Source organism: Starkeya nomas (assembly GCF_902703545.1).
Taxonomy (GTDB): Bacteria; Pseudomonadota; Alphaproteobacteria; order Rhizobiales; family Xanthobacteraceae; genus Ancylobacter; species Ancylobacter moscoviensis.
Map to the genome: position 1 here is coordinate 865134 of NZ_CACSAS010000001.1, position 113028 is coordinate 978161.

General features: G+C 68.4%; 95 protein-coding genes (2 of these 95 running past the window's edge). 67 read left to right on the forward strand and 28 right to left on the reverse strand.

All coding sequences use genetic code 11. From position 1 onward, the window contains the following. On the reverse strand, positions 1–273 hold the beginning of the coding sequence (locus STARVERO_RS04185) for an ABC-F family ATP-binding cassette domain-containing protein (RefSeq protein ID WP_159598007.1). The gene continues 1599 nt to the left of window position 1, outside the view; the window shows 273 of its 1872 coding nt (coding positions 1–273); its start codon is at positions 271–273; its stop codon lies beyond the left edge, outside the window. 81 nt (positions 274–354) lie between these two features. Further along, a complete protein-coding gene (locus tag STARVERO_RS04190) occupies positions 355–888 on the reverse strand; it encodes a DinB family protein (RefSeq protein WP_159598008.1) in 534 nt (177 codons plus the stop codon). Positions 889–1140: 252 nt separating this feature from the next. On the opposite strand from STARVERO_RS04190, the gene STARVERO_RS04195 reads away from it, so the two are divergent. Then, complete coding sequence (locus STARVERO_RS04195; protein WP_144342971.1) at positions 1141–1833, forward strand: aquaporin; 693 nt, start codon at positions 1141–1143, stop codon at positions 1831–1833. A gap of 397 nt (positions 1834–2230) precedes the next feature. Here STARVERO_RS04195 and STARVERO_RS04200 read toward each other — a convergent pair whose 3' ends face one another. Together STARVERO_RS04200 and STARVERO_RS04205 are read right to left on the reverse strand one after the other, a co-directional pair. Continuing rightward, on the reverse strand, positions 2231–2449 hold the full coding sequence (locus STARVERO_RS04200) for a hypothetical protein (protein ID WP_144342970.1): 219 nt from the start codon (positions 2447–2449) through the stop codon (positions 2231–2233). 257 nt (positions 2450–2706) lie between these two features. After that, positions 2707–2910 carry a hypothetical protein gene (locus tag STARVERO_RS04205; protein ID WP_144342969.1) on the reverse strand — a complete coding sequence of 68 codons (204 nt, stop codon included), beginning with the start codon at positions 2908–2910 and terminating at the stop codon, positions 2707–2709. Between the two features lie 219 nt (positions 2911–3129). On the opposite strand from STARVERO_RS04205, the gene ndk reads away from it, so the two are divergent. The 4 genes from ndk to STARVERO_RS04225 all read left to right on the forward strand — a co-directional run bounded on the left by ndk (position 3130) and on the right by STARVERO_RS04225 (position 7701). Next, complete coding sequence (gene ndk, locus STARVERO_RS04210) at positions 3130–3552, forward strand: nucleoside-diphosphate kinase (protein ID WP_144342968.1); 423 nt, start codon at positions 3130–3132, stop codon at positions 3550–3552. Between the two features lie 360 nt (positions 3553–3912). Then, entirely contained in the window at positions 3913–4614 is a 702-nt protein-coding gene (locus STARVERO_RS04215) for a TerC family protein (protein ID WP_144342967.1), read from the forward strand. A 171-nt stretch (positions 4615–4785) separates the two neighbouring features. Next, positions 4786–5535, forward strand: coding sequence for a TerC family protein (locus STARVERO_RS04220; RefSeq protein WP_159598009.1), 750 nt, complete (start codon positions 4786–4788; stop codon positions 5533–5535). 66 nt (positions 5536–5601) lie between these two features. Next, entirely contained in the window at positions 5602–7701 is a 2100-nt protein-coding gene (locus tag STARVERO_RS04225; protein ID WP_159598010.1) for a molybdopterin-containing oxidoreductase family protein, read from the forward strand. 9 nt (positions 7702–7710) lie between these two features. Here the strand turns inward: STARVERO_RS04225 and purN are convergent, their stop codons facing one another. The 3 genes from purN to STARVERO_RS04240 all read right to left on the reverse strand — a co-directional run bounded on the left by purN (position 7711) and on the right by STARVERO_RS04240 (position 10681). Next, positions 7711–8364 carry a phosphoribosylglycinamide formyltransferase gene (gene purN / locus STARVERO_RS04230; protein WP_159598011.1) on the reverse strand — a complete coding sequence of 218 codons (654 nt, stop codon included), beginning with the start codon at positions 8362–8364 and terminating at the stop codon, positions 7711–7713. 8 nt (positions 8365–8372) lie between these two features. Beyond that, positions 8373–9452 carry a phosphoribosylformylglycinamidine cyclo-ligase gene (gene purM, locus STARVERO_RS04235; protein ID WP_159598012.1) on the reverse strand — a complete coding sequence of 360 codons (1080 nt, stop codon included), beginning with the start codon at positions 9450–9452 and terminating at the stop codon, positions 8373–8375. A gap of 83 nt (positions 9453–9535) precedes the next feature. Further along, complete coding sequence (locus STARVERO_RS04240) at positions 9536–10681, reverse strand: benzoate/H(+) symporter BenE family transporter (RefSeq protein ID WP_159598013.1); 1146 nt, start codon at positions 10679–10681, stop codon at positions 9536–9538. A 256-nt stretch (positions 10682–10937) separates the two neighbouring features. Here STARVERO_RS04240 and STARVERO_RS04245 point away from each other — a divergent pair, with 256 nt between their 5' ends. Genes STARVERO_RS04245 through STARVERO_RS04260 form a run of 4 tightly spaced genes read left to right on the forward strand, consistent with a single transcriptional unit; the run spans position 10938 to position 16647 of the window. Continuing rightward, entirely contained in the window at positions 10938–12056 is a 1119-nt protein-coding gene (locus STARVERO_RS04245) for an AI-2E family transporter (protein WP_144342961.1), read from the forward strand. A gap of 3 nt (positions 12057–12059) precedes the next feature. Then, positions 12060–12806, forward strand: coding sequence for a P-loop NTPase family protein (locus STARVERO_RS04250; protein ID WP_244616567.1), 747 nt, complete (start codon positions 12060–12062; stop codon positions 12804–12806). Between the two features lie 18 nt (positions 12807–12824). Continuing rightward, on the forward strand, positions 12825–15125 hold the full coding sequence (locus STARVERO_RS04255) for an RNA degradosome polyphosphate kinase (protein ID WP_244616569.1): 2301 nt from the start codon (positions 12825–12827) through the stop codon (positions 15123–15125). A 4-nt stretch (positions 15126–15129) separates the two neighbouring features. After that, positions 15130–16647, forward strand: coding sequence for a Ppx/GppA phosphatase family protein (locus tag STARVERO_RS04260; RefSeq protein WP_144342960.1), 1518 nt, complete (start codon positions 15130–15132; stop codon positions 16645–16647). 45 nt (positions 16648–16692) lie between these two features. Here STARVERO_RS04260 and rnd read toward each other — a convergent pair whose 3' ends face one another. Then, positions 16693–17850: a ribonuclease D gene (rnd, locus tag STARVERO_RS04265; protein ID WP_159598014.1), complete on the reverse strand. Its 1158-nt coding sequence runs from the start codon at positions 17848–17850 to the stop codon at positions 16693–16695. Positions 17851–18004: 154 nt separating this feature from the next. On the opposite strand from rnd, the gene STARVERO_RS04270 reads away from it, so the two are divergent. Together STARVERO_RS04270 and aspS are read left to right on the forward strand one after the other, a co-directional pair. Further along, positions 18005–18472, forward strand: coding sequence for a DUF992 domain-containing protein (locus STARVERO_RS04270; RefSeq protein WP_159598015.1), 468 nt, complete (start codon positions 18005–18007; stop codon positions 18470–18472). Positions 18473–18619: 147 nt separating this feature from the next. Continuing rightward, complete coding sequence (aspS, locus tag STARVERO_RS04275; protein ID WP_159598016.1) at positions 18620–20392, forward strand: aspartate--tRNA ligase; 1773 nt, start codon at positions 18620–18622, stop codon at positions 20390–20392. Positions 20393–20486: 94 nt separating this feature from the next. Here the strand turns inward: aspS and STARVERO_RS04280 are convergent, their stop codons facing one another. Next, the gene (locus STARVERO_RS04280) at positions 20487–22481 is read right to left on the reverse strand and encodes a hypothetical protein (protein ID WP_159598017.1); all 1995 of its coding nucleotides are present in this window, start codon (positions 22479–22481) and stop codon (positions 20487–20489) included. Positions 22482–22644: 163 nt separating this feature from the next. Between STARVERO_RS04280 and STARVERO_RS04285 the strand changes: the two genes are divergently transcribed. The 4 genes from STARVERO_RS04285 (at position 22645) to STARVERO_RS04300 (ending at position 26330) form a co-directional block, all read left to right on the forward strand. After that, the gene (locus tag STARVERO_RS04285) at positions 22645–24924 is read left to right on the forward strand and encodes an NADP-dependent malic enzyme (protein ID WP_159598018.1); all 2280 of its coding nucleotides are present in this window, start codon (positions 22645–22647) and stop codon (positions 24922–24924) included. A gap of 107 nt (positions 24925–25031) precedes the next feature. Then, positions 25032–25349 (forward strand): glycine zipper domain-containing protein, encoded by a 318-nt coding sequence (locus STARVERO_RS04290; RefSeq protein WP_144342954.1) that lies wholly within the window; start codon positions 25032–25034, stop codon positions 25347–25349. A gap of 262 nt (positions 25350–25611) precedes the next feature. After that, the gene (locus STARVERO_RS04295; protein WP_144342953.1) at positions 25612–25824 is read left to right on the forward strand and encodes a cold-shock protein; all 213 of its coding nucleotides are present in this window, start codon (positions 25612–25614) and stop codon (positions 25822–25824) included. 290 nt (positions 25825–26114) lie between these two features. After that, positions 26115–26330, forward strand: coding sequence for a cold-shock protein (locus STARVERO_RS04300; RefSeq protein WP_013165949.1), 216 nt, complete (start codon positions 26115–26117; stop codon positions 26328–26330). A gap of 127 nt (positions 26331–26457) precedes the next feature. Here STARVERO_RS04300 and STARVERO_RS04305 read toward each other — a convergent pair whose 3' ends face one another. Beyond that, the gene (locus tag STARVERO_RS04305; protein WP_159598019.1) at positions 26458–26868 is read right to left on the reverse strand and encodes a GFA family protein; all 411 of its coding nucleotides are present in this window, start codon (positions 26866–26868) and stop codon (positions 26458–26460) included. Between the two features lie 115 nt (positions 26869–26983). Continuing rightward, positions 26984–30700: a vitamin B12-dependent ribonucleotide reductase gene (locus tag STARVERO_RS04310; RefSeq protein ID WP_159598020.1), complete on the reverse strand. Its 3717-nt coding sequence runs from the start codon at positions 30698–30700 to the stop codon at positions 26984–26986. Positions 30701–31263: 563 nt separating this feature from the next. On the opposite strand from STARVERO_RS04310, the gene STARVERO_RS04315 reads away from it, so the two are divergent. The 3 genes from STARVERO_RS04315 to STARVERO_RS23810 all read left to right on the forward strand — a co-directional run bounded on the left by STARVERO_RS04315 (position 31264) and on the right by STARVERO_RS23810 (position 33763). After that, on the forward strand, positions 31264–32454 hold the full coding sequence (locus STARVERO_RS04315) for an MFS transporter (protein WP_159598021.1): 1191 nt from the start codon (positions 31264–31266) through the stop codon (positions 32452–32454). Between the two features lie 71 nt (positions 32455–32525). Continuing rightward, on the forward strand, positions 32526–32981 hold the full coding sequence (locus STARVERO_RS04320) for an NADH:ubiquinone oxidoreductase subunit NDUFA12 (RefSeq protein ID WP_144342949.1): 456 nt from the start codon (positions 32526–32528) through the stop codon (positions 32979–32981). Between the two features lie 131 nt (positions 32982–33112). Continuing rightward, a complete protein-coding gene (locus STARVERO_RS23810; RefSeq protein WP_144342948.1) occupies positions 33113–33763 on the forward strand; it encodes a DUF2155 domain-containing protein in 651 nt (216 codons plus the stop codon). Here STARVERO_RS23810 and aat read toward each other — a convergent pair. From aat to STARVERO_RS04355, 6 genes are all read right to left on the reverse strand, one after another. Further along, positions 33694–34374: a leucyl/phenylalanyl-tRNA--protein transferase gene (aat, locus tag STARVERO_RS04330; protein ID WP_159598022.1), complete on the reverse strand. Its 681-nt coding sequence runs from the start codon at positions 34372–34374 to the stop codon at positions 33694–33696. The genes STARVERO_RS23810 and aat overlap by 70 nt on opposite strands. A 54-nt stretch (positions 34375–34428) precedes the next feature. Continuing rightward, positions 34429–35781: an acetyl-CoA carboxylase biotin carboxylase subunit gene (gene accC, locus STARVERO_RS04335; RefSeq protein ID WP_159598023.1), complete on the reverse strand. Its 1353-nt coding sequence runs from the start codon at positions 35779–35781 to the stop codon at positions 34429–34431. 10 nt (positions 35782–35791) lie between these two features. Then, the gene (accB, locus tag STARVERO_RS04340; RefSeq protein ID WP_418655053.1) at positions 35792–36274 is read right to left on the reverse strand and encodes an acetyl-CoA carboxylase biotin carboxyl carrier protein; all 483 of its coding nucleotides are present in this window, start codon (positions 36272–36274) and stop codon (positions 35792–35794) included. 33 nt (positions 36275–36307) lie between these two features. Beyond that, positions 36308–36745, reverse strand: coding sequence for a type II 3-dehydroquinate dehydratase (aroQ, locus tag STARVERO_RS04345; RefSeq protein WP_159598024.1), 438 nt, complete (start codon positions 36743–36745; stop codon positions 36308–36310). A 163-nt stretch (positions 36746–36908) separates the two neighbouring features. Continuing rightward, entirely contained in the window at positions 36909–37694 is a 786-nt protein-coding gene (locus STARVERO_RS04350; RefSeq protein WP_159598025.1) for a DsbA family protein, read from the reverse strand. 68 nt (positions 37695–37762) lie between these two features. After that, positions 37763–39154: a M48 family metalloprotease gene (locus STARVERO_RS04355; protein WP_422802121.1), complete on the reverse strand. Its 1392-nt coding sequence runs from the start codon at positions 39152–39154 to the stop codon at positions 37763–37765. Between the two features lie 216 nt (positions 39155–39370). Here STARVERO_RS04355 and STARVERO_RS04360 point away from each other — a divergent pair, with 216 nt between their 5' ends. Beyond that, positions 39371–40573, forward strand: coding sequence for a pyridoxal phosphate-dependent aminotransferase (locus STARVERO_RS04360; protein WP_200837660.1), 1203 nt, complete (start codon positions 39371–39373; stop codon positions 40571–40573). A gap of 79 nt (positions 40574–40652) precedes the next feature. Here STARVERO_RS04360 and STARVERO_RS04365 read toward each other — a convergent pair whose 3' ends face one another. Next, the gene (locus tag STARVERO_RS04365; protein WP_159598027.1) at positions 40653–43373 is read right to left on the reverse strand and encodes an Rne/Rng family ribonuclease; all 2721 of its coding nucleotides are present in this window, start codon (positions 43371–43373) and stop codon (positions 40653–40655) included. Between the two features lie 773 nt (positions 43374–44146). Between STARVERO_RS04365 and STARVERO_RS04370 the strand changes: the two genes are divergently transcribed. Both STARVERO_RS04370 and STARVERO_RS04375 read left to right on the forward strand, forming a co-directional pair. After that, positions 44147–45454, forward strand: coding sequence for an N-acetylmuramoyl-L-alanine amidase (locus STARVERO_RS04370; protein ID WP_144342940.1), 1308 nt, complete (start codon positions 44147–44149; stop codon positions 45452–45454). 92 nt (positions 45455–45546) lie between these two features. Continuing rightward, positions 45547–47985 (forward strand): penicillin-binding protein 1A, encoded by a 2439-nt coding sequence (locus STARVERO_RS04375; RefSeq protein WP_159598028.1) that lies wholly within the window; start codon positions 45547–45549, stop codon positions 47983–47985. Positions 47986–48009: 24 nt separating this feature from the next. Here STARVERO_RS04375 and STARVERO_RS04380 read toward each other — a convergent pair whose 3' ends face one another. Further along, positions 48010–48627 carry a glutathione S-transferase gene (locus tag STARVERO_RS04380; protein WP_159598029.1) on the reverse strand — a complete coding sequence of 206 codons (618 nt, stop codon included), beginning with the start codon at positions 48625–48627 and terminating at the stop codon, positions 48010–48012. A gap of 90 nt (positions 48628–48717) precedes the next feature. On the opposite strand from STARVERO_RS04380, the gene STARVERO_RS04385 reads away from it, so the two are divergent. Both STARVERO_RS04385 and prfB read left to right on the forward strand, forming a co-directional pair. Next, complete coding sequence (locus STARVERO_RS04385) at positions 48718–49227, forward strand: Lrp/AsnC family transcriptional regulator (protein WP_159598030.1); 510 nt, start codon at positions 48718–48720, stop codon at positions 49225–49227. An 87-nt stretch (positions 49228–49314) separates the two neighbouring features. Next, a complete protein-coding gene (prfB, locus tag STARVERO_RS04390; RefSeq protein ID WP_144342936.1) occupies positions 49315–50445 on the forward strand; it encodes a peptide chain release factor 2 in 1131 nt (376 codons plus the stop codon). 27 nt (positions 50446–50472) lie between these two features. On the opposite strand, the gene bcp is transcribed toward prfB, so the two are convergent. Next, complete coding sequence (bcp, locus tag STARVERO_RS04395; protein WP_144342935.1) at positions 50473–50940, reverse strand: thioredoxin-dependent thiol peroxidase; 468 nt, start codon at positions 50938–50940, stop codon at positions 50473–50475. Positions 50941–51156: 216 nt separating this feature from the next. On the opposite strand from bcp, the gene STARVERO_RS04400 reads away from it, so the two are divergent. Continuing rightward, positions 51157–54675, forward strand: a complete 3519-nt coding sequence (locus STARVERO_RS04400; RefSeq protein WP_244616571.1) for a DUF3971 domain-containing protein — start codon at positions 51157–51159, stop codon at positions 54673–54675. A gap of 193 nt (positions 54676–54868) precedes the next feature. On the opposite strand, the gene tyrS is transcribed toward STARVERO_RS04400, so the two are convergent. Continuing rightward, entirely contained in the window at positions 54869–56140 is a 1272-nt protein-coding gene (gene tyrS, locus STARVERO_RS04405; protein WP_159598032.1) for a tyrosine--tRNA ligase, read from the reverse strand. A 99-nt stretch (positions 56141–56239) separates the two neighbouring features. On the opposite strand from tyrS, the gene STARVERO_RS04410 reads away from it, so the two are divergent. Together STARVERO_RS04410 and STARVERO_RS04415 are read left to right on the forward strand one after the other, a co-directional pair. Next, positions 56240–57397 (forward strand): anhydro-N-acetylmuramic acid kinase, encoded by a 1158-nt coding sequence (locus STARVERO_RS04410; protein ID WP_159598033.1) that lies wholly within the window; start codon positions 56240–56242, stop codon positions 57395–57397. A gap of 187 nt (positions 57398–57584) precedes the next feature. Further along, the gene (locus tag STARVERO_RS04415) at positions 57585–57953 is read left to right on the forward strand and encodes a hypothetical protein (protein WP_144342931.1); all 369 of its coding nucleotides are present in this window, start codon (positions 57585–57587) and stop codon (positions 57951–57953) included. A 91-nt stretch (positions 57954–58044) separates the two neighbouring features. Here STARVERO_RS04415 and STARVERO_RS04420 read toward each other — a convergent pair whose 3' ends face one another. Then, positions 58045–58710, reverse strand: a complete 666-nt coding sequence (locus tag STARVERO_RS04420; RefSeq protein WP_144342930.1) for an alpha/beta hydrolase — start codon at positions 58708–58710, stop codon at positions 58045–58047. Between the two features lie 339 nt (positions 58711–59049). On the opposite strand from STARVERO_RS04420, the gene STARVERO_RS04425 reads away from it, so the two are divergent. The 9 genes from STARVERO_RS04425 to STARVERO_RS04465 all read left to right on the forward strand — a co-directional run bounded on the left by STARVERO_RS04425 (position 59050) and on the right by STARVERO_RS04465 (position 67201). After that, on the forward strand, positions 59050–60219 hold the full coding sequence (locus tag STARVERO_RS04425; RefSeq protein ID WP_159598034.1) for a cysteine desulfurase family protein: 1170 nt from the start codon (positions 59050–59052) through the stop codon (positions 60217–60219). A gap of 121 nt (positions 60220–60340) precedes the next feature. Continuing rightward, positions 60341–61816: a Fe-S cluster assembly protein SufB gene (sufB, locus tag STARVERO_RS04430; RefSeq protein ID WP_159598035.1), complete on the forward strand. Its 1476-nt coding sequence runs from the start codon at positions 60341–60343 to the stop codon at positions 61814–61816. A 135-nt stretch (positions 61817–61951) separates the two neighbouring features. Then, positions 61952–62710 carry a Fe-S cluster assembly ATPase SufC gene (sufC, locus tag STARVERO_RS04435; protein ID WP_186291939.1) on the forward strand — a complete coding sequence of 253 codons (759 nt, stop codon included), beginning with the start codon at positions 61952–61954 and terminating at the stop codon, positions 62708–62710. Positions 62711–62720: 10 nt separating this feature from the next. Next, positions 62721–64034, forward strand: coding sequence for a Fe-S cluster assembly protein SufD (sufD, locus tag STARVERO_RS04440; protein ID WP_159598036.1), 1314 nt, complete (start codon positions 62721–62723; stop codon positions 64032–64034). Positions 64035–64177: 143 nt separating this feature from the next. Beyond that, positions 64178–65425 (forward strand): cysteine desulfurase, encoded by a 1248-nt coding sequence (locus tag STARVERO_RS04445; protein WP_159598037.1) that lies wholly within the window; start codon positions 64178–64180, stop codon positions 65423–65425. Then, the gene (locus tag STARVERO_RS04450) at positions 65422–65796 is read left to right on the forward strand and encodes an SUF system Fe-S cluster assembly protein (protein ID WP_159598038.1); all 375 of its coding nucleotides are present in this window, start codon (positions 65422–65424) and stop codon (positions 65794–65796) included. Before STARVERO_RS04445 ends, STARVERO_RS04450 begins: the two co-directional genes overlap by 4 nt. Before the next feature lie 7 nt (positions 65797–65803). After that, positions 65804–66244, forward strand: coding sequence for a VOC family protein (locus tag STARVERO_RS04455; protein ID WP_159598039.1), 441 nt, complete (start codon positions 65804–65806; stop codon positions 66242–66244). 186 nt (positions 66245–66430) lie between these two features. After that, entirely contained in the window at positions 66431–66817 is a 387-nt protein-coding gene (gene sufA, locus STARVERO_RS04460; RefSeq protein ID WP_200837662.1) for a Fe-S cluster assembly scaffold SufA, read from the forward strand. Positions 66818–66835: 18 nt separating this feature from the next. Continuing rightward, on the forward strand, positions 66836–67201 hold the full coding sequence (locus tag STARVERO_RS04465) for a TfoX/Sxy family protein (RefSeq protein ID WP_159598040.1): 366 nt from the start codon (positions 66836–66838) through the stop codon (positions 67199–67201). A 180-nt stretch (positions 67202–67381) separates the two neighbouring features. Here the strand turns inward: STARVERO_RS04465 and STARVERO_RS04470 are convergent, their stop codons facing one another. Continuing rightward, positions 67382–68929, reverse strand: coding sequence for a DEAD/DEAH box helicase (locus tag STARVERO_RS04470; protein ID WP_159598041.1), 1548 nt, complete (start codon positions 68927–68929; stop codon positions 67382–67384). 218 nt (positions 68930–69147) lie between these two features. On the opposite strand from STARVERO_RS04470, the gene greA reads away from it, so the two are divergent. The 3 genes from greA to STARVERO_RS04485 all read left to right on the forward strand — a co-directional run bounded on the left by greA (position 69148) and on the right by STARVERO_RS04485 (position 72111). Further along, entirely contained in the window at positions 69148–69624 is a 477-nt protein-coding gene (greA, locus tag STARVERO_RS04475) for a transcription elongation factor GreA (RefSeq protein ID WP_159598042.1), read from the forward strand. Between the two features lie 6 nt (positions 69625–69630). Further along, positions 69631–70263 (forward strand): LysE family translocator, encoded by a 633-nt coding sequence (locus STARVERO_RS04480; protein WP_159598043.1) that lies wholly within the window; start codon positions 69631–69633, stop codon positions 70261–70263. Positions 70264–70332: 69 nt separating this feature from the next. Then, complete coding sequence (locus tag STARVERO_RS04485; protein ID WP_159598044.1) at positions 70333–72111, forward strand: glycosyltransferase family 2 protein; 1779 nt, start codon at positions 70333–70335, stop codon at positions 72109–72111. Positions 72112–72135: 24 nt separating this feature from the next. Here the strand turns inward: STARVERO_RS04485 and parE are convergent, their stop codons facing one another. Beyond that, positions 72136–74181 carry a DNA topoisomerase IV subunit B gene (parE, locus tag STARVERO_RS04490; protein ID WP_159598045.1) on the reverse strand — a complete coding sequence of 682 codons (2046 nt, stop codon included), beginning with the start codon at positions 74179–74181 and terminating at the stop codon, positions 72136–72138. 234 nt (positions 74182–74415) lie between these two features. Here parE and argC point away from each other — a divergent pair, with 234 nt between their 5' ends. Next, on the forward strand, positions 74416–75471 hold the full coding sequence (gene argC / locus STARVERO_RS04495) for an N-acetyl-gamma-glutamyl-phosphate reductase (protein WP_144342916.1): 1056 nt from the start codon (positions 74416–74418) through the stop codon (positions 75469–75471). Positions 75472–75489: 18 nt separating this feature from the next. Here the strand turns inward: argC and STARVERO_RS23325 are convergent, their stop codons facing one another. Continuing rightward, complete coding sequence (locus STARVERO_RS23325; protein ID WP_200837664.1) at positions 75490–76293, reverse strand: lysozyme inhibitor LprI family protein; 804 nt, start codon at positions 76291–76293, stop codon at positions 75490–75492. Then, positions 76290–78017, reverse strand: coding sequence for a class I poly(R)-hydroxyalkanoic acid synthase (phaC, locus tag STARVERO_RS04505; RefSeq protein WP_159601582.1), 1728 nt, complete (start codon positions 78015–78017; stop codon positions 76290–76292). The genes STARVERO_RS23325 and phaC overlap by 4 nt, the downstream gene beginning before the upstream one ends. Before the next feature lie 376 nt (positions 78018–78393). Between phaC and STARVERO_RS04510 the strand changes: the two genes are divergently transcribed. From STARVERO_RS04510 to STARVERO_RS04535, 6 genes are all read left to right on the forward strand, one after another. After that, positions 78394–79041 (forward strand): hypothetical protein, encoded by a 648-nt coding sequence (locus STARVERO_RS04510; protein ID WP_159598046.1) that lies wholly within the window; start codon positions 78394–78396, stop codon positions 79039–79041. A 147-nt stretch (positions 79042–79188) separates the two neighbouring features. After that, on the forward strand, positions 79189–79554 hold the full coding sequence (locus STARVERO_RS04515) for a hypothetical protein (protein ID WP_159598047.1): 366 nt from the start codon (positions 79189–79191) through the stop codon (positions 79552–79554). A 131-nt stretch (positions 79555–79685) separates the two neighbouring features. Beyond that, positions 79686–80903: an LL-diaminopimelate aminotransferase gene (locus tag STARVERO_RS04520; protein ID WP_159598048.1), complete on the forward strand. Its 1218-nt coding sequence runs from the start codon at positions 79686–79688 to the stop codon at positions 80901–80903. A gap of 57 nt (positions 80904–80960) precedes the next feature. Beyond that, on the forward strand, positions 80961–82280 hold the full coding sequence (locus STARVERO_RS04525; RefSeq protein WP_159598049.1) for a homoserine dehydrogenase: 1320 nt from the start codon (positions 80961–80963) through the stop codon (positions 82278–82280). Between the two features lie 13 nt (positions 82281–82293). Next, entirely contained in the window at positions 82294–83289 is a 996-nt protein-coding gene (gene glpX, locus STARVERO_RS04530; RefSeq protein ID WP_159598050.1) for a class II fructose-bisphosphatase, read from the forward strand. Positions 83290–83512: 223 nt separating this feature from the next. Then, positions 83513–83854 carry a hypothetical protein gene (locus tag STARVERO_RS04535; protein ID WP_159598051.1) on the forward strand — a complete coding sequence of 114 codons (342 nt, stop codon included), beginning with the start codon at positions 83513–83515 and terminating at the stop codon, positions 83852–83854. 250 nt (positions 83855–84104) lie between these two features. Here STARVERO_RS04535 and STARVERO_RS04540 read toward each other — a convergent pair whose 3' ends face one another. Further along, positions 84105–84809 (reverse strand): alpha/beta hydrolase, encoded by a 705-nt coding sequence (locus STARVERO_RS04540; protein WP_144342909.1) that lies wholly within the window; start codon positions 84807–84809, stop codon positions 84105–84107. A 205-nt stretch (positions 84810–85014) separates the two neighbouring features. Here STARVERO_RS04540 and STARVERO_RS04545 point away from each other — a divergent pair, with 205 nt between their 5' ends. Beyond that, positions 85015–85878, forward strand: a complete 864-nt coding sequence (locus STARVERO_RS04545; RefSeq protein ID WP_159598052.1) for a DMT family transporter — start codon at positions 85015–85017, stop codon at positions 85876–85878. Between the two features lie 188 nt (positions 85879–86066). On the opposite strand, the gene STARVERO_RS04550 is transcribed toward STARVERO_RS04545, so the two are convergent. Then, positions 86067–87437, reverse strand: coding sequence for an esterase-like activity of phytase family protein (locus tag STARVERO_RS04550; RefSeq protein WP_159598053.1), 1371 nt, complete (start codon positions 87435–87437; stop codon positions 86067–86069). A 209-nt stretch (positions 87438–87646) separates the two neighbouring features. Here STARVERO_RS04550 and recJ point away from each other — a divergent pair, with 209 nt between their 5' ends. The 21 genes from recJ to STARVERO_RS04655 all read left to right on the forward strand — a co-directional run. Further along, on the forward strand, positions 87647–89467 hold the full coding sequence (gene recJ, locus STARVERO_RS04555; RefSeq protein ID WP_159598054.1) for a single-stranded-DNA-specific exonuclease RecJ: 1821 nt from the start codon (positions 87647–87649) through the stop codon (positions 89465–89467). A gap of 176 nt (positions 89468–89643) precedes the next feature. Further along, positions 89644–90945, forward strand: coding sequence for a BaiN/RdsA family NAD(P)/FAD-dependent oxidoreductase (locus STARVERO_RS04560; RefSeq protein ID WP_244616575.1), 1302 nt, complete (start codon positions 89644–89646; stop codon positions 90943–90945). 310 nt (positions 90946–91255) lie between these two features. Then, positions 91256–91543 carry a hypothetical protein gene (locus STARVERO_RS04565; RefSeq protein WP_159598055.1) on the forward strand — a complete coding sequence of 96 codons (288 nt, stop codon included), beginning with the start codon at positions 91256–91258 and terminating at the stop codon, positions 91541–91543. 175 nt (positions 91544–91718) lie between these two features. Continuing rightward, positions 91719–93008: an imelysin family protein gene (locus STARVERO_RS04570; RefSeq protein ID WP_159598056.1), complete on the forward strand. Its 1290-nt coding sequence runs from the start codon at positions 91719–91721 to the stop codon at positions 93006–93008. 4 nt (positions 93009–93012) lie between these two features. Continuing rightward, positions 93013–94476 (forward strand): multicopper oxidase family protein, encoded by a 1464-nt coding sequence (locus tag STARVERO_RS04575; RefSeq protein ID WP_244616576.1) that lies wholly within the window; start codon positions 93013–93015, stop codon positions 94474–94476. Next, positions 94476–95747 carry a di-heme oxidoredictase family protein gene (locus STARVERO_RS04580; protein WP_159598057.1) on the forward strand — a complete coding sequence of 424 codons (1272 nt, stop codon included), beginning with the start codon at positions 94476–94478 and terminating at the stop codon, positions 95745–95747. Before STARVERO_RS04575 ends, STARVERO_RS04580 begins: the two co-directional genes overlap by 1 nt. 13 nt (positions 95748–95760) lie before the next feature. After that, positions 95761–96885 (forward strand): imelysin family protein, encoded by a 1125-nt coding sequence (locus STARVERO_RS04585; RefSeq protein ID WP_144342902.1) that lies wholly within the window; start codon positions 95761–95763, stop codon positions 96883–96885. A 12-nt stretch (positions 96886–96897) separates the two neighbouring features. After that, positions 96898–98007: a DUF1513 domain-containing protein gene (locus STARVERO_RS04590; protein ID WP_159598058.1), complete on the forward strand. Its 1110-nt coding sequence runs from the start codon at positions 96898–96900 to the stop codon at positions 98005–98007. A gap of 88 nt (positions 98008–98095) precedes the next feature. Continuing rightward, a complete protein-coding gene (locus tag STARVERO_RS04595; protein WP_159598059.1) occupies positions 98096–99283 on the forward strand; it encodes an aminotransferase in 1188 nt (395 codons plus the stop codon). A gap of 195 nt (positions 99284–99478) precedes the next feature. Continuing rightward, positions 99479–100789, forward strand: a complete 1311-nt coding sequence (gene urtA / locus STARVERO_RS04600; RefSeq protein WP_159598060.1) for an urea ABC transporter substrate-binding protein — start codon at positions 99479–99481, stop codon at positions 100787–100789. Positions 100790–100966: 177 nt separating this feature from the next. Beyond that, positions 100967–102550 carry an urea ABC transporter permease subunit UrtB gene (gene urtB, locus STARVERO_RS04605; RefSeq protein WP_422802123.1) on the forward strand — a complete coding sequence of 528 codons (1584 nt, stop codon included), beginning with the start codon at positions 100967–100969 and terminating at the stop codon, positions 102548–102550. After that, positions 102547–103704: an urea ABC transporter permease subunit UrtC gene (gene urtC / locus STARVERO_RS04610; RefSeq protein WP_159598062.1), complete on the forward strand. Its 1158-nt coding sequence runs from the start codon at positions 102547–102549 to the stop codon at positions 103702–103704. Before urtB ends, urtC begins: the two co-directional genes overlap by 4 nt. A gap of 10 nt (positions 103705–103714) precedes the next feature. Continuing rightward, on the forward strand, positions 103715–104530 hold the full coding sequence (gene urtD, locus STARVERO_RS04615) for an urea ABC transporter ATP-binding protein UrtD (protein ID WP_244616578.1): 816 nt from the start codon (positions 103715–103717) through the stop codon (positions 104528–104530). 4 nt (positions 104531–104534) lie between these two features. Further along, positions 104535–105230: an urea ABC transporter ATP-binding subunit UrtE gene (gene urtE, locus STARVERO_RS04620; RefSeq protein WP_159598063.1), complete on the forward strand. Its 696-nt coding sequence runs from the start codon at positions 104535–104537 to the stop codon at positions 105228–105230. Further along, on the forward strand, positions 105205–106074 hold the full coding sequence (locus tag STARVERO_RS04625) for an urease accessory protein UreD (RefSeq protein WP_159598064.1): 870 nt from the start codon (positions 105205–105207) through the stop codon (positions 106072–106074). The genes urtE and STARVERO_RS04625 overlap by 26 nt, the downstream gene beginning before the upstream one ends. Positions 106075–106114: 40 nt before the next feature. Next, a complete protein-coding gene (locus STARVERO_RS04630; RefSeq protein WP_144342894.1) occupies positions 106115–106738 on the forward strand; it encodes an urease subunit gamma in 624 nt (207 codons plus the stop codon). 67 nt (positions 106739–106805) lie between these two features. Further along, positions 106806–108518, forward strand: a complete 1713-nt coding sequence (gene ureC / locus STARVERO_RS04635) for an urease subunit alpha (protein WP_159598065.1) — start codon at positions 106806–106808, stop codon at positions 108516–108518. 54 nt (positions 108519–108572) lie between these two features. Continuing rightward, the gene (locus STARVERO_RS04640; RefSeq protein WP_159598066.1) at positions 108573–109358 is read left to right on the forward strand and encodes an urease accessory protein UreE; all 786 of its coding nucleotides are present in this window, start codon (positions 108573–108575) and stop codon (positions 109356–109358) included. Positions 109359–109366: 8 nt separating this feature from the next. Continuing rightward, positions 109367–110074 carry an urease accessory protein UreF gene (locus tag STARVERO_RS04645; RefSeq protein WP_159598067.1) on the forward strand — a complete coding sequence of 236 codons (708 nt, stop codon included), beginning with the start codon at positions 109367–109369 and terminating at the stop codon, positions 110072–110074. Positions 110075–110106: 32 nt separating this feature from the next. Continuing rightward, a complete protein-coding gene (gene ureG / locus STARVERO_RS04650; RefSeq protein WP_144342890.1) occupies positions 110107–110751 on the forward strand; it encodes an urease accessory protein UreG in 645 nt (214 codons plus the stop codon). A 150-nt stretch (positions 110752–110901) separates the two neighbouring features. Then, positions 110902–113028, forward strand: the 5' portion of a protein-coding gene (locus STARVERO_RS04655; protein ID WP_159598068.1) for a putative bifunctional diguanylate cyclase/phosphodiesterase. Its footprint extends 162 nt past the window's final position; only the first 2127 of its 2289 coding nucleotides appear in the window; it begins with the start codon at positions 110902–110904; its stop codon lies beyond the right edge, outside the window.

Here is a 113028-nt window from a genome sequence, read left to right on the forward strand (position 1 = left end):
GCGCTCGGTGTCGGCGGCAAGCACGACGTCGATCAGCTTCTCCGGCCCGGCGGGGGCCTCCTGCGCCACCTGACCGATGCGCGCGCCGGCGGGAATGCGGATGTCGCCGGTCTCCAGCGCGATGTCGCCGGTGATGGCGCGGAACAGCGTCGTCTTGCCGGTGCCGTTGCGGCCGACGAGGCCCACGCGCCCGCCCTCGGGCAGGATGGCGGAGGCATGGTCGATCAGCAGTCGCCCGGCGACGCGCAGCGAGATGTCTTCGAATACGATCATGGAGCGTCTTGTGCCGTGCAGTCACCCGCCCGGCAAGAGCGATGGCGGGGCTCGAGGCGCCTGGCGGAGCCTTTGCGACGCCTAGCCCGGCCGCGCGAGGCCGCTCTCGCGCTGGAAGGCGATGAGATCGAGCGACGGCGCGCCCTCATTGCCGAGAAAACCGCTGACGAGGCAATGCAGCTGGCCCCGGTGGTGGGTCTGGTGATTGAAAAAATGGTCGAGCACGGAGGCGAGCGGCTGGACGAAGCGGGCACCCGCCACATTCGCGTAATACAGCTCCGCCGCGAGGGTGGCGGCGTCGAGGCCGTCCATATGGGCGGATATGCGTGCATCCTCGGCGGTCCGTGCCTCGGCAAGCTCCGGCAATGTCCGGAACAGGATGGTATCGAGGCGCGCCGGCTCGTCGCCCGTGCCGGTGATCCGCCGCATCCACAACCGGTCGCCCACAAGCAGATGGTTCAGCGTGCCGTGCACCGAACCGAAGAAGGCGCCGCGATCGGCCCGGTACTGGCCGTCGTCGAGCCGGCCAACCGCCGCGTAAAGGCGCCGGTTGGCCCAGGCGTTGTAGGCGGCGAGATCGCGGTAGCGGCGGACGAAGAGCTGGTCGGGCGTCATGGCTGGGCTCGCGGGGACAGGGATCCGGTGCCGCTGGGCGGCGCTGCACACTGATTGGGCCATGCTGCCCGGGCGGGATGTCGTTGGCCAATTCCCTCTCGTGATGGCCGCCATCACACGCGCATGTGAATGGTAGGCCGATCCGTGCCCCTCAAGGGCTTGACCCGAATCGCCGTGAGGCATCTCCTCGCCGGAGGTACGTACCTATGGGGCGTATCCCAATTCGGGCGTCATTGAACAAGGAATAGGCGCATGAAGAAATATGTCGCTGAATTCATCGGCACCGCCGTTCTGGTGCTTTTCGGGTGCGGTTCGGTCGTCGTGACCGGCTTCGCCGAGGCCTCGCCGGTCTGGTTCCTGGCGGTCGCCTTCGCCTTCGGTCTGTCGGTAACGGCGATGGCCTATGGCATCGGGCCGATCTCGGGCTGCCACATCAACCCCGCCGTCAGCGTCGGCGTGTGGGCGGCCGGACGTCTCTCCTTCGCTGACCTCATCGGCTACATCATCTTCCAGGTGCTCGGCGGCATCGCCGGCGCGGCGCTGCTCTACCTCATCATGTCCGGCAAGATCGGCGGCTTCGATATCGCAACCGCGGGCCTCGGCCAGAATGGCTGGGGTGAGGGCTATGGCCGCAATTTCGGCCTCTCGACTGCGATCCTTGCCGAGCTGATCGGCACCTTCGTGTTCCTTGTCGTGATCCTCGGCGCGACCAGCAAGGCCGGCACCACCCCGGTCGCGGGCCTCGCCATCGGCCTGACGCTGGTGCTGATCCACATCGTGTTCATTCCGGCCACCGGCGTGTCGGTCAACCCGGCCCGCAGCATCGGCCCGGCGCTGTTCGTCGGCGGCAAGGCGCTGGAGCAGCTCTGGCTGTTCGTCGTGATTCCGCCGATCGGCGCGCTGATCGCCGGCCTGCTGTTCAAGGCCAAGCTGCTCGAAGACTGAGTTCGGCATCGAAGGCACCGGGCGGCGGAGGATGCTTCGTCGCCCGGTTCTTTTCCGGCATCCGGACGGGTGCCCAGAAACGGCGACGGTCCGGACCGGACCGTGCTTGCGGCGACAAAATAAACCCCGGCCCTGCGAGGACAGGACCGGGGCTTTTTTTCGAGCGCGTGCCGGGTCGGCGGGAACGGCCTGCGTCGAGCGATCTTCCGTTGCCGGAACGCGCTTATCCTGCACGCGCCAGTGCAACGGCGGCTGAACGCGCCGTTGGCCGATGTTCATCTTCCGGCGGGCGGATAAAAGTTGCCCCGGCTCCCTGGGGGAGGAGCCGGGGCGCTAAGGGCTCGCGTGGGGCTTGGGGGAGTGGGGATGCCGCGAGCCAAGTCTCGAAAAGCCAGCGTCAGTAGCAGACCGCGCGTTCGACCTGGACCATGCGGCCCGCATCGCTCAGCCAGCGGCCCTGGGTCACGCAGTCGCCGGCGACTTCCTCAGTCGGAATCTCCACCGTCGCGACCGGTACCTGACGCTTGAAATATCCAGTGGCGGATGCCGCGCCGATGAACAGGGCGGTGAAGCCCATGGCTGCAGCAACGGCGCTTATGACAATGGTCTTGAACATGCCCGCACCTCATCCACCACCCGGTGGACGGGGCCACCGGCGTTCTAACCTGTCATTACTTCTCTCTCAACTTCGGAAGGAGACGCGGAGGCCGCCACATACTCGCCAGCGTCGCGATTATTTCTCGCGCGTCTGGCGGAACGAAACAATACGCGTTCGTTCATACGTGTTTGCCTCAATCCAATCCGTTAACGTCCCCTTAACGTGCGTGCTCGCGGTAAAGTTCCAAGGGGCGTTCATGAAGTCGTGATCGACTTTTATTCGGCGAATACGCAGCGGCGTTCCCTGATCATGCGCGGCGCGCCGTCCGTGAAGGTGGCGCGGCGTTCCATGAAGCAGGTCTTGTAGCCCGCCGGCTCTTCGGCGCTGGTCGTCGCGTCGGCGGGCGGCAGGAAGGAAAGCGTGAGCAGGCCAACCACGATGGCGGCCGCGCTCAAGGCAATGATCAGGCACTTCTTCATCTTCGTCATCCCTGCGGGCGGTCGGCCGCCTCGTGTCGACGAACAGATGGCGCGTTGCGCGACGCTCCGCAACCTAGCCCTTTCGACGTCGCACGATTCCACCGGACAGCTGTCCAAACGCTGTCGAGAACGCCGCGTTCCCTCATCTTGTCCGGATCGGGAGGCGCCGCTATAAGCCGCTGCGAACCAACGTCCCCCACAGTCCCAGGGAATGAGACCATGGCGCTCGAGCGCACTTTTTCGATCATCAAGCCCGACGCCACCCGGCGTAACCTCACGGGCGCCATCAACGCCTATATCGAGAAGGCGGGCCTGCGCATCGTCGCGCAGAAGCGCATGCTTCTGACCCGCGCCCAGGCCGAGACCTTCTACGCGGTGCACAAGGAGCGCCCCTTCTTCGGCGAGCTCGTGGACTTCATGATCTCCGAGCCGATCGTCGTGCAGGTGCTGGAAGGCGAGAACGCCGTCGCCAAGTACCGCGACGTGATGGGCGCCACCAACCCGGCCAACGCCGCCGAAGGCACCATCCGCAAGGATTTCGCCCTTTCGGTCGGCGAGAACTCGGCCCATGGCTCCGACAGCCTGGACAACGCCAAGATCGAGATCGCCCAGTTCTTCGCGGGCAACGAGATCGTCGGCTGATCGCCACAGTTCTCGCGGCTTCCTCCGCTAAGGTCACGCCCCGTCGGTACATGCCGGCGGGGCGTTGTCGTTTTGCGCAGCAGCGTAGAACTGCGCGCCCGCAGCACGATCCGGCCAGGAAATTTCGGTATTCGGGCTTGGCCACCCCATGAATTATTATGTATGTTGCTGTCATGGCGCTGCGGGGGTCCGGCCACGGAGAAGTGGCCCGCAGCGGGGATGCCGTTATGGCGCGCCAAGAGCGCCCGGGAGTGGGCCCGCCGGAGCCACCTCCTCTTGCCTCACCGTAGCACGGCGCGCCAACGCCGAACGAACCATATTCTTGTCCCGTCCACGCGGACGGGCGGTGAGGGAACGACAATGAGCTATCTTGAGCCGCTTTTCTGGCTGGCACTGCTGAAAATCATCTGGATCAACGTGCTGTTGTCCGGCGACAACGCCGTGGTCATCGCCATGGCCTGCCGTTCGCTGCCCGACCGGCTGCGGCGCACCGGCATGATCCTCGGCGCGGGCGTCGCCGTCGGCATGCGTGTCGTCTTCACCGCCATCATCGCGGTGCTGCTCGGCCTGCCCTGGCTGCGCATCGTGGGTTCGCTGGCGCTGATGTACATCGCCGTCGATCTGGTGCTGCCGGAAGAAGCCGAGGATGGCGGCGTCGCGGCTCATGACAGCCTGTGGCGCGCGGTCGGCACCATCGCCGTGGCGGATCTGGTGATGAGCCTCGACAATGTGGTGGCCATCGCCGCCGTGGCCGACGGCAACTGGGCGCTTATCGTCATCGGCCTCGTCATTTCCATTCCCATGATCATCGCCGGCGCGGCGCTGATCATGGGCCTGCTGTCGCGTTTCCCCGTGCTGGTCTGGGCCGGCGCGGCGTTGCTCGGCTGGGTCGCGGGCGAGATGTTCATGTCGGACGTCAAGGTGCTCGAATATCTCGGTGAGAGCGTTGTCCATAATGTCGAGTACGTCGCTGCCGCGGTCGGCGCGGCACTGGTGCTGGCGATCGGATGGACGCTGTCGCGCCGGCGCAGCGCGCATTCGACGGGTTCGCACGGTTCGTAAGAGCGTCGGGATTCCCTCCCCGTAGACGCCCGCGGCCTCGCACGTCGCGGGCGTCTTCAGTTCGAGGGGAGAATGCTGGCCTACTTAATAAGGTATGCCAGTTTTCTTCCCATGACGGGGGACAGGAAACTCTCGCGACGCATCAAGGCTTAGACGATCAGAGAGGATAAGATGGATTTCACAAGCCCCGTCTTCTGGGTGTCCCTGCTCCAGATCATCTGGATCGACCTGCTGTTGTCGGGCGACAACGCGGTCGTCATAGCGCTGGCGTGCCGCTCGCTGCCGGAGAAGCAGCGCAAATGGGGCATCCTGCTCGGCGCCGGCGCGGCCGTCGGCCTGCGCATCCTGTTCGCCCTGGCGGTGTCCTTCCTGCTCGGCGTGCCCTTCCTCAAGGTGGTCGGTGCCGTTCTGCTGTTCTGGATCGCGATCAAGCTGGTCCTCGACGAGGGCGGCGAGGGGCATCATGTCGAGAGCGCGGACAGCCTCTGGAAGGCGGTGCGCACCATCGCCATCGCCGACGCGGTGATGAGCCTCGACAACGTGGTCGCCATCGCCGCCGCGGCGCGCGGCCATGCCGAGCTGTTCATCTTCGGCCTGCTGCTCACCATCCCGCTCATCGTCTTCGGCTCGCAGCTCATCCTGAAGCTGATCTCGCGCTTCCCGATCCTCGTCTGGTTCGGCGCGGCGCTGCTCGGCTGGATCGCCGGCGAGATGCTGGTGAGCGACAAGGTGGCGCTGGAGGCCATGCAGGGCTGGTCGGCGAACCTCGTCGAGGTGGTGCAGGACCCCGAGGATCCGATCGGCCTGAAGGCGGCGGCGCTGCCGCACTATCTGGCGGCGGTGATCGGCGCGGCCTTCGTGATCGGCTTCGGCTGGATCGTGAAGAGCCGCCGCTCGGAGGCCACCGTCGGCTCGCACTGAGCCGGTCCTCCGTTACGGTGTGAAAAGACAGGGCGCTCCGCTACCATGGTGGCGGAGCGCCTTTTCATGAATCAGCATATCTCGCCGACCATCCCGCCTGTCCGCACCGGCTATTCCGCCTGCCCGCACGACTGCCCCTCCACCTGCGCGCTGGAGATCGACATTTCCGGCGGGCGCATCGGGCGCGTGCGCGGCTCCAGCGCCAACACCTTCACCGCCGGGGTGATCTGCGCCAAGGTCGCGCGCTATGCCGAGCGCGCGAACCATCCCGACCGGCTGACGCAGCCGCTGCGGCGTGTTGGACCGAAGGGGGAGGGTGCCTTCGCTCCCATCTCCTGGGATGAGGCGCTGGACGAGATCGCGGAGGCGTTCCGCAAGGCCGAGCGCGCGCACGGGCCGGAGGCGGTCTGGCCCTATTACTACGCGGGCACGATGGGGCTGGTGATGCGCGACGGCATCAACCGGCTGACCCACGCCAAGGGGTATTCGCGCTTCTTCTCATCGATCTGCGTCAATCCGGCCTGGAGCGGCCTGCTCGCCGGCACGGGCAGGCTGGCGGGGCCCGACCCGCGCGAGATGGCCAAGGCGGATCTGGTGGTGATCTGGGGCACCAATCCGGTGGCGACGCAGATCAACGTGATGACCCATGCCATCCGTGCCCGCAAGGAGCGGGGCGCGAAGATCGCGGTGGTCGACGTCTATCGCTCTCCGACCATGGAGCAGGCCGATATCCCGGTGCTGATCCGCCCCGGCACGGACGGTGCGTTGGCCTGCGCCATCATGCATGTGCTGTTCCGCGACGGTTTCGCGGACCGCGCCTATCTCGCCGCGTTCGCCGACGATGCCGCCGGCCTCGAAGCGCATCTTCGCACGCGCGATCCGGAATGGGCGGCCCACATCACCGGCATGCCGGTCACCGAGATCGAAGCCCTCGCCCAGGCCATAGGCCGGACGCCGAAGACCTTCATCCGCGCCGGCTACGGCTTCACCCGCTCGCGCAACGGCGCGGTGGCGATGCACGCGGTGAGCTGCATCCCCACCGTGACCGGCGCCTGGCAGCACGAGGGCGGCGGCCTGTTCCATTCCAACAGCGCCATCTATAGCTGGAACAAGCAGATGGTCGAGGGGCGCGACATCCGGGGCGTCACCTCGCGCGAGCTCGACCAGTCGCGCATCGGCGACATCCTGACCGGCGATCCGGAAGCGCTGGTCGGCGGGCCGCCGGTGACGGCCATGCTGATCCAGAACACCAATCCGGTGTCGGTCGCTCCCGATCAGGAGAAGGTGCGGCGCGGCTTCGCGCGGGAAGACCTGTTCGTCGCCGTGCACGAGCAGTTCATGACCGAGACGGCGCGGATGGCGGATATCGTGCTGCCGGCGACCATGTTCACCGAACATGACGACCTCTATCAGGGCGGCGGCAACCAGTATGTCATCCTCGGCCCCAAGCTGGTGGAGCCGCCCGGCGAATGCCGCTCGAACCATGAGGTGATCTGCGCGCTGGCCGAGCGCCTCGGTGCGGAGCACCAGGGTTTCCGGATGAGCCCGCGCGAGCACATCGACTGGATGCTGCAGGCGACCGGCCGCGGCACGGTGGAGGAGCTGGAGGAGAAGCGCTTCCTCGACATCCAGCCGGATTTCGAGACGGCGCACTATTTGAAGGGCTTCAGCTGGCCGGACGGCAAGTTTCGCCTCAAGCCGAACTGGGCGAAGGTGCCCTATGCGGCGCCGGCCAAGTTCGGGCCCTACGAGACCATGCCGCAATGGCCGGACCACTGGGCGGTGATCGAGGAGGCGACGGAGGATTTCCCCTTCCGCCTCGTGACCTCGCCGGCCCGTTCCTTCCTCAATTCCAGCTTCACGGAGACGCCGGGCTCCATCGCCCGCGAAAAGCGGCCGGAACTGATGGTCCACCCCGAGGACGCCGCTGCGCACGGGCTCGGCGAGGGCGATCTCGCCCGGGTGACGAGCGAGCGCGGCGCCGTGCTCCTCCATGTGCGGCTGTTCGACGGGCTGCGGCGCGGCGTGGCGGTGGCTGAATCGATCTGGCCGAACCGCTCTCATCAAGGTGGCCGTGGCATCAACAGCCTGACGGGCTCCGACCCCGTCGCCCCCGTGGGCGGCGCGGCGCTGCACGACAACCGGGTGCGGATCGAGCGGGCGTGAGGCGCGCCCTTATCCCGCCGGTGGCACGACGAGGGCGGGAGGGATGGTCTCGAATTCGTCGACGGCGACGCGGTTTCCCGCCAGCCGCGCCCGGCCGTCGCTGACGAGGCGCAACGCGGCCGGATAGATCACGTGCTCCTGCTCCAGCACGCGCGCGCCCAGCGTGTCCGGCGTGTCGGCCTCCAGCACCGGCACGGCGGCCTGCATGATGATCGGCCCGACATCCATCTCGGCGGTGACGAAGTGCACCGTGCAGCCGTGGATCTTCACGCCTTCCGCCAGCGCCCGCTCATGGGTGTGCAGGCCCTTGAAGCTGGGCAGCAGGGCGGGATGGATGTTGATCATCCGGCCCGACCATTTCTGGGTGAAGCCGGCGGTGAGAAGGCGCATGAAGCCGGCCAGGCACACGAGGTCGACCTGCTCCTCCGCCAGCGCCGCGTCGAGCGCCGCGTCGAAACCGGCGCGATCCGCGAAGGCCTTGTGATCGATGATGCGGGTCGGGATGTTGGCCGCCTGCGCGCGGGCGAGGCCGTGCGCGTCGGGCCGGTTGGAGATCACCACCGCGATCTCCGCCGGAAAGTCCGGCGCGGCCGCCGCCTCGATCAGCGACATCATGTTGGAGCCGCGCCCGGAGATGAGGACGGCCACGCGGGGCTTCGTCATCACGGACCTCAGAGCCGCTCGCCGACGGCCAGCGTGCCATCATAGACGGTATGCGCGGAGCCTTCACCCGGCTCGATGGCACCGAGATGCACCACCTCCTCGCCGGCATCGGCGAAGGCGTCGGCCACCGTCTCGGCATCCTCGGGCGCGCAGACCACGACCATGCCGATGCCGCAGTTGAAGGCGCGCAGCATTTCCTCCGGCGCGACCTTGCCCACCTGCGCCAGCCAGCGGAACACCGGCGGGACGGCGAGCCCGGAGAGATCGATGCGCCCGATCGTGTGCTTGGGCAGCACGCGCGGGAGATTCTCGGTGAGGCCGCCGCCGGTGATGTGGGCGAGCGCCTTCACCTTGCCGGTCGAGCGGATCGCCGCCAGCGAGGACTTCACATAGAGCCGCGTCGGGGTGAGCAGCGCCTCGCCGAGCGTCACCGACGGCGCGAACGGCGCGGGCGCGTCCCAGGGGAGCCCGGAGACCTCGACGATGCGGCGCACCAGCGAATAGCCGTTGGAGTGCACGCCGGAGGAGGCGAGGCCGAGAAGCACGTCGCCCGGCCGCACGTTCGGCGAGGGCAGGAGATGGCCGCGCTCCACGGCGCCGACCGAGAAGCCGGCGAGGTCGTAGTCGCCATCGGCATACATGCCGGGCATTTCGGCGGTTTCGCCGCCGATCAGCGCGCAGCCGGCCTCGGCGCAACCCTTCGCGATGCCGGCGACGATCTTCGCGCCGACATCCGGCGCGAGCTTGCCGGTGGCGAAATAGTCCAGGAAGAACAGCGGCTCGGCGCCCTGGACCACGAGGTCGTTGACGCACATGGCCACGAGGTCGATGCCGATGGTGTCGTGCCGGCCGGTCTCGATGGCGATCTTCAGCTTGGTGCCGACGCCGTCGGTGGTGGCGACGATGAGCGGGTCCTTGAAGCCGGCGGCCTTGGGGTCGAACACGCCGCCGAAGCCGCCGATCTCCGCGTCGGCGCCGGGCCGGCGCGTCGCCTTCACCAGCGGCTTGATGAGGTCGACCAGCCGGTTGCCGGCGTCGATGTCGACGCCCGCGTCGCGATAGCTGAGGCCCTTGTCCGTACCGCTCATCTCAACCCGTTCCGGCCGTTTTTCGAGGATGTCGGGGGCTTAGCCGCTTATCGGCGCCCCCGCAAGCCGGAGCGGGTTCGGGGTCAGCGCTTGCCGGCGTGATCGATGCCCAGCGCGATCAGCCCGGCCGTCAGTCCCCAGAAGGCCGAGCCGATGTCGAACAGCGACACGCCGGAAGCGGTGACGGCGAAGGTGAGCACGGCGGGAAAGCGCTTGGCTGCATCGCCCATGGCGGTGCCGAGCGCGTTCACCAGCGGGCCGAGCAGGGCGAGGCCGGCAAAGGTCGCCACCAGTCCGGGGGGGAGGGCGGCGATGAGCGCGACGACGAAGGCGCCGCCGGCGGCCAGAACGAGATAGCTGAGCGCGTAGAAGGGCGTCGCCATCCACCGCTTTTGCGGATCGGGATGGGTGTCCGGCCCGGTGCAGATCGACGCCGTGATGGCGGCGAGGTTGCTGGTCAGCGAGCCGAAGGGCGCGGTGATCAGCGAGGCGACCGCCGTCGAGGCGAGGATGGACTGGGTGGGCGGCTTGTAGCCGGCCGCCTGCAGCACGGCGAAGCCCGGCAGGTTCTGCGAGGCCATGGTGACGACATAGAGCGGCAGGCCGATACCGATCAGCGCCTGCGTGTCGAAGCGCGGCAGGATGAATTCGAGTGTCGGCAGCGGCGTGCCGGAGGGCAGCGGTCCGACGAGGCCGAGGAAGAAGGCGAGCGCGATGCCGATGACCAGCACGGCGAGCACCGAGCCGAACGGGCTGATGCGCCGGGCGACAAGGAAGACCAGCACGAGCGGCAGCACCAGCAGCGGATCGGCCTGCCCGGCGGTGAAGACGGCGGTGCAGAAGCGGAACAGCACGCCGGCCAGCATGGCCGCGGCAATGGCGACCGGCAGGCGCTGCACCAGCGAGCCCAGCGGCTTGACCGCGGCGGTGATCAGAATGAGCACGCCCGCGAGCAGGAAGGCGCCGACGGCGGTCTCCACGGTCAGCCCGTGCGAGCCGGCGATCAGTGCCGCGCCCGGCGTCGTCCAGGCGGTGATGATCGGCATGCGGTGGCGCCAGCCGAGCCAGGCGGAGGTCAACGCCATGGACAGGCACAGGCCGACGACGCCCGAGGTCGTCTGCCCCGGCGTGGCGCCGACCGCCTGCGCGGCGGCGACGATCAGGGCGAGCGTGCCGCCGAACCCGACGAGGGCGGCGACGACGGCGGAGGTGACGAGGGAGGAGCGCATCGGAGGGATCACGGCAGGCAGACCAGGACACCGCCTTGTGCCACGTCGCGGCCGATGCGTCACGGTCCCGCAGGGTGAAGAGTGGCTCTTCTTCCGCGAGGCAGGCGCCGGCGGCGGGCCGTGGCGGCCGCCCGGACCACCCCACCGGCCCTCCCGGCTGTGAATGGCGGGGGCGGTATCGCTTGTACATCGCTCGCGCCGCATTTTCCTGTATCTATGATGCGACGCGTAACGGTTGTTGGTGAGGTGCGTTCGCATGGCCTGGCACAAGCAGGTGACGTTCTGGCTGACCGTGCTGGCGCTGTTCATCGCGGCGGCCTGGCTGCTCAGCAGCGTGCTGCTGCCCTTCGTCGCCGGCCTCGCGCTCGCCTATTTCCTCAATCCGGTGACGACCCGGCTGGAGCATTGGGGCGTCAACCGGCTGGTGGCGTCGCTGGCGGCGATCGCGCTGACCCTGCTGCTCGCCATCCTGCTCATGCTGCTGGTGGTGCCGATCTTCGGCGCCCAGCTCGCCGCCTTCATCCAGCGGCTGCCCGAATACATCGTCAAGCTGCAGAATCTGATGACCGGCGAGCGGGCCGAGTGGCTGCGCGACTTCGTCGGCGACCGCATGCCCAGCATCCAGCAGGGGCTCGGCGATCTGGTCACCCAGGGCGCGGCCTACATGCTCACCCTGATCCAGGGGCTGTGGACCGGCGGGCAGGCGCTGATCTCGCTGTTCTCGCTGCTCGTCATCACGCCGGTGGTCGCCTTCTACATCCTGAACGACTGGAACCACATGGTGGAGAAGGTCGATTCCTGGCTGCCGGTGAAGAACCGCGAGGTGATCCGCAGCCTCGCCATGCAGATGGACCGCGCCATTGCCGGCTTCGTGCGCGGGCAGTCGATGGTGTGCGTGATCCTCGGCAGCTTCTATGCCGTCAGCCTCACCATGGCGGGGCTGAACTTCGGCTTCGTCATCGGTTTCGTTTCGGGGATCATCACCTTCATCCCCTATGTCGGCTCGCTGACCGGGCTGGTGCTGGCGGGCGGCGTCGCCATCGTGCAGTTCTTCCCCGACTACACCATGATCGCGGTGGTCATCGGCATCTTCATCTTCGGCCAGTTCATCGAGGGCTACATCCTCTCGCCCAAGCTGGTCGGCGACAGCGTCGGGCTGCACCCCGTCTGGCTGATGTTCGCCCTGTTGGCCTTCGGCTATCTGCTCGGCTTCCTCGGCCTGCTGCTCGCCGTGCCACTGGCGGCAGCCGTGGGCGTGCTCGTTCGCTTCGCCATCAGCCGCTACCTCGAAAGCCCGCTCTACACGGGCGAGGGTGAACCCTCGGGCGCGCCGCCGGAACCCGCCCTGACGGCGCCGGAAGTGCGGGCGCACTGAGCCATGGCGTCGCGCCAGCTGCCGCTCGACCTCCCGCACGCCGACAGCCGGACACGGGACGACTTCCTGCCCGGTCCGGCGAACGAGGCGGCTCTGGCGCTGATCGACGCCTGGCCGGACTGGCCGGCGCGCGCGGTCGCGCTGGTGGGGCCGGAGGGGTCGGGCAAATCGCATCTTTCGGCCATCTTCGCGGAGGCGGCCGAGGCGCCCGTCGTGGCGGCGGCGGCGCTCGACATCACCGCCATTCCCGTCCTGCTGGCCGGCGGCGCGCTGGTGGTGGAGGACCTCGGCGAAGGGCCGCTGCCCGAGGCGGCGCTGTTCCATCTGCTCAATCTGGTCGGCGAGCAGCGCGCCAGCCTTCTGGTGACGGCTCGCCGCTCTCCCGCCGCACTGGCGGAGACGGTGGCGACGCGGGATCTGGCCTCGCGCCTGCGGGCGATGCCCGCCGTCACGCTTGGGCCGCCGGACGAGCCACTGCTGGCGGCGGTGGCCGTCAAGCTGTTCGCCGACCGCCAGATCGTTCCCGACGAGGGGCTGCTGAACTACCTTCTGCCGCGCGTGGAGCGCTCCATCGCCGGCCTTCGCGATATCGTGGCCGAGCTCGACCGCGAAGCGCTGGCCCGCAAGCGACCCCTGACGCGGGCGCTGGCGTCGGAATTGCTGCGTGCCCGCATGGCGGTAGCGGAAGGCGAGGGCCTCAGCCACGAGGAGACGTCCGACGCCGTGCCCGCCCACCCCTTCACGACTTGACCATAGGTTAGGCGCATCATGTCATCCAGCCGTCACGAAGCCCGGCGACCTTCCCGCCGGACAAAGCGGGTACCCCGCAAGAAGGATGGAGTGGCAAGGGTGAGCGAAACCGAATCGCAGGTCGAGGCGGAAGTCGAGGTGGGACAGGCCCCGGCGCATGAGCCCGTGGCGACGCGGCCGCTCGAGGACGAGCTGATGACCTCGCCCGAGCGCTTCATCAACCGCGAGCTTTCCTGGCTGCAGTTCAACCGCCGCGTGCTGGAAGAGGCGTCCAACGGCGAGCATCCGCTGCTGGAGCAGCTGCGCTTCCTCTCCATCTCCGCGAACAATCTGGACGAGTTCTTCATGGTCCGCGTGGCGGGGCTGAAGGAGCAGGTGCGCGAGGGCTATGGCGGGCGCAGCCCGGACGGGCTGACCCCGGCCGAGCAGCTTCCGCTAATCGGCGCTGCGACGGCGCAGCTTGCCCAGGACCAGCAGGCGCGCTGGGGCGAGCTGCGGAAGGAGCTCGTCGGCAGCGGTATCGTGCTGGTGGACGGCGCGGATGTCGAGCGCACCGACCGGGCCGTGCTGGACGACTTCTTCCTCGCCCACGTCTTCCCGGTGCTGACGCCGCTGGCTATCGACCCGGCGCATCCTTTCCCGTTCATTCCCAACCTGGGCTTCTCGCTGGCGCTCCAGCTCTCCCGCATCCATGACGGGCGGGCGATGAACGCGCTCATTCGCGTACCGGCGAAGATCGACCGGTTCATCCGCCTGCCGGACGGCGAGAACGGCACGCAGCGCTTCATCACCCTGGAGCAGATGATCGGCCTGTTCATCGGCCGCCTGTTCCCCGGCTATCAGGTGAAGGGGCAGGGCGGCTTCCGCATCATCCGCGACAGCGACCTCGAAGTGGAGGAAGAGGCCGAGGACCTGATGCGCCAGTTCGAGACGGCGCTGAAGCGCCGGCGCCTCGGGCAGGTGATCCGGCTGGAGATCGACGCGTCCATGCCGGAGGAGCTGCGCTCCTTCGTGGCCCGCGAACTCGGCGTCGCCGGGGACGAGATCTTCCTCGTGGACGGCGTGCTGGCGCTCAACGAGTTCAGCCAGCTCGTCGGCATCGATCGGCCGGACCTCAAGTTCAAGCCATATAATCCGCGCTTTCCCGAGCGCATCCGCGATCATGCGGGCGACTGCTTCGCGGCGATCCGCGAGAAGGACCTCGTGGTCCATCACCCCTACGAATCCTTCGACGTGGTGGTGCAGTTCCTGCGTCAGGCGGCGCGCGACCCGAACGTCGTCGCCATCAAGCAGACGCTCTACCGAACCTCCTCCGACAGCCCGATCATCAAGGCGCTGGCCGAGGCGGCGGAGGCCGGCAAGTCGGTCACCGCGCTGGTCGAGCTCAAGGCGCGCTTCGACGAGGAGGCGAACATCCGCTGGGCGCGTGATCTGGAGCGCGCCGGCGTGCAGGTGGTGTTCGGCTTCCTGGAGCTGAAGACCCACGCCAAGCTGTCGCTGGTGGTGCGCCGCGAGGGCGGCTCGCTGGCGAGCTACTGCCATGTCGGCACGGGCAACTACCACCCGATCACGGCCCGCATCTACACCGACCTGTCCTTCTTCACCGCCGATCCGGTGATCGGCCGCGACGTGGCGCGCATCTTCAACTTCATCACCGGCTACGCCGAGCCGGCGGAGCTGGAGACGATGTCCATCGCCCCGCTCACGCTGAAGAAGCGCATCCTCGAGCACATCGACGCCGAGATCGGCTTCGCCAAGGCCGGCAAGCCGGCGGCGATCTGGCTGAAGATGAACTCGCTGGTCGATCCGATGATCATCGACGCGCTCTACCGCGCCAGCCAGAACGGCGTGCCGATTGACATCGTGGTGCGCGGCATCTGCTGCCTGCGTCCCGGCGTGCCCGGCCTGTCGGAGAACATCCGCGTCAAGTCCATCGTCGGGCGCTTCCTGGAGCACGGGCGCATCTACGCCTTCGGCAACGGCCACGGCCTGCCGCATTCGGAGGCGGCGCTCTACATCTCCTCCGCCGACCTGATGCCGCGCAATCTCGACCGCCGCGTCGAGACGCTGTGCCCGATTACCAACCCTACCGTCCACATGCAGATTCTCGACCAGATCATGGTCGCCAACCTGCGCGATAACCAGCAGAGCTGGAACGTGTTGCCCGACGGCTCCTCGCAACGCATAGTGCCGGCCGAGGGCGAGGAAAAATTCAACGCCCAGCAGTATTTCATGACCAATCCGAGTCTGTCTGGACGTGGCAAGTCGCTCAAAGAATCGTCGCCGCGAAACCTCCTCCGACGCCGCGAGCGTGCGTGATCGCATGAGCGATAATTCGCGTGAGGCCGGCGACGGCCTCGTCTCCGGTGCGCCGATCGCGGTGATCGACATCGGTTCGAACTCGGTGCGTCTCGTCGTCTATGAGCGCCTGTCGCGCAGCCCGACGCCGATCTTCAACGAGAAGGCGTCGTGCGGGCTGGGGCGGGAGGTGCTGACCACCGGGCGGCTCAATGCCGACGCGGTGGCGAAGGCGCTGTCCACGCTGCGGCGCTTCCGCGTGCTGTGCGACCGCATGGGCGTCGGCAAGCTCTATGTGCTGGCCACCGCCGCGACGCGTGATGCCTCGAACGGGCCGGACTTCGTCGCCGCCTGTACCGAGATCTGCCGGACCGAGGTCGAGGTTCTGTCCGGCAAGCGCGAGGCCCAGCTCTCTGCCCTCGGCATCCTTTCCGGCGTGCACCACGCCAATGGCGTGGTGGGCGATCTCGGTGGCGGCTCGCTGGAGCTCGCGGACCTCCACGGCCAGCGCATCGGCTCGGGCGCGACCTTCCCGCTCGGCGGTCTCGCGCTACAGGACACGTCCGGCCGCTCTCTCAAGAAGGCGGACAAGATCGTCAAGGACCTGCTGACCAAGGAAACGCACCTCGAGCATCTCAAGGGGCGGACCTTCTATGCGGTGGGCGGCACCTGGCGCGCGCTGGCGCGGCTGCACATGTTCCAGCGCGGCTACCCGCTGCATGTGATGCACGGCTATTTCATCCCCGGGAAGGAGGCGCTCGAGTTCTGCCGCCTCGTGCGCCGCGTGCCGGTCGACACGCTCTCGCGCATCGACACCGTGTCGGACGTGCGCCGCCCCCTGCTCGCCTATGGCGCGCTGGTGCTGGAGCACATCATCCGCATCGGCAAGCCGGCGAACGTCTACATCTCGGCGCAGGGCGTGCGCGAAGGGTTGCTCTACGAACTGCTGTCCGATGCCGAGCGGCGTGCCGATCCGCTGATCGCCGCCGCCGCGGAGCTGAACGAGGTGCGCTCGCGCTCCCCCGCCCATGGCGCGGAGCTGATCGACTGGACCGACCATTTCATGGAGACGACCGGCATCGACGAGAGCGTCGAGGAGAAGCGGTTGCGTCACGCCGCCTGCCTGCTCTCCGACATCAGCTGGCGGGCGCATCCGGACTATCGCGGCGAGCAGAGCCTGAACCTCATCGCCCATGCCGCCTTCATCGGCGTCGATCATCCCGGCCGCGCCTTCCTGGCGCTGGCGATCTACTACCGACATGTCGGCCTGATCGACGAGGACCTGTCGCCGCGCATCCGCGAGCTGGTCTCCGCCCGCTTCCTCGACCGGGCGCGCATTCTCGGCGCGGCGATGCGGGTCGCCTATATCCTCTCCGCCGCCATGCCGGGCACGCTGCCGCTGACGCCGCTGACGGTGGAGCGCGGCAAGCTGGCGCTGAACCTCAAGGGCGATCTCGCGCCGCTCGGCGGCGAGCGCATCGCCAACCGGCTGCGCACGCTGGCGCGGCTGATCGGGCGCGATCCGCTGCTCGTGACGGAGTAGGGGCGTCCCGCTCCGTCCGCTTCTTTCCTGAGAAGACCGGCGCTCTTAGGCGTCCGGCCGGTCGAGTGCGATGACGCGCCCGCGTTGCATGGCGAGGGCGAGATGGCCGGACTTGAGCGCCAGCGCCCGGTCGCCGAACAGCTCGCGCCGCCAGCCGTGCAAGGCCGGCACGTCCGGTTCGTCTTCCGAGGCGATGCGTTCGAGATCGTCGACGGTGGCGATGACCTTGGCGGCCACGCCGTGCTGCTCGGACGTCATGCGCAGCAGGACCTTCAGCAGCTCGACCGTCGCCGACGCACCATTGGAGAGCGGCTTGTCGCGCTCGATGCGCGGCAGGGTCTTGGGATCGCGGGCGAGGCCCGCCTTCACCGCCTCGACGATCATCTCGCCGGCGCGCGAACGCTCGAAGCCCTTGGGAATGGAGCGCAGCTGGCCCAGCTTCTCGATGGTGGCGGGGTGCTGGGAAGCGATCTCGCCGATCACGTCGTCCTTGAGGATGCGCGAGCGCGGCGTATCGCGGGACTGTGCCTCGCGCTCGCGCCACGCCGCCACCTCCATCAGCACGGCGAGGTCCTTGGGCTTGCGCGCGCGCGAGCGCAGGCGTTCCCAGGCGCGCTCGGGCTCCTGACGATAGGTGTCGGGTGAGGTAAGCACCGCCATCTCCTCGCCCACCCAGTCGGCGCGGCCGCGCTTCTTCAGGTCCGCGTCGAGCTTGAGGAAGACGTCGCGCAGATGGGTGACGTCCGCTTCCGCATAGGCGATCTGCGGGGCGCTGAGGGGGCGGCGGGACCAGTCGGTGAAGCGCAGCGACTTGTCGAGCACGTGGCCGGTGAGCCGCTGCACGAGCTGGTCGTAGGAAATGGAGTCGCCGTGTCCCAGCACCATCGCCGCCACCTGGGTGTCGAACACGGGATGGGGGATGATGCCGGCGAGGTGCCAGACGATCTCGATGTCCTGCCGGCCGGCATGGAAGACCTTCAGCACCTTCTCGTTCGACATCAGCGCGAAGAAGGACGAGAGGTCGATGCCGTCGGCTACCGCGTCGACCACCACCGCCTCGTCGGGGCTGGCGAGCTGCACGACGCACAGCTTCGGCCAGAAGGTGGTCTCGCGCAGGAATTCCGTGTCGACGGTGATGAAGGGATGCCGGGCCAGCCGCTCGCAGGCGGCGTCGAGAGCGTCGGTTGTCGTGATCATGTTCATGTTGAACCGTTACATAGCGGAGTCGGGGCGGCGATACGACTCCCGAATGGCGCCGCCGGCCCGCCGGCAAGCGTTAACCATCTTCGACTAGCATCGATGACGATTCGCAGCCGGGCGTACCGGCTGTCCGCGCACCATCCCAAGGGGACCATTCATGAAGAAGGCAATGCTTGCTCTCGCCGCCGCCGGGGTTCTGGCTTCGGCGTTCTCCGCCCATGCGGCCGATCGCGTCGATGCCGGCGTACTGGTCTGCTCCGTCGGCTCCAGCATCAGCATGATCGTCGAGTCCAAGCAGGAGCTGAGCTGCACCTACAAGCCGACGCAGGGCCCGGACGTGACCTATACCGGCGTGATCCAGCGCGTGGGCGTCGATCTCGGCGTCACCGGCGCGGGCATGCTGACCTGGGGCGTGGCCGCCGTGACCAAGGCCGTGGCGCCCGGCGCGCTGGCCGGCAAGTATGCCGGCGTTTCCGGCGATGTGGCGCTCGGCGTCGGCGTCGGCGCCAACGCGCTGGTGAGCACCGACAATTCCATCGCGCTCAACCCGGTTTCGGTCGAGGGCAATATCGGCGCCTCGCTGGCGCTGGGCGTTGCCGAGCTGACGCTGACCTACAAGCCGTGAGCCTTCGCGCTGGCGCCGGGACCCTTTCGGCACCAGAGCATTCTTGACAAAGCCAAGCCTCGCATGCACCCCTCCGCGCGCCCCGCGCAGAGGGGTGTTTTGTTATTTCCGCCGCGGATCGGCGGCACTCAAGCCCGGGAAGATGCCATGCACCGCTATCGCTCGCATACCTGTGGAGCCCTTCGCGCGAGCGATGTCGGCGCCACCGCGCGGCTGTCCGGCTGGTGTCATCGCATCCGCGACCATGGCGGCGTGCTGTTCATCGATCTGCGCGACCATTACGGCCTGACGCAGGTGGTGATCGATCCCGACAGCCCGGCCTTCAAGCTGGCCGAGACGGTGCGTTCGGAATGGGTGATCCGCGTGGACGGGCGCGTGCGCTCGCGTCCTGCCGGCACCGAGAACCCCGAGCTGCCGACCGGCCAGGTGGAGGTCTACGCGGCGGAAATCGAGGTGCTGGGCGCCGCCGCCGAGCTGCCGCTGCCGGTGTTCGGCGATGTCGAGTACCCGGAAGAAACGCGCCTGCGCTACCGCTTCCTCGACCTGCGCCGCGAGAAGCTGCACAAGAACATCATGACGCGCGGCGCCATCATCGACGCCATGCGCGCGAAGATGAAGGCTCAGGGTTTCTTCGAATTTCAGACGCCGATCCTGACTGCTTCCTCGCCGGAGGGCGCGCGCGACTTCCTCGTGCCGAGCCGCCTGCATCCGGGCAAGTTCTACGCGCTGCCGCAGGCGCCCCAGCAGTACAAGCAGCTGATCATGATGAGCGGCTTCGACCGCTACTTCCAGATCGCGCCCTGCTTCCGCGACGAGGACCCGCGCGCCGACCGCCTGCCGGGCGAGTTCTACCAGCTCGACCTGGAGATGAGCTTCGTCGAGCAGGACGACGTGTTCGCCGCCGTCGAGCCGGTGATCACCGGCGTGTTCGAGCAGTTCGCCGACGGCAAGCCGGTGACGAAGAACTGGCCGCGTATCCCCTATGCGGTCTCGATGCAGAAGTACGGCACCGACAAGCCGGACCTGCGCAACCCGATCGAGATGCAGGACGTCTCCGAGCATTTCCGCGGCTCGGGCTTCAAGGTGTTCGCGCGGCTGCTGGAGGCCGAGCAGAACCGCGTCTGGGCGATCCCAGGCCCGACCGGCGGTTCGCGCGCCTTCTGTGACCGCATGAACTCGTGGGCGCAGGGCGAGGGCCAGCCGGGGCTCGGCTACATCATGTGGCGCGAGGGCGGAGAAGGCGCCGGCCCGATTGCCAACAACATCGGTCCGGAGCGCACGGCGGCGATCCGCGACCAGCTGGGTCTCAAGGAAGGCGATGCCGCTTTCTTCGTTGCCGGCGATCCCTCGAAGTTCGTGAAGTTCGCCGGCGCCGCCCGCACCAAGGTGGGCGAGGAGCTGAACCTCGTCGATCACGACCGCTTCGAGCTCGCCTGGATCGTCGACTTCCCCTTCTACGAGTGGAGCGAGGACGAGAAGAAGATCGACTTCTCGCACAACCCCTTCTCCATGCCGCAGGGCGGGCTCGACGCGCTGAACGGGCAGGACCCGCTCACCATCAAGGCGTTCCAGTACGACATCGCCTGCAATGGCTACGAGATCGCCTCCGGTGGCATCCGCAACCACCGTCCCGAGGCGATGGTGAAGGCGTTCGAGATCGCCGGCTATGACGAGCAGACGGTGATCGAACGCTTCGGCGGCCTCTACCGCGCCTTCCAGTATGGCGCGCCGCCCCATGGCGGCATGGCGGCGGGCGTCGACCGCATCGTGATGCTGCTGTGCGGCACCACGAACCTGCGCGAGATCTCGATCTTCCCGATGAACCAGCAGGCGCAGGACATCCTCATGGGTGCGCCGAACGAGGCGACGCCGAAGCAGCTTCGCGAGCTGCACATCCGCACCAACGTGCAGGATAAGTGAGCGCTTCGGCGGCTCTTGCCTGCGGATAAAGGGAAAGGGCGGCCGCGAGGCCGCCCTTTGCTTTTGGAGGATCGGTCGCGCCAGTAACCGGGGTTCAGGGCGTGTCGGCGACCTCGACGTCGAGCTCGTCGACGACGCCGAGCGGGTTGTCGCCGTTCAGCGTCTCGACGATCGTCATCACCGGGAGCGGCTCGCTGCGCGGAGTGATGCGCAGCGCCAGCGTGCTCATCGGCTTCTGGATGAAGCTGACGAAGGCCTGCACCGCGGGGCCGAGCTCGGGCCGCTCCGACACCGTCTCGGACAGTAGCAGCTCGGCGAAGCCGGCGAAGAGCTGGCGGATTTCCGCCGGCTTGATCCCCTGTTCCTTGGCGGCCTCCTCCAGCTTCTGGTCGTAGAGGCCGGCATCGGTGACGCTGATGACGAGCTGGCCCAGATTGACCTGCGCCGCGCCGGCGATGGCCTCGTCGGGCTGGGCGGAAAAGACGGAATCGTCCACGTCGTTCAGCGTGAGCCTGGCCGAAACGGCAAAGGCGTCGGACACTTCGACATAGATGGGATCGAGCGTGGCCGTTCCGCTGCCCTCGTTCCAGTCGGCCTTGACGTCCATCGCGACGTTGACGCGCTGCGCCTGACCCGGCACCAGCGCGAAGGCCGTATCGGCGGCGCTCACCGCGTCGGTGGGGCCGGTCATGCGGAGCGTGGCGGCGATGCGGGTCGGCAGCGCGTCGGTCTCGCCGTTCCAGGAGAGCGAGAGCTTGTCGATATTCACGGGCTCGCCCTTGTCGGTGGGGGCTTCCGCGTCGTCGAGCTCGAAGGTTCCCAGCACGCTGAAAAGCCGCGCCGGCCAGTTGAGCAGGGCCTTGGCGTCGCGGGTCGCCTCGGCGGCGAGGTCCATCATCGTGCCGGGCCGAAGGCCCCCGACGAAGAGCCGGGCGACGCGGAAGGTCTTGCCGTCCGCCTCGGTGCCGCTGAGCTTGTCGAGCGCGATCTGGTCGAAGCGGCCGCCTTCCAGCGGACCGGCCTTGAGAGAGGCGAGGGACGCCTTGCCGCCGTCCGGCGTGGTGCCGTCCATGCCGTCAAAGACGATGGAGCCGATGCGCAGCCCCTCGTCATAGACGCCGGCCACGAGCTGCATGATCTGAGCGGCTTCTTCCGGCGAGGGCTCCTTGCCCTGCGCGGCGAGCTGCTGCAGGCGCTGGCCCATGGCGAACAGCTCCTCGGCCGGTATGGCGGAGGGGCGGATGGCGAGGTCGCGCAGCGCCATGGACTTCCAGCGCTGGCGCAGGCCTCCGTCGGTGGTGACCTCGTAGCCGTCCACCGAGATGGCGCCATAGACGGTGCGGAACGCATCCGCCGCCAGCCGCCGCTCCGGATCGAGCAGGACGAGCATGGCGCCGACATCCACCCCTTCGGCGCTGACCCGGCCGACGGAGCCCTTGCCGGCATTCTGGGGGGCGCCGCCGAGGGTGAAGGTGGAGGGTTCGATCGTCGCGGTGGCGAAGCGGCCGTCGACCAGCCGTTCGAACGTCACCGCGCCATGGGTCACATCGGTCTCGATCCGCGAATCGCCGGCGCCGGCGCGCGTCGAGACCGTCGATTCGGGAATGGCGATGCGGTCGGCAGTGACCTGCTCGAGGAAGGCCAGCGCGACCTGCCATGCGGTTCCCGCGCCCGGCGTCGCGGAAGGAATCTCCAGCGCCGTCACGTCGATGCGCGGCGCGCGGTAGCTGGCGTCGATCTCCGGCGCCAATGGCAGCGGCCCGTCGAAGGCGATGCCCTCGATCTCCACCTTTTTGGCGAAGAGGCGGGCGGGGGAGGGGCGCTCCACGCCGGTGGCGAGGAAGGAGGCGACCTTCAGCGCCCCCTGACCCGGTGCGGCAAGGGCGATGTCGCGCAGCTCGAAGCGGCCGTCGAACACATCGTAGCGGACCTCGCCGGTCGTCGCCTCCACGCCGTTCGCCTTGAGATTGGCCAAAACAGCGGCGACATGGCTGCGGGCGAGATAGCCGACATAGAAGGTGAAGCCGAAGTAGCCGCCTATGCCGGCGACCAGAAGAGCGACGAGAGCGACGATGAACGTCTTGCGCATGCGGGCATGACCTGAGAAGGACGGGGGCGCGGCCTCCGGCCGCACGCCTGGGAGGGCACCATAAACCAACCGTCGAAAGGCGGGCATTACAAAATGGGAAAGACGTTGTACGGCGAAGCAGAAACCCTATGCTCCGCCGCCAGCTCCGGGGGAAGGAAACGTCATGGCGTCTTATATTTCCGATGATCTGCGCTCGGGCGCGATGTTCTATCACCGCATGCCCCGGCCGGGTAAGCTGGAGATCCAGCCGACCAAGCCGCTCGCAAACCAGCGCGATCTCGCTCTTGCCTATACTCCCGGCGTTGCCGCCGTCTGCGAGGCGATCGCGGCCGACAAGCCGCTGGTCTCCGAGCTTACCGCCCGGCAGAACCTCGTCGCGGTGGTGTCGAACGGCACCGCGGTGCTCGGCCTCGGCAATATCGGCCCGGAGGCTTCCAAGCCGGTGATGGAGGGCAAAGCGGTCCTCTTCAAGAAATTCGCCGGCATCGACGTCTTCGACATCGAGATCAACGCGCTGGAGCCCGACCACGTGGTGAGCGTGGTGGCGGCGCTGGAGCCGACCTTCGGCGGCATCAACCTTGAAGACATCAAGGCGCCCGAGTGTTTCGAGATCGAGACCCGGCTGCGCGAGAAGATGAACATCCCGGTGTTCCACGACGATCAGCACGGCACGGCGATCATCGTCGCGGCGGCGATCGTCAACGCGCTGCACATCGGCGGTAAGCAGCTGTCGGACGTGAAAATCGTCACCTCCGGCGCCGGCGCGGCGGCCATCGCCACGCTCAACCTGCTGCTCTCCATGGGCGCCGCGCGCGAGAACATCTGGGTCACCGACATCGAAGGCGTGGTCTATGAAGGCCGCGAGAAGCTGATGGACCCCTATAAGGGGGCCTTCGCGCAGAAGACCGACGCGCGCTCGCTCGCCGAGGTGATCGTGGGCGCGGACATCTTCATCGGCCTGTCGGCCGGCGGGGTGCTCAAGCCCGAAATGCTGAAGACCATGGGCGAGCGTCCGCTCATCATGGCGCTGGCCAACCCGACGCCGGAGATCATGCCGGACCTCGCCCGCGAGGCGCGCCCGGACGCGATGATCTGCACCGGCCGCTCGGACTTCCCGAACCAGGTCAACAACGTCCTGTGCTTCCCCTTCATCTTCCGTGGCGCGCTGGATGCCGAGGCGACCACGATCAACGAGGAGATGAAGGTCGCGGTGGTGAACGCCATCGCCGAGCTGGCGCGGGAGACGCCTTCCGACGTCGTCGCCCGTGCCTATGGTGGCGAGACGCCGGTGTTCGGCCCCAACTCGCTCATTCCCTCGCCCTTCGATCCGCGCCTCATCCTGCGCATCGCCCCGGCGGTCGCCAAGGCGGCGATGGATTCGGGCGTCGCCAGGCGGCCGATCGCCGATTTCGACGCCTATCTGGAGCAGCTCGACCGTTTCGTGTTCCGTTCCGGCCTGGTGATGAAGCCGATCTTCACCCTCGCCAAGCAGGCGCCCAAGCGGGTGATCTACGCCGAGGGCGAGGATGAGCGCATCCTGCGCGCCGCGCAGGTGGTGGTGGAGGAGGGACTGGCGCGCCCGATCCTCATCGGCCGTCCCTCGGTGATCGAGACGCGCCTGCAGCGCTTCGGCCTGTCCATCCGTCCGGGCCAGGATTTCGACCTCATCAATCCCGAGGACGATCCGCGCTACCGCGACTATGTGAGCACCTATGTCGAGCGCGCCGGCCGCCGCGGCGTGACGCCCGAGCTCGCCCGCACGCTGGTGCGCACGACGCCGACCGTGATCGCCGCCCTGGCGGTGCTGCGCGGCGATGCCGACACCATGCTGTGCGGCGTGGAGGGGCGCTTCATCCGCCACCTGCGCCACATCCGCACCATCATCGGCATCGCGCCCGGCGTGCGCGACGTGGCGGCGCTCTCCATGCTGCTGACGTCGAAGGGCGCGTTCTTCCTGTGCGATACGCAGGTCACGCTCGACCCCTCGGCCGAGGATCTGGCCGAGATGGCCCAACTCGCCGCCGCGCATGTGAAGCGCTTCGGCATCGAGCCGAAGGTGGCGCTGCTGTCGCATTCCGACTTCGGCAGCCGCGACGACGCCAGCGCCACCAAGATGCGCGATACCCTCGAGCTGCTGCTGGAGCGCGCGCCCGGCCTGATGGTCGACGGCGAGATGGAGGGCGACAGCGCGCTGGTGCCCGAGATGCGCGAGCGCGTGATGCCGGAGAGCCGCCTGCAGGGCGTCGCCAACATCCTCGTGATGCCCAATCTCGATGCCGCCAATATCGGCTACCAGATGGTGAAGGTGTTCGGCGATGCGCTGCCCGTCGGGCCGATCCTGCTCGGCACGGCGCGGCCGGCGCACATCCTCACCCCCTCGGTCACGGCGCGTGGGATCGTGAACATGACGGCCATCGCGGTGGTCGAGGCGCAGGGCTGCTGACCGCTTCACGGTTCGCTCGCCAGTTTGATCGGGCGCAAGGGCGCCCGCTCACCGGATCGGCTAGGCAGGTGCGAGGGATCGCGCCTGCCTTTTTCCTGGAGAGTTTCATGTCGCATCGCTGGACATTCGCCGCCCTGCTGGCCGCCGGGCTGGCCCTCTGCTTCGCCGCGCCGGCGAGCGCGCGCAATGACACGGCGCGCGGCGCCCTGATCGGTGGCGCGACCGGCGCGGTCATCGGCGGCGCGGTGACGGGGAGCGGCGGCGGAGCCGCGGCGGGAGCGCTCATCGGCGCGGGAACGGGCGCCGCCGTCGGCGCCAACCGCAGCCGCCGTGCGCGCTCTTCTTATTTCTGGCGAAACGGGCGGTGCTATGTGCAGCAGCGCAATGGCCGGATCGTGCGGGTGGACCGCCGCCACTGCCGTTGAGCGGGTGCTTCGTTCCGCTCTTCAGTCAGCATCGGAGCGATGACGTAGCGGAATGTTTTTCGCCGAAAAGCTTCTTTGTGCTCGAAATGTGGCCGTTCCTGCCGTGGAATTGCCATATTTCTGACCAAGCTGCTGGGCGGCACGAATTTGTCTGAATGACTGGGCGACCCTCCGGGCGAGCGGTTTTTCGCAAAAGTCGGCTGCGAAATCGGCGGTCCTCGCGGGGCGCCGGCTGTTACACAGGTCTCGAAGGTTCTTTCTAATGGCGGATACCGGCACGGTTAAGTGGTTCAACGAGCAGAAGGGCTATGGTTTCATCCAGCCCGACAGCGGCGGCAAGGACGTGTTCGTCCACATCAGCGCGGTCCAGCGTTCGGGCCTGCAGGGCCTGCGCGACGGTGACAAGATTTCCTTCGAGCTGCAGACCGACCAGCGCTCGGGCAAGACCTCCGCGGTCAACCTGCGCCCGCTCTGAGCCGCGCTTTCGACGCGCGCGAAACGGACTGGGTTGTCCGTTTGGAGGAAATACAATGTCGTCGCTCCTCTTGGATCGACGACATTTCTGCTGCGGGCGATTCATATAATGTTGCTGCCCCTTGCAAAGACAGCCATTCGCGCTAGTCTCCTGCGCAGACTTTGGCTGGACTCTGGGCCGTTTCACCTTGCGCACGCAGGTGCACGTTCAGCTTTTCTTCCAAATTCGACCCAGCGGTGGGGGCCATGTCCCCGCTGAATGTGCAACCTCGATGCGAGAGACTACCCACTATGTCTACCCAGACCGGCACCGTTAAGTGGTTCAACGACCAGAAGGGCTACGGCTTCATTCAGCCTGATGGCGCGGGCAAGGACGTGTTCGTCCACATCAGCGCGGTCCAGCGTTCGGGCCTGCAGGGCCTGCGTGACGGCGAGAAGGTGTCCTTCGAGCTGCAGACCGACCAGCGCTCGGGCAAGACCTCCGCGGTCAACCTGCGCGTCGGCTGATTGCCGGAGGCGCCCGGCGGGCCGCCTCACACGATCAAGATCGGAAAAGCCGCTGGCCTTGGGCCGGCGGCTTTTTTGTTTCCGTGCTCATGGTCGAAGGGCGGGGCATGGGCGCCTCGTCCCGGTCTCAGGCGGCGCGCCCGTTGAACGGGGTGGGCGAGAGTTCGGCAAGATCGACGCCGTGCAGCGCGCGCACATTGACCGCCACCATCGCCGAGCCGTCCGGCGCGGTGCCGCGGGCAAAGGACTCGACTCCGCAGGCCGCGCAGAACAGATGGCTGATCACATGGCGGTTGAAGCGGTATTCCTTCAGCTTGTCCTCGCCGCTGAGCAGCGCGAAGCCGCTCGTCGGCGCGAAGGCGAGGATCAGTCCCTTGGTGGTGCAGATCGAGCAATTGCAGGCGATCGCCTTCGACAGGTCCAGGCTCGTCTCGAAATGGACGGCGCCGCAATGGCAGGAGCCGCTGAAACGGCGCAGCGGCGCGGGCTGCGATACGTCGTCCGTCGTCACCGCGCCTGTCTCCTGATCCGTGCTCATGTGCTCCTCCCGGCGAGCTTTCATTGGCGCGCACCTTCCGCCAGCCGGGGAGGGCCGTCAAACGCAAACGGCCGGGCAAGCGCCCGGCCGTCGCGTCTGTCGATGTCCGGCGAACTCAGCTGCAGCCGGTGGTCGAGCCGCAGGTCTCGCACTTCAGGCAGGTGCCGTTGCGCACCATGGTGAAGTTCTGGCACTCGGGGCAGGCCTCGCCCTCATAGCCCTTGGCGCGGGCGATGGCACGGGCCTCCGCCTTGGTCGGCGCGGCCGCCGCGGCGACCGGAGCGGTGGCGGGCGAGCTCCAGGGCAGGGCGTCGGTGCTGCCGGCCGCCTCTTCCTCGGCTTCTGGCTCGGCCTTGAGGGCGGTCGCGCCCTGGATGCCGCCGCGCAGGGCGGTGACGTTCGAGGTGGCCGGCGCGACGGTCGTGCCCGCCGGCACCACCATCAGGCCCACCGACTTGCCGCGCGTCAGGCCCTTGGAGACCATGCGCGAGGCCGGGGTAGCGGTCGGAGTCGCCTTGCCTTCGTCCACGCCCTTGCCGAGCGCGTCGAAGTTCGACTCGCCAGCGTCGACATGACCGAGATCGTTGCGGCCGAGATAGGACACGGCCAGTTCGCGGAAGATGTAGTCGAGGATCGACGTCGCGTACTTGATCGTGTCGTTGCCCTGCACCGGGCCCGCAGGCTCGAAGCGGGTGAAGGTGAAGGCGTCGACGTACTCCTCCAGCGGCACGCCGTACTGGAGGCCCAGCGACACCGAGATGGCGAAGTTGTTGATGAAGGAGCGGAGCGCCGCGCCTTCCTTGTGCATGTCGATGAAGATCTCGCCGAGGCGGCCGTCATCATATTCGCCGGTGCGCAGATAGACCTTGTGGCCGCCGACCACCGCCTTCTGGGTGTAGCCCTTGCGGCGGTCGGGCATCTTCTCGCGCTCGTGCACGGCGACGATGCGCTCGACGATCTTCTCCACCACCTTCTCGGTGATCTGCGCGGCGCGGGCGGCGGCGGGCTTGTCGAGGAACGCCTCGATCGCGTCCTCCTCGTCCTCGTCGTCGGCGATGAGCTGCGAATTCAGCGGCTGCGAGAGCTTGGAGCCGTCGCGGTAGAGCGCGTTGGCCTTCAGCGCCAGGCGCCAGGAGAGCAGGTAGGCCTCCTTGCAGTCCTCGACGGTCGCCTCGTTCGGCATGTTGATGGTCTTGGAGATCGCGCCCGAGAGGAAGGGCTGCGCCGCCGCCATCATCAGGATGTGGCTGGTGACCGAGAGGTAGCGCTTGCCGATGCGTCCGCAGGGGTTGGCGCAGTCGAACACCGGGTAGTGCTCGGTCTTCAGGAACGGCGCGCCTTCGAGCGTCATGGCGCCGCAGACGTGGATGTTGGCGGCTTCCACGTCCTTCTTGGTGAAGCCGAGATGGGCCAGCAGGTCGAAGGCCGGGTCGGCGAGCTTGTCGGCCGGCACGCCGAGTTTGGCCAGGGCCTCGTCGCCGAGCGTCCAGCGGTTGAACACGAACTTGATGTCGAACGCGCTCTTCACGCCGGCATCGATCTTGGCAAGCATCGCGTCGTCGAAGCCCTTGGCACGCAGCGTCGAGTGGTTGATCGCCGGGGCCTGGGTGATCGAGCCGTGGCCGACCGCATAGGCCTCGATCTCGCCGATCTGGCTTTCCGAGTAGCCAAGCGTGCGCAGCGCTTCCGGCACGGCGCGGTTGATGATCTTGAAGTAACCGCCGCCGGCCAGCTTCTTGAACTTCACCAGCGCGAAGTCGGGCTCGATGCCGGTGGTGTCGCAGTCCATGACGAGGCCGATCGTGCCGGTGGGCGCGAGCAGCGTGGTCTGGGCGTTGCGGTAGCCATGCTCCTCGCCCAGCGCCAGCGCCTGGTCCCAGGTCGCCTTGGCGCGCTCGACGAGGATCGGCTGCGGGACCTTGGCATGGTCGAGCGGCACGGGGTTGGTGTTCAGCCCCTCATAGCCGCCCTTCTCGCCATAGGCGGCGCGGCGATGGTTGCGCATCACGCGCAGCATGTGCGTGGCGTTCGGCTTGTACTCAGGGAACGGGCCGAGCTCCTTGGCCATCTCCGCCGAGGTAGCGTAGGCGACGCCGGTCATGATGGCGGTCAGCGCGCCGCAATAGGCGCGGCCCTCGTCGGAATCATAGGGAATGCCGGAGGTCATCAGCAGGCCGCCGATATTGGCGTAGCCGAGGCCGAGCGTGCGGTACTCGTAGGAGAGCTTGGCGATCTCCTTCGAGGGGAACTGCGCCATCAGGATCGAGATCTCGAGCACGACGGTCCACAGCCGGCAGGCATGCTCGTAGCTCTCCACGTCGAACGTGCCGTCCGCCTTGCGGAACTGCAGGAGGTTCAGCGAGGCGAGGTTGCACGCGGTGTCGTCGAGGAACATGTACTCCGAGCAGGGGTTGGAGGCGCGGATGTCGCCGCCCGCCGGGCTCGTGTGCCAGTCGTTGATGGTGGTGTGGAACTGGATGCCGGGATCGGCGCAGGCCCAGGCCGCGTAGCCGATCTTCTCCCACAGCTCCTTGGCCTTGAGCGTCTTCGTCACCTTGCCGGTGGTGCGCGAGACGAGGTTCCACTCGCCGTCGGCCTCGACCGCGGTGAGGAAGGCGTCGTCGACGCGGACCGAATTGTTCGAGTTCTGGCCGGAGACGGTGAGATAGGCTTCCGAATCCCAATCGGTGTCGTAGATCGGGAATTCGATGTCGGTGTAGCCCTGGCGCGCGAACTGGATGACGCGACGGATGTAGTTCTCCGGCACCTGCGCCTTCTTGGCGGCGCGGATCTCGCGCTTCAGCGCCGGGTTCTTCTCCGGCTCGAAGCAGTCGTCGTCCTCGCCCTCGCAGTTTACGCAGGCCTTCATCACGGCCTTCATATGCTTGGCGACGGTCTTGGAGCCGGTGACGAGGGCGGCGACCTTCTGCTCCTCCTTCACCTTCCAGTCGACATAGGTCTCGATGTCGGGATGGTCGGCGTCGACCACCACCATCTTGGCGGCGCGGCGGGTGGTGCCGCCCGACTTGATGGCGCCGGCAGCGCGGTCGCCGATCTTCAGGAAGCTCATCAGGCCGGAGGAGCGGCCGCCGCCGGAGAGCTTCTCGCCCTCGCCGCGCAGCGCCGAGAAGTTGGAGCCGGTGCCCGAACCGTACTTGAACAGGCGCGCCTCGCGCACCCACAGGTCCATGATGCCGCCCTCGTTCACCAGGTCGTCGGAGACGGACTGGATGAAGCAGGCATGCGGCTGCGGGTGCTCATAGGAGGACTTGGAGCGCGTCAGCTTGCCGGTGGCGTAGTCGACATAGAAGTGGCCCTGGCCGGGGCCGTCAATGCCATAGGCCCAGTGCAGGCCGGTGTTGAACCACTGCGGCGAGTTCGGCGCGGCCATCTGCATGGCGAGCATGTAGCGATGCTCGTCGAAGAAGGCCTGCGCGTCCTCCTCGCTATCGAAATAGCCACCCTTCCAGCCCCAGTAGGTCCAGGTGCCGGCGAGGCGGTCGAAGACCTGGCGGGCATCGGTCTCGCCGATGAAGCGCTCCTTCTCGGCGAGGGCGCCGAGCGCCTTCTCGTCGGCGGCGCCGCGCCAGAGGAAGGAGGGAACCGTCTCCTCCTCGACCTTCTTCAGGCGCGCGGGGACACCCGCCTTGCGGAAATACTTCTGGGCGATGATGTCGGTCGCAACCTGGGAGAAATGCTCGGGCACGTCGATCCCTTCGAGGCGGAACACCACCGACCCGTCGGGATTGCGGATTTCGCTGGTCGCCTTGCGGAACGCGATGTCCGCATAGGGTGAACGGCCGGCCTTCGTGTAACGGCGCTCGATGCGCATTCTCTTCGTCCCCGCTTCGCGGCGAGCCCTGTCGTCCGGCCCGCTCATCGACATTCAAAGCCACGGATCTCGGTCCGCGCACGCCTGTCTTCCGGCAACGTGATCGACCTGACGGCCGTTCCGCTCCCGCTTGTTTTTGGCACGCACAACGCCCCGCCGGGATCAACATGCCGACGACGGAGTCCGCTTCAATCTGGATGATGCCGGGCACAAAACCTACGCTGCGTCCGACGAGGCCAAACTGGCCGACTCCCTTTTTTTCGTCAACCTTCCGTCACAAACTCTAGTGTGGAAGGGATGAAAAATATCTAAATATAGATGGTGACGCCAGTCCTCGCGCGCCACCCCGCGAAGCTCCAATCGAGCGCGGATTCGCGCCGTGAGTCCAGTCTGAATGCAGGTGGTCGCGGAGGGGCGGTGAAGAACGGGGATGTCGGGCATGCCTCTGTCGGGAGCGCACGGCAGGGATGCGCGGGCCGCGAACTGACCTACCGGCATCTGGACAGGCGGCCCCCGCGCCCTCAAATGGCGTGTCTCCGCCATTTTTGCCCCGGCCATATCCCATGACCCAATCCACCGACGCGGCTCCCGCCGCCGGCGCGCTCACCTTTTTCCTGCTCGCGCTGGCGGCGGGGCTGGGCGCCGCGAATCTCTACTACGCCCAGCCGCTCATCGCGCTGATCGCCGACGACATCGGCCTCGACGAGACGCTGGCGAGCCTCGTCGTGACGGTCGGCCAGATCGGCTACATATTGGGGCTCCTGCTGCTGGTGCCGCTGGGCGACATACTGGAGAACCGGCGGCTCATCGGCTCCATCATCCTCGCGGCGGCGGCGGGTCTTGGCCTCGCCTTCGCCTCCACCACACCTTCGCTCTTCCTGCTCGCCGCGCTGGTCTACGGCATCGGCTCGGTGGTGGCGCAGGTGGCGGTGCCCTTCGCGGCGCATCTGGCGCGGCCGGAGGAGCGCGGGCGCAAGGTGGGCAGCGTGGTCAGCGGGCTGATGACCGGCATCCTGCTCGCCCGGCCGGTGTCCTCCATGGTGGCGCACTGGTTCGGCTGGCGGGCGGTGTTCCTGATCGCGGCGCTGGCGATGCTGGCTTTGGCCGTCGGGCTGCGCGCCGCGCTGCCGCAGCGCCATCCCGGCGGGAAGGCGACCTATCGCGCGCTCGTCGGCTCGCTCTGGCCGCTCATGCGCTCGCAGCCGGTGCTGCGCCGGCGCGCCGCCTATCAGGCCACCATGTTCGGTGCCTTCACCCTGTTCTGGACCGCCGTGCCGCTGCTGCTCTCGGCGCCGCAATTCGGGCTCGGGCAGCAGGGAATTGCCATCTTCGCGCTCGCCGGGGCGGCGAGCGTCGTCATCTCGCCGCTGGCCGGCTGGTTCGCCGACCGCGGCTTCTCGCGCGCGGCGACGGGCGTGGCTCTCCTTCTGGCGATCGCCGGCTTCCTCGTCACCGAACTCGGCGCGGCGATGTCCTCGGTCGTGGTGCTCGCCATCGGCGCCATCGTGCTGGACTGCGCGGTGACGGCAAATCTCGTCTTCGGGCAGCGGGCCATCTTCATGCTGGCGCCGGAGATCCGCTCGCGTCTCAACGCGCTCTATATCGCGACCTTCTTCTTTGGCGGCGCCCTCGGCTCGGCGCTGGCGAGCCCGCTCTACGAACGGGGCGGCTGGGGCGCCGTCACCATCGCCGGCATCACCATCATCGCCCTGGCGCTCGCCTACTACACGACGGAGTTCCGCCGCCGCGATTGAGCGCCTCGCTCCATCGTGCGTAAGCGCCGCGCGGGCGCTCGCGCGGCTGGACACCGGGCGGCTCGGGTGGCATGTTCCGCCCGAGCTTTAAAGCCGGCGCAGGGACGAATTCCGTGAAGCTTTCCGACTTCATCACCGAGACCTTCACCTGGTGGAAGGGTCAGACCATGGGCACACGTTTCCACACGTGGCGCTACGGTGAGTTCGTTGGGGAGGACGAGTTCGGCAATCGCTACTATCGCACCAAGGGTCGCAAGATCGACCCGACGCTCGGCTTCGAGCGCCGCTGGGTGATCTTCAACGGCTATGCCGAGGCGAGCGCCATTCCGCCGGGCTGGCACGCCTGGATGCACCAGCGCTCCGATGTGCCGCCGAGCGAGGAAACCTACGTTCCCCGCGAGTGGCAGAAGCCGCATCGCCCCAACCCGACCGGCACGGCGAACGCCTATCACCCGCCGGGCTCGACGCTCGGCTTCGGTCACCGCCCGGCCGTCACCGGCGACTACAAGGCCTGGACGCCCGAGTGACATCGCATCCGCCGGCAAGGCGCGCGGGGGATCGTGCACCCGTGTCCCGCTCGCCCCGACATCGCCGCATTGCCCCGCATCTTGGCCGGTGGCGCGCCCCGGACGAGGCGCGCGGCTTTCGAGGCTATCCGATGTTCGCCGGTCCGCTCCGTTCTGCGCTCCTGACGGCCGTGGCGCTCCTCGCGCTCGCCGGCCCGCTCGCCGCCCAGCAGGGCTGGCAGGGCGGCGTCGATTCGCAGCCGCTGGCGCCGCCGGCCGACGTGCCGTCCGGCGCGGTCGACAATCCCGATTCGCCTCCGCCCGGCGGTCCCGGCGTTCCCTCCATCATGGAGGATCCCGACGCGGACGCGCCGCGCGCGCCGGCCCCGACACAGCCCGAGGTGCCCGGCCAGGCCACGGTCGGTCCCAGCGGCGACATCGAGGTGGTGCAGCCGCCCGATCAGAAGATCGAGAACAAGACCGCCGTGTTCTCCGGCCTCGACAAGATCACTGGCCGCATCATCAGCTTCGACGTTGCGATCAACGAGACCGTCCAGTTCGGTGCGCTCCGCATCACGCCGCGGGCCTGCTACACGCGCCCGCAGACCGAGCAGCAGAACACCACGGGCTTCGTCGAGGTCCAGGAAATCACGCTGGAAGGCAAGATGCAGCCGTTGTTCGGTGGCTGGATGTTCGCGTCCAGCCCGGGCCTGCACGGCGTCGAGCACCCGATCTATGACGTGTGGCTGACCGACTGCAAGCAGAGCGCGCCGGTGATCGCCTCGCCGGGCGGCCAGCAGTAGAAATCGCCCTCGCCATCCGCCAGGGCCTGCGACAGTAGCCGGTGATAGTGCCGCCGGGGCACCTCGATGGCGCCGAAGCTCTTGAGATGATCGGTGACGAACTGCGTGTCGAGCAGGGTGAAGCCGCCCTGCTTCAGCCGCGCCACGAGATGCACCAGCGCCACCTTCGAGGCGTCGCGCGCGGTGTGGAACATGCTCTCGCCGAAAAAGGCGCGGCCGAGCCGCACGCCGTAGAGCCCGCCGACCAGCTCGCCATCTTGCCACGCCTCCACCGAATGGCAGTAGCCGCGCGCGAAGAGATCGCAGTAGAGCTTGCGGATGCGCCGGTTGATCCAGGTGGAGCCGCGCCCTTCGGCGGGTGCCGCGCAGCCGTCGATCACCGCCTCGAAGTCATGATCGATGCGGACCTCGAAGCGGTCCGAGCGCACGGTGCGCGCGAGCCGGCTCGAAATGGAGAACCCGTCAAGCGGAATGACGCCGCGCCGCTCGGGCTCGATCCAGTAGAGGCCGGGGTCGTCCGCGCTTTCGGCCATCGGGAAGATGCCGCAGGCATAAGCCTTCAGCAGCACTTCCGGGGTGATCTCGACCTGATGTTCGCGCGGGTGTGACATGCCGCCAGCATGGCGGAGATGCGCGGCGCTGTGAAGGCGCCGCGCATGGGAGACTCAACTTGCCGGCTCGCCTTCCGCGAGGAAGTGCTCGAGCCAGTGGATGTCGTAGGCGCCGCGCTTGATGTCGTCGTTCTCGACCAGCTCGCGGAACAGCGGCAGCGTGGTCTCGATGCCTTCCACGACGAACTCGTCGAGCGCGCGACGCAGGCGCGCCAGGCATTCCTCGCGGGTGGCGCCGTGGACGATGAGCTTGCCGATCATGCTGTCGTAATAGGGCGGGATCACGTAGCCCTGATAGACGGCCGAATCGATGCGCACGCCGAGGCCGCCCGGCACGTGCCAATAGGCGAGCTTGCCCGGCGAGGGCCGGAAGGTGCGCGGATGTTCGGCATTCACCCGGCACTCGATGGCATGGCCCTTCAGCACGACGTCTTCCTGGCGGAAGCTAAGGGGCTCGCCGGCGGCCACGCGGATCTGCTCGCGGATGAGGTCGAAGCCGGTGATGGCCTCCGTCACCGGATGCTCCACCTGGATGCGGGTGTTCATCTCGATGAAATAGAACTCGCCATTCTCATAGAGGAACTCGATGGTGCCGGCGCCGAGATACTGCATGTCGCGCATCGCCTTGGCGACGGTCTCGCCGATCTGCGCGCGCTGTTCCGGCGTGATCACCGGGGAGGGGGCCTCCTCGAGCACCTTCTGGTGCCGGCGCTGCAGCGAGCAGTCGCGCTCGCCCAGATGCACGGCATTACCGCGACCATCGCCGAAGACCTGGATCTCGATGTGGCGCGGCGTGCCGAGATATTTCTCGATATAGACCGCATCGTCGCCGAAATTGGCGCGCGCTTCCGAGCGGGCCGTGGAGAGCGCCGTGGACAGCTCTTCCGGCGAGCGGGCAACCTTCATGCCGCGTCCGCCGCCGCCGGCGGCGGCCTTGATGAGCACGGGGAAGCCGATCTCGGCGGCGACACGGGCCGCTTCCTCGTCGGTGGAGACCCCGCCTTCCGAACCAGGCACGCAGGGGATGCCGAGCTTCTTGGCGGTCTTCTTCGCCTCGATCTTGTCGCCCATGATGCGGATATGCTCGGGCTTCGGTCCGATGAACTTCACGCCGTGGTCGATGAGGATCTCGGCGAAGCGGGCATTTTCGGACAGGAAGCCGTAGCCCGGATGCACCGCCTCGGCCCCGGTGATCTCGCAGGCGGCGAGGAGGGCCGGGATGTTGAGGTAGCTGTCCTTGGCGGGCGGCGGGCCGATGCACACGCTCTCGTCGGCGAGCTTGACGTGCATGGCGTCGGCGTCGGCGGTGGAGTGCACCACGACGGTGGCGATGCCGAGCTCCTTGCAGGCGCGCAGCACACGCAGCGCGATCTCGCCGCGATTGGCAATCAGGATCTTGCCGAACATCAGGCGGACCTCACTCGATGATCAGGAGCGGCTCGCCATACTCGACCGGCTGCGCATTCTCCACGAGGACACGGGTCACGGTGCCCGCGCGGGGAGCGGGGATCGCGTTCATGGTCTTCATCGCCTCGACGATGAGGAGCGTCTGGCCTTCCTTCACCACGGAGCCGACATCGACGAAGAACTTCGCGCCGGGCTCGGGGCCGAGATAGGCGGTGCCGACCATCGGCGAGGTGACGAGACCGGGGTGCTTCGACACATCCTCGGCGGCAGCGGCAGGCGCGGCGCCGATGGACGGGGTCGGCGCGGCGGCGATGGGAGCGGGTGCGGCCACGGCCACCGGGGCCGGCGCGGCGTAGACCGTCGGCGCGGCGCGGGCGACGCGGATGCGGAGATCCTCGTGCTGCACCTCGATTTCGGTGAGGTCGCTCTCGGAGAGCAAGTTGGCGATCTCGCGCACCAGCGCAGGGTCGATGTTGGGCTTGTTGGTTTTCATCATGATCCTGTGACGGTGCTCACCGTCTCCCCTTCAGCTCACTCGACTGCCGGCGAGCGCGTCGATGGCGAGCCGGTAGCCGTCGATCCCCAGCCCGCAGATCACCCCACGGGCGACCGGCGAAATGTATGAATGATGGCGGAAGGCTTCCCGCGCGAAGACGTTGGACAGGTGGACTTCGACGAGATTGAGGCCGACCGCCTTGATGGCGTCGGCGACAGCGACGGAGGTGTGGGTGTAAGCGGCGGCGTTGAGAACGACGCCCAGCGAGCCGCGCGCTTCCTGAAGGAAGGTGACGAGCTCGCCCTCATGGTTGGTCTGGCGGAAGACGAGCCCGAGGCCGTGGCGCTCGCAGGCGGCGCGGCAGGCGGCCTCGACATCGGCCAGCGTCGCGCGGCCGTACACCTCCGGCTCGCGCGTGCCGAGCAGGTTCAGGTTCGGACCGTTGAGTACATGCACCGTATCGGGCATCGCGCCTCAGGAAGCCAGCCGCCGCCCGACCCGTGTCGGAACGGCCGCGGGTTTATAGGCAATGGCTTGGCTCACGCCAAGCCCTGCCGTGCTTTGCGGGCGAATAACCCCCAGCCGGTTATGCGCAGCCGGTGTCCGGGTAGTCCCGGCGGCTTGATGCCGTTCAACACTGGGTCTTGCCGCAGGACCGCATGGACTGGATGGCGTCGCGGATCTGGTCGTGGCCGACCGCGCCGACGATGACCGAGTCGCCCAGCACGTAGCTCGGCGTGCCGTCGATGCCGAGCGCGTCGGCGATCTGCAGGCTTTCCTGCAGCGAGGCGTCGATCTCCGGGTTCGCCAGCGCCTTCTCCAGCTTCGCCTTGTCGATGCCGACGTCGGCGGCGGCTTCCAGTGCCTTGGCCTTGTTGGCCTGACCGCGATCGCTGAGCAGCTTCTGGTGGAAGGCGTAGTACTTGTCCGGTTCGGTGAGGCGCACGGCGACGGCGACGCGCGCCGCCTCCACCGAGCCCGGGCCGAGCACCGGGAATTCCTTCAACACCACCTTGAGCTTGGGATCGGACTTGACCAGCTCGACGAGGTCGCCGAGGGCGCGCTTGCAGTAGCCGCAATTGTAATCGAAGAACTCCACGAGGGTGACGTCGCCCTTGGGGTTGCCGACGACCACGCCGCGCGGGGAATCGAAGATCAGCGGCTTGAGCTCGGCGAGCGCCTTCTGGCGCTGACCCGCCTCGGCGGCGGCCTGGCGCTTCTGGAGCTCCATGATCGCTTCCTGGATCACCTCGGGGTTCTTCAGCAGGTAATCGCGGATGACGCCTTCGAACTCCTGGCGCTGGGCGTCGTCGAGCGCGGAGGCGGGCGTGAGGCTGGCGCCGGCGGTGAGGCCGAAGACGAGCGCGGTGGCGATGGCGCCGCGTCCGAGACGGCGAAGGAAGGTCAGCGGCGGCATGGGTATCTCCGAGGGAAAGGGGCGTGGCAGGGGGCCAACCGCCCCGGCATGGGTCGAACCGGCGTCGTCTACGGCGGGGGCTTCTTCCGGGCGCGTGGATCGACGGGCGGCTTGTAGTTGACGATGTCGTCGGCTTTCAGCCATCCGGGCGTGCCGAGCTTGAAGCCGTTGCGCGCCCGCGTCGCCAGCTCGCGCGAGAGGCGGAAGTCGCCGCCCATGAAGGCGGACTGCGCGGAGGCGAGGTCGGCATTGGGAATGTCGCCCTTGCGGCCATAGGCCATGGCGAGATAGCGCCAGCCCGCCGGTGAGGACGGCTCGCGCTGGAGGCTGAAATTCAGCTCGCGCACCGCTTCGTCCATGGTCGACTTGTCGTCGGTGGCGACCAGCGCCTGGCCGAGGAGCATGCGGATGAGCGGATTGCCGCCGGACAGCGCCACGGCGCGGCGCAGCGGCGCTACCGCCTCGCGGGCCCGGCCCGCCTCCAGCAGCGCCTGACCCTTGATCTCGTGGAAATAAGCGTTGTTCGGCTGCTCGGCGATCAGCGCGTCGATCTGCCGGACGGCGTCGGGCACCGCGCCGAAGCGATAGGCGGAGATGGCGCGCGCATAGCGGGCCGGCAGCGAATTGTCGGAGCGCGGATAGACGCGGCTCACCGCTTCCGGCGGCTGGGTGAAGCCGACGAGCTTGGCGCGCATCATGTCGTGGCGGGCTTGCAGTGTCGGCGAGTCCTTGGTCTCGAAATAGGGGCTCTTCTGCGCCAGCTCGGACAGGAGCGCGATGCGTTCCGTGGCCATGGGATGGCTCAGCACATAGGGATCGACCCGCTGGCTGAGGAACATCTGGTCGTTCTGGAAGCGCTCGAACGTCGTCAGCATGCCGCGCGCGGACTGCTTGGTGGCGTTGAGGTAGGTCACCGCCGCTCGGTCGGCGGAGGCTTCCTGCCCGCGCTGGTAGGACAACAGCGAGCGGCGGATGATCTCCTGCGGCGCGGCGATGGCGCCCGCGGCCGCCCCGCCCATATTGGCGCCAGCGGAGGCGCCGGCCGCCACGCCGCCAGCCGCCAGCAGCATGGCCACGATGGAGGCCGTCTGCGCGGCTTCGAGCTGCTGGCGCATATTCGCCAGATGGCCGCCAGCGATGTGGCCGGTCTCGTGCGCCAGCACGCCGATGATCTCGTTCGGTGTCTTGGACTGCTTCAGCGCACCGATGTTGATGAAGATGCGCCGGCCGTCGGCGACGAAGGCGTTGAAGCTGTCGCTGCCGACCAGCACCACCTGGATGTTCTGCTGGCTCAGGCCGGCGGCCTTGAAGATCGGCCGCGTGTAATCCCGCAGCAGCGTCTCGATTTCCGCGTCGCGGATGATTCCGGGCTGCCGGCCTTGCCCCTGTGCCTGGGCCGCCGGGCCGGCGAGCGTGGCGGCGGCGAGAAGGCCGAGCCCCTGCGCTACGCGCGCGGCCATGCGGGCGAAACCGCCGGGACCGGCGGCGCTTCGCCGAAGCGGGGGGTTGTCAAGCAGCGGTGCAGGCATCATCCATCGACACGAGCGAGTTCGGGGCGAACTGACGCTGTTGCGGCAACAGGGTCAAGCCTCGGTTTCATCATCTTCTATTGAACGTCAGCCGAGACGAGCCGGAGAATACGGCGCAGATACGGCGGTTCGGCAAGGTCTGGCAACATGAACCCGACATCCACGTCACCCCGTCTGGCGGCGGCGGCCGCGCTGACCGGCGCTTCGCGCCGCAGCGAGATCGCGCCCTTCATCGTCATGGACGTGATGGAACGCGCGGCCCGCATCGAGGCGGCCGGCGGGCATGTGATCCACATGGAAGTCGGCCAGCCCGCCGCGTCGGCTCCGGCCGCGGCACGCGAGGCGGCGCGCCGCGCGCTCGACCACGGCCGCATCGGCTACACCACGGCCCTCGGCCTGCCTTCGCTGAGGGCGCGCATCGCCCGCCATTACGGCGAGACCTACGGGGTCGATCTCGACCCGGCGCGGGTGGTGGTGACGACCGGTTCCTCCGCCGGCTTCCTGTTCGCCTTCCTCGCTCTGTTCGAGCCGGGCGACCGGGTGGCGATCGCCAATCCCGGCTATCCGCCCTATCGCCATATCCTCACGGCGCTCGGCTGCGAGCCGGTGCTGATCGAGACCGACGCCGCCTCGCGCTGGGTGATCACGCCCGAGGCGCTGATCGAGGCTCATCGCAAGACGCCGCTCAAGGGTGTGCTGGTGGCGAGCCCGGCCAATCCCACCGGCACGATGATGCGCCCGGAGGCGCTGGCCGAGCTCATCCGCACCGCCGAGGAACTCGGCATCCGCTTCATCTCCGACGAGATCTATCACGGGCTGGACTACGCCTTCCCCGCCTCGACGGCGGCGGCGGTCAGCCCGAACGCGACGATCATCCATTCCTTCTCGAAGTACTTCTGCATGACCGGCTGGCGGGTCGGCTGGATGGTGATGCCCGAGGGGCTGGTGCGGGCGGTGGAGCGGCTGCAGCAGAACCTGATGATCTCCGTGCCGACGCTCTCGCAGGTCGCCGCCGAGGCCGCCTTCGATGGCGCGGCGGAAATGGAGGCGGTGAAGCACGGCTATGAGGTCAACCGGCTGATCCTGACGGAAGGCCTGCCCAAGGTAGGCCTGCCGGAGTTCCTGCCCGTCGACGGCGCTTTCTATCTCTATGCCGATGTCTCGCATTTCACCGACGATTCGGCGGCCTTTGCCCGGCGGCTGCTCGACGAGGCGCTGGTGGCGGCGACGCCGGGCGTCGATTTCGACCCGCATCGAGGCCATCACTATCTGCGCCTGTCCTATGCCGGCGCGGCCGACGAGATGCGTCAGGCCGTCAACCGCATCGGCGACTTCCTGCGCAAGGGCTGAGCCCGGCTGAGCTCGCTCCAAAAAAGAAAACGGCGCCGCGAGGCGCCGTTTCCGTATCGTGGGCCGGGAGTGAGGAACCTCACTCACCGAAGATCTTGCGCTGCCACCAGCCGGTGCGGCGCGGACGATCATCGGCCGGGGCGGGGGCGGAAGCCTCGACGGCGGCGGGCGTCACGGCCTCGGGCTCCTCGGCGGGGGCCACCGGCGCTTCCGCAACCGTCTGCGTGGCGGCCGGCGCCTCCGGCGCGGCCGGGGCCACCGTCTCGTCGGTCACCACCGGAGCGGGCTCGCGCACCGTGGAGCGGCGGCGGCGCGGCTTGGGCGTCTCGACCGGCGCCGGTTCGGGCTCCGGCGCAACGGCCACGGGGGCCGGCTCACGCACGGTGCTGATCGTCCGGGCGGCCTTGGCACTTGCCGGCTCGGGGCTCGCTTCGGCGTTCTCGGCCGCGGCGCTCTCCGGGTTCGCCTCGTCGGCCGCCTTCTCCGCGCGGGTGCGGCGACCACCGCGACGGCCACGACGCGGACGGGCCTCCTCGGCCGGCGCTTCGGCCGCTTCAGCGGGAGCTTCCGCCGGCTCGGCGGCGACAGGCGCCTCGGCGACGGCCTCGCTCGTCACGCTGGCAGCCGCTTCGGCCGTCACCTCGGCCGGGGCCTCGTGACCTTCCGCGGCGGCGTCATCGGCCTCGCCATCCTCGCCATCGTCCTCGAACTCGATGCCGGCAGCATCGCTGCCAGCCTCGCCGTCGGCGGAACGATGACCGTTCTCGTTCTGGCCACCACCGCGACGCCGGCGCCGGCGCCGGCGCCGGCGGCGTCCACCGTCGCCCTGAGCCTGCTCGCCCTCGCTCTCGGCGGAGGCCGGCTGGCTGCGGCCCTCGCTGGTCTCGACCTCTTCCTCGTCGATCTCATCCTCGGCGATGGCGATCTCGTCCTCCGGCTCGATCACCACCTCGGGCGGACGGGGCAGGGGGATCGGATTGGCGACGGGCTCGCCCTTGTCGATGGCGAAGGGCGTCAGCCCGGTCAGGGTCGGATCGGCGGAGATGGTGATGAGAACGCCGAAGCGCTCCTCCAGCTCATGCAGGTGCGCGCGCTTGTGGTTGAGCACGTAGAGCGCGTTCTCGGTCCGCGTGCGGATGACGAGATTGTGCGTGTTCGAGCGCTGGAGCATGTCCTCGGCGGCGCGCAGCAGCTGCAGCGCGACCGAGGGCGAGGAGCGCACATGGCCGGTGCCGCCGCAGTGCGGGCAGACCTCGGTGGAGCTTTCCAGCACGCCGGTGCGGATGCGCTGGCGGCTCATCTCCATCAGGCCGAAATGCGAGATGCGGCCGAGCTGGATGCGCGCGCGGTCGTTCTTCAGGCATTCCTTGAGCTTGCGCTCGACCGCCCGGTTGTTGCGCTTCTCGTCCATGTCGATGAAGTCGATCACGACGAGGCCGGCGAGGTCGCGCAGGCGCAACTGGCGGGCCACCTCCTCGGCGGCCTCCAGATTGGTCTTCAGCGCGGTGTCCTCGATGTTGTGCTCGCGGGTCGAGCGCCCGGAGTTCACGTCGATGGAGACCAGCGCCTCGGTCGGGTTGATGACGAGATAGCCGCCGGAGCGGAGCTGCACCTGCGGCAGGAACATCGCGTCGAGCTGGCTCTCCACCCCGAATCGGGTGAAGACCGGCTGCAGATCCTTGTAGACCTTCACGTTCTTCGCATGGCTCGGCATGAGCATGCGCATGAAGTCCTTGGCCTCGCGATAGCCCTCGTCGCCGGCGACCAGAACCTCGTCGATGTCCTTGTTGTAGAGGTCGCGGATCGAGCGCTTGATCAGCGAGCCTTCCTCATAGACCAGCGAGGGCGCGGTGGAGCCGAGCGTCAGCTCGCGCACATTCTCCCACAGCCGCAGCAGGTATTCGAAGTCGCGCTTGATCTCCGGCTTGGTGCGGTTGGCGCCGGCGGTGCGCAGGATGACGCCCATGCCCTCCGGCACCTCGAGGTCGGAGGCGACCTCCTTCAGCCGCTTGCGGTCCTCGGCCGAGGTGATCTTGCGGGAGATGCCGCCGCCGCGCGCGGTGTTGGGCATCAGCACCGAGTAGCGGCCGGCGAGCGAGAGATAGGTGGTGAGCGCGGCGCCCTTGTTGCCGCGCTCTTCCTTCACGACCTGCACCAGCATGACCTGCCGGCGCTTGATCACTTCCTGGATCTTGTAGGTGCGGGCGCGGCCACGCGGGGCGGCGCGCTCGGGCACTTCCTCCAGCGCGTCGTCGGAGCCGACCTCGTCGACGACCTCTTCCTCGCCGGCGATTTCCTCGACCTCGCCGCCGGCCTCATCGTCCGAGGAGGGGCGGCGCCGCGAGCGGCGGGCGGGGGCCGCCTCGGCGGCTTCCTCGCTGGCAGGAGCGTCGCCGGAGGCAGCCTCCTCGGAGACGGCCTCGTCGCCGGCTGTGGCCTTGGCCGCGCCGCGGCTACGGCGGGAGCGGCCCTTCGGCTTCTCCTCGGCCTCGGCCTCGGCTTCCTTGCGCTGCTGGCGTTCTTCCTCGGCGAGCAGCGCCTGCCGGTCGGCGACCGGGATCTGGTAATAGTCGGGATGGATCTCGCTGAAGGCGAGGAAGCCATGCCGGTTGCCGCCATATTCGATGAAGGCGGCCTGGAGGGAGGGTTCTACCCGCGTGACCTTGGCGAGGTAGATGTTGCCGCGGAGCGGCTTGCGGTTGGCGGCCTCGAAGTCGAATTCCTCGACTCGGTTGCCGCGCACCACCACGACCCGAGTCTCCTCGGGATGGGTGGCGTCGATGAGCATCTTGTTGGCCATTGAACTCTCATGTGCGGCAGCGGCCGCGTCGACGTCCCTGAGGACGCCGGACGGCGGAGGCCGTGCCTGTAAGCGGTGACCGGAAGCGGGATGCGGCGGGAGGGACGGAGCGCCTCGCATGCGGGGCGCCGACGCGATGCAGGGGCCACAGGGCGGCGGGCATGTGCGCGACGGGAAAACCCGTGGCGCATGTCACCCCCACTCGCCGGCTGACGCATCATCGTAGGCTGCCGTCCATTCCTCGACCGAACAGGACAAGCCGCGACCGCGCGCGATCCGGCTCGAGACATATGGCGTCGAAAATCGCGGGCGCACGAAATTTTGAAACTCGCGCGTGAAGACCGCGTCCGATGGCCCGGGAGAGACGGAGCGGAGCCGCGATCCTGCAACGCGCGGCCAAGCCTGACCGCATTCGGCACCGCCACGCGCTCCTGAGGGGAGCCCAATCGTCGCTATGTGCCGGGCCCATCCATCGCTGGATCGCCCATCGCCGCAGGGACCGCGAAAGCCGGACGTCAACGGGCGACCCGGAATGCGAACCATATGCGTGCCCTTAATAGCGGCATGCGTGCCGATTTGGCAAGGATCGCGTCCGACCGAAATCCGGGCGGTGTCGCCGTTGCCCGGCAGCCACGCCGTGCCGCCACGACGAATCGGCAGGCAAGGAACGGTTAACGCTTCGTTCGTATTTCGTTAGAAGGGTCGGGTAGAGGAAGGTCGCTTTCCTCTGGATGGGCGAGGCGCAGAATCGGCGCGGGAGACGGTACGCGAGGATGGTAGTGCGCGCGGGCATGCTCGGTCTCTGGTTGGCGGCGCTCCTGCTGCTGCCGGCGGGGCTGTCGTCGTCCACGCCGGCCCGTGCCAACGAGCCGGTCGTGGCCAGCGATGCCCGTCTCGCCGGGGATGGCGAGCGTACGCGGCTGGTGGTCGATCTTTCCCGTTCCGTGCCGCTCGGCGCCTTCACCCTGGCCGATCCCTACCGCGTGGTCATCGACATTCCGGACGTCGTCTTCGCGCTGCCGGCCTCGGCCGGGCAGGAGGGGCGGGGACTGGTTTCCGCCTACCGTTTCGGGCTTTTCGCCCCCGGCAAGGCGCGCATCGTCATGGACGTCGCCGCTCCGGTGACGATCGACAAGGCCTTCGTACTGGAGCCGATGGACGACCAGCCGGCGCGTCTCGTCGTCGATCTGGTGAAGACGGACCGCACGAGCTTCCTGAAGACGGTGGCCACCCCCGTCCGGCGCGCCGAGGAACCGGAGATGCCGAAGGCGGAGGTTGCCGAGGCCGGCGACACGCGGCCCGTCATCGTGCTCGATCCCGGTCATGGCGGCATCGATTCCGGCGCGGTGAACTCGGGATTCGGCGTCACCGAGAAGCAGCTCGTGCTGTCGGTTGCGAGGCAGTTGCAGGAGCGGCTGGACAAGACCGGCCGCTACCGCGTGCTGATGACGCGCAGCAAGGACACCTATGTCTCGCTCGGCCAGCGCGTGCGCTTCGCCCGCGAGAACGCCGCGCGGCTCTTCATCTCGTTGCACGCCGATTCGCTCGGCTCGCGCGACGGCGATGTGCGCGGCGCGACGATCTACACCCTCTCCGACCGCGCCTCCGACGCCGAGGCGCAGCGGCTCGCCGATTCGGAAAACAAGGCCGACATGATCGCCGGCCTCGACCTTTCCGAGGAGCCGGCGGACGTGGCGGGCATCCTGTTCGACCTTGCCCAGCGCGAGACCCGTAATTTTTCCGCGCAGTTCGCCCGGACCCTGGCGGGTAACGTGGCCAACGCGGCGCGGATGCACAAGGCGCCGCTCAAATCGGCGGGATTCAAGGTGCTGAAGGCGCCGGACGTGCCGTCCGTGCTGTTCGAGCTCGGCTATCTTTCGAGCGCGAAGGACCTTGAACTCATGACATCGGCCGATTGGCAGTCTAGTGTGACCGAAGCCATGGTCGGGGCGATCGACGCTTACTTCGCGACGCAGAAACCCCATGACGCTGTTCCGGCCGCTCTGCCCGCGAGTATCGGCGGGACGGGCGGCGAGCCATTGGCCTCCACCCGGCCGGAACCAGCCGCGATTAGGCCATAGTTGCCACGCACACGGTGCCGTTCAGGGCGACGACAGGATAACGACACGCGGCGTGCGCGCGGCGGCGTCTTCAGCTACGGGGTCTAGGCCGCATGCGGCTGCTTCTGCGGTTTTTGGGGTTCATGTTCGCCCTCGGCACGATCGTCTTCGTGGTGGGCGGAGCCGTCGCCGGCTATTTCGTGTGGAAGTTCTCGCAGGATCTGCCGGACTACTCGCAGCTGCAGAACTACGAGCCGCCGGTGATGACGCGCATCCACGCGACGGATGGCTCGCTGCTGGCCGAGTACGCCAAGGAGCGCCGGCTCTACCTGCCGATCCAGAACATTCCCAAGCGGGTGATCGACGCCTTCCTCTCCGCCGAGGACAAGAACTTCTATTCGCATGGCGGCATCGACCTGTCCGGCATCGGCCGTGCGGGCTATGCCTTCCTGCAGAATTACGGCTCGGGCCGCCGCCCGCAGGGCGCCTCGACCATCACCCAGCAGGTGGCGAAGAACTTCCTTCTGACCAACGAGGTCTCGATCGATCGCAAGATCAAGGAAGCCCTGCTGGCGCTGCGCATGGAGCGCGCCTACTCGAAGGAGAAGATCCTCGAGCTCTATCTCAACGAGATCTATCTCGGCATCGGCGCCTACGGCGTCGCGGCGGCTTCGCTGCTGTATTTCGACAAGTCGGTCGGCGAACTGACCGTCGCCGAGGCAGCCTATCTCGCCGCCCTGCCGAAGGGTCCGAACAACTACCACCCCTTCCGCCGCCACGAGGCGGCCGTCGACCGCCGCAACTGGGTGATCGACCGCATGGCCGAGAACGGCGTGATCACGCAGAAGGAGGCCGACGAGGCCAAGGCGACCGACCTCGCCGTGACCGTCCGCCCCACCGGCGCGCAGATCTTCTCGGCCGAGTACTTCGCCGAGGAAGTGCGCCGCGAGATTTTCGAGCGCTATGGCGAGGACAAGCTCTATGGCGGCGGCCTGTCGGTCCGTACCTCGCTCAACCCGAAGCTCCAGCAGATCGCCAAGAAGGCGCTGCTCGACGGGCTGACGCGCTATGACGAGCAGCGCGGCTGGCGCGGTCCGGTCACCCGCATCGAGACCTCCGGCGACTGGGGCGCGCGGCTCGCGGATGTGCGCACCTTCACCGACATTCCCTGGCGCCTCGCCGTGGTGCTCGAATCGGACGCCAAGGGCGCGCGCATCGGGCTGCAGCCGCAGCGGGATCGCTCCGGCGTGCTCAGCAACCAGCGCGACGTCGGCGTCGTCACGCCGGATGGCGTGAAATGGGCGCTGCGCGGCAGCAAGAACGGCGTGGCCGGCGTGCTGAAGCCCGGCGACGTGGTGTATGTCGAGCCCGTCGACGGCAAGCCCGACCAGTGGCGCCTGCGCCAGCAGCCCAACATCGAGGGCGCGCTCGTCGCGATGGACCCGTCCACCGGGCGCGTGCTCGCCATGGCGGGCGGCTTCTCCTTCGACGAGAGCCAGTTCAACCGCGCCACCCAGGCGCAGCGCCAGCCCGGCTCGTCCTTCAAGCCGTTCGTCTACGCCGCCGCGCTGGACAATGGCTACACGCCTTCCAGCGTGATCATGGACGCGCCGTTCGAGCTCGCCCAGCAGGGGCAGGCGACGTGGCGGCCGGAGAACTACTCCGGCAAGTTCTACGGTCCGCAGACCCTGCGCTTCGGCATCCAGCAGTCGCGCAACGTGATGACGGTTCGCCTCGCCAATGATCTCGGCATGCCGATGATCGCCGAATACGCCAAGCGCTTCGGCGTATCCGACAACCTGCTGCCGGTGTTGTCGATGTCGCTCGGCGCGGGCGAGACCACCGTACTGCGCATGGCGGGCGGCTACTCGATGTTCGCCAATGGCGGCAAGCGCATCAAGCCGACCTTGATCGACCGTATCCAGGACCGTTACGGCAAGACCATCTACAAGCACGACGAGCGCGAATGCCGCGGCTGCGACGCGGTCTCCTGGACCGGCCAGAACGAGCCGGTGCTGATCGACCGTCGCGAGCAGGTGCTCGACCCGATGACCGCCTACCAGATCACCTCGATGCTGGAAGGCGTGGTGCAGCGCGGCACTGGCACGGCGCTGAAGGAGCTCGGCAAGCCGATCGCCGGCAAGACGGGGACGACCAACGACGAGAAGGACGCCTGGTTCGTCGGCTACACCCCGGACATGGTGGTCGCCGTCTATCTCGGCTTCGATTCGCCCAAGCCCATGGGCAAGGGCTCGACCGGCGGTCTTATCGCCGCCCCCGTGGTGCGTGACTTCATGAAAGTCGCGCTGGCGGATCGGCCGGCGGTGCCCTTCCGCGTGCCGCCGGGAATCAAGCTCATCCGCATCAACCCGAAATCCGGCTTGCGCGCCGGGGCGGGTGAGGGCTCGATCCTCGAAGCCTTCAAGCCGGGCACGGCGCCGCCGGACAATTATTCGATCATCGGCGCGACCGATTCTTCCGGCCAGCCGACCCAGATCAATCCTGAAGCCGACCGGGCGGTCGGCGCCAGCGGCACCGGCGGCCTTTACTGAGCCGGTGCCGGCGTCGCTCCGGCTTCAGCCGTCGAAAGGCGAGGCGCGGAACTCCGGCAGCGCCTCGGCGCGGGCAGCGTAGCGCGCCACCGTCGGGAAGGCGTCGGCCGGCACGATCTCCGGCACGAGGTTGCGGGTGAAGGTCCACGCCACCGCCGTCGTGATGTCGGCCTGCATCGGCCGCTCCCCGATCAGCCAGCCGTCGCCGGGGCCGATCTCCTGCTCGATCTCGCCATAGGCGGCGAGAAGCTGGGCGCGCACCCGGTCGAGCCATGGCTGGTGGCGCTTCTCCTCCGGACGCAGCTGGTGTTCGTAGACGATCTGCACCGTCTTCTCGCAGGCGGCGAGCGCGAGCCCGACGAGACGCTGGTGGCGCGCATGCGTCGCGATGTCCGGTGGCACAAGCGAGCGTTTGGGATCGGCGAGACGCTCGACGTGATCGAGGATCAGGGTCGAATCCATCAGCACGATGCCCGTGTCGGTGACGAGGCTCGGTGCCTTCACCACCGGGTTGATGGTGGCGAAGTGGTCGTAGTGGCGGAACACCGACACGGGCTCGTGCGCATAGCGCAGGCCCAGAAAGTTCAGGGATATCGCCACGCGGCGGACATAGGGCGAATCCAGCATGCCGATAAGGCGCATCTCGGTCTCCATTGCAGACGCGGTACCGAGCATGGCAGCGACGCGCGCGGCGGCACATGCTAACTCATCGGCCGAATGAGGAATTCTCCGATGGATTCAAGGTCGTTTGCCCCTCTGCCGCGCCATCTGCGCGATGCCGGCCTCGACGACAAGGATGTCGAGATCGTGGAAGCGCTTCAGCTCGACGGGCGCATGCCGATGTCGGAGCTCGGGCGGCGCATCGGCCTGTCGCAGCCCGCCACGTCCGAGCGGGTAAAGCGGCTGGAGGAGCGCGGCGTCATCACCGGCTATGGCGCGCGGATCAGTCTTCCGGCGCTTGGACTCGACATGACCGCCATCATCCGCCTGAAAACCGCGCACGAGCATATCCGCGCGTGTCTGCGGCAGTTCGAGGAACTGCCGCACATCGTCGAGGTGCACCGGGTGACCGGGGACGACTGCTTCATTCTCAAGGCGATCGTGCCGGCGCCCGAATATCTGGCGACGATCGTCGATGCGATCGGCCGGTTCGGGGCGGTCACCACATCGGTGGTGTTGCGCAGCGAGGAGCCCAAGCCCGTAGGGCGTGCGCTCATGATGGCGGCGCGCGGCAGGGCATGAGCGTCGCATCGCGGGCAGGGGCGTTTACAGCCCTCGCCAAGGCCTCTATTTTCCGCCGCCTTCCGCGTCCTTTCGAGAGTAACCATCATGCGCGCCGAGCTCGCCGCGAGCGTCGACGAAATCCGCGAAGCCGCCACCCTGCTGCGGCAGCACATCGATTTCGACCGTTCCAAGGCCCGCCTCGCCGAGCTGAACGCGCTCGCCGAGGACCCGAACCTGTGGAACGACCCCGAGCGCGCGCAGAAGCTCATGCAGGAGCGCGGCACGCTGGAGGATGGACTCGGCGCCATCGAGCGCATCAATCGCGAGCTGGCCGACAATGTCGAACTGATCGAGCTTGGCGAGGCGGAAGGTGACGAGGGCATCGTCGACGAGGCGGCCGCTGCGCTCGACCGCCTCAAGGCCGAGGTCGCCCGCCGCCAGCTCGAGGCGCTGCTTTCGGGCGAGGCCGACGCCAACGACAGCTATCTCGAAGTCCATGCCGGTGCCGGCGGCACCGACAGCCAGGACTGGGCGCTGATGCTGCTGCGCATGTACACGCGCTGGGCCGAGCGGCGCGGCTTCAAGGTCGAGCTGATCGAAGAGCAGGCGGGTGAAACCGCCGGGCTGAAGTCCGCCACCATCCTGGTGAAGGGGCACAACGCCTATGGCTGGCTGAAGACCGAGGGCGGCGTGCATCGCCTCGTGCGCATCTCGCCCTTCGATTCGAATGCGCGGCGCCAGACTTCCTTCGCCTCGATCGACGTCTATCCGGTGATCGACGACCGCATCGTCGTCGACATCAAGGAAGCGGACGTGCGCGTCGACACGATGCGTTCGGGCGGCGCCGGCGGCCAGCACGTGAATAAGACCGAATCGGCGGTGCGCCTCACCCATATCCCCACCGGCATCGCCGTGGTCAGCCAGGGCGACCGCTCGCAGCACAAGAACCGCGCCACCGCCTGGGACATGCTGCGCGCCAAGCTCTACGAGATGGAGCTGAAGAAGCGCGAGGCGCAGGCTGCCGCCGATCAGGCCGCCAAGACCGACATCGGCTGGGGCCACCAGATCCGCTCCTATGTCCTCCAGCCCTACCAGCTGGTGAAGGACCTGCGCACCGGCGTGACCTCCGGCACGCCGCAGGAGGTGCTGGATGGCGACCTCGACCCGTTCATGGAAGCCGCGCTGGCCCAGCGCGCCTATGGCGGCGGCCCGGCGAGCGTCGAGGACGTCGACTGACACCCCCTCCGCTCCGGCAGGCGGGTTTCAGAGCGCCTTGGCGGCCGCGAGCACTTCCTCGGCGTGGCCGGCGACCTTCACCTTCGGCCACAGGCGGGCGATTCGGCCCTCGCGGTCGACCAGCACGGTCGTACGCTCGACGCCCATATATTTGCGCCCGTACATGCTCTTCTCGACCCAGACGCCGTAATCCTCCAGCGTCCGGTGCTCCTCGTCGCCGGCAAGCGCGAAGGTCAGCCCCTCCTTGGTGCGGAACTTCGCGAGTGCCTTGTCGGGGTCCGGGGAAATGCCGACGACACGCGTGTCTGCCGCGTCAAACTCAGCTTTCAGGCGGTTGAAGTCGTGAGCTTCGATCGTGCAGCCCTGGGTGCCGGCCTTCGGATAGAAGTAAAGTACCAGCTTGCGTCCCCGGCAGGACGCGAGCGTCACGCTCTCGCCGGTATCGGTCGTCAGGGTGAAGTCGGGTGCCGGTTCTCCGATGGCGATCTTGGCCATTTGCCTTCCTTTCGGCGTGATTGGAGGTGATCGGCTGAGGGCCTTGCTGTTCACGGGGAGTGAAAGCAAGGCGTCAGCCAGCGTGTGGAAAGATGTCGCCGCTCGTCCGCCGCGCGGGCATTATGGCGAAGCTTGCGGGGATTCGAGCCGTAAATGAAAGAGCCGACGACGCACGGGCCGGAGTCCGGCGGGAAACGCCGCACCGGGAAGCTGCGCATGCGCCGCGCCGCGAAGGCGGCTGCCGTGCGGTGCGCCGTCCCCAGTGGGCGTCCGCGCTGGCTGCGGGTCTGCTATTGGTCGGGCGGTTCGGTCTTCATTCTCCTCGCGGCCCTCGTGGCGACCGGCTACCTTCTCTTTTCCACCGGCATGATCACCGTCGACATGGCCCGCCCCTATGTCGAGCGGGCGCTGGAAGCGCGGATCGGTGAGGGGCGCACGGTGCAGATCGGCGCCATCGTCGGCGACCGGGCGCCCGGCGGCGGCATCCTGCTGCACGCCAACGACATCACCGTGCGCGACGTCGACGGCGATGTCATCGCCACGGCGCCGCAGGCCGAGGTGGCCCTGCAGGACAGCTGGCTGCCCTGGCTCATGCAGCCCAAGCGCATCGATCTGGTCGGCGTCCGGCTGAACATATTCATCGACTCGCAGGGGCAGCTCGCCGTCTCGACCGAAGGCGGCGCAACGCTGCGCACCACGCCCGACGGCCATCCGGTGAAGGGCCCGGCGGTGCAGATTCCCCCTGTCGCTTCCGCGCCGGTGGCGACCTCGGCTTCCGCGCCTCCTGCCGAGCCTCCCGCGGTCGCCTCTTCCGATGCCGCACAGCCGACGCCGTTCGGGCCGCTGCGCCTCGCGGGCCTCGCGGCGCTGGCGGAGCAGATCGACAAGGGCGGCCTCGACGGCGGCAAGCTGAGCGAGGTCGGGCTCAAGGACGGCGTGCTCGTCATCCGCAAGGAGGCGAGCAGCCGCCAATGGACCTTCGACAATATCGACCTGTCGCTGTCGCGTCCCGCCGAGGGCGGGGTGGCCTTCGACATGCGGGCCGGCGGCACGGACGGGCCCTGGTCGGCGCGGGCGACCATCGGCGCTCTCGTCGACAAGCAGCGCCATCTCGCGCTGGAGATTCGTGACCTCGCCCCGCGCGACCTGATGATCGCCGCCGGCAAGGCGAGCGGCGACATACTGGCGACCTCGCCGCTCTCGGTCGACCTCGAAGCGGTCATCGACCGGGCCGGCCTGCTGGTCTCGACGCAGGGGCGTCTGGCGGTTGGGGCCGGCGAACTCCAGCTCGGCTCGGACGATGCCGGCCGCATGCTGATCGACGAGGTGGCCATCGCCTTCTCCGTCGATCCCAATCGGCGCGTGGTGGACCTTACCTCGGTGGATGTGCAGGCCGGGCCGTTCAGTCTGGATCTGGCCGGGGTGGTGCAGATGCCGGCGGATACGGCCGGCAAGTGGACGCTGCACAGCTCCTCCGCCAAGGCGGTGTTCGGCGGCGGCGGTACCTTCGCCAAGAAGGAACCGCCCCTCATCCTCGACAACGTCGACCTCGGTCTTTCCTTCGATCCTTCCGCGCAGCGCATTTCCATCGATCAGGGCGTGCTCAAGGGCCCGCAGGGAGACGTGACGCTGAGTGGCGCACTCGACCTCGGCGCCGCCGCGCCGTCCCTCGCCATGACGGTCTCCACCTCGCCGATGACGGCAACCGCGCTGAAGCGGCTCTGGCCGGTGGTCGCCGCGCCGGCGCCGCGCAAATGGGTCTACGACAACCTCATCTCCGGTGACGTGACCGCGGCCCAGATCGTCTTCAACGCGCCGCTCGACTCGATCGGCAAGAAGGACAAGCCGCTGGCCGAGGATGCGCTGAGCATCAACATCACCGGCGTCAATGGCCGCTTCCATCCGGTGCCGGGCCTGCCGCCGGTCGGCGGCGCGGATGTGAGCGTGCGCGTCACCGGCCGCACCGTCCATGTCCAGGTGAGCAAGGGCGACATGGAGACGCCCGGCAAGCGGCGGCTGAGCGTGACGGAAGGCGTCTTCGATATTTCCGACACCGCGCCCGAGAAGCCGGAAGCCAAGGTGAAGGTCGTGGTCAATGGCGCGGCTGCCGCCGCCATCGAGCTGTCCAACATGCCGCCGCTGCGCGGTCCCGGCATGGTGCCCATCGATCCGTCGACGGTGAACGGCACCATCGCGGGCACGGCCCAGATCAGCGTCAAGCTTTCCGACGACATCGCCCCGTCGGATGTCGACTATGCCTTCGATGCCGACCTGACCGATTTCGATGCCGCTAAGGTGGCGTTCGGCCAGAATCTCGACGATGCGAAGGTGCGGGCCTTCGTCACCCCGGCCGCCACCGTGCTGCGCGGGGAGGGCAAGTTCGGCGGGGCGCCCGCGAGCTTCGAGTACAGCCGTCCTGCCTCGGGCGACACCACCTTCGTGCTGGCGGCGACGCTCAATGACGCTGCCCGCGACAAGCTCGGCCTCGATCTCGCCGGCATATCCGGTTCGGTCGGCGTCAAGCTTTCCGGCATCATCGGCACCAAGACCAAGACGGCGGATGTCGATGTCGACCTCACCGGTGCTCGCCTTGCCGAGCTCGTGCCAGGCTGGTCGAAGCCGGCCGGCCGGCCCGCTCGCCTCACCGCGAAGGCGACGCTCACCGCGTCCGGCACCCGGCTCGACGATCTCGTCGTCACCGGCCAGGGGGTCAATATTCGCGGATCCGTCGAGCTGGACGCCGATGCCAGCCTCGTCAGCGCCAACCTGCCGACCTTCCAGCTTTCCGACGGCGACAAGGCCAATGTGAAGGTCGAGAACGTCGACAACGCGATGAAGATCACCGTGCGCGGCGACGTGATCGAGGCGCGCGCCTTCCTGAAGAGCCTGATGGAAGCGCCCATTGCCGGTCGCGAGAACGAGAAGCCGGCCGACCTCGATCTCGACGTCAAGCTCGAGGTGGTGGTGGGCAACAATGGCGAGACCATGCGCCAGGTCTCACTGAACCTGTCGCGCCGCAATGGCGACCTGCGGGCCTTCTCGCTTGCCGCCCGCGTCGGCCGCGACGGCGGCGTCGCCGGCAATCTGGCGGCGCAGGCCAACGGGCGGCCGCGCCTGCAGGTGGCGACGAGCGATGCCGGTGCGCTGCTGCGCTTCGTCAATCTCTACGCCCGCATCTATGGCGGCGATCTGTGGGTCGATATCGACGCCCCCAGCGGCGACGGCAAGCCGCAGGTCGGCGTGGTCAACATGCGCGACTTCGTGATCCGTGGCGAACCCGGTCTCGACCGTCTCATCGCGGCCGCGCCGGCCACCGCGCGCAACGGCCGTCCTCAGCCCGGCTCGGCCATCGCGTTCCGCAAGCTGCAGGTCGATTTCCAGCGCTCCGCCGAGCAGCTCAACATTCGCGAGGGAGCGATCTGGGGGCCGACCATCGGATCGACCTTCGACGGCACGCTCGATTTCGCCTCCGACCGCATCGCGGTGCGCGGCACCTATGTGCCCGCTTACGGGCTGAACAACCTGTTCAGCCGGCTGCCGGTGCTCGGATTCTTCCTCGGCGGCGGGCCGAACGAAGGGCTCGTCGGCGTGACCTACGAGATCGTCGGGCCGCTGGCGGGGCCGACGCTACGGGTCAATCCCATTTCCGCCGTGGCGCCGGGCTTCCTGCGCAAGATTTTCGAGTTCCGCCAGGCGCCGGATCCGACGCCGCCGGCCGTGGTCCCGACGCGGTAGGCCAAATCCGTTCCTAAGTCGTCAATCCCGGTTAATCCGGCATCCCAGCCAGAACACCGTCATGCCCGGGCTTGGCCCGGGCATCCACGACGTGGAACCGGGGGCCTGCGGAAAGACGTGGATGGCCGGGCCAAGCCCGGCCATGACGTTGTGAATGCAATGACGGTTGCCCAGGAGGTCGACCGCGAATGCCTCACACCGGCCGCAGCAGGACGTGCTTCTTCTTGCCGAGCGACAGCTTGACCACGCCCTCGGGGGTGAGGTCGCGCGAAGTCAGCACGGCCTTCTCGTCGGTGACGGTGGTGTCGTTCACCTTCAGCCCGCCGCCCTTGATCTGCCGGCGCGCCTCGCCGTTCGAGGCGACGAGCCCGGTCTTCTCGGCGAAGGCGACGAGCACGCCGATGCCGGCATCGAGTTCGGCCGCCGGAACCTCGACGGTCGGCAGGTCGGCGCTGACGCTGCCTTCCTCGAAGGTCTTGCGGGCGGTCTCCGCCGCGGCTTCCGCCGCCGCGCGGCCGTGCAGCATGGCGGTGACTTCGGTGGCGAGGATCTTCTTCACCTCGTTGAGCTCCGCCCCGCCAAGCGACGAGAGCCGGGCGATCTCCGCCATCGGCAACGTAGTGTAGAGCTTGAGGAAGCGCGGCACGTCCGCGTCCTCGGTGTTGCGCCAGTACTGCCAGAACTCGTAGGGGCCGAGCATGTCGGCGTTCAGCCATACGGCACCGCCCAGCGTCTTGCCCATCTTGGCGCCGGAGGCGGTGGTGAGCAGCGGCGAGGTCAGCGCGTAGAGCTGCGGGGTGCCCATGCGGTGGCCGAGATCGATACCGTTGACGATGTTGCCCCACTGGTCGGAGCCGCCCATCTGCAGCCGCACGCCGTAGCGCTTGTTCAGCTCCACGAAGTCGTAGGCCTGCAGGATCATGTAGTTGAACTCGAGGAAGGACAGCGACTGCTCGCGCTCGAGCCGCATCTTCACGCTGTCGAAGGACAGCATGCGGTTGACCGAGAAGTGCCGGCCGACGTCGCGCAGGAACTCGAGGTAGTTGAGCTCGCGCAGCCATTCGGCGTTGTTGATCATCATCGCGCCGCGAAGGCTGTCGCCGTGGTTGCCGTCGCCATAGTTCAGGTAGTTCGAGAACACCCGCTTGATCGAGGCGATGTTGGCCTCGATCGTGTCGACCGTCATGAGCTGGCGCGCCTCGTCCTTGAAGGACGGATCGCCGACCATGCCGGTGCCACCGCCCATCAGCGAGACCGGCCGGTGGCCGGTCGCCTGCAGCCAGTGCAGCATCATGATCTGGATCAGGCCGCCGGCATGCAGGCTCGGCGCGGTCGGGTCGAAGCCGATATAGGCCGTGACGGTTTCCTTCGCGAAAAGATCGTCGAGGCCCTGTTCATCGGAGATCTGATGAATGAAGCCACGCTCGTCCAGCGTGCGGAGGAAATCGGATCGGAACTTGCTCATATCGGGCCTGCGGGCATCAACGCCATGTTAGGAACGGCGGGTCATGTATCAGCTTCGCGCGGCGAAAGCACCCCGAGCCGGCGCATGCGAGGAATGAAGATGCCCCATCCCCTCAAGGTGATCGGCCTGATGAGCGGCACCTCGCTCGACGGGGTGGACGTCGCTTTGATCGAAACCGACGGCGAGAGCGTCGCCGCTTTCGGCCCTTCCCGGACCTATGCGTATTCGTCGGACGACCGCGTGCTCCTCGTCGAGGCGCTGGAACTGGCTCGCGGGCTGACGGATCGTGATGCCCGCCCCGGCGTGCTGGCCGATGCCGAGCGACGGCTGACGGAGCGCCACGCCGAGGCGCTGGCGGCGTTCTTCCGCGAGTTTCCCGGGCATCGGGACGTGGCCGCCATCGGCTTCCATGGGCAGACCGTGCTGCACCGCCCGGAAATCCGCCTGACCGTACAGATCGGTGATGGACCGGCCCTGGCGCGGGCCGTGCGGCTTCTGACGGGCGGTGCGGGCCCGTCGCTCGTCTACGACCTGCGCGCGGCGGACGTGGCCGCCGGAGGGCAGGGCGCGCCGCTGGTGCCGGTCTATCACCGGGCGCTGGCGCGGGGGCTGGCGCTACCCGGTCCGCTCCTGGTGCTCAATCTCGGCGGCGTCGCCAACATCACCTATATCGACGCGGATGCCGATCCCGTCGCCTGCGACACCGGGCCGGCCAATGCGCTGATCGACGATTTCATGAAGGTGCGCACCGGCGTGCCGGTCGACCGCGATGGCGCGGCGGCGGCGGCGGGGCGGGTGGATGAAGCCGCGCTCGCCCGGTTGCTCGATCATCCCTTCTTCGCGCGCAAGCCGCCGAAGTCGCTGGACCGCAACGATTTTCGTGAATGGGTCGCCCTCCATGGCGGTCTCGACCTCATGAGCACGGAGGACGGCGCGGCGACGCTTACCGCGTTGACGGCGGCCTGTGTCGGCGCGGTTTTTCCGCATCTGCCGAAGCGCCCGGTGACCCTGATCGCGGCCGGCGGCGGGGCGCACAACCCGACGCTGCTGCGCTTCCTGCGCGAGCGTCTCGGCATCCCTGTCCTGCGGGCGGAGGAGGTCGGCTGGTCCGGCGATGCGCTGGAGGCGCAGGCTTTCGCCTTTCTGGCGGTCCGCTCCATGCGCGGACTCGCCCTGAGCTTCCCCACGACGACAGGCGTGCCGCAGCCGATGACCGGCGGCATCGTCGTGCCTGCGGCCGCATCGCAGGGAAGTTGAATCTGATTTTCAGAAAAATTGAATATCAGTACTGAATGTCGCAGTATTCCTGAAACGCATTAGTGCGATGCAAAATGCGATGATGCGCTGCACAATATTCTGCGTAAATTGAGGGCTCCCGGAAGTCCGGCTCGCCAGGCAGGCAGCTTCCTATCAACACGCCTGGACAGAACTTTGGAGCTTCGAGATGCGCAGCCTCATTCGCGATATTCTGCCGCTTGCCGTCGCCGGCGGTCTCATCGCCGTCGCCGTCATCGCCCCGGTGCGTGCGGCCGACAAGCCGGCCGGCCTGCGTCCGGCCACCGCCCAGAAGATTCAGCTCGGTTATGTGAACGGCGTCGCCTACTACACGACCGAGAACGATGGCTACCATGTCGTCGCCACGCTCAGTGTCGCCGATGGCGCGCCGGTGCGTGTCGCCGCCACCTTGCAGCCGGAGCAGGCGGTGAGCTTCTCCGTGCCCGGCGGCATGGAAGGCGTGACCCGCACGGTCGAGATCGCCCGTCGCGGCGATGTCGTGACCGTCACCGAGCCGGCGCGGCTCGTGCTCAACTGAGCGGTCTTCTCTCCCCCAAAGAAAAAAGCCCGGCGTTCGCAGCGCCGGGCTTTTTCGTTTGTCGGGACCGGAGGCGAAGCTCAGGCCGGGCTCACGCCGCGCTGGTCTTCTTGGCGGTTTCCGGCAGGCGCTTGTCGAGATAGGCGCCCACGACCTCCATCAGCTCCTCGGTCTTGCCGTCGAAGAAGTGGTTGGCGCCCGGCACGGTCTGCTGGTCGATCACGATGCCCTTCTGCGTCTTGAGCTTCTCGACCAGGCCGGTGACGGCCGAGAAGGGCACGACCGCGTCCTTGTCGCCATGCACGAACAGGCCGGAGGACGGGCAGGGCGCGAGGAAGGAGAAGTCGTAGAGGTTCGCCGGGGCGGCGATGGAGATGAAGCCCTCCACCTCCGGGCGGCGCATCAGCAACTGCATGCCGATCCAGGCGCCGAAGGAGAAGCCGGCGATCCAGCAGGCGCGCGCGTCCGGGTTGATCGACTGCGCCCAGTCGAGCGCCGCGGCGGCGTCCGCCAGCTCTCCCTGGCCATGGTCGAACGCGCCTTGGCTGCGGCCGACGCCGCGGAAGTTGAAGCGCAGCGTCGAGAAGCCCCGGTTCACGAACTGGTAGTAGAGGTTGTAGACCACCGGATTGTTCATCGTGCCGCCGAATTGCGGGTGCGGGTGCAGGATGATCGCGATGGGCGCGTGGCGCGTCTTGGCCGGCTGGTAGCGGCCTTCCAGCCGCCCCTTCTCACCGGTAAAAATGACCTCAGGCATGAAGTTCGTGACCTTGAATGCGGCGGGGGAAGGCGAAGTCCGTCAGGAGGGGACGCTGAACCTGCGTCCGGCGTGGGTCCCCGGGGGTGGCAGCCTTACCGCCTGCGCCTTGACGACATAGGGTTGGAGCCCTAACTTATTAGAATAATTCTAATATTCTACGTTGGGTTGCGGTCGCGTCGCGTTCAACCAGCGCGACCGGCGCTCCTTCGCAGAAGACGGGACGCCAAGCTATGCCGGAGGCCGCTTGAATTTGCAAGCATCTCGCGGAAGAGGCGGGCAGACTTGGCGACGCTTTCCTATATAGGGAGCGGATCTGGCATTTCGAGCCGCAGGAAGATGAGCGAACGCACCTATCTCGATCATAACGCGACCTCGCCGGTCCGCCCGGAAGCGCGGGCCGCGCTGCTCGACGCGCTCGACGCGACGGGCAACGGTTCGTCCGTGCACGGCGAAGGGCGCGCGACACGCTCGACGATCGACACGGCCCGGCGGCGGGTGGCGGCTCTGGTCGGGGCCGACCCGCGCGGCGTGATCTTCACCGCCGGCGGAACCGAGGCCGACACGCTGGGGCTTACCCCGGATTACCAGTGCGGCGAGGAAGCGCTGACCTTCGACGTGCTTCTCGTCAGCGCTGTCGAGCACGCCGCCGTGCTGCGCGGCCACCGCTTTCCCGCCGATCGGGTCGAGGTGCTGCCGGTCGACGCCCGCGGGCGCGTGCTGCTCGACGCGCTCGACGCGGCGCTGGAGCGCCATGCGGGCGAGGGGCGTCGCGCCCTGGTCTCGGTGATGCTGGCGAACAACGAGACCGGCGTCGTTCAGCCGGTCGCGGAGGTGGCCCGGCGCGCCCATGCCCATGGAGCGCTCGTCCATACCGATGCGGTGCAGGTCGCCGGGCGCATGCCGGTCTCGATCTCCGATGTCGGCGTCGACCTCATGTCGGTGTCCGCGCACAAGCTCGGCGGGGCTCCGGGGGCGGGGGCGCTGATCGCCGCCGATCCCGATCTGCGGCCCGCGCCGGTCTTCGCCGGCGGAGGGCAGGAGCGCGGCCGGCGCGCGGGCAGCGAGAACGTGCCCGCCATCGCCGCCTTCGGGGCGGCGGCCGAGTGCGCCGCGGCCTGTGCGGAAGCGGATGCGATGCGCATCCATGCCTTGCGCGAACGGCTTGAAAGCGCTCTAAGGTGCGAGTTTCCCGAGCTCGTTCTGCTCGTCGGCGATGTCGACCGCCTGCCGAACACGTCGTGCCTCGCGCTCCCGGGCGTGCCGGCCGAAACCGTGGTCATCGCGCTCGATCTCGCCGGTGTGGCGGCGAGCGCCGGCGCGGCCTGCTCGTCGGGCAAGGTTGCCGCCTCGCATGTGCTGGAGGCGATGGGCGTGCCCGAGCGCATCGCGCGTTCGGCGATCCGCCTGTCCTTCGGCTGGTCGAGCGGGGAAGAGGATGTCGACCGGACCATCGGCGTGTTCCGCCGGGTGGTGCCGGGACTTTTACGCCGCCGCGCCGCGGCGTGAGGAAAGGGCCGCGCTCGCGCGGCACACGAAGACGCAGGCGAGCATCGGGCGCACGGTGTCCGCATGTGAATGTTGACCTGACCCGCGGGCCTTGACCCCGCGTGGGAGAGGAGATGAGACGATGCCGGCCGTACAGGAGACAGTGGACCAGGTCCGCTCCATCGATGTCGATCAGTACAAGTACGGGTTCTTCACCGAGATCGAATCCGAGAAGGCGCCGAAAGGCCTGAGCGAGGACACGGTCCGCTTCATTTCGGCCAAGAAGGAAGAGCCGGAATGGATGCTGGAGTGGCGGCTCGAGGCGTTCCGTCGCTGGCAGACCATGCGCGAGCCGGACTGGGCGCGGGTGAGCTATCCGCCGATCGCCTACCAGGAGCTCTATTACTATTCCGCGCCGAAGCGGAAGGAAGGGCCGAAGTCGATCGACGACATCGACCCGGAGATCCTTGAGACCTATGAGAAGCTCGGCATTCCGCTGCGCGAGCGCGATGCGCTGCTCGGCATCGAGAGCGGCGGCGCCAAGGTGGCGGTCGACGCGGTGTTCGACAGCGTCTCGGTGGCGACCACCTTCAAGGAGGAGCTCGCCAAGGCCGGCGTGATCTTCATGCCGATCTCCGAGGCGATCCGCGAGTATCCTGAGCTGGTAAGGAAGTATCTCGGCTCGGTCGTGCCGGTCACCGACAACTTCTTCGCCACGCTGAACTCGGCGGTGTTCTCCGACGGCTCCTTCGTCTACGTGCCCAAGGGCGTGCGCTGCCCGATGGAGCTGTCGACCTATTTCCGCATCAACGAGCGCAATACCGGCCAGTTCGAGCGCACGCTCATCATCGCCGACGAAGGCGCCTATGTGAGCTATCTCGAAGGCTGCACGGCGCCGATGCGCGACGAGAACCAGCTCCACGCCGCCGTGGTCGAGCTGGTGGCGCTGGCCGATGCCGAGATCAAGTACTCGACGGTGCAGAACTGGTACCCCGGCGACAAGGACGGCAAGGGCGGCATCTTCAACTTCGTCACCAAGCGCGGCGATTGCCGCGGCGACCGTTCCAAGATTTCCTGGACGCAGGTGGAGACCGGCTCGGCCATCACCTGGAAGTATCCGAGCTGCATCCTGCGCGGTGACAATTCGCAGGGCGAGTTCTACTCGATCGCCATCTCGAACGGCCGCCAGCAGGTCGACAGCGGCACCAAGATGATCCACCTCGGCAAGAACACGTCGAGCCGCATCATCTCCAAGGGCATCGCCGCCGGTCACTCCGACAACACCTATCGCGGTCTCGTCTCGGCCCACCGCAAGGCGACCGGCGCGCGCAACTTCACCAATTGCGACAGCCTGCTCATCGGCGATAAGTGCGGCGCACACACTGTGCCCTATATCGAGTCGAAGAACTCCTCCGCGCAGTTCGAGCACGAGGCGACGACCTCGAAGATCTCCGACGACCAGCTCTTCTATTGCCGCCAGCGCGGCCTCGATCCCGAGGAGGCGACGGCGCTGATCGTCAACGGCTTCGTCAAAGACGTGCTGCAGCAGCTGCCAATGGAGTTCGCGGTGGAAGCGCAGAAGCTGATCGCGGTGAGCCTGGAAGGCTCGGTGGGCTGACGCTCCAAGTCGTGGATGCCCGGGGCAGGCCCGGGCATGACGCCGGATTTTTCAGAACCCTCGCATTCGTCATGGCCGCATTTGATCCGGCCATCCACGGATCGGGTTCAAGACAACGGAACAGATGAAATGGCCATGCTCGAAATCGACAATCTCCACGCCAAGATCGACGGTGAACACGGCAAGGAGATCCTCAAGGGGCTGTCGCTGAAGGTGAACCCCGGCGAGGTGCACGCCATCATGGGGCCGAACGGCTCCGGCAAGTCGACGCTTTCCTACATCCTCGCCGGCAAGGAAGACTACGAGGTCACCGACGGTTCGGTCACGCTCGACGGCGAGGACCTCCTGGAGATGGAGATCGACGAGCGCGCCGCGAAGGGCGTGTTCCTCGCCTTCCAGTACCCGGTCGAGGTGCCCGGCGTCGCCACCATGACCTTCCTGCGCTCGGCGCTGAACGCGCAGCGCAAGAAGCGCGGTGAGGAGGAGATCTCCACGCCGGACTTCCTGCGTCTGGTGAAGGACAAGGCCGGCCATCTCGGCATCAGCCAGGACATGCTGAAGCGCGGCGTCAATGTCGGCTTCTCCGGCGGCGAGAAGAAGCGCGCCGAAATTCTCCAGATGGCCATTCTGGAGCCCAAGCTCTGCATCCTCGACGAGACCGATTCCGGCCTCGACATCGATGCGCTCAAGATCGTCTCGGAAGGCGTCAACGCCCTGCGTTCGCCCGACCGCGCGATGATCGTCATCACCCACTACCAGCGCCTGCTGAACCACATCGTGCCGGACTTCGTGCATGTCATGCACAAGGGCCGTATCGTCCGTTCGGGCGGCAAGGAGCTGGCGCTGGAGCTGGAAGCCAATGGCTATGCCGAGTACCAGCAGGACGCGGCGTGAGGAGGGGGCGATGAACGCTGAGATACGTCCCATCCGCACACCGGCCGAGCAGGCGCTGATCGCCGAACTCGGCAGTCTGCCGGCCGGCACCGACCGCCTCGCCGATCTGCGCCGCGCTGCCGCTCGCAGCTTCGAGGAAAACGGCCTGCCGCACCGGCGGGTCGAGGAATGGAAATACACCGACCTGCGCACGCTGATGCGCGAGGCGACCCCGGTCGCCGGCACCGCCGCCGTCGCCGAGGCGGACGCCCGCGCCAGGCTGCTGCGCGAGGTCGAGGCCCGCCGCATCGTCGTCGCCAATGGCGCGGTGGTGCCGGAGCTGTCGGACCTCGCGGGTCTTGAGGAAGGCCTTACCGTCACCACGCTTGCCGACGCCATTGCGGCGGGCAACGAGGTACTGAGCCGGCTCGGCGGCATCCTGCCGGGCCGCTACGACGCCGCGCTGGCGCTCAACACCGCGCTGGCGAAGGACGGCATCGTCGTTACCGTCGCGCCGGGCGTCGAGATCGCGCGGCCGATCCATGTGGCCCACGTCTTCGCCGGCAGCGCCCCGGCCGCGAGCTATGCTCGCTCGCTGGTCGTCGTCGGCGCCGGCGCGAAGCTGACCTATGCGGAGAGCTTCGAAGGGCCGGAGGGCATTGCCTATCAGGCCAATGCCGCGACCGAGTTCGTGGTCGGCGACGAGGCGCATCTCGACGTGGTGCGGCTGCAGGAGGACGGTGCCAGCGCCTTCCATCTCGCTACCCTGCTGTTCGATGTCGGCCGTGAGGCGCAGGTCCATGCCTTCACCTTTGGCCTCGGTGCCGGCGTCGCCCGCACCTCGCTCTACGCCACGCTGTCGGGTGAAAGCAGCCAGGTCGGCTTCAACGGCGCCTCGCTGCTGAAGGGCCGCCAACACGCGGATTCGACGCTGTTCGTCGATCATCAGGTGCCGGGCTGCGAGAGCCGGGAGCTGTTCAAGACCGTGCTCGACGACAGCGCGCGCGGCGTGTTCCAGGGCAAGATCGTCGTCCGGCAGGCGGCGCAGAAGACCGACGGGCGCATGATGAGCCGCGCGCTGGTCCTCGGCGAGGACGCCGAGATGGACAACAAGCCGGAGCTGGAGATCTTCGCCGACGACGTGCAGTGCGGCCACGGCGCCACCTGCGGCGATATCGACGAGGAGCTGCTGTTCTACCTGCGTGCGCGGGGCATTCCGCTCAAGGAGGCGCAGAGCCTTCTCGTGCAGGCTTTCGTCGGCGAGGCGGTGGAGACCGTCGAGCACGAGGGGCTGCGCGAGGCGCTGGTCGAGCGGGCGGAAGCCTGGCTCAGGGCGCGCGCGTAAGGCGCGGCGAGGCCGCGTTGGGATCGTCATGGCCGGGCCAAGCCCGGCCATCCACGTCTTCCTTCCACGCGTGAGGCGTGGATGCCCGGGTCGGGCCCGGGCATGACGGCGTACCGAAAGCGCCGTCCGTGACGGGTGAAGCCATGACCACCATCCACCCCGCCGTTGCCAACGGCACCTACGACGTCGCCCGCGTGCGGCAGGATTTCCCCATCCTGTCCAAGCAGGTCTACGGCAAGAAGCTGGTCTATCTCGACAATGCCGCCTCGGCACAGAAGCCGGTGCAGGTGCTGGACCGCATGCGGTTCGCCTATGAGAACGAGTATTCCAACGTCCATCGCGGCCTGCACTTCCTCGCCAACGCGATGACGGAAGCCTACGAGCAGGCGCGCGAGCGCTGCCGCGCCTTCCTCAACGCGCCGACGCTGGAGGAGGTGATCTTCACCCGCTCGGTCACCGGCGCGATCAATCTCGTCGCATCCTCGCTCGGCCAGTCGATCCGGGAGGGCGACGAGATCGTGCTCTCCATCATGGAGCACCACTCCAACATCGTGCCGTGGAACTATCTGCGCGAGCGCAAGGGCGCGGTGATCAAGTGGGTGCCGGTGACGGAGGACGGGTCGTTCGACCTCGACGCCTTCAAGGGGCTGCTCACGGAGCGCACCAGGATCGTCGCCGTCACCCACATGTCCAACGTGCTCGGCACGGTGACGCCGGTGAAGGAGATCGCCCGTCTCGCCCATGAGGCCGGCGCGGTGGTCGTGGTCGACGGGGCGCAGGCGGCCGTGCACATGCCGGTCGACGTGCAGGATCTCGGCGTCGATTTCTACGGCATCACCGGCCACAAGCTCTACGGGCCGACCGGCATCGGCGTGCTCTATGGCCGGCGCGCCCTGCTGGAGACGCTGCCGCCCTATGAAGGCGGCGGCGAGATGATCCGCACCGTCACCGAGGACGGCGTCACCTATGGCGAGCCGCCGCACCGCTTCGAGGCCGGCACGCCGCCCATCGTGCAGGCGATCGGCCTCGGCGAGGCGCTCGTCTACATGGAGAGCCTCGGCCGCGAGCGCATCGCCGCGCACGAGGCTTCGCTCGGCGCCTATGCCCGGCAGCGCCTGTCGCAGATCAATTCGGTGCAGATCTATGGCGATGCGCCGGGCAAGGGGGCGATCTTCGCCTTCGACGTGAAGGGCGCCCATCCTCACGACATCGCGACCATCATCGACCGTGCCGGCGTCGCCGTTCGCGCCGGCACCCATTGCGCGATGCCGCTTCTGGCGCGATATGGTGTGACGGCGACGTGCCGGGCGTCGTTCGCGCTCTACAACACGCATGAGGAAGTCGACGCTCTCGCCGACGCCCTCATCAAGGCTCAGGACCTCTTCGCATGAGCGAAACCCAGACCTCTGAAGGCCCGAACGCTCCCGCGATCGATTCCGCGATTCCGGCGGAAGAGCTGGAGCGCCTGACCGACGACATCGTCGCGGCGCTCAAGACCGTCTACGATCCGGAAATCCCGGTCGACATCTACGAACTCGGGCTGATCTACAAGGTCGACATCGCCGACGACCGGCAGGTCGCCGTGGAGATGACGCTGACCACCCCGAACTGCCCTTCGGCCGCCGAGCTGCCGGGCATGGTGGAAGGTGCGGTGGCGAGCGTGGGCGGCGTCTCCGGCGTCACCGTCAACCTCACCTTCGATCCGCCCTGGGATCAGGGCCGGATGTCGGAGGAAGCCCGTCTCTCGCTGAACCTCTGGTGAGCCGGGCATGGCGGCGGGGAGCGAGGGCATCGGTGCACCGCCCCTCTCCGGCGTGCTGGAGACCGGCCTTTACGTCGACGACCTCGGCCGCGCCCGCTCCTTCTATGAGGACGTGCTCGGCCTGAAGCCGATGATCGCCGATGCGCGCTTCTGCGCCTATGGCGTCGCATCCGGCAGCGTGCTGCTGCTGTTCCTGCGCGGCGCCACGCTGGAGCCGGTGCGGATGCCCGACGGGATCATCCCCCCGCATGACGGCCATGGCCCGCTGCACTACGCGCTGGCGATCCCCGCGGACTCGCTGGAGAAATGGGCCGTCCATCTCGAAAAGCGGGGCGTGGCGATCGAAAGCCGCGTGGAATGGAAAGGCGGCGGGGCCAGCCTCTATTTTCGCGACCCGGACAACCATCTGGTCGAACTGGCGACGCCGGGGCTCTGGCCGAATTATTGAGCCAGCGCGTCGGGAGATCGTTTCGCCGAAGGGTCTCGCGCGGGGCCCGGCTCGGCGCTTCGCCTTCTGCCTACTTTCCCGCGATGGCTGATCCGCGCCGCGTGATCTTGTGTCGGGCGGTGCTCTGCCCCATTTTAGGATCACCGATCCGCCGGCCTTTAACCGGCGCCGATTAGGAGAGCTGACATGGCCGAAATGCGTTCCCGTCCTCCCGTAATGACGCTGACCGAAGCGGCTGCCGAGCGCGTGCGCGCGGTGATGGCGCGGTCCGAGAAGCCGCTCGTGGGGCTGCGGGTCGGCGTCAAGAACGGCGGCTGCGCCGGCATGGAATACACGATGGAATTCGCCGAGGAGGCGGGCCGCTTCGACGAGGTCATCGAGGACAAGGGCGTGAAAGTCCTGATCGACCCCAAGGCGATCCTCTATCTTCTCGGTACCGAGATGGACTTCAAGGCCGACAAGCTCTCTGCCCAGTTCGTGTTCAACAACCCGAACCAGACCTCGGCCTGCGGCTGCGGCGAATCGGTCGCGATCACCCCGGTCCAGCAGGAAACGGTCGGCGCGGGCGCCTGATCGCGGGAGGGCGCGGGGATGGACGAGGCGGCGATTGCCGACATCTTCGCCGCCTTCCGCCCGGTTCGCTGCCGGCGCATGTTTGGCGGGTATGGCCTTTACGCCGAGGGCGTCATGTTCGGCGTCTTCGTTGGCGAGCGCATCTATCTGAAAGCCGATGCCGAACTCGCGCGCACGCTTGAAGGCGAAGGCGCGGAGGCGTTCACCTATGAGCGAAGCGGCAAGCGTGTCGCTCTCGGCTTCTGGTCGCTGCCCGAGGCGGCGCTCGACGATGCCGATGCGGCGGCCGAACTCGCCGGCCGGGCCCTGCGCGTCGCGCTCGCGGCTGCCGCGGCAAGGCCGCCGGAGCGGCGCCGGAGCCCCCGGAGCCCGCGTCCGCGCTGAATCCGACCGGATTTTCGCCGTTGCCATGGAGGAGCGATCCATGGAGCGACGGGCACGCCGGGAAATGTGGGGGCTGGCAGTCGCGAATTCGGGTGGAAGCGGAAGTATCGCCGTCGCCGGGCTACCGGGGCTGGCAAACGGGCGCGCCGGCTCGCGGCGCGCCGGAGGCTGGCGGGCTGCTCAGCCCGCCTTGATCTTCACCGGGCGCAGCAGGAAGGCCGGCAGGTGCGAGGTATCCGCCGGCTCGTCCACCGGCGCGCGCTCGCTGCGGCGGTGGGTGAGGGGCGTGACCGGCGCGCGGGGCGGTGCCGGCGGGGCCTTTTCCTTGCGCTCGCGCGGATGCGCGGGGGCACCCTGAGCGGGCTCGGCGTCCTTGCGGCGCCGTGCCGGCTTCGCCGACGGAGCAGCGGCCGGCGCGGCCGCGAGGTCTTCCTCGGGTTCGTCGACGGCGGCAACTCTCTCGGCACCGTCGCGGCGACGTGCCGGGCGGGCACCGCGCCGCTCTTCCCTGCCGCGCTCGGTTCCACCGCGTTCCTCGCGCCCGCGCCGCTCCTTGTCGCGACCGCCGCGCGCACGCGGCTCGGAGGCGGGCAGGGTGTCGAGCGAGGAGCCTTCCTTCCAGTCGATGGCGCGGCCGATCAGCTTCTCGATGGCGGCCAGCGATTTGGAATCGGAGGGGGTGACGATCGTGTAGGCGACACCGGCGCGGCCGGCGCGGCCCGTGCGGCCGATGCGGTGGACGTAGTCCTCCGCGTGGTGCGGGGTGTCGTAGTTGAAGACGTGGCTCACCGCGGGAATGTCGAGGCCGCGCGCGGCGACGTCCGAGGCGACCAGCAGGTTCGCCTCGCCGGTGCGGAAGGCGTCGAGCGCCTGCATGCGCGAGCGCTGGTCCATGTCGCCGTGCAGGGCCACCACCTTGAAGCCGTGACGCTGCAGCGACTTGTGCACCACCGCGACGTCGCGCTTGCGGTTGCAGAAGATGATGCCGTTCTGCAGGTTCTCGGAACCGTTGATGAGCGTGCGCAGCGTCTCGCGCTTCTCGTAGTCCTCCTTGCCGGAGGCGACGAGGAGCTGGGTGATGGTCGAGGCGGTGGAGGAGGGGCGCGAGGCCTCGATCTGCACCGGGTTCGACAGGAACTGCGAGACCAGCCGCTGGATTTCCGGCGGCATGGTGGCCGAGAAGAACAGCGTCTGCCGGGTGAACGGCACCAGCTTGCAGATGCGCTCGATGTCCGGGATGAAGCCCATGTCCAGCATGCGGTCGGCCTCGTCGATGACGAGGATCTCGATGCCGGAGAGCAGCAGGCGCCCGCGCTCGACATGGTCGAGCAGGCGGCCCGGCGTGGCGATCAGCACGTCGACGCCGCGCAGCAGCTTGGCGTCCTGGTCGCCGAAGGAGACGCCGCCGATCAGCAGGGCGACGTTCAGCTTGTGATTCTTACCGTACTTGACGAAGTTCTCCTCGACCTGCGCGGCGAGTTCGCGCGTCGGTTCGAGAATCAGCGTGCGCGGCATGCGCGCCCTGGCGCGGCCCTGCTCCAGCAAGGTGAGCATCGGCAGCGTGAAGGCCGCGGTCTTGCCGGTGCCGGTCTGCGCCAGGCCCAGTACATCGCGGCGGGCGAGCACGTGCGGAATCGCCTGCGCCTGGATCGGCGTCGGCTCGGTGTAACCTGCATCGGCGACGGCCGAGAGCACCTTGTCGCTCAGGCCCAGTTCGTTAAAAGGCATCTGGGGTCAATTCTACGGCCACGCACCGCTGGCCAATTCCCACGAGCCGTGACCGGGGATGGCTGCTTCGTCGTCGCGCGGCGCGCATCGGTCGGATATGATCGGACGACGCGTCGCACCATAGGCGCAACGCCCGCAAAGTCAACGAGTTTCGCCGCTTTCAAGGGTTCCACGGTGCATTCCGGCCCGGTAAGCGGTGCAGGAAGGCAGGTCGCGCGATGAGCCGGGCATTCGTGAAGGAAGACAGCGGCGCCGATACGCTGCCCGAGCGGCCCGTCAGCGCGAACCGGAATCTCGTCACCCGGCGCGGTCTCGCGCTGATCGAAGCCGAGGCCGCGCGCCAGCGCGAGGCGCTCGCCGCCGCCGGCGCGCGGGGAGACCGCGACGGCGTCGCGCAGGCCTCGCGGGAGCTGCGCTACTGGTCGGCGCGGCGGGCCAATGCCGAGCCGATCGACCCGCCGCAGGAGGGCGAGGCCGTCACCTTCGGCATGGCGGTGACGCTTGAGGACGGGAACGGCCGGCAGCGCCGCTTCCGCATCGTCGGGGAGGACGAGGCAGACCCGAAGGAGGGGCGCATCGCCTGGGTCTCGCCGGTGGCGCGCGCCCTCATGGGCAAGTGGACCGGCGACGAGGTGAGCCTTCCCGGCGGCACGATGGAGATCGTCGCCGTCGATCCGCAGCCCGAGACCTTCTGAGCGCCGATGCTCATCCCCTTCGAGACCCTTCTCGTCTTCGCTCCGGCCGCTCTGGCGCTCAATCTCACGCCGGGCAACGACATGCTGTTCTGCCTCGGCCAGGGCATGCGCTCGGGCGCTCGGGCCGGTATCGCGGCGAGCTTCGGCATCGCGACGGGCGTGTTCCTGCACACGCTGGCGGCGGCGGTCGGGCTGGCGGCGCTCATCGCGACCCACCCCGGCGCCTTCGAGGTGATACGCTGGGCGGGCGTCGCCTATCTCGTCTTCCTCGCCTTCCAGGCGTTTCGCGGCTCGGCGACGCTGCCGGCGCCCGATGCGGCGCAGCCCCTCCGCTCCGCCGCGCGGGCGTGGCGCGAAGCGGTGCTGGTGAGCCTGCTGAACCCCAAGGTCGCGATTTTCGTCTTGGCGTTCCTGCCACAATTCGTCGATCCGGCGCGCGGCAGCACCTTCGTCCAGTTCATGCTGCTGGGCACGGTGCTGAACATCGGCGGCACGGTGATCAACGGCCTCGTCGGTGGTTTCGCGGGCACGATCGGCGGATGGTTGTGGAGCCGCCGGCGCATTGCTGCCCTCTTCCAGCGTTTCACTGGTGTGGTGTTCCTGGCGCTTGCCGCGCGTATTGCCTTTGAGCGACGTTGACGCTCTATTCAGCGGCTTCCGCTAGGTTTGGGTTTGCCGGACAGGGGTGAGCCAAGGTACGACGCGCGAATGAGCCGACCGAAGAGCGATGATGTCGAGTGCGTCGAGCAGACAGGGTTGTTCGATACCGCCTGGTATCTGGAGCAACATCCTGATGTCGCGGGATCGCGTGCGCGTCCTCTTGAACACTATCTCCTGAGCGGCTGGCGCGAAGGCCGCCATCCGTCGCCCTACTTCGACGGCTCGTTCTACCTTTCCGCTCACCCCGACGTGGCGGAGGCCGGCGTCAATCCGCTGCTGCACTATGCCCGCTGGGGGCGGGACGAGGGACGCGCCATCCGGGCGCTGGAGTGGACCGACACGGCGGCCGACGAGGTCGCCTTCTCGGTCATCCTCGCGAGCTTCAACCGCGCCGGCATCATCGACGACGCGATCCGTTCCATCCTCGCCCAGACGCATCGCAAATTCGAGCTGATCATCGTCGACGACGGCTCCACCGATGGCACCGAGGACCTCGTGCGCGAGCGCTATGCCGCCGAGCTGGCGGAAGGGCGCATCGTCTACATCCGCTTTTCGCGCAATCTCGGCGTGTCGGCCGCCCGCAACGCCGGGCTGCTGGCGGCGCGCAATCCCTGGATCGCCTATGTCGATTCCGACAATGTGGTGTCGCCGCGCTTCCTCGATGCCTTCGCCCGCCGCATCGTGGTGCATGACGGCACGCTGACCTTCTATGCGCGCTTCCTGCAGGAGAGCGTGCCGCGCGCCGTCGGGCGGCCCTTCGATCTCGAGGAGCTGCGGCGCAGCAATTATATCGACCTCGGGGTCTTCATCCACCACGCCACCTGCTTCACCGAACTCGGCGGCTTCGACATTAGCCTGCGCCGGTTGGTCGACTGGGACCTGATCCTCAAATACGTGCACCGCTACCCGCCGGTCTATGTCGGCGAGGTGCTGATGACCTATCGGGACCGAAACGCGGGTGGGCTTGGCCGCATCACCGACCGCGAGCCCGTCTCCCTGCCGATGGTTCGCGTGCTGCGGCGCTACAACGTCTGCCCGACTGTGACCAGCCTGATCGTCTGCTACAATCAGGCGAATTTCATCGCCGAGGCGATGGAGAGCGTGCTGGCGCAGCGCGGCGATTTCTATCATGACATCGTGGTCGCCGATGACGGTTCGACCGACGGCACCGCTGACATCGTCCGCGACTACTGCGAAAAGCACAAATGGCGGATGCGTTCGATCGGCGACGGCGTCAATCGCGGCATCTCCGGCAATTTCCGCCGCGGCTTCGCGTCGGCCGGCGGCGCCTATCTCGCCGTTCTGGAGGGGGACGACTACTGGAGCGACCGCGACAAGATCGCCAAGCAGGTGGCGTTCCTCGATGCCAATCCCGATTGCTCGATGGTGTTCTCCAAGATCGAGGTGAAGACGCCCGGCAAGTGGCGGCACTCGACGCTGGAGCGGCAGGACCGCCTGCGCAAGAACAAGCTGGACGCCGCCGATTTCCTCGCCGATCCGAGCCTGAACCTCATCGCTAACCTGTCCAGCTGCATGTTCCGCAGCGACCTGATGAAGGCGCTGCCCAACGTGCTGTTCCGGCACCGGCTGAGCGAGATGGGGCTCGCCTTCTACCTCGACCGCTTCGGCGCCATCGGCTACCTGAACCAGCCGATGAGCGTCTATCGTCAGCACCCGCAGGGGGTCTGGAGCGGGGCGACGGAGGAGATGAAGCTCAGCAGCGGCCGTCAGGTGCGCGAGGTGGCCAAGATCGTCGCGCGTGAGCGCTACAAGGCGCAGATCCAGGCCATACTCGACCGGCACTACGCACAGGCCCCGTCCAGCTGAACGGGGGCGGGCAGCGTCTCTGCCTCAGATATCCAGCAGTTCCTCGTCGGCGAAGGCCGCCCGCTCGGAAATGAAGGCGAAGCGGCTTTCCGGCTTGTTGCCCATCAGACGCTCGACGATGTCGGCGGTGGCGGCGCGCTCCGCCTCCTCGATGGTGACGCGCAGCAGGGTGCGCGTCTTCGGGCTCATGGTGGTTTCCTTGAGCTGCGCCGGCATCATCTCGCCGAGGCCCTTGAAACGGCCGATCTCCACCTTGCCGCGGGAGGAGAACTCCGTCGCCAGCAGCTGGTCCCGGTGCGCCTCGTCTTTCGCATAGAGCGTCTTGGCGCCCTGGCTCAGGCGGTAGAGCGGCGGCACGGCGAGGAACAGGTGGCCGTTCTCGATCAGCTTCGGCATCTGGCGGAAGAAGAAGGTGACGAGCAGCGAGGCGATGTGGGCGCCGTCCACGTCGGCATCCGTCATGATGATCACGCGCTCGTAGCGCAGGTCTTCCTCGCGGTACTGGCCGCCGGTGCCCGCGCCCAGCGCCTGAACCAGGTCGCCGATCTGCTGGTTCTGAGCGAGCTTGTCGCGGCCGGCGCTGGCGACGTTGAGGATCTTGCCGCGCAGCGGCAGCACGGCCTGCGTCTGCCGCTCGCGCGCCTGCTTGGCCGAACCGCCGGCCGAGTCGCCCTCGACGATGAACAGTTCCGAACCGGCGGCGGAATTGTTGGAGCAATCCGCCAGCTTGCCGGGCAGGCGCAGCTTGCGCACGGCGGTCTTGCGGGAAATCTCCTTCTCCTGCCGGCGGCGCAGGCGCTCCTCGGCGCGCTCCACCACCCAGTCCAGCAGGCGGTTGGCCTGTGCCGGGTTGCCGGCGAGCCAGTGGTCGAAGGGATCGCGCAGGGCGGTCTCGACGATGCGCGTCGCCTCGGCGGTGGCGAGCTTTTCCTTGGTCTGCCCCTGGAATTCCGGCTCGCGCACGAAGACCGAGAGCATGGCAGCGCAGCCGGCCATGATGTCATCGGTGGTGACGATCGCCGCGCGCTTGGTGCTGCCGGTGCGCTCGGCATGGTCGCGCAGGCCCTTCAGCAGCACCGAGCGCAGCCCCGCCTCATGGGTGCCGCCCTCGGCGGTGGGGATGGTGTTGCAATAGGAGGAGATCGAGCCGTCCGCATCGCCGAGCCACGCCACCGCCCATTCGGCGGAGCCGTGGCCGCCGGGACGTGAGGTCTTGCCGGCGAAGATGTCGGGATGGACCAGCGTGTGGCCCGCGATATCGGCGGCGAGGTAGTCCTTCAGGCCGCCCGGGAAGCGGAAGGTCGCCTTTTCCGGAATCTCGGTGCCGGCGACGAGCGAAGCGTCGCAGCTCCAACGGATTTCCACCCCGCCGAAAAGATAGGCCTTGGAGCGCGCCATCTTGAACACGCGGGCCGGCTTGAAATGCGCGCCCTCGCCGAAGATCTGCGCGTCGGGGTGGAAGCGCACGCGGGTGCCGCGCCGGTTCAGCACCCGGCCGACTTCCACGATGGGCCCCTGCGGCAGGCCGCGCGAATAGGTCTGGCGGTAGAGCGTCTGGCCCCGTGCGATCTCGACCTCCAGCACGTCGGAGAGCGCGTTGACCACCGAGACGCCGACGCCGTGCAGGCCGCCCGAGGTCTCGTAGACCTTGCTGTCGAACTTGCCGCCGGCGTGCAGCGTGGTGAGGATGACCTCCAGCGCAGACTTGCCGGGATATTTCGGGTGTTCCTCGATCGGGATGCCACGGCCGTTGTCGGTCACGGTGAGGAAGCCGTCCTCGGTCAGCTCCACCTCGATGAAGCTGGCATGTCCGGCGACGGCCTCGTCCATCGAGTTGTCGATCACCTCGGCGAAGAGGTGGTGCAGCGCCTTCTCGTCCGTGCCGCCGATATACATGCCCGGCCGGCGCCGCACCGGCTCCAGCCCTTCCAGCACTTCGATATGGGCAGCGGTGTAGCCGTTCTCGCCGGGCGTCGCCTCGCCCCGTCCCGCAGGCGCGGAGGGCTTGGCGGCCGGACGAGCCGGGCGCGGGGAAGGGGCGGCGGCGAAGAGGTCGTCGGAATTCGACATGGGCGAGGGTTTGGCTCGGATCTCTTGGAAAATGATTCGATGTCCATAGCACTATGGCAGGCGTCAGCCTAAACCGGAACGCTCCGTGAACATAGTGGGGCGGCGATGCAGGGGGATCATGCGTTTGTGCATGTGCGGCCGTCTTCCGCCGGACATGCATAAGGTGTAATGGCGCACGTCCATGCGCGCAGGCCGTCATCGTGGCGGGCCGCGCCGGCAGGAAGGAATGCCACCATGACGGAGAGCAAGGCGCGGATCGCCATCCTCGGGGCCTCGGGCTACACCGGCTCGGAGCTGCTGCGCCTGCTGCTGCGCCATCCGCGCGTGGAGATCGTCGCCCTCACCGCCGACCGCAAGGCGGGGCAGGCGGTGGCGGACGTGTTCCCGCAATTCGCGCCCTTCGCGCTGCCGAAGCTGATCACCATCGAGGAGGTGGCGTGGAAGGACGTCGATCTCGTCTTCTGCGCGCTGCCTCACGGCACCACCCAGCTGGTGATCAAGAAGGTCTTCGAGACCGCGCCGCATGTGAAGGTCGTCGATCTCTCTGCGGACTTCCGGCTGCGCGACGACGGCGCCTATGAGCGCTGGTACGGCCATCCGCATCAGGCTCTGGAGCTCCAGCAGGAGGCCGTCTACGGCGTCGTCGAGCTATACCGGGACGATATCCGCAAGGCCCGGCTGGTCGCCAATCCCGGCTGCTACACCACGACCGCCATCCTGCCGGTGGTGCCGCTGATCGAGGCCGGCGCCATCGACCCCGAGCAGATCGTCATCGATGCCAAGAGCGGTGTCACCGGCGCCGGCCGCTCCGCCAAGGAGTCGCTGCTCTACGCCGAGGTGACGGACGGCATGCACGCCTATGGCGTGGGAAGCCATCGCCACATGGCGGAGCTCGACCAGGAGTTCTCCAAGGCCGCCGGCCGCAGCATCGTGCCGAGCTTTACCCCGCACCTCATCCCGATGAGCCGCGGCATCTACGCGACGATCTACCTCAAGACCGGAGCGGGCGTCGGCGCGCAGGGCGTCCATCGCGTCCTGGCCGACTTCTACAAGGGGCAGCCCTTCGTCCACGTCCTGCCGCTGGGCCAGGTTCCGCAGTCGCGCTTCGTGAAGGGCTCCAACATGGCCTTCATCGGCGTGATCCAGGACCGCGCGCCCGACCGCGTCATCGTCATTGCGACGACCGACAATCTGGTGAAGGGCGCTTCCGGCCAGGCGGTGCAGAACATGAACCTCGTGCTCGGCTATCCCGAGACGCTGGGGCTGGAGCAGATCGCTCTCTTCCCCTGAGCGTTCATTCCCGGCCGCTCACTGCGGATGGACGGCGAGGCTCGCCTTGAGAGCCGAGCCGTCCCATCGCCACGTGCTCCAGCAGGCGTCGCCCGGCTTGGCGCCGTCACACGCGAAGCGATCGACCCAAAGCGCGAGCGTGGTGGCATCGCCCTCCTGCGCCAGCGTCGGGTTCGCCCCGCGCAGGTCGAGCGGCGCGTAGCCGGCGCTCGACAGGGCGATGGCGACCGTGCAGCCGTCATTGGCGCAGAAGGCGGTGGCCGCGCCTTCGCAGCGCAGGTTGGCGCTGTTCAGCACGTAATCGGGCCTGCCGTCACGATCGAGGTCGCCGGTCATGGTTTCCGGGGCGGCATTGCCCTTCAGGGTGCCGCCGAGTTCGCGGCATTGCCGGCCGAAGGCGGCGATGCGGTCGATCACCGGCTGCGGCGCCGGGGGAGCGGGCGGAGCATCGGCATCGGCCTGCCGCGCCAGATTGCCGATGGCGCTGGCGACCTGCTCCTTCAGCGTGGCGATGCGCGCCTCATAGAGGCGGGCGAGGCAGGCCGCATCGGCTCCGCATGCGCCGCGCGCGGTCAGGAAAGCCTGCGCGTCGTCCCGCCGGGCGCCGCTTGCGCCCATCAGCAGCGGGAAACGGCTATAGGCGTACCAGAGGGCGCCCATCTCGCTGTCGAGCGCCGAGAGGGCGGGGGTGGCACAGACGGCGCGCTCGTCCGGCGTCCGCGTGCGGCCGCAATCGAAGCTGGCCGCGGCCGCCGGAGTGCCCTCCAGCGACGGCAGGGCGAGGCCCAGCGCCACCAGCGTTGCCGCGGAAATACGGCTCACGCCTTCACCTTCACATAGCTGCCCGGCGCGTCCTCGATGGCGGGGAAGGGGCCCGTGCCCGGCACGCGCCCGGGCACGCGGCGCCCGTCCTGCCGTTCAATCCAGTCGAGCCAGTCCGGCCACCACGATCCCGGATGCATCTCGGCCTTGGCGATCCAGTCGTCGAGCCTGCCGGTCGGCGGGCCGCCGGTCCAGTACTGGTACTTGCCGCGCTCGGGCGGGTTGATGACGCCGGCGATGTGGCCGGAGCCGGCCAGCACGAAGCGTCCGGAATTGCCGAAGAGCTGCACGCCGAGGAACACCGAGGCGGCCGGCGCGATATGGTCCTCGCGGGTCGCCACGCTGTAGATCGGCATGTCGATGTCCTTCAGCTTGAGCATTTTGCCGGCTAACATAAGGCTGCCCTGGGCAAGCCTGTTATCGAGGTAGCAATTGCGCAGATAGAAGGAGTGGTTGGCGGCGGGAAGGCGTGTCGAATCCGCGTTCCAGTAGAGAATGTCGAACGGGAAGGGTGCCTGTCCCTTCAGGTAGTTGTTCACGACATAGGGCCAGATCAGGTCGTTGGCCCGCAGCATGTTGAAGGCGTTCGCCATCTGGCGGCCTTCCATCACGCCGGCTTCCAGCATCTTGCGTTCGAGATTGGCGACCTGCTCCTCGTCGATGAACACCTTCAGGTCGCCCGCATAGGTGAAGTCGACCTGGGTGGTGAGGAAGGTCGTGCTGCGCACGCCGACATCCTTGCCCGCCGCCGCCAGCCAGGCGAGCGCCATCGCCAGCATGGTGCCGCCGACGCAATAGCCCACCGCGTGGAACTGCTCGGTGCCGCAGGCCTTCTTGGCGACCTCGAAGGCGGTCAGCACGCCGTCGCGCATGTAGTCGTCGAAGCTCTTGCCGGCGAGTTCGGGGCCGGGATTGACCCAGGACACCATGAACACCGTCAGCCCGTTCGCCACCGCCCAGCGGATGAAGGATTTCTCGGGGGAGAGGTCGAGCACGTAGAACTTGTTGATCCACGGCGGGATGATCACCACCGGCGTCTCCAGCACCGTCTCGGTCTGCGGCGCGTACTGGATGAGCTGCATCAGCTCGTTCTGGAAGATCACCTTGCCGGGCGTCACCGCGAGATTCTCGCCGACCCGGAACTTCGAGTTGTCGGTCTGGCGGATCTTCAGGTCGCCGCCGCCGGCCTCGATGTCCTCGGCGAGCATCTTCATGCCGCGCACGAGGTTGGCGCCGTTGGAGGCCAGCGTGGTGCGCAGGAGCTCGGGATTGGTGAGCACGAAGTTCGAGGGCGAGACCGCGCTGGCGATCTGGCGCACGTAGAATTCGGCCTTGTGCTTGGTGTGCGGCTCGATCTCGGCTTCCTCGACCATGTTCTCCGCCCAGTTGGCGGTGAGCAGATAGGCCTGCTTGAGGGCGTCGAAGAACGGGTTGGAGGTCCATTCGGGGTCGACGAAGCGCCCGTCGCGCGCGCCGGGCTCGACGACCGGGCGCGCCTTCTTGCCGCTGAGCTTCTTCAGCGCCGAGGACCACAGCGACAGGTAGCCGCCGATCAGCCGCGACTGCGCCTCCACCGTCCGCTGCGGATCGGCGAGCCAGTATTCCGCGACATTGCCGAGCGTCTTGGCGACGTCGGCGAGGTCCTCGGCGACCTCGTCCTTGATCCGGCCGTCCTCGCGCGGGCGCAGATAGGCGGCCATGGCCCGCCCGCCCTCCTCCATCATGCGCGCCAGATTGGCCGCGAAGACCTCGAGGTCGATGGGCCCGGCCGCGGCCCGTGCGGCTTCCTCGGGGGTGGTCGAGGCGTGCGGGGCCGGCATGGGAGCGGCGGCGGGTGCCGGCCGGGTCGGCGGCGGCTGGAGCGGGGCACGGGGGGCGGCCGTCGGAATCGTGGCGCCGCGCCGCGTGGTCGTCCCACGCCGGACGGCGGCCGCGCGGGCGCGCTTGGCGGCGGCGGGGTTGCCGGTGGGCGGCGTCGTCGCCGTCGCCTCGCCTTTCGCGGGCGGGGATGCGGCTGGCGGCGCGGGCGTCTTGGGTGACGTCTTCACCGGGGTCGCACCGCGGGCACCGGCTCGTGCCGGCGCGGCAGGGGCCTTGGCCTTGCCGGCTTTCGCCGAGGCGGTCTTCGGGGAGGGGGACGTGGGGGCGGGCGCCGTCGGCGTGGGCACGTTCGAGGCGGCGTGCCTTTCCCCGGTACGGCGCCTCGACGCCGGAGCCTTCGGCGCAGCGGTCCCGGAGGTTGCGGTCTTCGGTGCCGCGATCTTCGCCGCCGGCTTGGTCGCCGCTTTCGCTGCCGGCTTGGCCGGCGGCGTCTTGGCCGGCGGTGTCTTGCCGGATGAAGTCTTGCCAGACAAAGCCTTGCCGGAAGGCATCTTGGCGGAGGTGGCCTTGGCGGTGGTTGCCTTCGCAGCGGCCGGCTTGGTAGCGGTCGGCGTGGCCACTGACGTCGCCGCGACCTGCCGCGACCTGCCCGCTGCGCTCGGCTTGGATGGCGCGAGCTTGGGCTCAACCGAGCCGGGGGCAGAGGCCTTGCCCGCTGCCTTGGCTGGCGCGCGCTTGGCGGCCGATGCCTTCACGGATTTGGATGCCGCGGCCGGCTTCGCGCCAGCGGTTTCCTTCGCCGGAGGCGCTGGCGGTGTCTGGGGCGCGGGTTCGGAAGCGACGGGTGGAATTGCTGGCTTGGGCATCGAAGGATTGGCCGGTATCCTGCTCGTGCGACGGTTGCTCACCGCTTGTCCCCGCGGGTAGGTGCGTTCATAGGTAGCCATAATAGACGCGCCATCCGGTGCTAGCGAGTGCGTAACAGGCCGGAGGGGGAAAGCGTTGCCGGAAGTTTCGGAGAGGCCGGGTTTGCGCCGCAGGGATTGGAAGGGTTGGAGCCGTCCGGGAGCCGCCGTGCTCGTTCTTGCCGGGCTGCTGCTCGGCGGCTGCGCTTCGGGCGGAATATCGAACGACGCCCTCGACACGGCTACCTCCAGCCCCGCCTCCACCTCCGAATCAACCGGAGCCGCATCAGCCGGAACGGCGCCGCTGACGGCGCAGACCGACGGCTCGCGCGCCGCCCCGGCGCCCAAGGGGCGCGAGAAGGAGAAGGAAAAGCCCTATCCCAGCTTCGGTGCGCCCGCCCAGGTCGGCGACATGCCGGTGATGAGCAAGGATCAGTCCTCCAAGCTGCAGCAGGACCTTGAAACGCTCGCCCGCGAACGCGAGAGCAAGCTGCAGCGGCAGATCGAGGAAGAAGAAAGTCAGGATCAGCCGTAATTCCCGGCAGGGACATCATTCTTCTGCCCATTTAGGCTGACATCCGTCGATGTGCGGGCGCATGAAGAGTGATATGTAGCGCTCGTTGCGCCGTTCCCATGAGAGAAGGAACGGCTTGGAGCTTGAGACCCATGACCGATTTCCATCGTATCCGCCGGCTGCCGCCTTACGTGTTCGAGCAGGTCAACCGCGTGAAGGCCGCCGCCCGTAACGCCGGCGCCGACATTGTGGACCTCGGCATGGGCAACCCGGATCTCGATGCCCCGGCTCATGTGACCGAGAAGCTCAAGGAGACCATCGGCAAGCCCCACACCGACCGCTATTCGGCGTCCAAGGGTATTCCGGGCCTGCGCCGCGCGCAGGCGGCCTATTACGAGCGCCGCTTCGGCGTGAAGCTGAATCCCGACACGCAGGTGGTCGCGACCCTCGGCTCGAAGGAAGGCTTCGCCAACATGGCGCAGGCGATCACCGCTCCGGGCGACGTGATCCTCGTGCCCAATCCCAGCTACCCGATCCACGCCTTCGGCTTCCTCATGGCGGGAGCGGCGATCCGTTCGGTGCCGTGCGAGCCGGGGCCGGAATTCTTCCATGCGCTGGAGCGCGCGGTGGCGCACTCGATTCCCTCGCCGCTGGCGCTGGTGCTCTGCTATCCCTCGAACCCGACGGCCTGCGTGGCGGATCTCGATTTCTACCGCGACGTCGTCGCCTTCGCGAAGAAGCACGATCTCATCGTGCTCTCCGACCTCGCCTATTCCGAGGTCTATTTCGACGATGTGCCGCCCCCGTCCGTGCTTCAGGTGCCCGGCGCGATGGACGTGACGGTGGAATTCACCTCCATGTCGAAGACCTTCTCCATGGCCGGCTGGCGCATGGGCTTCGCGGTCGGCAATGAGCGCCTCATCGCGGCGCTGGCGCGGGTGAAGTCCTATCTCGACTACGGCGCCTACACACCGATCCAGGTGGCGGCCACCGCCGCGCTCAACGGTCCGCAGGATTGCATCGCCGAGATGCGCTCGGTCTACAAGAAGCGCCGCGACGTGCTGGTGGACAGCTTCGGCAAGGCCGGCTGGGACATTCCCTCGCCCTCGGCCTCCATGTTCGCCTGGGTGCCGATCCCCGAGAAGTTCCGCCACCTCGGCAGCGTCGAGTTCGCCAAGCTGCTGATCGAGAAGGCCGACGTCGCCGTCGCGCCGGGTGTCGGCTTCGGCGAGCATGGCGACGATTACGTGCGCATCGCCCTTGTGGAGAACGAGCAGCGCATCCGTCAGGCGGCCCGCAATGTCCGCCGCTTCCTTGAAACGGGCGCGGAAACATTGCACAACGTCGTCCCTCTCGCCGCGGCGCGTTGACGCTCGCTCCTCTCGGGCGGCGCCGTTTCCTGGTCTTTTGTTGAGTTCGGACAAACTATGGCGCTGCCGCTGAAAATTGGCATCGCCGGCCTCGGTACGGTCGGCGCGGGCGTGGTGCGTATGCTGGCCCGGCGCGGGGACGTGATTGCGGCGCGGATCGGCCGGCCGGTCGAGGTGGTGGCGGTGAGCGCGCGCGACCGTTCGCGCAACCGCGACTGCGACCTTTCCGGCATGCGCTGGTACGACGACGCCGTCGAGCTGGCCCGCGATCCCGATATCGACGTCTTCGTCGAGCTGATCGGCGGCCATGACGGCGTCGCCAAGGCCGCCGTCGAGGCGGCCATCGCCGCCGGCCACGACATCGCCACCGCCAACAAGGCGCTGCTCGCCCATCACGGCGTCGCGCTTGCCCGCGCAGCGGAGGAGAAGGGCGTCGGCATCCATTTCGAGGCGGCGGTCGCCGGAGGCATCCCCGTCATCAAGACCCTGCGCGAGGCGCTGCTCGGCAACGAGATCACCCGCGTCTCGGGCATCCTCAACGGCACCTGCAACTACATCCTGACGCGGATGCAGGAGGAGGGGCTGTCCTTCGACACCTGCCTCGATCAGGCGCAGCAGCTCGGCTATGCCGAGGCCGATCCGACCTTCGACGTCGACGGCTTCGACACCGCCCACAAGCTCTCCCTGCTCGCCGCGCTCGCCTTCGGCGTGAAGCCCGACCCGGACGCGATCCACGTCGAGGGCATCCGCACCATCACGCTCGCCGACATCGAGGCGGCGGACGAGCTCGGCTACCGCATCAAGCTGCTCGGCGTCGCCGCCCGCACCGGCCATGCGGTCGAGCTGCGCGTGCACCCCACCATGGTTCCCAAGCACTGGCCCATCGCGCAGGTCTCCGGCGTCACCAACGCGGTGGCGATCGACGGCGACGCGGTGGCGCTGACGCTGGTCGGTCCCGGCGCGGGAAGCGACGCGACGGCCTCCGCCGTCGTCGCCGATCTGTGCGACGTCGCCGCCGGCCGGGGCGGCGCGCCCTTCGGCTGGCGGGCGGAAACCCTGCGGCCGGCGGAGAAGGCAGCAATCCAGCGTCATGAAGGTGGGTATTATATCCGCCTTGCGGCGGTCGACCGGCCTGGAACGGCGGCGGCCATCGCCCGCCATATGGCCGAGCAGAACATCTCGCTCGAGTCCATCATGCAGCACCGGCGCGGCCGCCCGCATGGCGGCGAGCGCGCGGAAAGCGCGGAAGACCCGGCGCCGGTGGTGCTCATCACCTACGCCACCAACGAAGACGCGGTGCGCCGCGCGATCGACGCCATCGATCTCGATGGCGTCATCGCCTCGCCGCCGCAGGTGATACGGATCGAGAAGGACTGAGAGGGCTGGGACGATGGCGGAGATTACGGTCAAGGCGGGCCAGGCGCTCGAGCGTATCCTGACGCTTGAGCTGGTGCGCGTCACCGAGCGTGCGGCGGTTGCTTCCGCGAGCCTGCGCGGCCGCGGCGACGAGAAGGCGGCCGACAAGGCGGCGGTGGACGCCATGCGCCGCGAGCTGAACCGCCTGCCCATCGCCGGCCGCATCGTCATCGGCGAGGGCGAGCGCGACGAGGCGCCGATGCTGTTCATCGGCGAGGAGGTCGGCACCGGCAAGGGCCCGGCGGTCGACATCGCCGTCGACCCGCTCGAAGGCACCACGCTCTGCGCCAAGAACATGCCGGGCTCCATCGCCGTCATGGCGATGGCCGAGGGCGGCACGCTGCTCTACGCGCCGGACGTCTACATGGAGAAGATCGCCATCGGCCCCGGCTATCCCAAGGGCACGATCGATATCGACGCTTCGCCTGAGGACAACATCCATTCGCTCGCCAAGGCGAAGGGCGTGAAGCCGTCCGAGATTTCGGCGCTGATCCTCGACCGTCCGCGCCACGCGGCGATCATCGAGGCGGTGCGCAAGACCGGCGCGGCCGTGCAGCTCATCACCGACGGCGACGTCGCCGGCGTGATCCACACCACCAACCCGGAAGAGACCGGCGTCGACATCTATCTCGGCACCGGCGGTGCGCCGGAAGGCGTGCTGGCGGCTGCGGCCCTGCGCTGCATCGGCGGCGAGATGTACACGCGCCTCATCCTCGACACCGAGGAGAAGCGCGAGCGCGCCAAGAAGATGGGCGTCAGCGACCCGAAGAAGATCTACACCATCACCGACATGGTGCGCGGCGACTGCCTGATCGCGGCGACGGGCGTCACCACCGGCAACCTGCTCAAGGGCGTGAAGTACGACAAGGGCGTGGTGAAGACCCACACCGTCGTCATGCGTTCGGCCACCGGCACGGTGCGCTGGATCGAGGCCGAGCACCGCGACCTCTCCAAGTTCCATCTCGGCTGAGACCGCCGGTCGCCGTTCCGTTCCGGGCGGGGTGCGCGAGCGCCCCGCCTTTTCTTTGCGCTGGCTTCCCTGGAATGGCCCTTCCGGAAAGCCCGTTCACGGCCGCCGGGGGGCTTTGGCGACGGCTCGGTGTGCTGTATACCAGAGCGTCGCCGGTGCGCGGTCCATGCGATTGCGGCCGGGAGAACGCAAAGCCAATTGCCAAAGCCAAAGGGAACGACCCATGCCCGCCCCCCATTCCGCGCTTCCCGCCCTGCTGGCCAAGATCGACGCCCTCATCGAGGCCGACAAGTTCAGGGAGGTCGCCGAGACCTTCGCGGCCTTCGTCAAGGAGCACCCGACCACCAGCTACCTCGCCGCCGAGCCGATCCCGTTCAAGCTCAACGTGCGCTTCTCGAAGAAGCACGGCTCCTCGGCCACCACCACCTTCACCCTGCGCCACACCACCTGGGCCTCGGACGTGTCGGTCGCGCTGAAGCAGAGCCCGGAGGCCTTCGCGGCGCTGGTCGCCAAGTACGAGGCCGATCTCGCCGAGATTGCCAAGACGGTGAAGAAGGTCGCCTGAGCGCGCCTTCGCCGACGCATGAGGGAAGGCCGGCCACGGGGCCGGCCTTTTTGTTTTCCGGCGGTGCCGATCTGAAGGCCGTCATGGCCGGGCACGACGTGGTGTGGGTAATGGCCGGCGGCCTCGGGCGACTGCCTTCAACCCTTGTCATCCCGGCCGGAGCGTAGCGGAGAGCCGGGATCGCTTTCCATCCTGCGTGTGATCCCGGGCCGGCCTTGGCCGTCCGGGATGACGGCCGACGAAAACGGGATTACGCCCGCGCCGCGCCCTTCAGGAAATAGTCCACCCCGAGCTGCACCATGTCCGGCTGCGAGGCGTGCGGGCCGGGATGCTCGATATAGGTGAGCTCGTAGCCCGCGCCCCGCAGCTTGGCGGCATGCGCGCGGCCGGCGGTGTTGATCGGCGTCTGCGTGTCCTGCTGGCCGTGGGCGACGAACACCTTCGGGGAGCCCTCCTGTGCCAGCACGGTCATGAAGCCGGCCGAGAAGGCGAGGATGTGGGAGACGATCTGCCCGTTGCTCAGCCCGGTCGACAGCGAGTAGCTGCCGCCGTCCGAATGGCCGGCGAAGGCGAAATGGTCCGGGTCCAGCGTGAAGCGCGAGGCGACCTCCGCGAGGCCGCGGTCGAGCCGCTCGCGGTCGGGCCCGTTGCCGGCGATCACGATGTCCCAGGTGGGAAACTGCGACTGCGGCACCAGCAGCAGGAAGCCGCGCTCCTCCGCATGCCGGCGCATGATCGGCATGATCTTCTCGGCGCTGCCGCCACCGCCGTGGAACAGCGTCATCAGCGGCGTCGGCCGGGCCGGATCGATGCCCTCCGGCACGACCAGCACATAGTCGCGCTCGTCGAACAGGCCGAGATCGTGACGGCCGGCGGGAAGCGCCGGGCGGGTCGGGGCGGCGTGGCGGAAGTCGAGGCGGCCGAGCAGGGACAGGTTGAGCATGGCGCGCACCATAGTGCGCCCGCCGGTTCACGCAAGAAGGCGAGCGCGCGCCCTGTGCCATGAAGGGCACGCAGGGCTGATCTTGCCGCCGGCCTCTTTGCACGCGAACGGTGGAACGTTATCAGCGGCATTGTCGCGCGCGACTCGAATGCCGCGCCGGCGGCTAGCGGTTCGCCCAGAGGCCGCCTTTCCGCGTCCTCCCGCCTTCTGGTCCGCAATGCCGCTCAGGGACAAGCTGCTCGCCGTCGCCGTGATCTGCTTGTGGGCGCTCAACATGATCGTCATCAAGCTGGGCGTGGCGGAACTCCCGCCTATGCTGACCACGGCGCTGCGCTTCACGCTGGTTTCGGCGCTGCTGGTGCCGTTCACCTGCCTCTCGCGCAGGCAGCTGCCCGGCGTGCTGCTGGTGTCCGTCACCTTCGGCACCATCCATTTCGGTCTGCTCTTCGCGGCGCTGGAGCATGCCGAGGCGGGAACAAGCGCGGTCGTCATCCAATTGGGCGCGCCCATCGCGACGCTGCTGGCCTGCCTCTGGCTGCATGAGCCGCTCGGTCTCGTCCGGCTCGCCGGCCTCGTCATCTCGGTCGCCGGCATTGTGATCCTCGCAGCCGGCCCCACGCTGCCGCCGCCCCTGTCGCTGGTGCTGCTGGTGGTGAGCGCCAGCGGCTGGGCGGTGACGAACCTCATCGTCAAGCAGATGCCGGGCATCCGGCCGATGACGATGATGGGCTGGTCGTCGCTGTTCTCGGTCCCGCAGCTCCTGCTGGCGTCGTGGATCTTCGAGGCGGATCGTTGGGGAATGGTGGCCACCGCCGGCTGGAACGGCTGGTTCTCGGTCCTCTACAGTGCTGTCGGCTCGTCGATCATCGCCTATGGCATCTGGTACTGGCTGCTGCAGCGGCATTCGATCAATGCCGTGGTGCCCTATTCTATGCTCAACCCGCTGCTCACCGTGCTTTTCGGCATCGTGCTGATCGGCGACGATCCGTCGCCGGTGAAGATCATCGGCGCGCTGGTCATGGTGGTGGGCGTGGCGCTGATCCTGCGCAAGCCGACCACCACGCTGCCCGATACGGCGTGACGGAGCGCCATTTGACAAAGGCCTGACGTCATCCCCGGGCTCGGCCCGGGGATCCACGCCTCTCTTCTGCCTGTCTGAAGTCGTGGATGGCCGGAACTCAAGCTTGCCTGAGTTCCGCTTCCAACAACCGAAGCCGGCAACTGCCGGCTTCGGGACAAGCCCGGCCATGACGGCGTCCGGTGGAAGCCTCACTTGGCCTTCAGGAAATCGCCGACTTCGAGCAGGATCATCTCGTTGTCGTCCGCCTTCTTCGGGTCGCGGCTCGACGAGAAGGGCAGGTTGTTGTCGTTGCCGACGACGATGTGCGTGGCATCGACCACGTCGACATTCTCGATGGTGAAGAACGGAAAGGTCAGCACGCCGTCATTGAGCGGCTTGCGGGCCTTCTTGTCGGGGTCGGCGATCTTCATCAGGTCGATATGGCCGATCTTGCGCACCGGCTGGCCGACATTCGCATCCGTCAGCTCGACCTTGTAGACGCGCTTGAACTTGGCGAGGTCGTGGAAGCAGTCCGGGCCCTTGGTGCCTTCCGCGCAGGCCTTGTCGGCAGTGCCCTCGGCATTGTCGCGCTCGATGATCAGGCCGGTGGTGCCGTCGATCATGTTGAAGTCGCCGATCGCGTTGCCGTTCTGCTCCAGCACGTACTGCCACACGCGGCCGGTCCACTTCTGCTGACCGATGTCGAATTCGAGGATCGGCAGGAATTCCTTGCCGTCGGCGGTCTTCTGCCAGTCCTTCTTCGCCGCGTCCCAGAGCGGACCTTCGAGCAGGGCGTAGAGGAACTTGCCGTCCTTGGAGGCGGCCATGCCCTCGAAGCCCTTGGAGCGGCGGGCGTTGAACTCGGCCGGCTGGTTCGGCGCGCCGGCGGAGGCGACGAGGTAGTTGTCGGGGGAGCGCACCGGCGCCTCGCCGGCGACCGTGTCGAACACGGCGAGCACCTTGCCGGTCTTGTCGGCCTTGATCAGGAAGGGGCCGAACTCTTCCGCGATCCACAGGTCGTCGCCGATGATCTGGAAGCTCTCGAGGTCGAAGTCGGAGCCGGTGAGATAGCGCTTTTCGGTGCCGTCATGGACGATGCGGAACGGCACCTTCTTGTCGGGGTCGGTGAGGAAGACGGTCTCGACCGGCTCGAAGGCGCCCGTGGCCCAGTCGATCTTGTAGCGGTTGAGATAGAGCGCCGAATCCGGGCTGTTGGCCTTGGAGCCGAAGCCGTTGTCGGTGAGGATCCAGAAAGTGCCGTCCGGCATCACCTTGACGCCCGAATGCCCCTGGCGCGGCTGGCCCTTGAACGGCACGGAGACGCCGGTCGGACGCCCGCCGGACTTGCCTTCCACCGTGCCGATGGCCTCGACGCGCTTGCCGGTCGTGTACTTGCCGGAGGTCTTCAGGTCTTCCGGCGCGTCGGCCGGCATCTCGATGAAGCTCTCCGCCGGCAGCACGGCGTGGCCGGCGAGGGTGGCGGGGTAGGTCTGGTCGGCACGGGCGCCGGAGGAGGCGAGGGCGACGAGCGCCAGCGCGGCGCTCGCGAGCAGGGAGTGGCGGGAGACGATGCGGGCCATGGCGGTTCTCCGTTGGGAAGGGGCGGCGAAGCCGGGAGCGCCCTTCCTGACCCGCCGCCATGTCGGCCAAGCAACGAAGCGATGACGGAGCGATGACGCTCCCCGCCCGCGTCGCGGCTCCTATTGGCCGGGCGAAAACCGCGGCGCAGGCGTGCCGTGCGCGGGGAACGGCTTCATGCGCGCGGCGCATCGTGCTTATCCTGCGGGCCATGAGTCTCGTCCTTCCCACCGCCGCGCCGGCGCCCCGGCCGTTCCTCGGCGTCTCCCGCTCGGTCACGGGCCGCTTCTGGCGCGAGCGCCTCGACGCGCGCGCCGCGCAGGCCACCCTCGCCATGGTGCAGCGTCACGGCGTGCCGGAGATCCTCGCCCGCGTGCTAGCCGGGCGCGGCGTCGGCATCGACGAGGTCGAGGCGTGGCTCGACCCGACCGTGCGCCGCCTGCTGCCCGATCCCGACACGCTCACCGATATGGGCGCCTGCGTCGCCCGGCTGGCCGACGCGGTGGTGAAGGGCGAATCCGTCGCGGTGTTCGGCGACTACGACGTGGACGGCGCCACCTCGACCGCCCTGCTGGTCGAGGTGCTGCTCGCCGGCGGGCTCGATCCCGCCTTCCACATTCCCGACCGCATCTTCGAGGGCTACGGCCCGAACATTCCCGCCATCGAGGCGCTGGCCGCGCGCGGCGCGAGCCTGCTCGTCACCGTCGACTGCGGCACGATGAGCTTCGAGCCCTTCGCCCGCGCCCGCGAGATCGGCCTCGACGTCGTGGTGATCGACCATCATCAGGCGGGCGAGACGCTGCCCGCGGTCGAGGCGCTGGTGAACCCCAACCGCGTGGACGACCTCTCCGGCCTCGGGCACCTGTGCGCCGTCGGCCTCGTCTTCGTGGTGGCGGTCGGGCTGGTGCGGGAGCTGCGCCGGCGCGGCTGGTGGAACGCGGAGCGGCCCGAGCCGGACCTGCTGGCCAGCCTCGACCTCGTGGCGCTCGGCACGGTGGCCGACGTCGTGCCGCTGCTCGGCCTCAACCGGGCCTATGTCACCAAGGGCCTCCTCCAGCTGAGGAAGCGCGAGCGCCCCGGCCTCACGGCGCTGATGGACGCCGCGCGCCTCTCCGGCCCCCCCAAGGCCTGGCACCTCGGCTTCCTGCTCGGCCCTCGCATCAATGCCGGCGGGCGCATCGGCGACGCGGGTCTGGGCACCCGGCTGCTGCTCACCCGCGATCCCATCGAGGCGCAGGCGATCGCCGCCGAGCTCGACCGGCTGAACACCGAGCGCCAGCAGGTCGAGCGGGCCATCGTCGCCGAGGCGGAAGCCGAAGCCGAGGCCGCCCTCGGTCTAGCGGGCGAGGGGGCGGTGATCCTCTCCAGCGGGCAGGGCTGGCATCCCGGCGTGGTCGGCCTCGTCGCCGCGCGGCTGAAGGAGAAGTTCGGCCGCCCGGCCTTCGCCATCGCCTTCACCGGCGAGACCGGCGCCGGCTCGGCCCGTTCCATCCCCGGCGTCGATGTCGGCCGGGCGGTTCGCGGGGCGGTCGAGCTCGGCCTTCTGGTGAAGGGCGGCGGCCACGCCATGGCGGCGGGCCTCACCGTGGCGCGCGACCGGCTCGGGGACCTGCGCGCCTATCTGGAGGAGGCGCTGACCGTCTCCGTCGAGGAGGCGCGGGCGGTGGACGAGACGATGATCGACGGCGCCCTCTCGGCGGCCGGCGCGACGCCGGATCTCGTCGACCTCATGGAGCGGGCGGGGCCCTACGGCGCCGGCAATCCGCAGCCCGTCTTCGCCTTCCCCGCCCATCGCGTCGTCTATGCCGAGGCGGGCAATGCCGATCAGGTGCGGGTGCGCCTGCGCGGCTCGGACGGGGCGGTCATCTCCGGCGTCGCCTTCCGCGCGGCCAACGCCCCGCTCGGTCAGGCGCTGATGGCGGCGCGCGGCCAGCAGGTCCATGTCGCCGGAACGCTCGATCTCGACACCTGGCAGGGGCGCACGCAGGTGAGCCTGCGCGTCAGCGACCTCGCCTCAACGGAAATGCCGTGAGAATACATGGCGTTGCACCAGGTTCCGGAATCAGTTCGTCAGACTGTTGAATCGGTGTTTGAAGCCGTCGCGGAACCTCTTCCACCAGCGGAATCGCCCACCGCGTTCCCCGGCCCAAGCGGCTGGCGGCACTGCGGAATTAAGACCGCGTTAACCCTGAATCGAAAGCTCAGCCGGTGATTCCAAGCCACGACAGCGACTCGCGGATTCCCTCGGTAGCCGTCATCGGCGCCGGCCCGGCGGGTCTGATCGCCGCCGAGACGCTGGCGCGGGCCGGCTACCGGGTGACGGTCTATGAGCGCATGGCCTCGCCGGCGCGAAAATTCCTCATCGCCGGGCGCGGCGGGCTGAACCTCACCCATTCCGAGCCGCGCGCGCCGTTCCTCGCCCGCTACGGCGCGGCGGCGGAGTGGCTGGCGCCGATGATCGACGCTTTCCCGCCCGGCCGGCTGCGCGCCTTTGCCGAAGGGCTCGGCGAGGCGACCTTCGTCGGGTCGAGCGGCCGCGTCTTCCCCAGGAGCTTCAAGGCGTCGCCTCTGCTGCGCGCCTGGCTCGGGCGGCTGGAAGGGCTCGGCGTGCGGCTGGCGAGCCGGCACCGCTGGCTCGGCTGGGGCGCCGGGGGAGCGCTGCGCTTCGAAACCCCGGAGGGCGAAGGCGAGGTCGCCTGCGACGTCGCCATCCTCGCGCTGGGCGGCGCGAGCTGGCCGCGCCTCGGCAGCGACGGCGGCTGGGTCGCGATCCTCGAGGAGCAGGGCATCGCCGTCGCGCCGCTGCGTGCCGCAAACAGCGGCGTGCGCATCGGCTGGTCGGACGCGTTCCGCACCCGCTTCGCCGGCGAGCCGCTGAAGCGCATCGCGCTCGCGGTCGAGGGGGTGAGCGTGCGCGGCGAGGCGATGATCGATGCCGCCGGGCTGGAGGGCGGCGCGGTCTACGCCCAGTCCGCCCGGCTGCGGGAAGCCATCGCCCGCGAGGGGCAGGTCGTCTTCGAGATCGACCTGCGGCCGGACCTCGGCCTTGATGCCCTCGCGGCCCGGCTGGCGCGCGCCCGCAAGGGCGAGACGCTGGCGAACCGGCTGCGCAAGGCGGCCGGCCTTGCCCCCGCCGCGGCGGGTCTCCTGCGCGAGGCGGCGTTCCCGCTGCCGGCCGAGCCGGAGGCGTTGGCGCGGCGGATCAAGGCCGTTCCGCTGGCGGCGACCGCCATGGCGCCGCTGGAGCGGGCGATTTCCTCGGCCGGGGGCATCGTGCGCGCCGCGCTCGACGAGCGGCACATGCTCCGCGCCTGTCCCGGCGTCTTCGCCGCCGGCGAGATGCTGGATTGGGAGGCGCCGACCGGCGGCTATCTCCTGCAGGCGAGCTTCGCCACCGGCTTCGCGGCAGCCTTTGGCGCGCTGCAATGGCTGAACCGCCCCGCGCCGGAGGCGTGGGCCGGTCCGTGGGCGGCCGGGGATGAGAGTGAAATGGCGCGGGACGACAGCTGAGGGAGCGCGTGCCGTCGTCCCGCGCGGTTCACGAGACCTGCCGGGATAAGGGTCTCGCGAAGGATTTGCCGGTAAGTTCGATGATCGCGAGTGGTATTCGCGGTTCGTCGTCGGCGTTGCGAGGATAAATACGCGTGCTTTTCGTCATGTACAACGATTATCTTCCGATATTATTATAGTTCTAAACTATTGCATCCTGCGTTTTTACTTTGCCGGCGACGGTGCTCGCGTCCGCGGCTTGCGCCGTCCGCACCGGGCGCTTAACTCCCTGCGGTGAGGGGCGCGACGCGACGGGACGCGAGAGGTAGGCATGGCACGTCTGTTCTTCCGCCGGGGATCGGCCGGCGAGGCCGCACCGGACGCCGCGCGCGAACTCGCCGCCAAGGCGCGCGTGCTGCTGGGCGTGGGCGAGGAAACCACCATCTCGATCAGCGAGATCGCGTGCGGCGATCCGGCCTGCGGCGGCGCCGAGACGGTCGTGCTGGTGATGCGGCCCGGCCGGCGCACCGAGGCGGCCAAACTCATGAAGCAGCTGTCGACCGTGACCGACGACGAGCTGGCCGAGGCGCTCCAGCCGCTTCTTGACCCTGCGTCATGAGCGGGAGGTGGCGGAACAAGTATTGCTGCGGATTTACATGTCTTCCGCGCTTGTGTTTCGTGTCGTCGCAGTATGAAAGCGTTCTAAAGTAGGTCCGAACACTTGCGACTTCTTGGGGCGCTGGCGTAGGAGTCTCCCGCTATGACGCCGCGACGCCGGCGGGAGGAGACATTCCATGCGAGCCAGATCACTGTTCGCCGCGCCGCTTCTCGCGGCCGTTGCGCTGGGTGCCATCGTTGCGGCCGGCCCGGCTGCGGCCGACAACGCCCCGAAGGTGCGCGACATCGTCGTCACCTACGCCAACATCGCCGAGGCGATGTATGCCGACAGCCTGAAGACCGCCAGGGACCTGCAGACGGCGGTCAACGCCTTCGTCGCCGAGCCGACCGAGGCCAATCTCGACAAGGCGAAGGCCGCCTGGAAGGCCGCCCGCGTGCCCTACCAGCAGACCGAGGGCTACCGCTTCGGCAACGCCATCGTCGATGACTGGGAGGGCCGCGTGAACGCCTGGCCGCTCGACGAGGGTCTGATCGACTATGTCGACAAGAGCTACGGCGACTCCTCCGACGAGAACCCGCTCTACACCGCCAACGTGATCGCCAACACCAAGATCCGCGTCGGCAAGAAGACCATCGACGCCTCGAAGATCACGCCGAAGCTGCTCGACAGCCTTCAGGAGGCGGGCGGCGTCGAGTCGAACGTCGCCATCGGCTACCACGCCATCGAGTTCCTGCTGTGGGGCCAGGACCTCAACGGCACGGGCGCCGGGGCCGGCAAGCGCCCGGCCACCGACTACTCGACCACGAACTGCACCAACGGCAATTGCGACCGCCGCGCCGCCTATCTGAAGGCCGCCACCGACCTGCTCGTGTCCGATCTCGAGGACATGTCCAAGGCGTGGGGCGCCAAGGGCAAGGCCCGCGCTGCCGTGGCGAAGCAGAAGGACAAGGCCGCTCTCGGCACCATCCTCACCGGCCTCGGCTCGCTTTCCTATGGCGAGCTGGCGGGCGAGCGCATGAAGCTCGGCCTCATCCTCCACGATCCCGAGGAGGAGCACGACTGCTTCTCCGACAACACCCACAACTCGCACTATTATGACGAGCTGGGCATCGCCTCGATCTATCGCGGCAAGTACACCCGCGTGGACGGCAGCGTCGTCGAGGGCCCGTCCGTCGCCGCCTACGCCGCCGCTCTGGCGCCGAAGGCCGCCGACGAGGCGAACGCCAAGGTCGACGCCGCGCTCGCCGCGCTCAAGGCCATCAAGGACGAGGGCGACAGCGGCAAGCAGGCCTATGACCAGATGATCGGCGAGGGCAATGCCGAGGGCAACGCCCTCGTGCAGAAGGGCGTGGATTCGCTCGTCGCCCAGACCCGCGCCATCGAGGGCGTGGTCGGCGCGCTGAAGCTCAAGATCAAGGTCGAGGGCTCGGACAGCCTGGACGATCCGTCCAAGGTCGGTCAGTGAGGCCATGATGAAGAAGAGCGGCGCGGGTCTCTCGCGCCGCGCCTTTCTCGGCGCGGGCGCGGTCCTCGGGGCATCGGCGCTGCTCGCGCCGACGCGCACGGGACAGGCGCGGGTTCCCGCGCCCTTCGCGCCGACGCGGACGGTGGCGCTGAAGGCCGGCGAGGCCGAGCTGAAGCTGCTCGGGCCCGACAGGCCGGCGACCCGCATCCTCGCTTATGACGGCGAGCCGTTCCGCACCTTGCGCCTTCCGCGCGGCACCCGGCTTCAGGCGACCTTCCTGAACGGGATGCACGAAGGCTCGACCCTGCATTTCCACGGCATCCGCATGCCGAACGAATATGACGGCGTGCCGACCCTGACCCAGCCGCTGGTGCAGCCGGGCGGAAGCTTCGTGCACCTGCTGCCGCTGGACGATCCCGGCACCTTCTTCTTCCATCCCCATTGCGACGAGACCGGCCAGGCGGGGCGGGGGCTGGTGGGCGTGCTCATCGTCGAGGACCCGCGCGATCCGGCATTCGACGCCGAGCACGTGCTGACGCTCAAGGACTGGCGGCTCGCCGACGATGGCGGCTTCCTCGAGCTCTCCGAGCCCAACGGCGCCTCCAGGGTCGGCACCTTCGGCGCCACGCGCACCGTCAACGGCGCCGTCTCGCTGAACCTGACGGCGCCGGCGGGCGGGGATGTGCGGCTGCGCATCCTCAACGTCGATTCCACCCGCATCATGGATATCGGCGTCGAGGGCGGCGAGGCCTGGCTCATCGCGGTGGACGGCCATGCGCTCAGGCCCGTGCGGCTTGACGACCTGCCTGACGGCGTCTGGCGCATGGGGCCGGCGCAGCGCATCGACGTCCATCTGCGCATGCCGCGCGACGGCAGCCCGGTGCAGGTCGGCGACTACCGCGCCGCCGACATCTACCACTTCGCCACCATCGCCGCCGAGGGCAAGGTTGCCCGGCCCCGCAAGGGACCTCTCGCGCTGCCGAAGCCCGAACTGCCGCGCCCGGACATGAAGAAGGCGGAGCGCTTCTCCTTCACCCTCCAGCAGGCGACCGACGCGGCGGTGAAGGACATCGCCCTGCCGCCCGACGACCCGCTGGCCAAGGCGCTGCTCGACAGCCTGTGCGTCGGCTCGACCACCTATTGGGGCATCGATTCCGAATCCTGGCCGACCGGCAGTCGCCGCAACGTGCCGCCGCCGCTGGCGCGCATGACGACGGGCCGCTCCTATGCGGTCGAGATCAAGAACGAGACGCGCTTCCCCCATCCCGTGCACCTGCACGGCCACGCCTTCGAGGTGCTGTCGTCGAGTCTCGACCGCCTGCCGCGCCATTTCGCTGATACGGTGCTGGTGCAGCCCGGCGAGGCGGTGACGGTCGCCTTCGTCGCCGCGCCGGGCGACTGGGTGTTCCATTGCCACATCCTGGAGCATATGGAGACCGGGATGATGGGCTGGTTCCGGATCGTGTGATGGGCCGCCGCCACCATGCCCGGCGCCCGGCGCCCTCCTCGGGCCTCCGGTCGCTGCGTGCCGTCCTGCTCGGCCTGGTGCTTCTCCCGGCGCCCGCCCTTGCCGAGGACAGCCGTCTCGACGCCGCCATCGGCAAGGCGCTGTTCGAGCGGCCCTGGGTGCCGGCGCCGAGCTCCACCCGCGCCAATGACGGCCTCGGCCCGCTCTTCGACGCGCGCTCCTGTTCCGCCTGCCATCCCGGCGGCGCGCGGCACGGCGCCACGGCGCTCGACCGGGCCGGGCGGCCGGACGGGCTCGGCCTGGTGCTGTCGCTGTTCCGCGCCGATGGCCGGGGCGATCCCGTCTATGGCCACCGGCTGGAGACCATGACGCTGCCGGGCGTTCCGGCCGAGGGCACCTTCGCCGTCTCGGTGGAGAAGGGCCGCCGCGTGCCGCGCATCGAGGTGCCCGGCTACGGCCCGCTCGATCCGGCGACGCATGTCTCCCTGCGCGCCGCGCCGGACCTGCGCGGGCGCGGCAAGCTGGAGCTGGTGGACGACGCGACCATCCTCGCCCTCGAGGACCCGGACGATCGCGACGGCGACGGGGTGCGCGGCCGCGCGCGGCGGCTCGAGCCGCCCGAGGGCGGCTCCGTCGTCGGCCGCTTCGGCTGGAAGGCGAGCCACCCGACGCTGGCGGGCCAGACCTCGGAAGCCTTCGCGCTCGATCTCGGCCTGTCGACGCCGCTGCGGCCCGAGCCGTGGGGCGACTGCACGCAGGCGCAAACCGCCTGCCGCAGCGCGCCGCACGGGCGCGACGCGGAGGGCGAGCCGGAAATCTCCGCCGCTATCGTCGACCGCATCGTCGCCTATCTGCGCGGCCTCAAGCTGCCGGTATCGGAGGCGGATGCGCTCGGCGCGGGCGCCGAAGCGCGTGGTGCGAAGCTCTTCGCCGCCACCGGCTGCGCCGCCTGCCACCGTCCCTCGCTGCCCATGCGCGGCGGCGGCAGCGTGTCGCTCCACACCGACGTGCTGCTGCATGACATGGGCGCTGGACTGGCCGACACCTCCGGCGTGCCGGGCGCGGCGGCCGGCGAATGGCGCACCGCGCCGCTGGCCGGCATCTCCGGCGCGCTGGCGCGCGGTGTCGGCCTGCTGCACGATGGCCGCGCCGCGACCGTCGCCGAAGCCGTGGGCTGGCACGACGGCGAGGCGGCGGGCGCCCGCACCCGTTTCGAGGCGCTGGACGCGAGGGAGCGCCGGACGCTGATCGATTATGTCTCTTCCCTCTAGAGCGAGGCCGACCATGAACCGCTCCCCCTTCGCCGTGGCGCTGGCGCTGGCGAGCCAGATCGGGCAGGCGGCGCAGGGCGTGCCCGCCATCGCGGCCGCCACCGCGCTCATCGGCAACATCTTCGTCAGCCGCGCCCATGCCGCCGCGATCTCGGCGCCCGACGTGGTCGAGAGCTGGCTGCTGCCGCGCTACGACACGCTGCTTGCCGGCGCGAAGGCCCAGCAGGAGGCGTGGGAGGCTTTCTGCAAGACTCCTTCCGCCGAGGGCGTGGCCGGGCTGAAGGCGCGCTTCGCCGCCGTTTCCGATGCCTGGGCCTCGGTGGAGTTCATCACCTTCGGCCCGGTGATGCTGTCGCTGCGCGCGGATCGCTTCAACCTGTTCCCCGAGCGGCGCAACGCCGTCGGGCGCTCGGTGGCGGAGATCGTCGCCGATCCAACCGACGAGCGCTTGCAGCCGGACCGCTTCTTCCGTCTCAGCGCGGCGGTGCAGGGCCTGCCCGCGATGGAGCGCCTGCTCTATGACGACGGCGCCGAGGCGGCGCTGCTGTCCGGCCCGGAAGCGTTGCGCCGCTGTGCCCTCGGCCGGGCTGTCGCCGGCAACCTCGCCATCATCGCCGGCGAACTGCGCGACGGCTGGGGAAGCAAGAGCGGGGGCCTTCTTGCCCAGCTTCTCGCCGGCAAGGCGGACCCCGTCTACTTCCCCGAGCCCAACGCCCTGCTGAGCCAGATCGTGACCGATCTCGCCGGTGCCTATCAGCGCGTCGTCGACCAGCGCCTGCTGGTGGTGCTGGGCAAGAACCCGGACGAGGCCAGGCCGCTTCTGGCCGACCGCCGCCGCAGCGGCCTGTCGAAGGAAACCATCGTCGCCATCATCGCCAGCGCCGGCGAGCTGGCGGAGCGCCTCGCGCAGGGGCTCGCCGCCAAGGATCAGGCGAGCATCGCCAAGACCATGCAGGCCGCCCGCGCGGCCGCCGAAGGATTGCCCGACGACATCGGCGCGGCTGCGACCACGGCGCAGGGCCGCAAGACGCTGGAAGGCGCGGCCGCCGCTTTCAAGGCGGCGCAGGCAAGCGTCGCCAGCCCGCTGGCTGCCGGCCTCGGCGTGCCGCTCGGCTTCAACGCGCTCGACGGCGACTGAGGGGAGGCGGGGATGGGACGTCTCGATCTTTCCCGCCGCTCGCTGCTGGGCCGGCTCAGCGGCCTGGCGGTCGCGCCGCGCGTCCTGTTCGGCGGCGGCGCGCACGCGCAGGATCATCTGCTGGAAGCCGAATGGCTCGCCACCGCCGGTGTCGAGGGCGGCTTCGCGCCGGTGGTGCTGGCGCCCGATTTCGCCGCGACGTCGGTCGGTGCCGGCACGCAGCGCCTGCATTGGGTGGAACCGAGCCCGGACGGGCGGACGGCGGTGGCCGTTGCCCGCCGTCCCGGCACCACCGCGGTGCTGTTCGACCGGCGCGCCGGCTCCGTGCTGGCGACCTTCGAGCCGGGCGAGGGGCGGGTGTTCTCCGGCCATGGCCGGTTCGTCGATGGCGGCCGGCGTTTCCTCGCGGTGGAGATCGACCGTGCCAGCGGGCAGGGCACGGTCTCGCGCCGCGTGGTCGAGGCGGGCTTTGCCATCGAGGCGGAATGGGCGTCCTCCGGCATGGGGCCGCATGACATGCTGCCGGCCGGCGGCGCGCTCGTCGTCGCCAATGGTGGCATCGAGCCCCATACGCCGGAAGCGCTCGGCGCCGAGATCGCCGGCTCCAGCGTCGCCCGGCTCGATCCCGTCACCGGCGCGGTGCGCTCCGTCGCCGAGCTGGACGAGGATCTCGCCTCGTTGTCGCTGCGCCATCTGACCTCCGGCCACGACGGCTTCACCGTGGTCGCCGCGCAGGACCTGCTGGCGGACGGCATCGCCCGTCCGCTCCTCTACGCGGTGGAGGCAAACGGCCTGCGCGCCTTCGACGCCCCGGAGGAGGCGTGGCGCGGGCTGCGCACCTATGTCGGCTCGGTGGCGCTCGATGCCTCCGGCGCCTTCGTCGCGGCGGCGAGCCCGCGCGGCAACATGGTCGCCGTCTGGCGCCGGGACGGGCGCTTCGTCGGCACGCTGCCGCTGGTCGATGGCTGCGGTCTGGCGCCGACGCGCGAGCCGGGCCGCTTCCTCGCCACCAGCGGGCTCGGCGAGACCGTGCTGATCGGCACCGATGGCGAAAGCCTCGGCGTTCTGGCCCGGCGCTCCGGCGGGCCGCGCTTCGACAATCACGCGGTGCTGGCAGCCTGATAGACGTGCGGGCCTTTCCTTTTGCCCGCCGCCGGATAAAACGGATGCACAGCGTTCGAACGCCGTTATTCCGAATCCGGTCCGTGGAATGAATTCCCTCTTCGCCTCCCTGCCGACCACCGTCTTCGAAACCATGTCGCGCCTCGCCCGCGAGCATGACGCGGTCAATCTCGGCCAGGGCTTTCCCGACGATCCCGGTCCGCTCGACGTCCGGCAGAAGGCGGCCGAAGCGATCGTCGACGGCTGGAACCAATACCCGCCGATGATGGGCACGCCGGAGCTGCGCCATGCCGTGGCGGCGCATTATCGGGCGTGGCAGGGCCTCGACCTCGATCCCGAGAGCGAGGTCATGGTGACGTCCGGCGCGACCGAGGCGATCGCCGGCGCGCTTCTCGCCCTCATCGAGCCGGGCGACGAGGTCGTGCTGTTCCAGCCGCTCTACGACGCCTATCTGCCGCTCGTGCAGCGGGCCGGCGGCGTGCCGCGGCTCGTGCGGCTAGTGCCACCGCACTGGCGGATCACCGAGGAAGCGCTGGCGCAGGTCTTCTCGCCGCGCACCCGCCTCGTGCTGTTCAACAACCCGCATAATCCCACCGGCCGCGTCTTCGGGCGCGACGAACTCGATACCCTCGCTCGTTTCTGCACCCGCTCCGGGGCGGTGCTGGTCAGCGACGAGGTCTGGGAGCACGTCATCTTCGACGGCCTCTCCCATCATTCGGTGCTGTCGCTGCCGGGGCTGCGCGGGCGGGCGGTGAAGATCGGCTCGGCCGGCAAGATCTTCGGCATGACGGGCTGGAAGGTCGGCTTCGTGTGCGCCGCGCCGGAGCTGATGCGGGCGCTCTCGCGCGCCCACCAGTTCCTCACCTTCACCACGCCGCCGGCGCTTCAGCAGGCGGTGGCCTACGGGCTCGGCAAGGAGCGCGACTGGTTCCTGTCGACCCGCGCCGGGTTGCAGCGCTCGCGCGACCGGCTGGCGCGGGGCCTCGCCGGGCTCGGCTTCAGCGTGCTGCCCTCCGCCGGCACCTACTTCCTCAACGTCGATCTTGCTCCGCTCGATCCCGCCCTGCGCGACGAGGCGTTCTGCCGGCGGCTGGTGGAGCGCGAGCGGGTCGCCGCGATCCCGGTATCGGCGTTCTACGCCGAGCAGCCGGTGGAGAGCGTCATCCGCTTCTGCTTCGCCAAGACGGATGCCACGCTCGACCGGGCGCTGAACCGTCTTTCCGCCGTCGGCGCCGAGCGGCTGGCGGGCACCTCCGCCTCGGATGCATACAAGTAGCGGGCGCTCTCGGGCAAACGCCCGAAATGTGACTATTTTGCCTATTTATTGATCGTTTCTGTCGTTGGGGCGGCCGGGCTGCGGTGAGACCCGGCTTGGTGGGGCCGGGCGCCCGACCTTTGGCATGCCCATTGCTCTTGTTTCCTTCGGCGCGCGGACGGGGGTCCTGCGCGTGAACTCCAGAAGGGAACAACGATGCTCAACCTGTTCACCCAGGCGCGGCGTGCAGCCGGTCGCGCCGCCGTCGGCGCGGCGACGCTCGCGCTGGCCGCGGCCAGCGTGCCCGCTCACGCGCAGGAAACGATCAAGGTCGGCGTGCTGCATTCGCTGTCGGGCACCATGGCCATCAGCGAGACCACGCTGAAGGACACCGTGCTGTTCATGGTTCAGGAGCAGAACGCGAAGGGGGGCGTTCTGGGCAAGAAGCTGGAAGCGGTGGTGGTCGACCCGGCGTCGAACTGGCCGCTCTTCGCCGAGAAGGCGCGCGAGCTGATCGAGAAGGAGAAGGTCGCAGTGGTGTTCGGCTGCTGGACCTCGGTGTCCCGCAAGTCCGTGCTCCCGGTGTTCAAGGAGCTGAACTCCATCCTGTTCTATCCCGTCCAGTACGAGGGCGAGGAGAGCGAGCGCAACGTGTTCTACACCGGCGCCGCCCCGAACCAGCAGGCGATCCCGGCCGTCGACTACCTCATGGAGAACGAGGGCGTGAAGCGCTGGGTGCTCGCCGGCACCGACTACGTCTATCCCCGCACCACCAACAAGATCCTCGAAGCCTATCTGAAGTCCAAGGGCGTCGCCGCCGAGGACATCATGATCAACTACACGCCGTTCGGTCATTCCGACTGGCAGACCATCGTCGCCGACATCAAGAAGTTCGGCTCGGCCGGCAAGAAGACCGCCGTCGTCTCCACCATCAACGGCGACGCCAACGTGCCCTTCTACAAGGAGCTCGGCAACCAGGGCATCAAGGCCACCGACATCCCCGTGGTCGCCTTCTCGGTCGGCGAGGAAGAACTCGCCGGCATCGACACCAAGCCGCTGGTCGGCCACCTCGCCGCGTGGAACTACTTCCAGTCCGTCGACACGCCGGAGAACGAGGAGTTCATCAAGAAGTGGCGCGGCTACATCAAGAACGACAAGCGCGTCACCAACGACCCGATGGAGGCCACCGTCATCGGCTTCGAGATGTGGGTGAAGGCGGTCGAGAAGGCCGGCACCACCGAGCCGGACAAGGTCATCCCGGCGCTCATCGGCGTCTCCGTGCCGAACCTCTCGGGCGGCTTCTCCACCATGATGCCGAACCACCACATCACCAAGCCGGTGCTCATCGGCGAGATCAAGGATGACGGCCAGTTCGACATCGTCGAGCAGACCCCGGGCCTGATCGTCGCCGAGGAATGGTCGCCCTATCTGGAGGGCTCGAAGGACCTGATCGCCGATTGGCGCGCGCCGATGAACTGCGGAAACTTCAACGTGAAGACCGGCAAATGCGGCGGCGCCGGCCAGTGAGGCCGGCCCCCGGGCGGGGTTCGTGACCTCGCCCGGCCTTCCGAACACGACCGGTCGCCCCCGGGCGGCCGGTCCGCGTACCGCCGTCGCCGCCGGAGCCCGCTCCGGCCATCCCCAGCGCCCAATCGACGGACGATGATGATCCCAAGCGCTCGCCTTCGCCGCCTGAGCCGCGTGATGCTCCTCGCGCTCGCCGTGCTGTCCGCCTCCGCCCTCGCCGGGCGCGCCGAGGCGCAGGACGTCGGCGGCGCGCTCGCCCAGCTCGCCACCAACAAGTACGACGACACCGAAGCCGCCCTTTCGGCGCTGGCGCTGAGCGGCGATCCGGCCGCCGCCGGCATCGTCTCGGCGCTCGCCGAGGGCAGGCTGGTCTTCGGCGGCACGCCGCCCCGCGTGTTCATCCAGGGGGAGGGCGGGGCGCTGCTCGATCCGCTCACCCGGCAGCCGGTCGCCGATGCGCCGGCGGTGAAGCCCGTGCGCGTCAACAACCGCGTCCGCCGCGCCATCGAGGCGGCGAGCGGCGCGCTGTCGCTGGTCAGTCCGGATCCCGCGAAGCGTCTGGAGGCGGCGCAGGCCGTCGGCCGCTCGCGCGACGCGGCGGCGCTGCCGGCGCTCGACGCCGTGCTGGCGAAGGAGACCGACCCGAAGGTGAAGTCGGCTCTGGCGCTCGCGCGCGCCTCCATCGTCATCGGTCAGGCCGGCGTGCCCGAGGCCGACCGCATCGCCGCCATCGAGGTGGTGGGCGCGCAGGGCAATCAGGACGCGCTCGCCCTCCTGCGCAGCGTGCCGGCTGATGCCTCGCCGGCGGTGAAGGACGCCGCCGCCGCCGCCATCGCCGGCATCGAGCGCAACCTCGCTTTGTGGGGTGCGGCACAGAACGTCTGGTACGGCCTGTCGCTCGGCTCGGTGCTGCTGCTCGCCGCCATCGGCCTCGCCATCACCTTCGGCGTGATGGGCGTCATCAACATGGCGCATGGCGAGATGGTGATGCTGGGCGCCTACACCACCTTCGTGGTGCAGGAGCTGATCCGCACCCACAATCCCGGCCTGTTCGACTGGTCGCTCATCATCGCCGTGCCGCTGGCCTTCCTGTTCACCGGCCTCATCGGCGTGATCATCGAGCGCACCGTCATCCGCTTCCTCTATGGCCGGGCGCTGGAGACGCTGCTCGCCACCTGGGGCATCTCGCTCATCCTGCAGCAGGCGATCCGCACCCTGTTCGGCCCGACCAACCGCGAGGTTGGCGCCCCGAGCTGGATGTCGGGCTCCTTCGAGATCGGCCAGCTCTCCATCACCTATGGCCGGCTCTGGATCATCGTCTTCGCGCTACTGGTCTTCGTCGCCCTGCTGGCCGTGCTGCGGCTCACCCGCATCGGGCTGGAGATGCGCGCGGTGACGCAGAACCGGCGTATGGCCGCCTCCATGGGCATCCGCACCAACTGGGTGGACGCCATGACCTTCGGCCTCGGCTCCGGCATCGCCGGCATGGCGGGTGTGGCGCTGAGCCAGATCGACAACGTCTCGCCGAACCTCGGCCAGAGCTACATCATCGACAGCTTCCTCGTCGTGGTGTTCGGCGGCGTCGGCAATCTCTGGGGCACGCTGGTCGGCGCCATGTCGCTCGGCGTCGCCAACAAGCTGCTGGAGCCCTATGCCGGCGCGGTGCTCGGCAAGATCGCGCTGCTGGTCATCGTCATCCTGTTCATCCAGAAGCGCCCGCGTGGCCTCTTCGCCCTCAAGGGGAGGTCGATCGAAGCATGAGCATGACCGATACCCGCCCGCCGGCCCTTCTCACCACCAGTGGCCTCGTCTTCCTCGGCGTGCTCGGCGCCGCGGCGGTGCTCGTGCCGGCGCTCAATCTGCTGACGGCGCCGGACAATGCCCTGCACGTGCCCACCTATGTCGTCTCGCTGCTCGGCAAGTACCTCACCTATGCGCTGCTCGCCCTCTCGGTGGATCTCATCTGGGGCTATGTCGGCATCCTCTCGCTCGGCCACGGCGCCTTCTTCGCGCTCGGGGGCTACGCGATGGGCATGTACCTCATGCGCCAGATCGGCCCGCGCGGCGTCTATGGCGATCCGGTGCTGCCGGACTTCATGGTGTTCCTCAACTGGAAGGAGCTGCCCTGGTTCTGGTACGGCTTCGACCTGTTCCCCTTCGCCGCGCTGATGGTGCTGCTGGCGCCGGGCATCCTCGCGCTGGTGTTCGGCTGGTTCGCCTTCCGCTCGCGCGTCACCGGCGTCTATCTGTCGATCATCACCCAGGCGATGACCTTCGCCCTGCTGCTGGCCTTCTTCCGCAACGACATGGGCTTCGGCGGCAATAACGGCCTGACCGACTTCAAGGACATTCTCGGCTTCAACATCCAGGCGGATGGCACGCGCGTCGTGCTGTTCGTGCTCTCCGCCGTGGCGCTCGGGCTCGGCTATGTGCTGTGCCGCTTCCTCGTGCGCTCGCATTTCGGCAAGGTGCTGGTCGCCATCCGCGACGCGGAAACCCGCGTGCGCTTCACCGGCTATAGGGCGGAGAACTACAAGCTCGTCGCCTTCGTGGTCTCCGCCATGCTGGCGGGCATCGCCGGCGCGCTCTACGTGCCGCAGGTCGGCATCATCAACCCGTCGGAGTTCTCGCCCGCCAACTCCATCGAGATCATCGTCTGGGTGGCGGTGGGCGGGCGCGGCACGCTGGTCGGCGCGGCGCTGGGGGCGGTGCTGGTGAACTACGCCAAGACCTACTTCACCTCCGGCCTGCTCGCGCCCTACTGGCTGTTCATGCTCGGCGGCCTGTTCGTCGCCGTCACCCTGTTCCTGCCCAAGGGCATCGTCGGCACCTTCTACGACTGGCGGGCCCGCCGCCGGGCGAGCGACGACATTCCCGGCGCCGAGCCGGCCGCCACGCCGAAGCCGGCCGAGTGAGGGGAAAGCGATGAGCGATACCGAAACGCTGATCCCGGACATCGAACCCGACGACGGGCTCGGCGCGGCGAAGAAGACGCTGACCGAGGCGCTGCTCTACCTCAACGCCGTGACCGTCACCTTCGACGGCTTCCGCGCGCTGAACGAGCTGTCCTTCACCGTCGATCCCGGCGAGATGCGGGCCATCATCGGCCCGAACGGCGCCGGCAAGACCACGATGATGGACGTGATCACCGGCAAGACCCGCCCCGACAAGGGCGACGTCTTCTTCAACGGCGGCACCACCGACCTGACCCGGCTCGACGAGACCGAGATCGCGACGCTGGGGATCGGCCGCAAGTTCCAGAAGCCGACCGTGTTCGAGAGCCACACCGTCCTCGACAATCTGCGCCTCGCGCTGAAGGGGCAGCGTTCGGCGCTGCCCAACATCTTCCGCCGCGAGACGGCGGCCGAGCGCGAGCGCATCGACGCGATCTTCGAGACCATCCGGCTGACCCAGCATCGCGACCGCCTCGGCGGGGCGCTGTCGCACGGCCAGAAGCAGTGGCTGGAGATCGGCATGCTGCTGGCGCAGGACCCCAAGCTCCTCCTCGTCGACGAGCCCGTCGCCGGCATGACGGATGCGGAGACCGCGCAGACCGCCGAATTGCTGCGCGAGATCAACGCCAACGGGCATTCCGTGGTCGTGGTCGAGCACGACATGACCTTCGTGCGCGATCTCGGCGTCAGGGTCATGTGCCTGCACGAGGGCTCCGTGCTGGCCGAAGGCACGCTCGATCAGGTCAGCGCCAATGAGCGCGTCATCGAAGTCTATCTGGGGCGCTGACGGCATGCTCGAAGTCGACGACATCAACCTGTTCTACGGCGCGGCGCAGGCCCTGCGCGGCGTCTCGCTCACCGCCGAGCCCGGCAAGGTCACCTGCGTGCTCGGGCGCAACGGGGTGGGCAAGACCAGCCTCATGCGCGCCATCGTCGGGCAGGCGCCGGTGGCGAAGGGGGCCATTCGCTTCAACGGCGAGGACATCACCGCCATGGCCCCGTCCGAGCGCGCCCGGCGCGGCATCGCCTTCGTGCCGCAGGGACGCGAGATTTTTCCGCTGCTCACCGTGGCGGAGAATCTGGAGACCGGATTCGCCCCGCTCAGGCGCGCCGACCGTTTCATCCCCGACGACGTGTTCTCGCTGTTCCCGGTGCTGGATTCGATGATGCGCCGGCGCGGCGGCGATCTCTCCGGCGGCCAGCAGCAGCAGCTCGCCATCGGCCGGGCGCTCACCATGCGGCCGAAGGTGCTGGTGCTGGACGAGCCGACCGAGGGCATCCAGCCGTCGATCATCAAGGATATCGGCAATGCCATCCGCTACTTGCGGAGCAAGGGCGACATGGCCATCGTGCTGGTCGAGCAGTATTTCGACTTCGCTAGGGAACTGGCGGACCATTTCATCGTGATGGAGCGCGGCGCGGTCGTTCTGTCGGGCGACGGCGCCGCACTCGAGGACCCCGATGTACGCAACCGAATTGCCGTTTGAGCCCGCTCCCGCCTCGATCCCGGTCGAGCGGCGGGGGCAGGGGCGGCTCTCGGTCGAGGTGCGGGCGCTGGAAGGGCGCACCGTGCGCGGGCGTATCGAGGAGGCCGGCTTCGCCCGCGTCCGCTTCCCGCTCTCCGGCCGTCGCGGCCGCTCGCTGGAAGCGGTGATGATTAACACCGGCGGCGGTCTCGCCGGGGGCGACAGCGCGCAGACCTGCCTGTGCGCGGGGCGCGATGCCCAACTTGTGGTCACTACCCAGGCCGCCGAGAAGGTCTATCGCTCGGATGGCGCAGTCTCGCGCATCGGCGTCGAGCTGACGGCGGAAGCGGGCGCGTCGCTCGACTGGCTGCCGCAGGCGACCATCGTCTTCGACGGCGCGCGCATCGAGCGTTCCATCGCCGCCGATATCGCGCCGGACGCGCGTCTGCTGCTCGTCGAGCCCGTCGTGCTGGGTCGCACGGCGCGGGGCGAGCGCCTGTCGCACGGCCGGCTTCACGACAGCTGGCGCATCCGTCGCGGCGGGCGTCTGGTCTATGTGGACGGCCTGCAGCTCGACGGCGACATCGCTTCGACGCTCGACCGCCGCGCCACGGCTGGCGGCTGGGCGGCCTTCGCGACCATCCTCCTCCTCGCGCCCGATGCCGAGGGCCGGCTGGAAGCGGTCCGCGAGGCGCTCGGCCTGCCGGATGAGCTGCCGGAGAACCTCGACGCCGGCGCCAGCGCCTGGGACGGCATGCTCTCCGTCCGCCTGCTGGCCCGCGACGGCGCGCCGCTCGATTCCGCCATCCGCCGCGTCGTCGGCGCGCTCGGCGTCGCCGAGATCCCGCGCATCTGGCATTCCTGATGCAAGTACCGTTCGCTTTTGCAGAGCCGGAGACGTACCGATGAATCTGAGCCCGCGCGAGAAGGACAAGCTCCTCGTCGCCATGGCGGCCATGGTGGCCCGCCGCCGCCTCGAGCGCGGCGTGAAGCTGAACCATCCCGAGGCGGTGGCGCTGATCACCGACACGGTGGTGGAGGGCGCGCGCGACGGCCGGACGGTGGCGGAGCTGATGACCCTCGGCACCACCGTGCTCTCGCCCGAGCAGGTCATGCCGGGCGTCGCCGAGATGATCCACGAGATCCAGGTTGAGGCGACCTTCCCGGACGGCACCAAGCTCGTCACCGTGCACGAGCCGATCGCCTCCGCCGGCCACGCGGCCGGCGCGCCGGGCGAGGTGCTGGTGGACGAGGGCGAGATCGAGCTGCTGGCCGGCCGCGAGATCGTCGCCATCACCGTCGCCAACACCGGCGACCGGCCGATCCAGGTCGGCAGCCATTACCACTTCTTCGAGACCAACCCGGCGCTCGCCTTCGAGCGGGAGAAGGCCCGCGGCATGCGCCTCGCCATCCCCTCCGGCACCGCCGTGCGCTTCGAGCCCGGCCAGAGCCGCGAGGTGAAGCTGGTCGCCCTCGCCGGCAAGCGGGAGGTCTACGGCTTCCGCCAAGACGTGATGGGCGCGCTGTGACGCGCTGAACGCGGCCCGCCCTTCGCCCCGCCTCCCGCCCTTCGCCTTCGCCCGAACGGAATTCCCCATGTCCATCAAGATTTCCCGCGCCGCCTATGCCGACATGTTCGGCCCGACCACCGGCGACCGCGTCCGTCTCGCCGACACCTCGCTCGTCATCGAGGTGGAGAAGGACCTCACCGTCTATGGCGAGGAGGTGAAGTTCGGCGGCGGTAAGACCATCCGCGACGGCATGGGCCAGTCGCAGGTGACGCGCGCCCAGGGCGCCGTCGACACGGTGATCACCAACGCGCTGATCCTCGACCACTGGGGCGTCGTGAAGGCCGACATCGGCCTGCGCGACGGGCGCATCGCCGCCATCGGCAAGGCCGGCAACCCGGACATCCAGCCCGGGGTCGACATCGTCATCGGCGCCTCGACCGAGGTCATCGCCGGCGAGGGCAAGATCGTCACCGCCGGCGGCTTCGACAGCCACATCCATTTCATCTGCCCGCAGCAGATCGAGCACGCGCTGATGAGCGGCGTCACCACCATGCTGGGCGGGGGCACCGGCCCGGCGGCGGGCACCAACGCCACCACCTGCACGCCGGGCGCCTGGCACATCGAGATGATGCTGCGCGCCTTCGACAGCTTCCCGGTCAACCTCGCCATCTCCGGCAAGGGCAACGTCTCGCTGCCCGGCCCGCTGGTGGAGATGATCGAGGCCGGCGCCTGCTCGCTGAAGCTGCACGAGGATTGGGGCACCACCCCGGCGGCGATCGACAACTGCCTGTCGGTGGCCGACGACTACGACATCCAGGTGATGATCCACACCGACACGCTCAACGAGAGCGGCTTCGTCGAGGATACCGTCGCCGCCTTCAAGGGCCGGACCATCCACGCCTTCCACACCGAGGGCGCCGGGGGCGGCCACGCGCCGGACATCATGAAGGTGGTCGGCCTGCCGAACGTGCTGCCGTCCTCCACCAACCCGACGCGGCCCTTCACCGTGAACACGCTCGACGAGCATCTCGACATGCTCATGGTGTGCCATCACCTCGATCCGCTGATCGCCGAGGATCTCGCCTTCGCCGAGAGCCGCATCCGCAAGGAGACCATCGCGGCCGAGGACATCCTGCACGATCTCGGCGCGATCTCGATGATGAGCTCGGACAGCCAGGCCATGGGCCGGCTGGGCGAGGTGATCACCCGCACCTGGCAGACCGCGCACAAGATGAAGCTCCAGCGCGGCCGGCTGCCGGGCGATACCGAGCGCAACGATAATGCGCGGGCCAAGCGCTACATCGCGAAATACACCATCAACCCCGCCATCGCCCATGGCGTGTCGCGCCATATCGGCTCGGTGGAGAAGGGCAAGCTGGCCGATCTCGTCGTCTGGTCGCCGGCCTTCTTCGGCACCAAGCCGGACATGGTGATCAAGGGCGGCGCCATCGTCGCCGCGCAGATGGGCGATCCCAACGCCTCGATCCCGACCCCGCAGCCCGTGCATTACCGCCCGATGTGGGGCGCCTATGGCAAGGCGCGGACGGCGACCAGCCTCACCTTCGTCTCCCGCGCGGCGGCGGAGCTCGACGTCGGCGGCCGGCTCGGGCTCGAGAAGTCCGTCGTGGCGGTGGAGAACGTGCGCGGGGGCATCGGCAAGGCGTCGATGATTCACAATGGCGCGACGCCGCAGCTGGAGATCGACCCGGAAACCTATGAGGTGCGGGCGGATGGCGAGCTGCTGACCTGCGCGCCGGCGACAGAGCTGCCCATGGCGCAGCGCTACTTCCTGTTCTAAGGATCGGGGTTCAGGCTGCGCGCCAGCCGAAGCCTTGCTCCGAAGGAGACCATCATGATCCGTGCCCGTCAGGTTCTGCCCGCTGGTAGCTGGGACGTCGCGACCGCCGCCGATCGCGTCGTGCTGCCTCATGACGGGCGCTATCGCCGGCGCATCGCCATGCGCGGCGAGGGCGATGTCGCCTTCCTGCTGGACCTCGACGAGGCCACGCGGCTGAAGGATGGCGACGGGCTGGCGCTGGAGGACGGGCGCACCGTCGCGGTGGTCGCGGCCGAGGAGCCGGTGGCGGAGATCGTGGCCCGCGACGCCCATCATCTCGCCCGCCTCGCCTGGCACCTGGGCAACCGCCATGTGCCTGCGGAACTGCTGGCCGACCGCATCCGCATCGCCCGCGACAGCGTGCTGGAGGAGATGGCGCGCGGCCTCGGCGCGAGCGTGGAGGTGGTGGAAGCGGCCTTCGAGCCGGAGGGCGGCGCCTACGAGGCCGCCGAGGCGCACGGCCATCACCACGAGCATGATCACCACCACGGCGAGGCGTGCGGCTGCGGCCACGATCATCACGATCACGACCACCATCATGGTCACGAGCACCATGATCATGAGCACGGGCAGGAGCACGGCCATAAGGCCCGCGAGCGCGACGTGCTGCACGTCCATGGCGAGGGCCATGGTCACGAGCATGCCCATGAGCACGGCCATGAACACGCCCACGAACACGGCCACGCCTGCGGTTGCGGCCATGATCACAGCCATGATCAGCACGGCCACGATCACGAGCATCACGACCACGAACACCACGGTCATGAGCATCATGGCCATGGCCACCGGCACGGCCACTAGGATACGGGATGAGCGAGGCCGCCACAGCGCCGGGAGGCGCCTCGCCCGATCTGCTGGCGCTCTTCGTCTGGCTGTCGCCGGCCTATCCGGTGGGCGCCTTCGCCTATTCGCACGGTCTCGAATGGGCCGTGGAGGCGCAGGACATCCGTGACGTCGCGTCGCTGATCGGCTGGGTCGACGACCTCCTGCGCCATGGCGGGCCGTTCGCCGATGCCGTTCTGCTGGCCCATGCGTTCCATGCCGTGGAGGCCGGAGACGAGCCCCGCCTCGTCGAGGTGCTGGAGCTGGCCGCCGCTTTCGCGCCATCGCGGGAGCGGCAGATGGAGACGCTCAACCAGGGCGACGCCTTCGTCACGGCGACCCGCGCTGCCTGGCCCGCGCCGATATTCGAGCGGCTGGCGGCCATCTGGGACGGGCGCGTGGCCTATCCGGTGGCGGTGGGCATCGCCGCCGCCGCCCATGGCCTGCCGCTGGCGCCGACACTGGCGGCCTATCTCAACGCCGTGGCGGCGAACCTCATCTCGGCGGCGGTTCGCCTCGTGCCGCTCGGCCAGACCGATGGCAACAAGGCGCTCGCCGCCGCGACGACCGCCGTGCGCGAGGTCGCGCGACTGGCGGACGCGGTGCCGCTGGAGCGGATCGGCGGCGCGGCGCTCAGGTCCGACATTGCATCCATGCGTCACGAGACGCAGTACACGCGGCTGTTCCGCAGCTGAAGGCAAGGGGGAGTTTCATGGCGGGAGGTTCCATGGCGAGCGAGACCAGCGGCCCGCTCCGGGTCGGCATCGGCGGCCCTGTCGGCTCGGGCAAGACGGCGTTGATGGAGGCGCTGTGCCGGGCCTTCCGCGACCGCTACGACCTGTGCGCCATCACCAACGACATCTACACCAAGGAGGATGCGGAAATCCTCACCCGCGCCGGCGCGCTGCCGGCCGAGCGGATCATGGGCGTGGAGACGGGCGGCTGCCCGCACACCGCCATCCGCGAGGACGCCTCCGCCAATCTGGCCGCCATCGCGGAGATGCGCGGGCGCTTCCCGAAGCTGGACCTCATCCTCATCGAATCCGGCGGCGACAACCTCGCCGCGACTTTTTCGCCCGAGCTCGCCGACCTCACCATCTACGTCATCGACGTTTCCGCCGGCGAGAAGATCCCGCGCAAGGGCGGCCCCGGCATCACCCGTTCGGATCTTCTGGTGATCAACAAGGTGGACCTCGCCCCGCTGGTCGGCGCCTCGCTGGAGGTGATGGACCGGGATTCGCGCCGGATGCGCGGCCGCCGGCCGTTCGTCTTCGCCAATGTGCGAGCCGGCGACGGCGTCGCGGAAGTGGCGCGCTTCATCGTGGAGACCGGCGGTCTCGCCGAGAGCCCGGCCGAAGCCGCGGCGCACTGACCGGAGCGGAGTACTTCTAGACTCCCGCTCGGCGATGCGCTGGTATACGGGAATATCGGCCTTGCCGTGGGGGCCTGGCCGGGTCTGAGCGGGTCCAGCACCTTCTCTTCGCGTTGGTCCTCACGCTGCTGCCGACCCACCGGGTGTGCGATGGCATTTCCGACGCCGGACAACGAGGCCGAACGGCTGGCCGAGCTGCATGCGCTGGAGATTCTCGATACGGGAGCCTCCACCGCGCTGGACCGGGTGTGCATGCTCGCCCGCGAAATGCTGGGCGTGCCCTGCGTCGCCGTCGGGCTGGTCGACCGCGACCGGCAATGGTTCAAGGCGAAGGCGGGCATCGACTGGGAAGGCACGTCGCGCGAGCATTCCTTCAGCACCTGGACCATCATGTCGTCCGAGGTGATGGTCGTGCCGGATGCGAGCCGGGATCCTCGCTTCACCCAGAACATCTTCGTCACCGGCGAACCGCATATCCGCTTCTACGCCGGCGTTCCGCTGGCCCTGCGGGCGGGTCTCAATATCGGCTCGCTGTGCCTGTGGGGGCCGGAGCCGCGCACGCTGACGGATTTCGAGATCGAGCTGATCTCGCATCTGGCGAGCGTGATCGTCGACCAGTTCCGGCTGCACGAGGCGACGCGGCGCACCAAGCGCGAGCTCGACCATCGGCGGATCAGCCAGAGCCTGCTGGAAATGCAGAGCCGCGAGTTGTGGCGACGGCAGAGCCTGCTCGCGCAGACCGAGCGGCTGGCCCGGATCGGCGGCTGGGAGTTCGACGTGGCGACCGAGCGCCTGAGCTGGTCCGACGGCGTCTACCGCATCTACGGGCTGGCGCCGGGCGTCGAGACCGACATGCAGGTGGCCTTGTCGCACTTCCCGCCGGAGGCGCGGCATCATTTCCAGAAGAAGTTCGAGACGGCCCTGCGCAACCGCGAGCCCTTCGACATCGAGCTGCCCTTCGTCGACGCCCTCGGCAACCATCGCCTGGTGCGCAAGTCCTGTCAGGTGGAGACCGAGGCCGGGCAGGTCGTCCGGGCCTTCGGCATCCTGCAGGACGTGACCGAGCAGAAGGAGACCGAGCAGCGCATGTGGCACATGGCCAATCATGACGCGCTGACCGGTCTGCCGAACCGCGGTCTGATGCGGGAGCGCCTGGAGGCGGCGCTGCGCCGTTCGCGCCGTTCGCACCGCTATGTCGGGGTGCTGCTGGTCGATCTCGACCAGTTCAAGGACGTCAACGACACGCTCGGCCACGACGCCGGCGACGCGCTGCTGATCGAGGCGGCCCGGCGGCTCACCGCCTGCGTCGGCGAGGTCGATACGGTGGCGCGCCTCGGCGGCGACGAGTTCATCGTGCTACTCAGCCGCATCGACAGTGCTACGGATGCTACCGTTGCAGCCCAGCGCCTCCTAACCACCCTCCGCCAACCTTTTAGTTATCGGCGGACGGCGCTTTCTTGCCGTGGTAGCATCGGGGTAGCAGTTGCGCCCGATCACGGCACCGATCCCTCGACATTGCTCAAGAATGCCGACATCGCGCTGTATCGCGCGAAGGCGGCGGGGCGGGGGGTGGCTGTCGAATATGACACGCGGATGCAGCAGGCCACCGAGCAGCGCATCCAGCTCTACACCCGCGTCCGGGTCGCGCTGGAGAATGGCGAGTTCCAGCCCTACTACCAACCGAAAGTGTCGCTGCGTACCGGCGCCATCGTCGGCTTCGAGGCGCTGATGCGCTGGCGGCACCCGCGGCGCGGGCTGCTTGGCCCGCAGGAGTTCGGGCAGGCCTTCGACGACCCCGATCTCGCCGGCATCATCGGCGAGCGCCTGCTGGCGCTGACGACGCGGGACATGGCGGGCTGGGTCGCGCAGGGGTGCGAATTCGGCCATGTCGCCATCAATGTCGCCTCGTCGGAGTTCATCCGCGGCGGGCTCGCCGAACGGGTCCTCGCGGCGCTCGACAGCTCGCGCATCCAGCCCGAAAGGCTCGCCATCGAGGTGACGGAGACCGTGTTCCTCGGCAGGGGGACGGAGACGGTGCGGCACAGCCTGCAATCGTTGAACCATGCGGGCGTGCGCATCGCGCTGGACGATTTCGGCACCGGCTACGCCTCGCTCTCGCACCTCAAGCAGTTCCCGGTCGACCGCATCAAGATCGACCGCTCCTTCGTGCACGACATCGAGCACGACATCGACGACGCGGCCATCGTGCGCGCGGTGATCCATCTCGGGCAGAGCCTTGGCATCGAGACGGTCGCGGAAGGCGTCGAGACGGTCGCG

What these genes read in the sequence shown, in the direction of transcription:
- aroQ (WP_159598024.1), bottom strand. Translation starts at nt 36,745, where the DNA reads ATGCCCGATACGGTGCATGTACTCAACGGTCCGAACCTGAACCTGCTC.
- STARVERO_RS04240 (WP_159598013.1), bottom strand. Translation starts at nt 10,681, where the DNA reads ATGCGCTCCTCCCTCGTCACCTCCGCCGTCGTCGCCGCCCTCGTCGGG.
- STARVERO_RS04365 (WP_159598027.1), bottom strand. Translation starts at nt 43,373, where the DNA reads ATGGCCAACAAGATGCTCATCGACGCCACCCATCCCGAGGAGACTCGG.
- STARVERO_RS04315 (WP_159598021.1), top strand. Translation starts at nt 31,264, where the DNA reads ATGACCCAATCCACCGACGCGGCTCCCGCCGCCGGCGCGCTCACCTTT.
- STARVERO_RS04320 (WP_144342949.1), top strand. Translation starts at nt 32,526, where the DNA reads ATGTTCCGCCCGAGCTTTAAAGCCGGCGCAGGGACGAATTCCGTGAAG.
- STARVERO_RS04375 (WP_159598028.1), top strand. Translation starts at nt 45,547, where the DNA reads ATGCGGCTGCTTCTGCGGTTTTTGGGGTTCATGTTCGCCCTCGGCACG.
- STARVERO_RS04465 (WP_159598040.1), top strand. Translation starts at nt 66,836, where the DNA reads ATGGACGAGGCGGCGATTGCCGACATCTTCGCCGCCTTCCGCCCGGTT.
- STARVERO_RS04590 (WP_159598058.1), top strand. Translation starts at nt 96,898, where the DNA reads ATGGGACGTCTCGATCTTTCCCGCCGCTCGCTGCTGGGCCGGCTCAGC.
- STARVERO_RS04525 (WP_159598049.1), top strand. Translation starts at nt 80,961, where the DNA reads ATGGCGCTGCCGCTGAAAATTGGCATCGCCGGCCTCGGTACGGTCGGC.
- STARVERO_RS04250 (WP_244616567.1), top strand. Translation starts at nt 12,060, where the DNA reads ATGGCGTCGCGCCAGCTGCCGCTCGACCTCCCGCACGCCGACAGCCGG.
- STARVERO_RS04225 (WP_159598010.1), top strand. Translation starts at nt 5,602, where the DNA reads ATGAATCAGCATATCTCGCCGACCATCCCGCCTGTCCGCACCGGCTAT.
- aspS (WP_159598016.1), top strand. Translation starts at nt 18,620, where the DNA reads ATGCACCGCTATCGCTCGCATACCTGTGGAGCCCTTCGCGCGAGCGAT.
- STARVERO_RS04645 (WP_159598067.1), top strand. Translation starts at nt 109,367, where the DNA reads ATGAGCGAGGCCGCCACAGCGCCGGGAGGCGCCTCGCCCGATCTGCTG.
- STARVERO_RS04285 (WP_159598018.1), top strand. Translation starts at nt 22,645, where the DNA reads ATGGCGTCTTATATTTCCGATGATCTGCGCTCGGGCGCGATGTTCTAT.
- ureC (WP_159598065.1), top strand. Translation starts at nt 106,806, where the DNA reads ATGTCCATCAAGATTTCCCGCGCCGCCTATGCCGACATGTTCGGCCCG.
- STARVERO_RS04565 (WP_159598055.1), top strand. Translation starts at nt 91,256, where the DNA reads ATGGCACGTCTGTTCTTCCGCCGGGGATCGGCCGGCGAGGCCGCACCG.
- STARVERO_RS04290 (WP_144342954.1), top strand. Translation starts at nt 25,032, where the DNA reads ATGTCGCATCGCTGGACATTCGCCGCCCTGCTGGCCGCCGGGCTGGCC.
- STARVERO_RS04420 (WP_144342930.1), bottom strand. Translation starts at nt 58,710, where the DNA reads ATGCCTGAGGTCATTTTTACCGGTGAGAAGGGGCGGCTGGAAGGCCGC.
- purN (WP_159598011.1), bottom strand. Translation starts at nt 8,364, where the DNA reads ATGACGAAGCCCCGCGTGGCCGTCCTCATCTCCGGGCGCGGCTCCAAC.
- STARVERO_RS04220 (WP_159598009.1), top strand. Translation starts at nt 4,786, where the DNA reads ATGGATTTCACAAGCCCCGTCTTCTGGGTGTCCCTGCTCCAGATCATC.
- prfB (WP_144342936.1), top strand. Translation starts at nt 49,315, where the DNA reads ATGCGCGCCGAGCTCGCCGCGAGCGTCGACGAAATCCGCGAAGCCGCC.
- STARVERO_RS04255 (WP_244616569.1), top strand. Translation starts at nt 12,825, where the DNA reads ATGTCATCCAGCCGTCACGAAGCCCGGCGACCTTCCCGCCGGACAAAG.
- STARVERO_RS04300 (WP_013165949.1), top strand. Translation starts at nt 26,115, where the DNA reads ATGTCTACCCAGACCGGCACCGTTAAGTGGTTCAACGACCAGAAGGGC.
- STARVERO_RS04520 (WP_159598048.1), top strand. Translation starts at nt 79,686, where the DNA reads ATGACCGATTTCCATCGTATCCGCCGGCTGCCGCCTTACGTGTTCGAG.
- bcp (WP_144342935.1), bottom strand. Translation starts at nt 50,940, where the DNA reads ATGGCCAAGATCGCCATCGGAGAACCGGCACCCGACTTCACCCTGACG.
- STARVERO_RS04310 (WP_159598020.1), bottom strand. Translation starts at nt 30,700, where the DNA reads ATGCGCATCGAGCGCCGTTACACGAAGGCCGGCCGTTCACCCTATGCG.
- phaC (WP_159601582.1), bottom strand. Translation starts at nt 78,017, where the DNA reads ATGATGGAGGAGGGCGGGCGGGCCATGGCCGCCTATCTGCGCCCGCGC.
- STARVERO_RS04545 (WP_159598052.1), top strand. Translation starts at nt 85,015, where the DNA reads ATGCCGCTCAGGGACAAGCTGCTCGCCGTCGCCGTGATCTGCTTGTGG.
- greA (WP_159598042.1), top strand. Translation starts at nt 69,148, where the DNA reads ATGAGCCGGGCATTCGTGAAGGAAGACAGCGGCGCCGATACGCTGCCC.
- tyrS (WP_159598032.1), bottom strand. Translation starts at nt 56,140, where the DNA reads ATGAGCAAGTTCCGATCCGATTTCCTCCGCACGCTGGACGAGCGTGGC.
- STARVERO_RS04270 (WP_159598015.1), top strand. Translation starts at nt 18,005, where the DNA reads ATGAAGAAGGCAATGCTTGCTCTCGCCGCCGCCGGGGTTCTGGCTTCG.
- STARVERO_RS04260 (WP_144342960.1), top strand. Translation starts at nt 15,130, where the DNA reads ATGAGCGATAATTCGCGTGAGGCCGGCGACGGCCTCGTCTCCGGTGCG.
- urtB (WP_422802123.1), top strand. Translation starts at nt 100,967, where the DNA reads ATGCTCCTCGCGCTCGCCGTGCTGTCCGCCTCCGCCCTCGCCGGGCGC.
- parE (WP_159598045.1), bottom strand. Translation starts at nt 74,181, where the DNA reads ATGTCGAATTCCGACGACCTCTTCGCCGCCGCCCCTTCCCCGCGCCCG.
- aat (WP_159598022.1), bottom strand. Translation starts at nt 34,374, where the DNA reads ATGTCACACCCGCGCGAACATCAGGTCGAGATCACCCCGGAAGTGCTG.
- STARVERO_RS04215 (WP_144342967.1), top strand. Translation starts at nt 3,913, where the DNA reads ATGAGCTATCTTGAGCCGCTTTTCTGGCTGGCACTGCTGAAAATCATC.
- STARVERO_RS04640 (WP_159598066.1), top strand. Translation starts at nt 108,573, where the DNA reads ATGATCCGTGCCCGTCAGGTTCTGCCCGCTGGTAGCTGGGACGTCGCG.
- STARVERO_RS04570 (WP_159598056.1), top strand. Translation starts at nt 91,719, where the DNA reads ATGCGAGCCAGATCACTGTTCGCCGCGCCGCTTCTCGCGGCCGTTGCG.
- STARVERO_RS04205 (WP_144342969.1), bottom strand. Translation starts at nt 2,910, where the DNA reads ATGAAGAAGTGCCTGATCATTGCCTTGAGCGCGGCCGCCATCGTGGTT.
- recJ (WP_159598054.1), top strand. Translation starts at nt 87,647, where the DNA reads ATGAGTCTCGTCCTTCCCACCGCCGCGCCGGCGCCCCGGCCGTTCCTC.
- urtE (WP_159598063.1), top strand. Translation starts at nt 104,535, where the DNA reads ATGCTCGAAGTCGACGACATCAACCTGTTCTACGGCGCGGCGCAGGCC.
- STARVERO_RS04305 (WP_159598019.1), bottom strand. Translation starts at nt 26,868, where the DNA reads ATGAGCACGGATCAGGAGACAGGCGCGGTGACGACGGACGACGTATCG.
- STARVERO_RS04425 (WP_159598034.1), top strand. Translation starts at nt 59,050, where the DNA reads ATGAGCGAACGCACCTATCTCGATCATAACGCGACCTCGCCGGTCCGC.
- accB (WP_418655053.1), bottom strand. Translation starts at nt 36,274, where the DNA reads ATGAAAACCAACAAGCCCAACATCGACCCTGCGCTGGTGCGCGAGATC.
- STARVERO_RS04580 (WP_159598057.1), top strand. Translation starts at nt 94,476, where the DNA reads ATGGGCCGCCGCCACCATGCCCGGCGCCCGGCGCCCTCCTCGGGCCTC.
- STARVERO_RS04575 (WP_244616576.1), top strand. Translation starts at nt 93,013, where the DNA reads ATGATGAAGAAGAGCGGCGCGGGTCTCTCGCGCCGCGCCTTTCTCGGC.
- glpX (WP_159598050.1), top strand. Translation starts at nt 82,294, where the DNA reads ATGGCGGAGATTACGGTCAAGGCGGGCCAGGCGCTCGAGCGTATCCTG.
- STARVERO_RS04370 (WP_144342940.1), top strand. Translation starts at nt 44,147, where the DNA reads ATGGTAGTGCGCGCGGGCATGCTCGGTCTCTGGTTGGCGGCGCTCCTG.
- STARVERO_RS04450 (WP_159598038.1), top strand. Translation starts at nt 65,422, where the DNA reads ATGAGCGAAACCCAGACCTCTGAAGGCCCGAACGCTCCCGCGATCGAT.
- urtA (WP_159598060.1), top strand. Translation starts at nt 99,479, where the DNA reads ATGCTCAACCTGTTCACCCAGGCGCGGCGTGCAGCCGGTCGCGCCGCC.
- accC (WP_159598023.1), bottom strand. Translation starts at nt 35,781, where the DNA reads ATGTTCGGCAAGATCCTGATTGCCAATCGCGGCGAGATCGCGCTGCGT.
- STARVERO_RS04540 (WP_144342909.1), bottom strand. Translation starts at nt 84,809, where the DNA reads ATGGTGCGCGCCATGCTCAACCTGTCCCTGCTCGGCCGCCTCGACTTC.
- STARVERO_RS04550 (WP_159598053.1), bottom strand. Translation starts at nt 87,437, where the DNA reads ATGGCCCGCATCGTCTCCCGCCACTCCCTGCTCGCGAGCGCCGCGCTG.
- STARVERO_RS04630 (WP_144342894.1), top strand. Translation starts at nt 106,115, where the DNA reads ATGAATCTGAGCCCGCGCGAGAAGGACAAGCTCCTCGTCGCCATGGCG.
- STARVERO_RS04410 (WP_159598033.1), top strand. Translation starts at nt 56,240, where the DNA reads ATGCCCCATCCCCTCAAGGTGATCGGCCTGATGAGCGGCACCTCGCTC.
- STARVERO_RS04200 (WP_144342970.1), bottom strand. Translation starts at nt 2,449, where the DNA reads ATGTTCAAGACCATTGTCATAAGCGCCGTTGCTGCAGCCATGGGCTTC.
- argC (WP_144342916.1), top strand. Translation starts at nt 74,416, where the DNA reads ATGACGGAGAGCAAGGCGCGGATCGCCATCCTCGGGGCCTCGGGCTAC.
- sufB (WP_159598035.1), top strand. Translation starts at nt 60,341, where the DNA reads ATGCCGGCCGTACAGGAGACAGTGGACCAGGTCCGCTCCATCGATGTC.
- sufA (WP_200837662.1), top strand. Translation starts at nt 66,431, where the DNA reads ATGGCCGAAATGCGTTCCCGTCCTCCCGTAATGACGCTGACCGAAGCG.
- ndk (WP_144342968.1), top strand. Translation starts at nt 3,130, where the DNA reads ATGGCGCTCGAGCGCACTTTTTCGATCATCAAGCCCGACGCCACCCGG.
- STARVERO_RS04400 (WP_244616571.1), top strand. Translation starts at nt 51,157, where the DNA reads ATGCGCCGCGCCGCGAAGGCGGCTGCCGTGCGGTGCGCCGTCCCCAGT.
- STARVERO_RS04585 (WP_144342902.1), top strand. Translation starts at nt 95,761, where the DNA reads ATGAACCGCTCCCCCTTCGCCGTGGCGCTGGCGCTGGCGAGCCAGATC.
- rnd (WP_159598014.1), bottom strand. Translation starts at nt 17,850, where the DNA reads ATGAACATGATCACGACAACCGACGCTCTCGACGCCGCCTGCGAGCGG.
- STARVERO_RS04480 (WP_159598043.1), top strand. Translation starts at nt 69,631, where the DNA reads ATGCTCATCCCCTTCGAGACCCTTCTCGTCTTCGCTCCGGCCGCTCTG.
- sufC (WP_186291939.1), top strand. Translation starts at nt 61,952, where the DNA reads ATGCTCGAAATCGACAATCTCCACGCCAAGATCGACGGTGAACACGGC.
- STARVERO_RS04385 (WP_159598030.1), top strand. Translation starts at nt 48,718, where the DNA reads ATGGATTCAAGGTCGTTTGCCCCTCTGCCGCGCCATCTGCGCGATGCC.
- STARVERO_RS04360 (WP_200837660.1), top strand. Translation starts at nt 39,371, where the DNA reads ATGAACCCGACATCCACGTCACCCCGTCTGGCGGCGGCGGCCGCGCTG.
- STARVERO_RS04355 (WP_422802121.1), bottom strand. Translation starts at nt 39,154, where the DNA reads ATGGCCGCGCGCGTAGCGCAGGGGCTCGGCCTTCTCGCCGCCGCCACG.
- STARVERO_RS04445 (WP_159598037.1), top strand. Translation starts at nt 64,178, where the DNA reads ATGACCACCATCCACCCCGCCGTTGCCAACGGCACCTACGACGTCGCC.
- sufD (WP_159598036.1), top strand. Translation starts at nt 62,721, where the DNA reads ATGAACGCTGAGATACGTCCCATCCGCACACCGGCCGAGCAGGCGCTG.
- urtC (WP_159598062.1), top strand. Translation starts at nt 102,547, where the DNA reads ATGAGCATGACCGATACCCGCCCGCCGGCCCTTCTCACCACCAGTGGC.
- purM (WP_159598012.1), bottom strand. Translation starts at nt 9,452, where the DNA reads ATGAGCGGTACGGACAAGGGCCTCAGCTATCGCGACGCGGGCGTCGAC.
- STARVERO_RS04415 (WP_144342931.1), top strand. Translation starts at nt 57,585, where the DNA reads ATGCGCAGCCTCATTCGCGATATTCTGCCGCTTGCCGTCGCCGGCGGT.
- STARVERO_RS04535 (WP_159598051.1), top strand. Translation starts at nt 83,513, where the DNA reads ATGCCCGCCCCCCATTCCGCGCTTCCCGCCCTGCTGGCCAAGATCGAC.
- STARVERO_RS04595 (WP_159598059.1), top strand. Translation starts at nt 98,096, where the DNA reads ATGAATTCCCTCTTCGCCTCCCTGCCGACCACCGTCTTCGAAACCATG.
- STARVERO_RS04455 (WP_159598039.1), top strand. Translation starts at nt 65,804, where the DNA reads ATGGCGGCGGGGAGCGAGGGCATCGGTGCACCGCCCCTCTCCGGCGTG.
- STARVERO_RS04195 (WP_144342971.1), top strand. Translation starts at nt 1,141, where the DNA reads ATGAAGAAATATGTCGCTGAATTCATCGGCACCGCCGTTCTGGTGCTT.
- STARVERO_RS04245 (WP_144342961.1), top strand. Translation starts at nt 10,938, where the DNA reads ATGGCCTGGCACAAGCAGGTGACGTTCTGGCTGACCGTGCTGGCGCTG.
- STARVERO_RS04350 (WP_159598025.1), bottom strand. Translation starts at nt 37,694, where the DNA reads ATGCCGCCGCTGACCTTCCTTCGCCGTCTCGGACGCGGCGCCATCGCC.
- STARVERO_RS04295 (WP_144342953.1), top strand. Translation starts at nt 25,612, where the DNA reads ATGGCGGATACCGGCACGGTTAAGTGGTTCAACGAGCAGAAGGGCTAT.
- STARVERO_RS23810 (WP_144342948.1), top strand. Translation starts at nt 33,113, where the DNA reads ATGTTCGCCGGTCCGCTCCGTTCTGCGCTCCTGACGGCCGTGGCGCTC.
- STARVERO_RS04280 (WP_159598017.1), bottom strand. Translation starts at nt 22,481, where the DNA reads ATGCGCAAGACGTTCATCGTCGCTCTCGTCGCTCTTCTGGTCGCCGGC.
- STARVERO_RS04380 (WP_159598029.1), bottom strand. Translation starts at nt 48,627, where the DNA reads ATGCGCCTTATCGGCATGCTGGATTCGCCCTATGTCCGCCGCGTGGCG.
- STARVERO_RS04190 (WP_159598008.1), bottom strand. Translation starts at nt 888, where the DNA reads ATGACGCCCGACCAGCTCTTCGTCCGCCGCTACCGCGATCTCGCCGCC.
- STARVERO_RS04485 (WP_159598044.1), top strand. Translation starts at nt 70,333, where the DNA reads ATGAGCCGACCGAAGAGCGATGATGTCGAGTGCGTCGAGCAGACAGGG.
- STARVERO_RS04625 (WP_159598064.1), top strand. Translation starts at nt 105,205, where the DNA reads ATGTACGCAACCGAATTGCCGTTTGAGCCCGCTCCCGCCTCGATCCCG.
- urtD (WP_244616578.1), top strand. Translation starts at nt 103,715, where the DNA reads ATGAGCGATACCGAAACGCTGATCCCGGACATCGAACCCGACGACGGG.
- ureG (WP_144342890.1), top strand. Translation starts at nt 110,107, where the DNA reads ATGGCGAGCGAGACCAGCGGCCCGCTCCGGGTCGGCATCGGCGGCCCT.
- STARVERO_RS04470 (WP_159598041.1), bottom strand. Translation starts at nt 68,929, where the DNA reads ATGCCTTTTAACGAACTGGGCCTGAGCGACAAGGTGCTCTCGGCCGTC.